The 112,877-nt window shown below is 68.0% G+C and carries 109 protein-coding genes, 1 tRNA gene and 1 pseudogene (2 of these 111 only partly in view); 79 read left to right on the top strand and 32 right to left on the bottom strand.

Features of this window, described 5'->3' with window-relative positions; genetic code table 11:
- The 5 genes from ISP17_RS09995 to ISP17_RS09975 form a co-directional block, all read right to left on the bottom strand.
- A protein-coding gene (locus ISP17_RS09995) for a M1 family metallopeptidase (protein WP_404632633.1) crosses the window boundary here: on the bottom strand, positions 1-1,448 show its 5' portion. Its footprint begins 295 nt before the window's first position; 1,448 of the gene's 1,743 nt are visible here — the first part of the coding sequence; the start codon lies at positions 1,446-1,448; the stop codon falls past the left edge of the window.
- A 200-nt stretch (positions 1,449-1,648) separates the two neighbouring features.
- Positions 1,649-3,028: a leucyl aminopeptidase family protein gene (locus tag ISP17_RS09990; protein WP_404632631.1), complete on the bottom strand. Its 1,380-nt coding sequence runs from the start codon at positions 3,026-3,028 to the stop codon at positions 1,649-1,651.
- Between the two features lie 135 nt (positions 3,029-3,163).
- Positions 3,164-3,868 carry an HAD family hydrolase gene (locus tag ISP17_RS09985; protein WP_404632629.1) on the bottom strand — a complete coding sequence of 235 codons (705 nt, stop codon included), beginning with the start codon at positions 3,866-3,868 and terminating at the stop codon, positions 3,164-3,166.
- Between the two features lie 5 nt (positions 3,869-3,873).
- Positions 3,874-5,259, bottom strand: coding sequence for a LysM peptidoglycan-binding domain-containing protein (locus ISP17_RS09980; protein ID WP_404632627.1), 1,386 nt, complete (start codon positions 5,257-5,259; stop codon positions 3,874-3,876).
- 226 nt (positions 5,260-5,485) lie between these two features.
- The gene (locus tag ISP17_RS09975) at positions 5,486-6,868 is read right to left on the bottom strand and encodes a DegQ family serine endoprotease (protein WP_404632625.1); all 1,383 of its coding nucleotides are present in this window, start codon (positions 6,866-6,868) and stop codon (positions 5,486-5,488) included.
- Between the two features lie 487 nt (positions 6,869-7,355).
- Between ISP17_RS09975 and ISP17_RS09970 the strand changes: the two genes are divergently transcribed.
- The 7 genes from ISP17_RS09970 (at position 7,356) to ISP17_RS09940 (ending at position 14,665) form a co-directional block, all read left to right on the top strand.
- Positions 7,356-9,503, top strand: coding sequence for an adenosylcobalamin-dependent ribonucleoside-diphosphate reductase (locus tag ISP17_RS09970; RefSeq protein WP_404632623.1), 2,148 nt, complete (start codon positions 7,356-7,358; stop codon positions 9,501-9,503).
- 105 nt (positions 9,504-9,608) lie between these two features.
- Positions 9,609-10,181, top strand: a complete 573-nt coding sequence (locus tag ISP17_RS09965; protein WP_404632621.1) for a hypothetical protein — start codon at positions 9,609-9,611, stop codon at positions 10,179-10,181.
- 207 nt (positions 10,182-10,388) lie between these two features.
- Positions 10,389-11,141 (top strand): TSCPD domain-containing protein, encoded by a 753-nt coding sequence (locus ISP17_RS09960; protein WP_404632619.1) that lies wholly within the window; start codon positions 10,389-10,391, stop codon positions 11,139-11,141.
- Positions 11,142-11,311: 170 nt separating this feature from the next.
- Positions 11,312-12,283: a GTP pyrophosphokinase gene (locus tag ISP17_RS09955; protein ID WP_404632617.1), complete on the top strand. Its 972-nt coding sequence runs from the start codon at positions 11,312-11,314 to the stop codon at positions 12,281-12,283.
- A gap of 64 nt (positions 12,284-12,347) precedes the next feature.
- Positions 12,348-12,686 carry a hypothetical protein gene (locus ISP17_RS09950; protein WP_404632615.1) on the top strand — a complete coding sequence of 113 codons (339 nt, stop codon included), beginning with the start codon at positions 12,348-12,350 and terminating at the stop codon, positions 12,684-12,686.
- A gap of 417 nt (positions 12,687-13,103) precedes the next feature.
- Complete coding sequence (locus ISP17_RS09945) at positions 13,104-13,706, top strand: LemA family protein (protein ID WP_404632613.1); 603 nt, start codon at positions 13,104-13,106, stop codon at positions 13,704-13,706.
- 86 nt (positions 13,707-13,792) lie between these two features.
- Positions 13,793-14,665: a hypothetical protein gene (locus ISP17_RS09940; protein WP_404632611.1), complete on the top strand. Its 873-nt coding sequence runs from the start codon at positions 13,793-13,795 to the stop codon at positions 14,663-14,665.
- 456 nt (positions 14,666-15,121) lie between these two features.
- Here ISP17_RS09940 and ISP17_RS09935 read toward each other — a convergent pair whose 3' ends face one another.
- The 6 genes from ISP17_RS09935 to ISP17_RS09910 form a co-directional block, all read right to left on the bottom strand.
- Complete coding sequence (locus tag ISP17_RS09935; protein ID WP_404632609.1) at positions 15,122-15,781, bottom strand: hypothetical protein; 660 nt, start codon at positions 15,779-15,781, stop codon at positions 15,122-15,124.
- 698 nt (positions 15,782-16,479) lie between these two features.
- On the bottom strand, positions 16,480-18,228 hold the full coding sequence (locus tag ISP17_RS09930) for a hypothetical protein (RefSeq protein WP_404632607.1): 1,749 nt from the start codon (positions 18,226-18,228) through the stop codon (positions 16,480-16,482).
- A gap of 479 nt (positions 18,229-18,707) precedes the next feature.
- On the bottom strand, positions 18,708-19,100 hold the full coding sequence (locus ISP17_RS09925) for a hypothetical protein (protein WP_404632605.1): 393 nt from the start codon (positions 19,098-19,100) through the stop codon (positions 18,708-18,710).
- A 359-nt stretch (positions 19,101-19,459) separates the two neighbouring features.
- The gene (locus tag ISP17_RS09920; protein WP_404632603.1) at positions 19,460-20,362 is read right to left on the bottom strand and encodes a lipase family protein; all 903 of its coding nucleotides are present in this window, start codon (positions 20,360-20,362) and stop codon (positions 19,460-19,462) included.
- A gap of 267 nt (positions 20,363-20,629) precedes the next feature.
- Positions 20,630-21,253: a hypothetical protein gene (locus ISP17_RS09915; RefSeq protein WP_404632601.1), complete on the bottom strand. Its 624-nt coding sequence runs from the start codon at positions 21,251-21,253 to the stop codon at positions 20,630-20,632.
- A 255-nt stretch (positions 21,254-21,508) separates the two neighbouring features.
- A complete protein-coding gene (locus tag ISP17_RS09910; protein WP_404632599.1) occupies positions 21,509-22,117 on the bottom strand; it encodes a hypothetical protein in 609 nt (202 codons plus the stop codon).
- 384 nt (positions 22,118-22,501) lie between these two features.
- Between ISP17_RS09910 and ggt the strand changes: the two genes are divergently transcribed.
- From ggt to ISP17_RS09855, 11 genes are all read left to right on the top strand, one after another.
- Positions 22,502-24,223 (top strand): gamma-glutamyltransferase, encoded by a 1,722-nt coding sequence (gene ggt, locus ISP17_RS09905; RefSeq protein ID WP_404632597.1) that lies wholly within the window; start codon positions 22,502-22,504, stop codon positions 24,221-24,223.
- Between the two features lie 433 nt (positions 24,224-24,656).
- Positions 24,657-25,205, top strand: coding sequence for a DUF805 domain-containing protein (locus ISP17_RS09900; RefSeq protein ID WP_404632595.1), 549 nt, complete (start codon positions 24,657-24,659; stop codon positions 25,203-25,205).
- Positions 25,206-25,574: 369 nt separating this feature from the next.
- Positions 25,575-26,531: an ABC transporter ATP-binding protein gene (locus ISP17_RS09895; RefSeq protein ID WP_404632593.1), complete on the top strand. Its 957-nt coding sequence runs from the start codon at positions 25,575-25,577 to the stop codon at positions 26,529-26,531.
- Positions 26,531-27,292, top strand: a complete 762-nt coding sequence (locus ISP17_RS09890) for an ABC transporter permease (protein WP_404632591.1) — start codon at positions 26,531-26,533, stop codon at positions 27,290-27,292. Before ISP17_RS09895 ends, ISP17_RS09890 begins: the two co-directional genes overlap by 1 nt.
- Before the next feature lie 155 nt (positions 27,293-27,447).
- A complete protein-coding gene (locus ISP17_RS09885) occupies positions 27,448-27,957 on the top strand; it encodes a hypothetical protein (protein ID WP_404632589.1) in 510 nt (169 codons plus the stop codon).
- Positions 27,958-28,251: 294 nt separating this feature from the next.
- Positions 28,252-29,871, top strand: coding sequence for a glycoside hydrolase family 30 protein (locus tag ISP17_RS09880; protein ID WP_404632587.1), 1,620 nt, complete (start codon positions 28,252-28,254; stop codon positions 29,869-29,871).
- A gap of 97 nt (positions 29,872-29,968) precedes the next feature.
- On the top strand, positions 29,969-30,487 hold the full coding sequence (locus ISP17_RS09875) for a PH domain-containing protein (RefSeq protein ID WP_404632585.1): 519 nt from the start codon (positions 29,969-29,971) through the stop codon (positions 30,485-30,487).
- A gap of 197 nt (positions 30,488-30,684) precedes the next feature.
- Complete coding sequence (locus ISP17_RS09870) at positions 30,685-31,407, top strand: polyamine aminopropyltransferase (protein ID WP_404632583.1); 723 nt, start codon at positions 30,685-30,687, stop codon at positions 31,405-31,407.
- Positions 31,408-31,540: 133 nt separating this feature from the next.
- Entirely contained in the window at positions 31,541-32,044 is a 504-nt protein-coding gene (locus ISP17_RS09865) for a nuclear transport factor 2 family protein (RefSeq protein WP_404632581.1), read from the top strand.
- A gap of 476 nt (positions 32,045-32,520) precedes the next feature.
- A complete protein-coding gene (locus ISP17_RS09860; protein WP_404632579.1) occupies positions 32,521-32,925 on the top strand; it encodes a VOC family protein in 405 nt (134 codons plus the stop codon).
- Between the two features lie 196 nt (positions 32,926-33,121).
- Complete coding sequence (locus ISP17_RS09855) at positions 33,122-33,724, top strand: HD-GYP domain-containing protein (protein WP_404632577.1); 603 nt, start codon at positions 33,122-33,124, stop codon at positions 33,722-33,724.
- Positions 33,725-34,389: 665 nt separating this feature from the next.
- Here ISP17_RS09855 and ISP17_RS09850 read toward each other — a convergent pair.
- Positions 34,390-35,403: a hypothetical protein gene (locus ISP17_RS09850; RefSeq protein ID WP_404632575.1), complete on the bottom strand. Its 1,014-nt coding sequence runs from the start codon at positions 35,401-35,403 to the stop codon at positions 34,390-34,392.
- 159 nt (positions 35,404-35,562) lie between these two features.
- Between ISP17_RS09850 and ISP17_RS09845 the strand changes: the two are divergent.
- Positions 35,563-36,161, top strand: a pseudogene (locus ISP17_RS09845) (transglycosylase SLT domain-containing protein).
- A 135-nt stretch (positions 36,162-36,296) separates the two neighbouring features.
- Here the strand turns inward: ISP17_RS09845 and ISP17_RS09840 are convergent.
- Positions 36,297-36,890, bottom strand: coding sequence for an OmpA family protein (locus ISP17_RS09840; RefSeq protein ID WP_404632573.1), 594 nt, complete (start codon positions 36,888-36,890; stop codon positions 36,297-36,299).
- 337 nt (positions 36,891-37,227) lie between these two features.
- Entirely contained in the window at positions 37,228-37,836 is a 609-nt protein-coding gene (locus ISP17_RS09835; RefSeq protein ID WP_404632571.1) for a hypothetical protein, read from the bottom strand.
- A gap of 343 nt (positions 37,837-38,179) precedes the next feature.
- Here ISP17_RS09835 and ISP17_RS09830 point away from each other — a divergent pair, with 343 nt between their 5' ends.
- Positions 38,180-38,803 (top strand): OmpH family outer membrane protein, encoded by a 624-nt coding sequence (locus tag ISP17_RS09830; protein ID WP_404632569.1) that lies wholly within the window; start codon positions 38,180-38,182, stop codon positions 38,801-38,803.
- A gap of 194 nt (positions 38,804-38,997) precedes the next feature.
- Here the strand turns inward: ISP17_RS09830 and ISP17_RS09825 are convergent, their stop codons facing one another.
- Entirely contained in the window at positions 38,998-40,506 is a 1,509-nt protein-coding gene (locus ISP17_RS09825) for a tryptophan halogenase family protein (protein ID WP_404632691.1), read from the bottom strand.
- 78 nt (positions 40,507-40,584) lie between these two features.
- Entirely contained in the window at positions 40,585-41,088 is a 504-nt protein-coding gene (locus ISP17_RS09820) for a DUF4405 domain-containing protein (RefSeq protein ID WP_404632567.1), read from the bottom strand.
- A 150-nt stretch (positions 41,089-41,238) separates the two neighbouring features.
- Here ISP17_RS09820 and ISP17_RS09815 point away from each other — a divergent pair, with 150 nt between their 5' ends.
- Entirely contained in the window at positions 41,239-42,171 is a 933-nt protein-coding gene (locus tag ISP17_RS09815; protein ID WP_404632565.1) for a M14 family metallopeptidase, read from the top strand.
- Positions 42,172-42,973: 802 nt separating this feature from the next.
- Here the strand turns inward: ISP17_RS09815 and ISP17_RS09810 are convergent.
- A complete protein-coding gene (locus tag ISP17_RS09810) occupies positions 42,974-43,813 on the bottom strand; it encodes a lysophospholipid acyltransferase family protein (protein ID WP_404632563.1) in 840 nt (279 codons plus the stop codon).
- A 215-nt stretch (positions 43,814-44,028) separates the two neighbouring features.
- Between ISP17_RS09810 and ISP17_RS09805 the strand changes: the two genes are divergently transcribed.
- The 14 genes from ISP17_RS09805 to ISP17_RS09740 all read left to right on the top strand — a co-directional run bounded on the left by ISP17_RS09805 (position 44,029) and on the right by ISP17_RS09740 (position 57,310).
- Entirely contained in the window at positions 44,029-45,417 is a 1,389-nt protein-coding gene (locus ISP17_RS09805; protein ID WP_404632561.1) for an ATP-binding protein, read from the top strand.
- A gap of 1 nt (position 45,418) precedes the next feature.
- Entirely contained in the window at positions 45,419-46,081 is a 663-nt protein-coding gene (locus ISP17_RS09800) for a response regulator (protein ID WP_404632559.1), read from the top strand.
- An 89-nt stretch (positions 46,082-46,170) separates the two neighbouring features.
- Positions 46,171-47,289, top strand: coding sequence for a S41 family peptidase (locus tag ISP17_RS09795; RefSeq protein WP_404632557.1), 1,119 nt, complete (start codon positions 46,171-46,173; stop codon positions 47,287-47,289).
- 130 nt (positions 47,290-47,419) lie between these two features.
- Entirely contained in the window at positions 47,420-48,316 is an 897-nt protein-coding gene (locus ISP17_RS09790) for a c-type cytochrome (protein WP_404632555.1), read from the top strand.
- 93 nt (positions 48,317-48,409) lie between these two features.
- Positions 48,410-48,862, top strand: coding sequence for a hypothetical protein (locus ISP17_RS09785; RefSeq protein WP_404632553.1), 453 nt, complete (start codon positions 48,410-48,412; stop codon positions 48,860-48,862).
- Between the two features lie 16 nt (positions 48,863-48,878).
- The gene (locus ISP17_RS09780; protein WP_404632551.1) at positions 48,879-49,340 is read left to right on the top strand and encodes a GNAT family N-acetyltransferase; all 462 of its coding nucleotides are present in this window, start codon (positions 48,879-48,881) and stop codon (positions 49,338-49,340) included.
- A gap of 43 nt (positions 49,341-49,383) precedes the next feature.
- Positions 49,384-50,142: a CPBP family glutamic-type intramembrane protease gene (locus ISP17_RS09775; protein WP_404632549.1), complete on the top strand. Its 759-nt coding sequence runs from the start codon at positions 49,384-49,386 to the stop codon at positions 50,140-50,142.
- A 76-nt stretch (positions 50,143-50,218) separates the two neighbouring features.
- Positions 50,219-51,757 carry a M28 family peptidase gene (locus ISP17_RS09770; protein ID WP_404632547.1) on the top strand — a complete coding sequence of 513 codons (1,539 nt, stop codon included), beginning with the start codon at positions 50,219-50,221 and terminating at the stop codon, positions 51,755-51,757.
- An 82-nt stretch (positions 51,758-51,839) separates the two neighbouring features.
- A complete protein-coding gene (locus ISP17_RS09765; RefSeq protein WP_404632545.1) occupies positions 51,840-52,193 on the top strand; it encodes a UBP-type zinc finger domain-containing protein in 354 nt (117 codons plus the stop codon).
- A gap of 189 nt (positions 52,194-52,382) precedes the next feature.
- Positions 52,383-54,689: a transferrin receptor-like dimerization domain-containing protein gene (locus ISP17_RS09760; RefSeq protein ID WP_404632543.1), complete on the top strand. Its 2,307-nt coding sequence runs from the start codon at positions 52,383-52,385 to the stop codon at positions 54,687-54,689.
- Positions 54,690-54,820: 131 nt separating this feature from the next.
- Positions 54,821-55,402 carry a hypothetical protein gene (locus ISP17_RS09755; protein ID WP_404632541.1) on the top strand — a complete coding sequence of 194 codons (582 nt, stop codon included), beginning with the start codon at positions 54,821-54,823 and terminating at the stop codon, positions 55,400-55,402.
- Between the two features lie 101 nt (positions 55,403-55,503).
- Positions 55,504-56,013: a GNAT family N-acetyltransferase gene (locus ISP17_RS09750; RefSeq protein WP_404632539.1), complete on the top strand. Its 510-nt coding sequence runs from the start codon at positions 55,504-55,506 to the stop codon at positions 56,011-56,013.
- 183 nt (positions 56,014-56,196) lie between these two features.
- A complete protein-coding gene (locus ISP17_RS09745; RefSeq protein ID WP_404632538.1) occupies positions 56,197-56,649 on the top strand; it encodes a hypothetical protein in 453 nt (150 codons plus the stop codon).
- Positions 56,650-56,845: 196 nt separating this feature from the next.
- Positions 56,846-57,310 carry a hypothetical protein gene (locus ISP17_RS09740; protein WP_404632536.1) on the top strand — a complete coding sequence of 155 codons (465 nt, stop codon included), beginning with the start codon at positions 56,846-56,848 and terminating at the stop codon, positions 57,308-57,310.
- 119 nt (positions 57,311-57,429) lie between these two features.
- Here the strand turns inward: ISP17_RS09740 and ISP17_RS09735 are convergent, their stop codons facing one another.
- The gene (locus ISP17_RS09735; RefSeq protein ID WP_404632534.1) at positions 57,430-58,185 is read right to left on the bottom strand and encodes a GGDEF domain-containing protein; all 756 of its coding nucleotides are present in this window, start codon (positions 58,183-58,185) and stop codon (positions 57,430-57,432) included.
- Between the two features lie 543 nt (positions 58,186-58,728).
- On the opposite strand from ISP17_RS09735, the gene ISP17_RS09730 reads away from it, so the two are divergent.
- The 3 genes from ISP17_RS09730 to ISP17_RS09720 all read left to right on the top strand — a co-directional run bounded on the left by ISP17_RS09730 (position 58,729) and on the right by ISP17_RS09720 (position 61,484).
- Positions 58,729-58,908, top strand: a complete 180-nt coding sequence (locus tag ISP17_RS09730) for a hypothetical protein (RefSeq protein WP_404632532.1) — start codon at positions 58,729-58,731, stop codon at positions 58,906-58,908.
- A 284-nt stretch (positions 58,909-59,192) separates the two neighbouring features.
- Positions 59,193-60,758, top strand: a complete 1,566-nt coding sequence (locus tag ISP17_RS09725) for an MFS transporter (RefSeq protein ID WP_404632530.1) — start codon at positions 59,193-59,195, stop codon at positions 60,756-60,758.
- A gap of 30 nt (positions 60,759-60,788) precedes the next feature.
- On the top strand, positions 60,789-61,484 hold the full coding sequence (locus ISP17_RS09720; RefSeq protein ID WP_404632528.1) for an aspartate/glutamate racemase family protein: 696 nt from the start codon (positions 60,789-60,791) through the stop codon (positions 61,482-61,484).
- A gap of 27 nt (positions 61,485-61,511) precedes the next feature.
- Here the strand turns inward: ISP17_RS09720 and ISP17_RS09715 are convergent, their stop codons facing one another.
- On the bottom strand, positions 61,512-61,901 hold the full coding sequence (locus tag ISP17_RS09715; RefSeq protein ID WP_404632526.1) for a tautomerase family protein: 390 nt from the start codon (positions 61,899-61,901) through the stop codon (positions 61,512-61,514).
- 432 nt (positions 61,902-62,333) lie between these two features.
- On the opposite strand from ISP17_RS09715, the gene ISP17_RS09710 reads away from it, so the two are divergent.
- From ISP17_RS09710 to ISP17_RS09695, 4 genes are all read left to right on the top strand, one after another.
- Positions 62,334-63,959, top strand: coding sequence for a carboxylesterase/lipase family protein (locus tag ISP17_RS09710; protein ID WP_404632524.1), 1,626 nt, complete (start codon positions 62,334-62,336; stop codon positions 63,957-63,959).
- Positions 63,960-64,054: 95 nt separating this feature from the next.
- Positions 64,055-65,728, top strand: coding sequence for a diguanylate cyclase (locus ISP17_RS09705; protein WP_404632522.1), 1,674 nt, complete (start codon positions 64,055-64,057; stop codon positions 65,726-65,728).
- 156 nt (positions 65,729-65,884) lie between these two features.
- Positions 65,885-66,394: a DUF6630 family protein gene (locus ISP17_RS09700; protein ID WP_404632520.1), complete on the top strand. Its 510-nt coding sequence runs from the start codon at positions 65,885-65,887 to the stop codon at positions 66,392-66,394.
- A gap of 5 nt (positions 66,395-66,399) precedes the next feature.
- Positions 66,400-67,491, top strand: a complete 1,092-nt coding sequence (locus ISP17_RS09695; protein WP_404632518.1) for an ArsO family NAD(P)H-dependent flavin-containing monooxygenase — start codon at positions 66,400-66,402, stop codon at positions 67,489-67,491.
- Position 67,492: 1 nt separating this feature from the next.
- Here ISP17_RS09695 and ISP17_RS09690 read toward each other — a convergent pair whose 3' ends face one another.
- Positions 67,493-67,780: a hypothetical protein gene (locus tag ISP17_RS09690; protein WP_404632516.1), complete on the bottom strand. Its 288-nt coding sequence runs from the start codon at positions 67,778-67,780 to the stop codon at positions 67,493-67,495.
- 276 nt (positions 67,781-68,056) lie between these two features.
- On the opposite strand from ISP17_RS09690, the gene ISP17_RS09685 reads away from it, so the two are divergent.
- The gene (locus ISP17_RS09685) at positions 68,057-69,400 is read left to right on the top strand and encodes a Xaa-Pro dipeptidase (protein ID WP_404632514.1); all 1,344 of its coding nucleotides are present in this window, start codon (positions 68,057-68,059) and stop codon (positions 69,398-69,400) included.
- Positions 69,401-69,566: 166 nt separating this feature from the next.
- Positions 69,567-70,952: a cytochrome C gene (locus tag ISP17_RS09680; protein ID WP_404632512.1), complete on the top strand. Its 1,386-nt coding sequence runs from the start codon at positions 69,567-69,569 to the stop codon at positions 70,950-70,952.
- A gap of 46 nt (positions 70,953-70,998) precedes the next feature.
- On the opposite strand, the gene ISP17_RS09675 is transcribed toward ISP17_RS09680, so the two are convergent.
- Positions 70,999-71,763, bottom strand: coding sequence for an EAL domain-containing protein (locus ISP17_RS09675; RefSeq protein WP_404632510.1), 765 nt, complete (start codon positions 71,761-71,763; stop codon positions 70,999-71,001).
- 172 nt (positions 71,764-71,935) lie between these two features.
- Between ISP17_RS09675 and ISP17_RS09670 the strand changes: the two genes are divergently transcribed.
- Positions 71,936-72,310 (top strand): YciI family protein, encoded by a 375-nt coding sequence (locus ISP17_RS09670; RefSeq protein ID WP_404632508.1) that lies wholly within the window; start codon positions 71,936-71,938, stop codon positions 72,308-72,310.
- A 155-nt stretch (positions 72,311-72,465) separates the two neighbouring features.
- Here the strand turns inward: ISP17_RS09670 and ISP17_RS09665 are convergent, their stop codons facing one another.
- Both ISP17_RS09665 and pncA read right to left on the bottom strand, forming a co-directional pair.
- Complete coding sequence (locus ISP17_RS09665) at positions 72,466-73,341, bottom strand: endonuclease/exonuclease/phosphatase family protein (protein WP_404632506.1); 876 nt, start codon at positions 73,339-73,341, stop codon at positions 72,466-72,468.
- A 32-nt stretch (positions 73,342-73,373) separates the two neighbouring features.
- Positions 73,374-74,024 carry a bifunctional nicotinamidase/pyrazinamidase gene (gene pncA / locus ISP17_RS09660; RefSeq protein WP_404632504.1) on the bottom strand — a complete coding sequence of 217 codons (651 nt, stop codon included), beginning with the start codon at positions 74,022-74,024 and terminating at the stop codon, positions 73,374-73,376.
- A gap of 98 nt (positions 74,025-74,122) precedes the next feature.
- Here pncA and ISP17_RS09655 point away from each other — a divergent pair, with 98 nt between their 5' ends.
- The 6 genes from ISP17_RS09655 (at position 74,123) to ISP17_RS09630 (ending at position 77,549) form a co-directional block, all read left to right on the top strand.
- Positions 74,123-74,905 (top strand): N-acetylmuramoyl-L-alanine amidase, encoded by a 783-nt coding sequence (locus tag ISP17_RS09655; RefSeq protein ID WP_404632502.1) that lies wholly within the window; start codon positions 74,123-74,125, stop codon positions 74,903-74,905.
- Positions 74,902-75,621, top strand: coding sequence for an HAD family hydrolase (locus tag ISP17_RS09650; RefSeq protein ID WP_404632500.1), 720 nt, complete (start codon positions 74,902-74,904; stop codon positions 75,619-75,621). Before ISP17_RS09655 ends, ISP17_RS09650 begins: the two co-directional genes overlap by 4 nt.
- 170 nt (positions 75,622-75,791) lie before the next feature.
- Positions 75,792-76,247 (top strand): PA2169 family four-helix-bundle protein, encoded by a 456-nt coding sequence (locus ISP17_RS09645; protein ID WP_404632498.1) that lies wholly within the window; start codon positions 75,792-75,794, stop codon positions 76,245-76,247.
- An 85-nt stretch (positions 76,248-76,332) separates the two neighbouring features.
- Complete coding sequence (locus tag ISP17_RS09640; protein ID WP_404632496.1) at positions 76,333-76,818, top strand: putative toxin-antitoxin system toxin component, PIN family; 486 nt, start codon at positions 76,333-76,335, stop codon at positions 76,816-76,818.
- 101 nt (positions 76,819-76,919) lie between these two features.
- Entirely contained in the window at positions 76,920-77,108 is a 189-nt protein-coding gene (locus ISP17_RS09635) for a CPXCG motif-containing cysteine-rich protein (RefSeq protein ID WP_404632494.1), read from the top strand.
- Positions 77,109-77,156: 48 nt separating this feature from the next.
- On the top strand, positions 77,157-77,549 hold the full coding sequence (locus ISP17_RS09630; protein WP_404632492.1) for a hypothetical protein: 393 nt from the start codon (positions 77,157-77,159) through the stop codon (positions 77,547-77,549).
- 10 nt (positions 77,550-77,559) lie between these two features.
- On the opposite strand, the gene cls is transcribed toward ISP17_RS09630, so the two are convergent.
- Positions 77,560-78,939, bottom strand: coding sequence for a cardiolipin synthase (gene cls / locus ISP17_RS09625; RefSeq protein ID WP_404632490.1), 1,380 nt, complete (start codon positions 78,937-78,939; stop codon positions 77,560-77,562).
- A 272-nt stretch (positions 78,940-79,211) separates the two neighbouring features.
- On the opposite strand from cls, the gene ISP17_RS09620 reads away from it, so the two are divergent.
- Both ISP17_RS09620 and ISP17_RS09615 read left to right on the top strand, forming a co-directional pair.
- A complete protein-coding gene (locus tag ISP17_RS09620; protein ID WP_404632488.1) occupies positions 79,212-80,222 on the top strand; it encodes a zinc-binding alcohol dehydrogenase family protein in 1,011 nt (336 codons plus the stop codon).
- A 98-nt stretch (positions 80,223-80,320) separates the two neighbouring features.
- Positions 80,321-80,611, top strand: a complete 291-nt coding sequence (locus ISP17_RS09615; protein ID WP_404632486.1) for a hypothetical protein — start codon at positions 80,321-80,323, stop codon at positions 80,609-80,611.
- A 44-nt stretch (positions 80,612-80,655) separates the two neighbouring features.
- Here ISP17_RS09615 and ISP17_RS09610 read toward each other — a convergent pair whose 3' ends face one another.
- The gene (locus tag ISP17_RS09610; protein ID WP_404632484.1) at positions 80,656-81,318 is read right to left on the bottom strand and encodes an energy transducer TonB; all 663 of its coding nucleotides are present in this window, start codon (positions 81,316-81,318) and stop codon (positions 80,656-80,658) included.
- A gap of 350 nt (positions 81,319-81,668) precedes the next feature.
- On the opposite strand from ISP17_RS09610, the gene ISP17_RS09605 reads away from it, so the two are divergent.
- Both ISP17_RS09605 and trhA read left to right on the top strand, forming a co-directional pair.
- On the top strand, positions 81,669-82,100 hold the full coding sequence (locus ISP17_RS09605; RefSeq protein WP_404632482.1) for a hypothetical protein: 432 nt from the start codon (positions 81,669-81,671) through the stop codon (positions 82,098-82,100).
- A 141-nt stretch (positions 82,101-82,241) separates the two neighbouring features.
- Entirely contained in the window at positions 82,242-82,892 is a 651-nt protein-coding gene (gene trhA / locus ISP17_RS09600) for a PAQR family membrane homeostasis protein TrhA (RefSeq protein ID WP_404632689.1), read from the top strand.
- Positions 82,893-82,896: 4 nt separating this feature from the next.
- On the opposite strand, the gene ISP17_RS09595 is transcribed toward trhA, so the two are convergent.
- Positions 82,897-83,382 (bottom strand): DUF456 domain-containing protein, encoded by a 486-nt coding sequence (locus tag ISP17_RS09595; protein ID WP_404632480.1) that lies wholly within the window; start codon positions 83,380-83,382, stop codon positions 82,897-82,899.
- Between the two features lie 72 nt (positions 83,383-83,454).
- Positions 83,455-84,231 (bottom strand): ferredoxin--NADP reductase, encoded by a 777-nt coding sequence (locus ISP17_RS09590; protein WP_404632478.1) that lies wholly within the window; start codon positions 84,229-84,231, stop codon positions 83,455-83,457.
- Positions 84,232-84,386: 155 nt separating this feature from the next.
- On the opposite strand from ISP17_RS09590, the gene dusA reads away from it, so the two are divergent.
- From dusA to ISP17_RS09570, 4 genes are all read left to right on the top strand, one after another.
- A complete protein-coding gene (dusA, locus tag ISP17_RS09585) occupies positions 84,387-85,406 on the top strand; it encodes a tRNA dihydrouridine(20/20a) synthase DusA (protein ID WP_404632476.1) in 1,020 nt (339 codons plus the stop codon).
- Positions 85,407-85,495: 89 nt separating this feature from the next.
- Positions 85,496-85,819, top strand: coding sequence for a PepSY domain-containing protein (locus ISP17_RS09580; protein WP_404632474.1), 324 nt, complete (start codon positions 85,496-85,498; stop codon positions 85,817-85,819).
- Positions 85,819-86,511, top strand: coding sequence for a response regulator transcription factor (locus ISP17_RS09575; RefSeq protein ID WP_404632472.1), 693 nt, complete (start codon positions 85,819-85,821; stop codon positions 86,509-86,511). The genes ISP17_RS09580 and ISP17_RS09575 overlap by 1 nt, the downstream gene beginning before the upstream one ends.
- Positions 86,477-87,892 carry an ATP-binding protein gene (locus ISP17_RS09570; protein ID WP_404632687.1) on the top strand — a complete coding sequence of 472 codons (1,416 nt, stop codon included), beginning with the start codon at positions 86,477-86,479 and terminating at the stop codon, positions 87,890-87,892. The genes ISP17_RS09575 and ISP17_RS09570 overlap by 35 nt, the downstream gene beginning before the upstream one ends.
- Positions 87,893-87,941: 49 nt before the next feature.
- Here ISP17_RS09570 and ISP17_RS09565 read toward each other — a convergent pair whose 3' ends face one another.
- Positions 87,942-88,277, bottom strand: coding sequence for a hypothetical protein (locus ISP17_RS09565; protein ID WP_404632470.1), 336 nt, complete (start codon positions 88,275-88,277; stop codon positions 87,942-87,944).
- Between the two features lie 199 nt (positions 88,278-88,476).
- On the opposite strand from ISP17_RS09565, the gene ISP17_RS09560 reads away from it, so the two are divergent.
- The 10 genes from ISP17_RS09560 to ISP17_RS09515 all read left to right on the top strand — a co-directional run bounded on the left by ISP17_RS09560 (position 88,477) and on the right by ISP17_RS09515 (position 96,478).
- Positions 88,477-89,451 carry a biotin--[acetyl-CoA-carboxylase] ligase gene (locus tag ISP17_RS09560; RefSeq protein WP_404632468.1) on the top strand — a complete coding sequence of 325 codons (975 nt, stop codon included), beginning with the start codon at positions 88,477-88,479 and terminating at the stop codon, positions 89,449-89,451.
- Positions 89,448-90,206: a type III pantothenate kinase gene (locus ISP17_RS09555; protein ID WP_404632466.1), complete on the top strand. Its 759-nt coding sequence runs from the start codon at positions 89,448-89,450 to the stop codon at positions 90,204-90,206. The genes ISP17_RS09560 and ISP17_RS09555 overlap by 4 nt, the downstream gene beginning before the upstream one ends.
- Before the next feature lie 31 nt (positions 90,207-90,237).
- Positions 90,238-90,957: an SPOR domain-containing protein gene (locus tag ISP17_RS09550; protein WP_404632464.1), complete on the top strand. Its 720-nt coding sequence runs from the start codon at positions 90,238-90,240 to the stop codon at positions 90,955-90,957.
- 48 nt (positions 90,958-91,005) lie between these two features.
- A tRNA-Thr gene (locus ISP17_RS09545) sits at positions 91,006-91,081 on the top strand.
- Positions 91,082-91,205: 124 nt separating this feature from the next.
- A complete protein-coding gene (rocF, locus tag ISP17_RS09540) occupies positions 91,206-92,120 on the top strand; it encodes an arginase (protein WP_404632462.1) in 915 nt (304 codons plus the stop codon).
- A gap of 16 nt (positions 92,121-92,136) precedes the next feature.
- Positions 92,137-93,501, top strand: coding sequence for a tryptophan--tRNA ligase (locus ISP17_RS09535; protein ID WP_404632460.1), 1,365 nt, complete (start codon positions 92,137-92,139; stop codon positions 93,499-93,501).
- 58 nt (positions 93,502-93,559) lie between these two features.
- A complete protein-coding gene (locus ISP17_RS09530) occupies positions 93,560-93,886 on the top strand; it encodes a hypothetical protein (protein WP_404632458.1) in 327 nt (108 codons plus the stop codon).
- Positions 93,887-94,040: 154 nt separating this feature from the next.
- Positions 94,041-95,270, top strand: coding sequence for an MgtC/SapB family protein (locus ISP17_RS09525; RefSeq protein WP_404632456.1), 1,230 nt, complete (start codon positions 94,041-94,043; stop codon positions 95,268-95,270).
- 42 nt (positions 95,271-95,312) lie between these two features.
- Positions 95,313-95,837: a M48 metallopeptidase family protein gene (locus ISP17_RS09520; RefSeq protein ID WP_404632454.1), complete on the top strand. Its 525-nt coding sequence runs from the start codon at positions 95,313-95,315 to the stop codon at positions 95,835-95,837.
- Between the two features lie 2 nt (positions 95,838-95,839).
- Positions 95,840-96,478: a DUF6348 family protein gene (locus ISP17_RS09515; protein ID WP_404632452.1), complete on the top strand. Its 639-nt coding sequence runs from the start codon at positions 95,840-95,842 to the stop codon at positions 96,476-96,478.
- 163 nt (positions 96,479-96,641) lie between these two features.
- Here ISP17_RS09515 and ISP17_RS09510 read toward each other — a convergent pair whose 3' ends face one another.
- From ISP17_RS09510 to pdhA, 3 genes are all read right to left on the bottom strand, one after another.
- Positions 96,642-98,024: a dihydrolipoamide acetyltransferase family protein gene (locus ISP17_RS09510; protein WP_404632450.1), complete on the bottom strand. Its 1,383-nt coding sequence runs from the start codon at positions 98,022-98,024 to the stop codon at positions 96,642-96,644.
- Between the two features lie 162 nt (positions 98,025-98,186).
- Positions 98,187-99,167, bottom strand: a complete 981-nt coding sequence (locus ISP17_RS09505) for an alpha-ketoacid dehydrogenase subunit beta (protein WP_404632448.1) — start codon at positions 99,165-99,167, stop codon at positions 98,187-98,189.
- 3 nt (positions 99,168-99,170) lie between these two features.
- On the bottom strand, positions 99,171-100,271 hold the full coding sequence (gene pdhA / locus ISP17_RS09500; RefSeq protein WP_404632446.1) for a pyruvate dehydrogenase (acetyl-transferring) E1 component subunit alpha: 1,101 nt from the start codon (positions 100,269-100,271) through the stop codon (positions 99,171-99,173).
- 210 nt (positions 100,272-100,481) lie between these two features.
- On the opposite strand from pdhA, the gene ISP17_RS09495 reads away from it, so the two are divergent.
- The 3 genes from ISP17_RS09495 (at position 100,482) to ISP17_RS09485 (ending at position 104,654) form a co-directional block, all read left to right on the top strand.
- Positions 100,482-101,339, top strand: a complete 858-nt coding sequence (locus tag ISP17_RS09495; RefSeq protein ID WP_404632444.1) for a tryptophan 2,3-dioxygenase — start codon at positions 100,482-100,484, stop codon at positions 101,337-101,339.
- Positions 101,340-101,392: 53 nt separating this feature from the next.
- Positions 101,393-102,901, top strand: a complete 1,509-nt coding sequence (locus tag ISP17_RS09490; RefSeq protein ID WP_404632442.1) for a peptide MFS transporter — start codon at positions 101,393-101,395, stop codon at positions 102,899-102,901.
- A gap of 244 nt (positions 102,902-103,145) precedes the next feature.
- Complete coding sequence (locus tag ISP17_RS09485; RefSeq protein WP_404632440.1) at positions 103,146-104,654, top strand: peptide MFS transporter; 1,509 nt, start codon at positions 103,146-103,148, stop codon at positions 104,652-104,654.
- A 195-nt stretch (positions 104,655-104,849) separates the two neighbouring features.
- Here the strand turns inward: ISP17_RS09485 and ISP17_RS09480 are convergent, their stop codons facing one another.
- Positions 104,850-105,329, bottom strand: a complete 480-nt coding sequence (locus ISP17_RS09480; RefSeq protein WP_404632438.1) for a MarR family winged helix-turn-helix transcriptional regulator — start codon at positions 105,327-105,329, stop codon at positions 104,850-104,852.
- 130 nt (positions 105,330-105,459) lie between these two features.
- Between ISP17_RS09480 and hppD the strand changes: the two genes are divergently transcribed.
- The 7 genes from hppD to tpx form a co-directional block, all read left to right on the top strand.
- Positions 105,460-106,569: a 4-hydroxyphenylpyruvate dioxygenase gene (gene hppD / locus ISP17_RS09475; RefSeq protein WP_404632436.1), complete on the top strand. Its 1,110-nt coding sequence runs from the start codon at positions 105,460-105,462 to the stop codon at positions 106,567-106,569.
- 49 nt (positions 106,570-106,618) lie between these two features.
- Entirely contained in the window at positions 106,619-107,017 is a 399-nt protein-coding gene (locus ISP17_RS09470; RefSeq protein WP_404632434.1) for an endonuclease domain-containing protein, read from the top strand.
- A gap of 11 nt (positions 107,018-107,028) precedes the next feature.
- Positions 107,029-108,336: a homogentisate 1,2-dioxygenase gene (gene hmgA, locus ISP17_RS09465; protein WP_404632432.1), complete on the top strand. Its 1,308-nt coding sequence runs from the start codon at positions 107,029-107,031 to the stop codon at positions 108,334-108,336.
- A gap of 28 nt (positions 108,337-108,364) precedes the next feature.
- Positions 108,365-109,351, top strand: a complete 987-nt coding sequence (locus tag ISP17_RS09460; RefSeq protein ID WP_404632430.1) for a fumarylacetoacetate hydrolase family protein — start codon at positions 108,365-108,367, stop codon at positions 109,349-109,351.
- A gap of 218 nt (positions 109,352-109,569) precedes the next feature.
- The gene (gene cysD, locus ISP17_RS09455; protein WP_404632428.1) at positions 109,570-110,505 is read left to right on the top strand and encodes a sulfate adenylyltransferase subunit CysD; all 936 of its coding nucleotides are present in this window, start codon (positions 109,570-109,572) and stop codon (positions 110,503-110,505) included.
- Positions 110,505-112,388 carry a sulfate adenylyltransferase subunit CysN gene (gene cysN, locus ISP17_RS09450; protein WP_404632426.1) on the top strand — a complete coding sequence of 628 codons (1,884 nt, stop codon included), beginning with the start codon at positions 110,505-110,507 and terminating at the stop codon, positions 112,386-112,388. Before cysD ends, cysN begins: the two co-directional genes overlap by 1 nt.
- Before the next feature lie 72 nt (positions 112,389-112,460).
- A protein-coding gene (gene tpx, locus ISP17_RS09445) for a thiol peroxidase (RefSeq protein WP_404632424.1) crosses the window boundary here: on the top strand, positions 112,461-112,877 show its 5' portion. Its footprint extends 87 nt past the window's final position; 417 of the gene's 504 nt are visible here — the first part of the coding sequence; it begins with the start codon at positions 112,461-112,463; its stop codon lies beyond the right edge, outside the window.

Here is a 112,877-nt window from a genome sequence, read left to right as displayed (position 1 = left end):
AGGTACACCTTGAAGAACCAGCCATAGTCCTTGCCGGTGACCTTGTCGACGATGTCGATGTAGTCCTTGGTGGTGGCGTAGTGCGGCTGGAAATTGCCGGGTTTCGGATCGGGGCGGCCGTACACCAGGGAGCGGATGCTGTCGAAGAACGCGTCGTCGCCGATCAGCCCGCGCAGCGTGTGCAGCACCAGCGCGCCCTTGTTGTAGATGTCCTGGCCCGGGCCGGTCTTGGGGTTGTAGACGTCGTCCTCGGTGCGGCGCTCGCCGGAGACCATCGGCTTGTCGTTGTGCACCAGCAGGCGCAGCTGGTGCAGCCAGTCGAAGTAGTCCATGTCGCCGTACAGGTACTGGCTGTAGAGCGGCTGCATGTAAGTGCCGAAACTCTCGTGCAGCCACATGTCGTCCCAGTTCGCGTTGGTGACCTGGTTGCCGAACCACTCGTGCGCAAATTCGTGCTGCAGCAGGCGGTCGAAGCCGAAGCCGTCCTTCACGTAGTGGTTGCCGTAGGCGTTGATGGTCTGGTGCTCCATGCCCTTGTGCGGGGTTTCCACCACGCCCATCTTCTCGTCGCCGAACGGGTAGGGGCCGATCTCCTGCTCGAAGAAGTCCAGCATCGGCGTGAACCCGGCAAACAGCTCCTTCGCCTGCGCCTCGTGCTCGGGCAGGTACCAGAACTCCATCGGAATGGTGTTGCCGTAGCGGCTGGCGTAGTCGCCCTTGAGCTCCTTGAACGGCCCCACGTTGAGGGTGATCGCATAGGTGTCCGGGCGCTTGATGCGCCAGTGCCAGGTGCGCGTGGCACCGTGGTCCTCGATGCCCACCAGCACGCCGTTGCCGGGCGCGGCGAGATCCTTCGGCACGGTGACCCAGGTGTCGACCAGGTCGGGCTTGCCGGTGGGCTGGTCGATGCACGGCCAGAACAGGTCGCAGCCCTCGCCTTCCACTGCGCTCGCCACCCACGGCTTGCCGCTCGGCGTGGTGCTCCACACGAAGCCGCCGTCCCACGGCGCGTTCTTCGCCACGTGCGGCGCTCCCGCATAACGGATGCCCACGGTGACCGCCTCGCCGACGGCCAGCGCGTGCGGCAACGCGATGCGCAGGCGTCCGGTGGGATTGCTCCAGTTGCTCGGCGCCATCGGTTGGCCGTCCAGCGTGATCGCGCCGATGGGCAGGTTGCGATCCAGGTCCAGCACCAGCACATCGGTCGGCGCGGTGGCGGTGAAGGTCAGTCGCGCGTCGCCGCTCAGGCGCCGGTGCGGGATGTCCAGCGTGAAGTGCAGCTCGGCATGGTCGAAATGCACGCGCGTCTGTTCCACCGGCATCGGGCCGCCGGAGCTCGCCGTCTGCGGCGTGAGCGCGGGTTGCTGGATGTCCGCGGCGCGGATCGCGGAAGACGATGCCAGCGCGAGCGCGACGGCGAGCGGCAGCAGGGTGGGACGCAGGGACATCGGGCGCGGCTCCGGCAGGCTAAACGCCGAGCATGCCGCGTGCGCGGCCGCGGCAACAACGCCAGAAGTCATGCGGCGATGTTTGCGGCGACCCGGCTTGTGGAACCCTGTGACTGTCGGTGCTGAAGCCCCTCCCACCGAACCTCGGCAAGCTCGTGTCCTGCTGTGGGAGCGGCTTCAGCCGCGACGGCCGGCCGCGCCTACTTGCCGTAACGCGCCGCGAGAAACGCGAAGAACGCGCGCAGCCCCATCGCCTCGCCGCCGCGCGGGCGACCCGGGCGGTCGGCGTCGTTCCAGGCATAGGTGTCCAGGTGCATCCACGCCTGCGACTCGGGCACGAAGCGCTCCAGGTACAGCGCGGCGGTGACCGCACCGGCGTGGCGCGAGGCGCCCGCGTTGGCCATGTCGGCGATATACGAGTCGAGCATCTTGCGGTACGGCCGCCACAGCGGCAGTTGCCACAGCGGATCGGCCGCGCGCTTGCCGGCGGCCAGCACGGCATCGGCGAGCTCGTCGCGGTTGGCGAACAGCGCCGGCAGGTCCGGCCCCAGCGCCACCCGGGCGGCGCCGGTGAGCGTGGCGAAGTCGACGATCAGGTCGGGCTTCTGTTCGCTGGCGTAGGCCAGTGCATCGCACAGGATCAGCCGGCCCTCGGCGTCGGTGTTGTCCACTTCCACGGTGATGCCGGCGCGGGTGGTGATCACCTCGCCCGGACGCATGGCGTTGCCGCTCACCGCGTTCTCCACCGCCGGCACCAGCAGGGTGAGCCGCACCGGCAGCTTCGCCTGCATCACCAGCGAGGCGAGCGCGATGGCGTGGGCCGCACCGCCCATGTCCTTCTTCATCCAGCGCATGCCGTCGGAGGGCTTGAGGTCCAGCCCGCCGGTGTCGAAGCACACGCCCTTGCCGACGATCACCAGCTTCGGGTCGCCGCTCTTGCCCCAGCTCAGTTCGATCAGCCGCGGCGCGCGGTGACTGGCCCGGCCCACCGCGTGGATGGTGGGGAAGTTGTGCTTGAGCAGCTCGTCGCCGACCCAGTCGCGCACCTTCGCTTTGTGCGTCTTGCCGAGTTTGCGCACGGCGTCGCCCAGCTGCTCCGGACCCATGTCCTCGGTCGGCGTGTTGACCAGGTCGCGCACCAGCGCGGTGGCCTCCACCAGCGGCGCCAGCACCTTCAGGTCGGCCGCCGGCACGGCCAGCGTGGCCGGCGCGCGGCGCGCCTTGCGGTAGCGGGTGAACTGGTAGGCGCCCAGCGCCCAGCCTAGCGCCGCGTGCTGCGCATCCAGCGCCACGCCCTCGTCGGCGAGGTGGTAGGTGCCCACCGGCAGCGTGCCGGGCAGGCCGGCCAGCGCGCCCAGTGCATCGCCGCCGTCCACGCCGGCCAGCACGCGCACCAGCTTGCCATTGGCGTCGGCCAGCAGCGCGTACGTGCCCGGTGCAGCGGTGAACGCGCACTCGTCCAGCCAGCGCTTCTGCGTGGCAGTGAGCCGCTTGCGCGCGGCGGACAGGCTGGCGGCCGTGACGGCTTCGACGGGGATGCTGCGGCGGTCGCTGCTCTTGCGTTCGATCAGGGCGGACATGAAGGCTCCTTGGCGTCGCGCCGCTGCACGGCGCGCTGGCGTGAATACGTGTCGTCCGACATCGGGGGAACGCGGGGCGTTCGCAAGAGGCATGCCGGACAGCGCGACATGATGCGCGCTTTCGGCGATTGCTGCCTACGCCGGATGCTGCGCGTCCAGCCAGTCGGCGAGCGCGGCCATGTCCGGCAGATCCAGCTCGGGCGGGGCGCCGAGCTCCGCGGGCCAGGGTTCGCCGCGGCGGTTGATCCAGGCGGTGCGCAGGCCGGCATCGCGCGCGCCGGCCACGTCGAGTGCGGGATCGTCGCCCACGTGCAGCACCTCGTGCGCGGCCACGCCGAGGCGTTCCACCGCGGCGTGGAAGATCGCCGGCTGCGGTTTCGGCGCACCCACCTCGCGTGCGCTCACGTGATGGCGAAAGTGCGCCGCGATGCCCACGCGCTCCAGGTCGGCGTTGCCGTTGGTGAGGCTGGCCACTGGCCAGCGCGCGGCGATGCGGCGCAGCGCGGGCAGGCTGTCTTCGTACAGGTCCACCCGGTTGCGCGCGCTGAAGTACACCTCCCACAGCGCCTCCACCGGCGCCTCGTCCATGCCGCAGGCGGCGAACGCATAGCGCATGGTGAGGTGGCGCTGGGTGGTGAAGTCGTGCGCCAGGTCCAGCCGCTCGGCGGCGACGCGGGCGCGCAGCTCACGCATGGCGGGGATCGGCCACGCCGCAGCCACGGCCGGATGGTGTTCGCGCAGCCAGGCGTCCACATCCCGGTCGGCGCGCTCCAGCGCCGGCCACACCGGCCACAGCGTGTCGTCCAGATCCAGCGTGAGCGCGCGGATGCTTCCGCCCACGACGATCAACGCTGGCTGACGATCAGCACCTGGCCGGGCTTCACGCTGTCGCTGCTGAGGTGGTTCCAGCGGCGCAGGTCGGCCACGTCCACCGAGTGCTTGCGCGCGATCGACGACAGCGTGTCGCCGCGGCTCACCTTGTACGACTTGCCGCCTGCCGGCGTGCTGCCGTAGGCCGTGCTGTTGACCTTGGCGAAGCGGCTGTCGCCGGACTTCTCCACGGTGGTCGCTTCGCTGCTGACGTTGGCCAGGCTCGGACGCGCCGCGGCGGCGGCCGCGGCAGCCTTGGCTTCGGCTTCCTTGGCGCGACGCTCGTCCAGTGCCTGGCGCGCGGCCAGGGTGCGCTCGGACGTCGGCGCACGCGCTACCTGCGACGCGTAGGTGGCGCCGGGCGCGGCGATCGGCGGCGTGGCGCGGGTGGCCGGCACCGGACGAGCACCGACCTCGGCGAGGATGCGGGCGCGGCGCGCGTCGTCCATCGAGGCGAGCGTGGCGCCGTCTTGGTAGGGCACCAGACCGTGGCGGCGGATCACCGCCTTGGCCGCATCGGAGTTCACGAAGTCGACGAACTCCTGCGTCTGCGCGACCTTCGGGCTGCTGGAGTTGGTGATCAGGTAGAGCTGGGTGAACAGCGGATAGCTGCCGTTGGCCACGGTGGCGGCGGAGGGCGCCACGCCGTTGATGCGGATCATCTTCATTTTCGGGTTGCCGACCACGTTGGACAGCGTGGTGGCGCCCAGGCCCTTCGGATCGAGGGTGATGCCTTCCTGCAGCTTGCTGGTATTGACGTACAGGCGTGGCGCGGCCACCGGCTGGGTGCCGCGGCCGAACAGCAGCTTGCGCAGGCTGAACTCCACGCCGTCGGCGGGGCTGGCCACGGCATACAGGTCGATCGGCTCGTTCTTGCCGCCCACCTGGCTCCAGTTGGTGATCTTGCCGTAGTAGATGTCGTGCACCTGCGAGAGCGTGAGGTTGCTCACCGGGTTGGACGGGTGGGTCACCATCACCAGCCCGTCCCACGCCACCGGCGTGAAGGTGAGGCCGGCCTCTTGCGGGCTGCCGCTGGCGCCGCGCGCCGCGCCGGCCAGGTCCGCCGTGCCGGTGCGCACGGCATCCAGGCCCGAGGCGGTGTTGAAGGTCTGCAGCTCGATGCGGCCGTGCCCGGCCTTCTGCCAGGCCTGCGCCACGTCGGTCACCACGCCGTGCGCCACCGTCACGTCGCCGCGCCAGGTGAGCGTCGAGCCGGTGCTGCGAGTCGAAGCGCTGTGCGCGGACTTGCCGTGCGCGGACTTGCTTGCGGAGCCGTGCGTCTTGGCGACGACGGGAGTGGCGGCGACGAGGCAGGCACCGATCAGGGCGACAGGCAGCAGACGGACTAGACGGACGGACATGATGATGAGCTACCTCGGACGACGTGCTTGGGGTGACGACGGGGCGTGACGCGGCGCCTTGCAGGCAGGGGCAAGGCGGAAAGAGGGCTATTTCATCGGTCCGCCCCCCAAACATCAAGCGCGCGCACAGGCTGGCGTTAAGGAAGCGGCGCCCCTGTGCGCCGCTTCACTGTCCGCCTGTGCACCCGTCGTTACCGGGAGCGGCGCCGAGCCGTCCCGCTGCGGATCAGTTCATCAGCACGTAGTGCATGCCGTCGTCGTCGGCGATCGCCAGCGCCAGCTGCCGCGGACGCACGCCGGCCAGCGCCTGCAGCCCGCGCACGCTGGTGATGCGGCGATTGCCGATGCCGATCACCACGTCGCCCTTCTGCAACCCCGAGCGCGCGGCGATGCTGTCGGGGCGCACCGCGGTGACGCGCACGCCGGCCAGGCCCTGCGAGCGCTCGCTCTGGCTCAGCTCGCTGAAGCTCACGCCGGCCAGGCGCGGGTCGAGCTGCACGCCCTCCACCGTGGCGAGCTTCTCCGCCGCCAGCGTGGCGCGCACCTCGCGCGTCTTGCCCTCGCGCAGCAGGCCCAGCGTCACGTTGCTGCCAAGCGGCAGCAGGCCTTCGCTGTTGCGCAGCTCGTTGCTGTCGCGCAGCGGCTTGCCGTTGAGCGTGGTGAGCACATCGCCGGGCTCGATACCCGCCGCGGCGGCCGGCGAGCCTTCGCTCACGCGGGTCACCACCGCGCCCTCGGTGCCGTTCACGCCGAGCAGTTTGGCGATGCGCGGGGTGATGTCCTGCGTCTGCACGCCCAGGCTGCCGCGCTGCACCTTGCCGTGCGCAATCAGCTGCTTCATCACCTCGCCGGACAGGTTGGTGGGAATCGCGAAGCCGATGCCCGCGCTGGCGCCGGAGGGCGAGAAGATCATCGAGTTGATGCCCACCAGCTCACCGCGCAGGTTCACCAGCGCGCCGCCGGAGTTGCCCGGGTTGATCGAGGCGTCGGTCTGGATGAAGTTCTGGTAGTTGGTGCCACCCAGGCCCGAGCGGCCCAGCGCCGAGACGATGCCCGAGGTCACCGTCTGGCCCAGCCCGAACGGGTCGCCCACCGCCACCACGAAGTCGCCCACCTGCAGCCGCGAGGAGTCGGCCATCGGCAGCGCCTGCAGCCCGCTGGCGTGGATCTGCACCACCGCCACGTCGGTGTCCGGATCGGCGCCGATCAGCGTGCCCTTGAAGTTGCGCCCGTCCTGCAGCGTCACGGTGATGTCGTCGGCGCCGCCGACCACGTGGTTGTTGGTGAGGATGTAGCCCTTGGCCGCGTCCACGATCACGCCCGAGCCCAGGCTCTGCTCGGTGCGCTCGCGCGGCGTGTCGGGCAGGCCGAAGAACTGGCGGAACAGCGGGTCGTCGAAATACGGATCGCGCACCGGCACGCGCGTCCTGGTGGAGATGTTCACCACCGCCGGCGTCACCTTGTGCAGCATCGGCGCCAGCGAGGGCAACGGTTGTCCATCCACCGCCGGCGGCAGCGCGGCGGCGCGGCTGGCCAGCGGCAAGGTGCCGAGCGCGAGTGCGCCGCACAGGGCGAGCGTGCGCGTGATGCGACGAATCCGGTGCTTCATCGATTCCTCCTCATGATGACGATGCGATGCGTGGGCGGCCTTCCGCGCGGGCGCCGCGAACCGATGTTCGACTGCCCGCGCGCGCGTGGGTTCCGGGTGCGCGATGTGCGGCGTGTCGCAGGCGATTTCCAGTCGTGGCGCGGGCCGCCGCGCAGAGGGTGGCGATGGCTGTCGCGGCATGCTCGTGGCGCACTGTCGCGCAACCGTCAAAACCCACAAAAAAATCTTTACAACCCGGGCGCTCGGCAGTACGGTCTTCATCCGTTCGCAACCACAATATCTTGTGTGCGCGTCCCTGGGTTTCACCCCAGAGCTGGTGTGGTGATGGTTGTCTCTCGAAGGGGGAGGCCGTCGCAACAAGCGATCCCGCAAGGTGGTCGGCCACGGGCCACAGAGCCTGGGCACGGAGCCGGCGAGTCGTTGCGAACGGTCTGGTCGAATACAACTACGTGTCGTCGTGAGGCGGCACCCGGAGGTCAGCAAACCGATGAGTACCGCTCGCGCGCCAGCAGTGGGTCGTGACGCCGTGGAGATTCCTCTGCAGCCGGCGTCCTACGACATCTGGGACAAGAAATACCGCTTGAAGAACAAGGCCGGCGAACCGGTCGACGACAGCGTGGACGGCACCTACCGCCGCGTGGCGCGCGCGCTGTCCGACGTGGAAGCCACCCCCGAGCTGCGCGAGCACTGGAACGATCGCTTCCTGTGGGCGCTGCGCCGCGGCGCGATTCCCGCCGGCCGCATCACCTCCAACGCCGGCGCGCTGGAGCACAAGCCAGCCACCTCCACCATCAACTGCACCGTGTCCGGCACCATCCGCGACTCGATGGACGACATCCTGGAGAAGGTGCACGAGGCCGGCCTCACGCTGAAGGCCGGCTGCGGCATCGGCTACGAGTTCTCCACGCTGCGTCCGCGCGGTGCGTACGTGTCCGGCGCCGGTGCCTACACGTCCGGCCCGCTGTCGTTCATGGATATCTACGACAAGATGTGCTTCACCGTGTCCTCCGCCGGCGGCCGCCGCGGCGCGCAGATGGGCACGTTCGACATCTCCCATCCGGACGCCAAGGAGTTCATCCGCGCCAAGCGCGAGGATGGCCGCCTGCGCCAGTTCAACCTCAGCCTGCTGATCACCGACGGCTTCATGCAGGCGGTGGAGCACGACACCGACTGGCCGATGGTCTTCCCGATCCACGTCAAGGAGCAGGGCGAGCTCGACCTCAACGACGCGAGCAAGGTGGTGTGGCGCGAGTGGCCCACCCACGACAACTACATCGCCCGCGAAGACGGCCTGGCCGCCTGCAAGATCTACGGCACCATCCGCGCCCGTCACCTGTGGGACATGATCATGGTCTCCACGTACGACTACGCGGAGCCCGGGTTCATCCTGATCGACAAGGTCAACGAGATGAACAACAACTGGTGGTGCGAGCACATCCGCGCCACCAACCCCTGCGGCGAGCAGCCGCTGCCGCCGTACGGCTCGTGCCTGCTCGGCTCGATCAACCTCACCACCTTCGTGCGCGATCCCTTCGGCCCCAAGGCCCGCTTCGACTGGGACGAGTACCGCGAAGTGGTGAAGGTGTTCACCCGCATGCTCGACAACGTGGTGGAGATCAACGGCCTGCCGCTGGAACAGCAGCGCAAGGAGATCACCTCCAAGCGCCGCCACGGCATGGGCTTCCTGGGCCTGGGCTCCACGCTCACCATGCTCAAGATGCGCTACGGCACCGCCGACGCCGTCAGCTTCACCGAAGACGTCTCGCGCGAGATGGCCGTGGCCGGCTGGGAAATGGCGCTGGAGCTGGCCAAGGAAAAGGGCCCGGCGCCGATCCTCGCGCAGGACTTCACCGTCACCGGCGAGATGCTGCGCAAGCGTCCGGAAATGGCGAAGGACGGCTACAAGGTCGGCGACACCATCCCCGGCCGCGTGCTGCACGCCAGGTACAGCCGCTACATGCAGCGCATCGCCACCGTGGCGCCCAACCTGGTGAACGAGCTGGCCGAAACCGGCGCGCGCTTCACCCATCACTCCTCGATCGCGCCCACCGGCACGATCTCGCTGTCGCTGGCCAACAATGCCTCTAACGGCATCGAGCCCAGCTTTGCCCACCACTACTCGCGCAACGTGATTCGTGAGGGCAAGAAGTCCAAGGAAAAGGTGGAGGTGTACAGCTACGAGCTGCTCGCCTACCGCGAGCTGATCAACGGCAAGGCCATGCCCTACAGCACCGAGGCCGACGCCAAGCTGCCCGACTACTTCGTGGCCGCCGACGACATCAGCCCGAAGGAGCACGTGGACATCCAGGCCGCCTCGCAGAAATGGATCGACTCGTCCATTTCCAAGACCGCCAACGTGCCCACCGACTACCCCTACGAAGACTTCAAGGACATCTACTTCTACGCGTACAAACAGGGCCTCAAGGGCTGCACCACGTTCCGCTTCAACCCCGCCGCATTCCAGGGCGTGCTGGTGAAGGAAACCGACCTTGAGAACACCCTCTACCGCTTCGAATTGGAAGACGGTAGCGTTGTCGAACTGAAGGGTAACGAGCAGGTGGAGTACGACGGTGAAATGCATACCGCCGCCAACCTCTTCGATGCCCTGAAGGAAGGCTATTACGGCAAGTTCTGAGTTCTCGACAGAGAGCCGGCAACAGAGAGTTCTAGTCTTGCCCGCCGTGGCTGACCGCGGCGGGCGCACGGCAAGCACCAATAACAGTCGGAGGGGAACCCCAGCATGTCCATCGATACCGAAGTGAAAAACGACGTTGCACCGGCCGCTGATGCGGCACCCGCGTCCCAGCCGGCTGCGCCGGTTGTGACCGCCGTGCCGAAGCAGGCCCCGGCCAAGAAAAAGCCCGCCAAGAAGGCCGCTGCCAAGAAGGCAGCACCGAAGAAGGCGGCGGCCAAGAAGGCCGCTCCCAAGAAGGCTGCAGCCAAGAAGGCCGCCCCGAAGAAAGCCGCTGCCAAGAAAACCGCCAAGAAAGCGGTGAAGAAGGCCGCCGCCAAGAAGGCCGCGCCGAAGAAGGCAGCTGCCAAGAAGGTCGCCAAGAAAGCGGTGAAGAAGGCAGCCACCAAGAAAGTCGCCAAGAAGGCCGCGCCGAAAAAGGCCGCCGCCAAGAAGGCCGTAAAGAAAGTCAGCAGCAAGAAAGCGGTGAAGAAAGCCGCTCCCAAGAAGACGGCCAAGAAGGCCGCCGTGAAAAAGGCCGCCCCCAAGGCAGCCAAGAGGTCCACTGCCAGCAAGAAGGCGAGCGTGAAGGTGGCGAAGGCGAAAAAGCCCGCCGCCAAGAAGGCCGCCCGCAAGAAGTAAGTCGTGAACGCAGCCGGCCCGGCTCGCCGGGCCGGCTGTCTTTTCTCCAGGGATCGCTTGATGGGCTTCGTCCATCCCATCCCGCTACCCCCAAGTCGTCATTCCGGCGAACGCCGGAATCCAGCGTCTTGAAGGGCAGGGCGTAAAGCATCCACCAGCGCCGCGCGCCGACTTATCCGCCAACCATCCAAAGAAGAAGCACACACCATGGCGATCAAGATCGAAAAGAAAATCAAGGGCTACGCCGTCGTCAAGCCCGAAGACAAGGCCGCGCCGGCCGCCGCCCCCGCCGCTGCGCCCAAGGCCGCCAAGCCCGAGCCCAAGCAGGCCGAAGTCATCCAGATGCACGAGAGCGTGGAGCGCCCCGAGACCCTCGTCGGCTCCACCTTCAAGATCAAGTCGCCGCTGTTCGAGCACGCCCTGTACGTCACCATCAACGACATCGTGCTCAACCAGGGCACCCCGCACGAGCTGCGCCGCCCCTTCGAGATCTTCATCAACTCGAAGAACATGGACCACTTCCAGTGGATCGTGGCGCTCACCCGCATCATCTCGGCCGTGTTCCGCAAGGGCGGAGACGTCACCTTCCTGGCCGAGGAAATGAAGGCCGTGTTCGACCCGCGCGGCGGCTACTTCAAGTCCGGCGGCGTCTACATGCCCAGCATCGTCGCCGAGATCGGCGCGGTGATCGAGCAGCACATGAAGAACATCGGGCTGATCCACGACCCGGAGATGGATGAGTCGACGCGCAAGTTGATTGCCGAGAAGCGCGCCGCCTACGAGCAGGCGGCCAGTGGCAAGAAGGCCGAGGCTGCGCCGGCCGCGGAGGCATCGGGCGAGGCGAGTGCCGGTGGCTTCCCGCCGGGGGCGACGCTGTGCGCCAAGTGCAATACCCAGGCGCTGGTGCTGATGGACGGGTGCCAGACTTGTTTGAATTGTGGGTATTCGAAGTGCGGTTGACGTAACGACCGGAGTGGGATTTCCCTAAAAGGCAGCCTTCGCGCTGCCTTTTGGCGTTAAGAGGAGAGGTAATGTCTCTATCAAAAGTCAGAGCTTTCTGCTCATGGTATGAGTCAGAGCGAGTCGTTTACCAAGCACTGGTTGAGTCTTTGCGAAGTATAATTTCATCCTTGCTTGATGCAGAAGGTATTCCTTATGTGAGCGTGCAGGGGCGCTGCAAAGAGCTCGGGAGCTTCAAGGAAAAGATACAGAGGAAACGCTACAAAGATCCGAAGCGAGAGATCACCGATCTGGCTGGATTGCGGATAATTACTCTTGTTGAATCTGACATTCAACGTGTTGAATCCGTCCTCCGTGATGCATTCGATGTGAATGATGAAAATAGTGGCGACAAGTCTATTGCTCTAGGGGATGATAAGTTCGGTTATCGCTCTGTGCACTTTGTATGCGGATTGGGTGGGCGTCGGGAGTCACTGCCAGAGCATGGTCGATTCAAGGGATTGTTGTTTGAAATCCAAGTTCGCACAGCGTTGCAGCACGCTTGGGCAGAAATCGAGCATGATCGTGGCTACAAGCTTAAGGGCGAGCTTCCTTCTCATTTAAAAAGGAGATTTGCACTCCTTGCTGGCTTATTGGAGCTGGCTGATTCTCAGTTTGATCAATTGAGTAATGATATTGATCGGTATCAAGCAGATGTTTCTAGACGGGCTGTGAGTGGTGACTTAGATATTGAGATTAATTCTTCCAGCGTCTATGAATTGCTAGTTCTTAAATTTGGAAAGGGCGTCAACTCGGCGTACGATGATGCCTGGCCTCAACTTATTCAGGAAATAAGAGATTTCGGGGCTTACGATCTAAAGTCTTTAAGTCAACTCTTTAGCGATGATGTTTGTCGTCGTGCTAGGGAGTCTACACCCGGGTTAGAGGTGCCTGGACTTATTCGCGATGGTTTAATTTTGACCGATATTGAGAGATATTTCAAAAAGTCATGGAAAGGTCACTGGAGTGGCTTAGATTTTAAGTCGGCAATAACATATGAAGAGCATTATGGAAAAGATCTTTCTGAGGTTTGGGAAAAGCACAAGATTGATCTCTATAATGAGGATGAGGATGCGGATTTCTTCGTTGGCGAGGGCGATTGACTGCGCGAGTTAAAGTAAAACAAGGTTCAGAGTGCACTTTCGCTGGACTGCCAAGGAAACTGACGTGAAGAAGATCGCACTCTTCTCCGGCATCGCGCTCGTCACCATGGCGGCGAGCGCAGAGACTGCTCAACCCATGGACAAGGGGGCCGCTTCAGCGGATGCGCTGACCGAGACGGTGTCCGGTCTGGATGCGGGATTATTCGAAAGCTTCAATCATTGCGAAGCGCCCGGGGAACTGCAAAAACACGCGGGATATTTGGCGAAGGACCTCGAGTTCTATCACGACAACGGTGGCGTGACCTGGACGCGTGCCGCCTACCTCGCCAACACGCAGAAGCAAAAAATAACGGGGTCAGGTTCACTTAATTCGGAAAGCTCAAGGTCGGAGCGCACTTTTTAGCAAAGTTGATTCCGATTCATGTCCTAGCCCAGGGAGAAGGCGTGGTCGTTGCTCTTTTCAACCGTTACCGCGCAGATCGGCTGCACCGACAGGCTCAGGCTTGCTCCCGGGCGGGAGACGAGGATGCGGCACTGGCGCTCTACGCGAAGTGTGTGGGGCTCGATCCGGGCTATGCCAGCGCGTTCTACAACATCGGATTGATCCACAAGTGCCGGCACGAATGGGAGCAGTCCTTCGCGTTCAACGCTAGGGCGTATGAGCTTTCGCCCGGGGATGAAGCCGAATCCCGGGGTCAGGTTCACTTCCCGAGAATAAAAAGTGCGCCTGGCGCTGATTCGCTCCAACCTCATCTGCTCCGGTCTCTCCCCCGATCCGTCGACCTGGCTATGACGGGTCGCCTGGACGTCGACATTGTGTATGCTCCCTGCAACAGGAACGGGGATCGATATGGAAATCAAAGGGTGGGTGCTGATCGCGTCGGTGATCGCTGTGGCTGCGTATATGGTGGCCATCTACAACAGCCTCGTGCAGTTGAAGAACAACGTCGCCAAGGCGTGGGCCAACATCGACGTGCTGCTCAAGCAACGGCATGACGAGCTTCCCAAGCTGGTGGAAACCTGCAAGCAGTACATGGGCTACGAGCAGCCCGCGCTGGAGCGCGTGATCGCGGCGCGCGCGAATGTCTCCCAGGCCATGGCCCATGGCAGCCCCGAGGTGCTCGGCAAGGCGGAAGAGGGACTCCGCAGTGGCCTGGGCCAGCTCTACGCCGTGGCGGAGAACTACCCGGAGCTCAAGGCGGACCAGTCATTCCGGTTCCTGCAGACGCGCATCAGCGGCCTGGAAAACGCGATCGCGGACCGTCGCGAGTTCTACAACGACTCGGTCAACGCCCTGAATGTGCGGCGCGAGCAGTTTCCCGATCGCCTCCTTGCCAGTGCTTTCGACATCCGCGGCGCCGAGCTCCTGCATTTTTCGAGCGAGGAAACCCGCGACGTGGACCTGAAGGCACTGTTCGGCTGATTGGGGCCGCCGGGATGTCCCGCGCCCTGTTGCCCGTTGCCCGGCGGAGACGCTGAATCGTGCACTCTCACTCGTTGTTGTCGCCCTTGCTGCTCCTGCTCGCGCTTGGCCTGTGGGCCAGCGTCAAACAGCAGCTGGCCTGGCTGAAACGGACCCGCGGTGTGGAAGCGGGCGTGCCGATGTCCAAGTGCCGTTCGGCGGCCCAGGGCTACGTCCGGCTTTTCGGTGTGCAGCAATACGTGGACGGCAAGCCGCTGCAGGCTCCGCTCACCGGCAAGCCGTGCACCTGGTGGAGCTTCACCGTCGAGAAGCGCAAGGGCTGGAAACTGGACGACTCCCCACCCGAGTGGCGGCTCGTCAGGCAGGCCTCCAGCACGTCGCCGGTGCTGCTCGATGACGGCACTGGCCAGGTCTTGATCGATGTCACCGGAGAGCGGGACCTCGTCGGCCCCCGTGATACCTGGCACGGCGACACCGACCTCCCGATCTGGCCGCCCTCGATCCTCACGACCAAGGATAACTACCGGTATACCGAGCGGCGGATGGTTGCCGGCACCCCCCTCTACGTCGCCGGGCAGCTCACGACCCGCTCCAGCATCCCGACGCCCACGGCGATCAAGGACAGGGCGCTGCGCATGCTGACCCGCTGGAAGGGCAATCAGGCGAACCTGCGCGAACGGTTCGACCGGAACCACGACGGCGTGATCGATCCGGACGAATGGGAAGCGGCGCGCCAGGCCGCCCTGGGTGAAGCGGAATCGGAACTCGCCCGCGAACTGGACAGTGGCGTCAATGGCCGCAGCGTGGTGTCCCGGCCCCCCGATGGAAAGCCTTTCGTCATCTCGCCGACGCCGGACCCAGACTCCAGCCAGCTTCCCAACCCTTTGCGGCCCTCGCTGTTCTGGCTTATCGCTTTTCTTCTCGCCTCGCTGTGGTGCCTTCGGGCGCTTGCAAGTTGACAGGCACGGGTGAAACGGGAGTCAGGGTTCAGGTTCTCGCATGGTCGACTCTGCCCCCCGCCAAACCGGGATGGAGGAAGTCAAGCGAAGAGCCAGGCGGCATCTAGCTTCCTCCGTCCCGGTTCCGGGATCGGTGGGGTGTCGACACCGCAGAAGCGCCTCGCCCTCGCCCTCCATGACGGCCCACACGCTGTTGCAGGAATGCACATCGATGGCTGCCTGAAGTGATGTGGCCGTCTCCTGCCGCTGGGCAATCTCCGACGATGTGGCGACAGCGACCGTACCGCCAAGCCCGGGAGGCGGCGACATGAGTTTCTGAGTGCGCTCTCTCTTGGGGCGATTAAAGGGGACGTGGCTAATTAACTCGGTCGCGTCTTTGCACATCAAGGTCTCGGGTGGCTTAATTGGCCACGTCCCCTTTTTCGACCGAAGTTATAACTGCCATTACCAACATCTTTATTCGTTAATGAACGAGTGAACTTTCCTTTGGGCCTCGACAATTGCCTTTGCCACTTCGCTTAGATGAACGCCGCTTAAGGTCATCCAGGCATAAAGACCGCCAGGAAGGGCGAACGCAGTATTGCAAAAGTACTTGTCATTTAATGCATTCGAGCCAACATTCGGGAATAAGCCCCTGCCATGAATGACCTGATGGCACCCAACGTAGACATCTTGGCCATTCATTCGAAAATATGGCCCAAGACTTGATGACCCGAGATATGTCATACCCCCAAATTCAGCCCGGCCAAGTGCCGACACCTTTTCAAAAGGCAAACCCGCCCTATGAATTGTTGCAAGAGCGGCTTTGGGGTCCTCGGTATTGATCAGGCGAACGTGTACATCTATCCAGAAGTCGTAACCATCTTCGTTAGGCGACACAAATGTGACCTTCGAATTTATGTACCCGAATTGAATCCAGACCTCCTTATCTTCGTGCGTATAAGGCCTAAATCCGAAGAAGAATTCCTTAGGAATCTCAAAGGTGACGCCACCCCATCGAAAAGTCTTGAGGCCATTTACATCGCCAATCGACACGACCTGGGCCATCGCAGCACCGCCCAACATGAAAAATCCAAGCACCATCAATAGCGCCAACCAACAAATTTTCTTCCGCATGATCTACTCAATCTTGTCGAGAGTTGAAATTGGGGCCGCATATTTAATGCATATTTGTTAGGAACACCCTTGCAGAAGCCGTCCCCTTGGCCTATGGAAATCAATAGCCGCCTGAGCCAGGATCCAAGCCATGTTGCCTAGATAGCCACACTGGTTTGCCAGCCGATTTCTAAGAATGGCTTTTTGCTGTGCGGCGATAATCTTAATGATTTCGGATGGACCTTGGCGTAGCCGTAACTCCGCCAGCCTAGCCAAAGGCAGAACTCCTTTCGTGTATAAATCTCCATTGCTGTAGATAAGATCGGATAGACCGACCATATTTTGCAGTGAGTTCGCTGCCGGCGAACTCGCGAATTAGCGAATTAAAGGGGACGTGGCTAATTAAATTCGGTCGTCGCCTGGCCGGGCAGGTCCCTGTCTGGCTTAATTGGCCCCTTCCCCTTTTCACTTTAGGGGCGGCTGCAGCGGATGGAAGGGTAGCAGCGCGGTAGAGGTGACGATTTCGCCTGCCAGCGCGCCGACGCTGACGGTGCCCGGAAGCAGCACGACCGGCAGCTACACGGTGAGCTGGACGGGCGTGAGCGGGGCTGAGGCGCCCTCGTTGATTCAAGCCAGTCAGAACTAGACGACGGGGCCAGGCCCACCTGCAGCGACTTGCAGAGTGGGCCTGGCCCTTCCATCAGCGAATCAAGCGCGTGTTACTTGGTTTTCTTCAGGTAGCGGACGACCTTGTTGAGGAGCACGGGCTCGACGGTGCCGGCGGTGTCCGGGGTGGTGTCGCGGCCGCCGGCGAGAATGAAGCTGAAGTCCGCGCCGCCGTGCTGGGCATTGCCGTGGCAGCCCATGCACCCGCCCATGTTGAAGGTGTGGCCCGCATGGGCCACGTTCTTGAAGGGGCTGCCATCCGCGTTGAAGTCGGTGATGGTGTTGATCAACGTGCCGCCTTCACCCTCGGGCAGCGAGCTGCCGTAGGGGTAGAACTGACCGCTGAAGACCTGCAGGTCGTAGTCGGTCTCGATGGTGCTGTTGGCCTGGTAGTAGGTGGCTGCGTCGGCGCCGGTGTAGGTCTGGCCGGGCACCGGCTTGTCGATGGGCTTGGCCTGTACGTTCACCAGCTTGTAGTAGGCCCACGGCGACTTGGTGCCTGCCGGGAAGTGCGCGGCGATGTACGTGGCGATCGCCTGGTGGGCTTCCTGGTTGACGGTGATGATGTCCTGCGGGATGGCGTGCTTGCGGGTGTTCACCTTGATGGTGCCGGTCACCAGGCCGCTGTTGGGCACGTTGGCGTAGTTGAGTTGCGGGCCGGCGTCGCCGAATTCGCCCTCGGTGTACTTGAACGACTGCCCCGCCTTCGCCGTGGCGTTGACCGACTCGATGGCCGGGGTCAACGCGCTGGCCGCCGGCTTGAGCAGGGTGCCGTTGGCGTCCTCCACCGGCTGGCCGCTGGCGTCGAGGATGTTGTCGGTCTGCTCGAACGTAGCAAAGATGAAGTACGGCGCTGAGGGCGTCTTCTGGATGATGTGCAGGCCGACCAGCGCCAGGGTCTCGTCGACGGGAACGATCTGGGTGACGCCGTTGGCGGTGTTCGTGGCGTAGTAACGCACCTTGGTGGTGTAGAAGCGGCGGGCGTCCTCGCTCGCACCCAGGCGACGCCAGGCCGCCTTGAGCTCGATGGTGCCGTAGGGGAAGCTCACCAGCGTGCTGGAGCCCGGGGTTGGATCCTTGCCGTGCTGCTGGATGTAAGCCTTGGTGGCCTTGATGTACGGGCCTGACGTGTTGGTCGACCACCAGCCCTTCGGGCACACGTAGTCGAAGTCCACCCGGTTGCCCTTGGCCAGGAACAGGATCTCGTTGTTCAGCGGCATCGCGGTGCCGTTGGCCACGCCGGCGAAGATGTGATCCAGACCGATCTGGCTGTTTTCGTCCGCGTTGATCCAGGGCGGATTGGGGCCGCTGGGAACCACGTGGGTGGTGGCGGTGCTTGCGTAGTTGTACTGCGGCGCCGCGTCGTAGTTGCACTGGTACGGCGGGTTCATGCCGCTGTTGGCCGTGGTGCCCGCCGGCAGGCCGGCGCCGGGGAAGATCTCCACCTTGTTGCGGTAGGTGTGCCACGCCAGCGGGCCGGTGTAGCTGGGGTCGCCGAAATACTTGCTGGTATCGGGCGTGTCACGTGTGCCGGGCGCGCCGTTCTGCGTCACCGCGGGCCAGTTAAGCGCAATGAACTCTTCCCAGGCGAAGATGGCCGCCTGGCTCAGCGAGGCATTGCCGGCGCCGCCGGGTATGTCGCTGGGTACGGTCGGGCTGATCTGCACCGGCTGGAAGTGTGATGCCGCCTTCTGCGATTGGGAGTGGGTGGCTGCGGTCACCGGAGCGACCAGGCAGGCGGTGATGGCGGCGGCGATCACCGAGGTGATTGCGGCGTGCCGGCGGGTGGAGCGAATTTTCATGAGGTCCCCTTTCCTGGGAGTTATGCGTTGTGATCGTGCTTCCCTGCGGTTCGATTGAAAGAACCGCGCATGTGCCGTGACGCGGGCACCGTGCATCGGGCACTCGACGACGGTGTGGCCACACACCCTCCCGCCTCCATGCATGCAGGCGGGTCAGGTGGTTTAGGTGCAAGAGAGGTGGCGCGCAGTCGGCGTTCAAGCCTGCGTTCGACGCATTCGTTCTGGCCCCCTGTGGCCAATTGCTTCTTAGCCCAACGCGATGGAGGGCTGCAATAGGAAAGAGCGGCTGCCGATGAGCGCGATGGTCCACGATGCAAGGGCGCGGCCGCACACCTTCAAGATGCCCTTGCAGAAACGTAAGAACGTGACGGAGATCGGGGTCGCCAATTCGGCGTCTGACGCAACGCCCGTACCCGATTCGTGTCGGAGTGAACGAGCGTTCTGGCCGGTGCCACGTCTGCGATCCCGCGTGTGCTCCGTCAGAGCAGATGAAGCACGGCGTTGCGGAAGGCCCCGTAGTTGCCGTCGTTGACGATGCGTCCGTCGTAGTGGTTGAGGATCAGCCGGAACAGCTGCCATGCCGCGACCGTCTGGACCGAGAACCACTCCGTGCCGGGAATCGGGTGCAGACCGCTGAGAATGATGTCGTTCTTGATCCGCGTGCCGAGGTTGTGGGCGGCCATCTGGTTGGTGATGACCCCCGCCACGCCGAAGTCGGGATTGTGCGTGGTGTAGCCCCCGCGCACGCCGAGCGTGGTGAAGGCGTTCGTGTCGCCGAACTTGAAGTAGTTGCCCTTTGCTCCGTGGTGTCCGTACTTGACGTAGGTGTCCATCTGCACACCCGGCGTCATGATGAAGTATGCGTTCTGCACTACCGTTCCTCCCTGTGGTTGGCCGAAGCGATCGCAGACCAAGCCAGATGGCCGGTGATCGTGTTGACGATGCGATGGCTTCGCTTCACGCGGTGCATCGCTGGCGGAATGGATGACAGGCGCCATGGCGCTGCGCGCGCGTTTCCGACTTCCGTATGGAGTAGTGCGCAGAACCCGTGCCGAATTGTCGGTGTCCCGGATGGCGTTCCAGGATCTTGGTCATGGCCAGGCGGGAGGCCGGCGAGTGTTCCCGTCAGCGAGGCACTCCGCGGCGTGGCGGGTCTACACGAGAATCGCCCCGGATCGCAGCAGGTACGATCCGGGGCGAATGCTGCCGTGTAGCCGTGTCACGCGGCCTGTCAGCTGGCCGGCAAGAAGCTGGCCACCTTGCCATCGGAGCGCGCGGGCTGCGCGAAGGATGCTGCCGATACCGGGCCCTGCGGCTGGGTGACGTGGTTGATCGCGTACCAGTAGCAGTCGGCCATGCTGTGGTTGCCGTCGGTGGTGAGGTACTCGGCGGTGAAGTCCACGGGCGTGCCGATGTGCTGGTACACGGTGGAACCGAGCAGCGGGGGCGGCACGTCGGGCACCAGGTCTTCAGTGTTCACCACGCGGAAGGTCGGCACGGCACCGCCATTCATGGCCTGGGCGAACGCGACATCGCCCACGCGCGGGCTGGCGAAGTTGTAGTGCACGTAGCTGCGGCTGCTGCCCGGCGGGATCGACGAGTTGGTGGCCACGTCCGGCACGGCCAGCGTGGAGAGGGCCGAGCCCATGCTGTGGCCGGTGAAGAACAGCCGGCTGACCGCGCCGATGGATGCCAGCTGGGCGAGCAGTGCGGGGCTGGCGCTGGTGTAGACGTTGTTCCAGCCGACCTGCACGTTGCCGAAGCCCGGTGCGAGCGCATAGGGCGTTTGATCCACCTCGGCGTCGATCACCGCGTCCGCCTTGCTCATGGTGCCGCGGAACACCACGAACGCATTGCCGGTGCCATCCCACGAGACAAAGCCGAACGGCTCGGGATAGTCGAACGTATGCCCGAGCACGGTGATCGTCACGGTGGCCCACAGCGGCGCGCTGTAGCTGAAGCCGAGCCCGTTCGGGGTCCAGTGGAAATCCTGCTGCGAGGGCGAGTTCTGCGCCAGCCACTGGTTGTACTGGTCATACGCCGTCAACACCTGCGAGGCGCAGATGGCAGCCTCGGTGAGGATGAAGTCGGGCGGAAAATACATCGGCAGGCTTTGCGGTGAAGCGGTGCTCATGGGACATCTCCTTATGATCCGTTGGGGCATTCACGGCGAACGATGCCGGCGCGGTTTCAACCTGGGGCGCGCCGCGCGGCATGGCAACTATGACAGCGCGTCTAGATACGAATCGCGCCGGGTTGTGCAGAAACACGAAGCCGTGCTCTCCTCGTTCGAGGTCTCGAGGTGGTCAGTGCGGATTTCTCCAGAGGACTTGGCTTGCCTGATCGGCTTTGCAGCGATTTCATGCTGCTCCGATCATGGACACCGCACTGGCCTTGACTCTCACGCGATCAACTTTCCGTCGCTCCATATTTTCCCGCGGTCGCTAGCGGGCCACCAGGTCGTTGTCCGCGCCGTGCCGAGCCCTCTGACGAACGCCACACGCGGGCTTGTGCTCGTTACCACCGACGTCGAAGTCGACCGGGATTTCATGGGGAATCTTCCATAGATACCTGCCAGTTTTGTGTAGGCCTCTTCGGCAGCCTCGGTGGACTCCCAGAAGTAGTGCCCTCCCGATTCCGACCGCACGGACTTTCCCTGAGCTTCCCAGGAGCTTGCCGTGTAGTACTGGTTGAACCGGAACCGAACCCGCAGATTGCGCTCTACGATCTTCATTTCGCTCAGGCGGGAAGGGATCGTATGGTCCATGCAAAACTTGCATGGGCTCCAATATCCGTAGAGGACGATCTTTGAATTCTCGGGAATCGCGGAAAGGCTGCCGTACTTTTCTTTCAAAAGATGAAGCAGCATGTCTTCGACGTGCACCCGACAACCGCTACCGTATTGCGCGGAAGCCGTCGCTACGGCGCCGCTGCCCTCATGAACCACCAATTGGCAGGCCATTGGCGCGTGGAGCAGGGACAGTTGTGACAAAAGTCCTTCGGCATGTTCTGACGTCCTGCCCATGAGTTCCTCCTTGATGTGTGGTTTTGAAATGCCGTACTGGTTTTTTCGTGCTCGATCGGGTTCGCAACTGGTCGTCAAGCAGGCAATTCAATATTAGATCTGCGTGCGACCCATGGTTCCACTTGGTGGTATCAGTCCGGCGATTGAAAGATTGCCGCGCCCCCTGACAGAGAGCGTGATTGGTGGGATAGACGGCGTAGTGTCGGAGCGATGCCTAGTCTTGGCATCTCCGTCCTGATGCTCCTGCGTCGGCAGTTACCTGGCGCGCTGAGGCGCTTCGCTTGCGCTAGCCGCATCCACCTTTGCTATGAACGCCCGGATGGACACAATCGCCGTGGCTTTTCCACTTGGGAGATGTTCCGTGGAGAACCTCGCGTCCTGATAGCCGCCGCCGGTGGCCCGCAGCCAGCAATCCTTTGCAGCCACCATCTGCTGAAGCAGTGCGTACGGGATCAGTACCTCACCCCTGCTTGAGGTGTAGATCGTGTGCGACACCGGGTTATGGAAGCTGCTGCTGATATCGCTGGGCTTGCTGGCGGGGAACGACGACGCCTGGCCGTCGATACTGATCTGCAGGGCCTCGAAACTCTGCACGGTTGGAGCATCGCTCGAGACCGTCGATTGGTAGGACAGCACCAGCGCCACCGACTGGGGCGAATCACTTGTCCAGCGGGCACCCAACTGCAGCGGTGTTCCCCGCTCGTTTCCTGGATCGTAGAGGGCGTTCGGCGACACTTCGATGATGGTCGCATGGTCGGACGTCGAGACGCTCTGCGACACCACACCCATGCCGGCGAGTTGGTCCACCGCGGTGCACCCGCAAAGCGCCAGTAATGCTGTGCTCAATACCCATCGTGCCTTCATGGCCCAGGACCTCCGTGTGTGGTGGCTAGGGGGGAGCTGAATCCTTCACGCTCCGCAATGCAAGCAAACTTGCTGAGGCTTGTACAGGAGATCGAAGATCAGGGTCCGGCGCACTCAGGTTTTCCAGGGAAGCGAACCTGATCCAGCCTGTCTCGCTTTTCTGGCAGAAGAGGCCCAGGTCGACGTCGGCGTGGCCCGCGCGCTGCGCGAACAGGTCAAGGCGCACGAACCTGCTTTTTCATCAGGCACGCGGCGCGGCTATGCTGGATCCGATCCATGCCGAGAGCACACATGTCCCATCCAAGCACAGCACCACTTGATTCCAGGCCAGCCGCACACGTAGGGGCGTCGCGCTGCAGCCGATGGGGGCGCCGCGTTCTGTGGGTGGCGACGCTGGCCGCGGTCAGCGCACCGGCCTTCGCCCAGAACGTCAATCCCGACGAGACCGGCCGTGAGCCCGTCAGCACCCGGGCAGCTCTGCAGAAAGCCCGGCCGGTAACCGCCAAACACGCCATGGTCGTCAGTGCGCAGCACCTGGCCACGATGGTGGGCGTGGATATCCTCAAGCGTGGTGGCAATGCCGTGGACGCCGCCGTGGCGGTGGGTTTTGCGGAGGCAGTGGTGCACCCGTGCTGCGGCAATATCGGCGGCGGTGGGTTCATGACCCTCCATCTCAAGGATGGTCGCAACCTGTTCCTCGATTTCCGCGAGAAGGCGCCGGCGAAGGCCACGCCCACGATGTTCCAGGATGCCGACGGCAATGTCGTGGAGGGACGCAGTACCGAGAGCTATCTCGGTGTGGGCGTACCCGGCACGGTGATGGGTTTCGATACCGCGTTGAAGGCTTACGGCACGATGTCGCTGCAACAGGTCATTGCGCCGGCGATCAAGCTGGCCCGCGACGGCTACGTGCTCCAGCAGGGAGACATCGACAGCCTCGACACGAGCAACAGTGAGTTTGCGAAGCACGCCAACGTGGCGGCGATCTTCCTCAACCATGGCAAGCCCTTCAAGGTTGGTGAGCGGCTGGTGCAGAAGGATCTGGCGCGCACGCTCGAACGGATTGCGAAGGGCGGCGCCAAGGCGTTCTACGAGGGGCCGATCGCCCACGCCGTGGTAAAGGCCAGCGACGCCAACGGCGGCATCCTGTCGTTGCGCGACTTTGCCGACTACACCGCGCAGTGGGAAAAACCCATCCAGTGCGAGTACCGCGGCTACACCGTGGTGTCGGCGCCGCCGCCGAGTTCGGGCGGCACCACGCTGTGCCTGATCCTGCAGATCATCCAGCCTTACCCGCTCGCCAAGTGGGGTTATGGCTCGGTCAACAGCGTGCACTACCTGGTGGAGGCCGAGCGTCGCGCGTTTGCCGACCGCAACACGCACCTCGGCGATCCGGCCTTCGTGCACAACCCGATCGACACGCTGCTCTCGGACGCACACGCAGCGAAGCTTCGCGCCACCATCAAGCCGGACCAGGCCACGCCGTCGTCGGAGATCCAGGGCAGCCTCGGCGCGCCCGAAGGCAACCACACCACGCACTACTCCGTGGTCGACAAGGACGGCAACGCGGTCGCCGTCACCTATACCGTCAACTACCTGTTCGGCAACAAGCAGATCGCCGGCGACACGGGCTTCTTCCTCAACGACGAAATGGATGACTTCACCGGCAAGCCGGGCGTGGCCAACGGCGCCGGGCTGGTGCAGGGCGTGATCAACCAGGTCGAACCGGGCAAGCGACCCCTGAGCTCGATGACGCCGACCATCGTGCTGCGCAACGGCAAGCCGTTCATGCTCACGGGCAGCCCAGGCAGCGCCACCATCATCTCGTCCACGCTGGAGAGCATGCTCAACGTGGTCGACTTCGGCATGAACATGCAGCAGGCGGTCAACGCACCACGCGTGCATCATCAGTGGTATCCGGATGTCGTCTACGCCGGCCAGGGCCTGCTCACGCCCGAGTCGCAGTGGGCGCTGGAAGCCATGGGCTACCAGTTCAAGCCGTTCAGCGGCGGCGCGGTCGAGGCGATCCTGCTCAATCCGAAGACCGGCCTGCTGGAAGGCGCCAACGACCCCCGTCGCCCCGCCGGACTGGCGGCCGGCTATTGATGGACAGGGGGCCGGCGGCGCGTGAAGCCGCCAGGGCGCGGGCCTTCCCTGCCTCACCGCGATAGCCGCGGCGGCTTCACTTTCCGCGGTTGAGCAGGCGCGCCAACGTGGGGCGCGGATCGGGTCGAGCCATGCGCCTGCACTGTCCCGGGTGGGCCGATCGGACGGGGCGGGAATGCCGGGGCGATCAGGGACCTTGAAGGCCAGCGAGGCGACCTTGTCGGTTCCGGCCCTGGTCCAAAAAAGGGCGGCCGCTCCCGGGCGCGAGCGGTTCCTCACGAGGAGGGCGCACTCCCCGGAAGCAGCGGAGGCGTTGCCCGGCCACACCGAGCCGGGCGGGTGTCGGGGCCGTGGCGGGTGCCTGTCGTCACGGTCGGCTGGCTTGCGGCAGGATGATGGCAGGCATCCGAGTACCTGACGCCGAGGAGCAGCCATGCACATCAACAGCACCCGACTGCGCGAGCTGCGCAACGCGCGCCAGTGGTCGCAGGAGCAGCTGGCCCGACTGAGCGGCCTGAACCTGCGCACCATCCAGCGCCTGGAGTCCGGCGCCAGGATCTCGATGGAATCCCTGCGGGCACTGGCCGCCGTGTTCGAGGTGCCGGCGGAGAGCCTGCTGGCCGGCGAGCCGAACCCCCGGCCGTCGGCCCTCCAGGCGATGCGCGAAGGCGTGCTTCGCGGCCTGGAATTCACCGGCACCACCCCGCGCGCGGAGTTCTGGTGGTTTGCGCTCGCCGTGGCGATGGTGCTGGCCTTTGCCCAGCTGCTCGCCGAGGCGATGGGCCCGCTGCCTCTGCAGATCGCCTCGCTGGCGGTGCTGCTGCCGTGGATCGCCGCATGCACCCGTCGCCTGCGCGACGCCGGCCTCAACCCCTGGTGGCAGCTGATCAGCCTGGCACCGGTGGGCGGCATCCTGGTGCTTCTGTACCTGCTGACCTACCCGACCAAGGCGGACAGCCCGGTCGAGGCGAGTGCGGGCTGATCCTGTTCGAGCTGTGCCGCGGCTGCTTGCCGGCCCCGTACCCGGTTACTCGGGCGCTCGAGCCGGATGTTCTCCAGGCAAGAGGACGTTTCAGTAACAGCAATGCTTGCGGCCCCTTCGGCGCCAGCCGGCGCACGCCATATTGCCCAGTGACCCGGAGCTAATTCAGCCTGTGCGCGTAATAGCCGGTTGAGCTTGCTGAGACAAGCTGGGCAGTGTCCGAACAGGTAGCCGCGCCCGTGCCGGCTGCATCGGCTGATTCCCTCGCGTTAGGATGCCTGCTGCCGCGGCCCGCCATGGCCGCCGCCGCTCCCATCCCCTCAGGAACGCCATGAGCATGCACTGCGTAACGCGGCGGGGTATCTGCCGATGAACCGCCCGCAGCACGAAGCCCCTGCGATCGCCGATCCCATCATCGTGGTCAAGGGCCTGGACAAGACCTACGCCTCGGGTTTCCGGGCGCTCAAGCCGATCGACCTGGAGATCCGTCGCGGCGAGATATTCGCCCTGCTCGGCCCCAACGGGGCGGGCAAGACCACGCTGATCAGCATCATCTGCGGCATCGTCAATCCCGGTAGCGGCTCCATTTCCGTGGATGACCACGACGTGGTGCGCGATTTTCGCGCCACCCGTTCGCGCATCGGCCTGGTGCCGCAGGAGCTCACCACCGACGCGTTCGAGACGGTGTGGAACACGGTGAGCTTCAGCCGCGGGTTGTTCGGGCTGCCGCCCAAGCCCGAGCACATCGAGCAGGTGCTGAAGGACCTGTCGCTGTGGGACAAGCGCCACAACAAGATCCTCACCCTTTCCGGCGGCATGAAGCGGCGCGTGATGATCGCCAAGGCGTTGTCGCACGAGCCGCGCGTGCTGTTCCTGGACGAGCCCACCGCCGGCGTCGACGTGGAGTTGCGCCGCGACATGTGGAACCTGGTGCGGCGCCTGCGCGACAACGGCGTCACCATCATCCTCACCACGCACTACATCGAGGAAGCCGAGGAGATGGCCGACCGCGTGGGCGTGATCAGCAAGGGCGAGCTGATCCTGGTGGAGGAAACCGCCACGCTGATGCACAAGCTGGGCAAGAAGGCGTTGACGCTGCAGCTGCACCAGCCGCTGCCTGCCATTCCCGCCTCGCTGGCCAGCTACGACCTGGCGTTGTCCGCCGATGGCACCGAACTCACCTACACCTACGATACCCAGGCCGAGCGCACCGGCATCACCACGCTGCTCGGCGAGCTCGCCGCTGCCGGCATCCGCTTCCGCGATCTGAGCACCAAGCAGAACACGCTGGAAGAAATCTTCGTCGACCTGGTGAGGAGCCGCTGATGAACTGGCACGCGATCCGCGCCATCTACCGTTTCGAAATGGCCCGCACCCGCCGCACGCTGATGCAATCGATCGCCTCGCCGGTGCTGTCCACCTCGCTGTACTTCGTGGTGTTCGGCTCGGCCATCGGCTCGCGCATCACCTCGGTGGAAGGGGTGAGCTACGGCGCCTTCATCATCCCCGGGCTGATCATGCTGTCGCTGTTGATGCAGAGCGTGTCCAATGCCTCGTTCGGCATCTACTTCCCCAAGTTCACCGGCACCATCTACGAGATCCACTCCGCGCCGATTTCGTTCGTGGAAATTGTCTGCGGCTACGTCGGGGCGGCGGCGACCAAGTCGGTGATCGTCGGGGTGATCATCCTGGCTACCGCTCGGTTGTTCGTGGACTACCACATCGCCCACCCGCTGCTGATGGTCAGCTTCCTGCTGCTCACTGCGATCACCTTCAGCCTGTTCGGCTTCATCATCGGCATCTGGGCGGACAACTTCGAGAAGCTGCAGGTGATACCACTGCTGGTGATCACGCCGCTCACCTTCCTCGGCGGCAGCTTCTATTCCATCCACATGTTGCCGCCGATCTGGCAGAAGATCACCCTGCTCAACCCGGTGGTGTACCTGGTGAGCGGCTTCCGCTGGAGCTTCTACGACCTGGCGGACGTCAGCGTCGGCGTCAGCCTGGCGGCGATCGCCGGGTTCCTCATCGCCTGCCTGGTCGCCATCGGCTGGATCTTCCGCACTGGCTACAAGCTCAAGAGCTGACGACGGGCTGGGGCCGTGAGGGTGGCGACAAGGTGGCCGCGGCCCCCCTCCAGCCCCTGCGGCGGTAGCCACCGTCGCGTACCGCGTTCCCACGCCCTGCGCGCTGTGCACCATCTCGATGTTGCCCAGGATGGCTTCACTCAGGGAGGGGTGGCTTGTCGCGCTACAGCAGTGTCTTTGGGATCGGCATCGACGCGTCCATTCCTTTGATGGCCGCGTTAGTCGTGAACGTGGGTGCCGAAAGCAGAAACAAAGGTCAGAGCGCACTTTCTTTTGCGGATGACTCTGAAAACGCATGTCGCCGCTTCTCGCGCGTGGCGGTGGGTTCGATGTCACCACAACGTTGGATGTCGGCCGGCGACAGCAGCAGATTGGGCTATCGTGCCGTCCCGATCACGATGAACCGCCCGATGAAAACCTACGCCCCACCGCTGACCACCAACCCGCACGATCCGCTGTATCGCGTCGACAAGGCGATCAGGGCCGCGCAGCTGCGGCTGGACGCGGCCATCGACGCGAAGCGGCATCACACCAGCCAGAACCTGGCCCATGAAGTGATCAAGGAGGCGCGCGAGGGGCTCAAGAAGGCCGAGCAGGCGCGCGTGCTGAAGATCAAGGAAGTCGCGCTGAAGGCAGCCGAGAGCGAGACGGAATCGAAGCGTTGAGCGTGCGGCTTGCGCGCGAGTGGGTGGTCAAAGCGTTCCGCGTGCCGTTGTTGGCTAGCCCACGCGAAACCGCGCTCCCCGGTTCTCCGTTACGCCGGGAGTCGCGATGCGGCGATCGCCCGGGGCGATCCGGAAACCGGTGCCAGGTCACACTTTCCCGCCGCGGGTCGGCCTCGACGTGCCCGGCGTTTCACTGCACTCTTCACTGGCCTGCTTGCCGCAGGCGCGGGGGTGGTGTGAACGTGAGCGTGGCGCGAGTGAACTGCAACGAGTGCAAGAGGCCGGTTGTGCGCCATGGGTGAGCACCCGGTCCACGAGCCGCACGAAGGTGAGCATCACGGTATCCGCACCTGGCTGGCGATCGGCTCGTTTGCGCTGATCGCCTTGTTCACGCTGGCCTCGCTGTTTGCCTCGCGCATCGACCAGCCGCGCCAGGTCAGCCCGCATCAGACCCCTCGTGCCGAGCCACCGGTGCTGCCCTCGGTGGAAGTGTGGGTGAGCACGGCCGATCGCCGCCTGCTGCTGGCGCGCCAGCCGGACATCGCGATGAGCCCGCGCGACACGCTGCCCAAGGGCGTGGTGATCGATACGCACGCCACCTATCAAGCCATGGTGGGTTTCGGCGCCGCGATCACCGACTCCTCGGCGTGGCTGATCCGCAACAAGATGAGCGAGACCCAGCGTACGGCCCTGCTGCGCGAGCTGTTCGGGCCGCCGCCTGGGCTCAACATGAGCATGACGCGGCTGACCATCGGCGCGTCGGACTTCTCGCTGCAGCCGTACACACTGGACGACATGCCCGCCGGGCAGACCGACCCGGCGCTGGAGCACTTCAACGTGGCGCCCGACGCGGCCGACGTGATTCCTACCGTGCGCGAGGCGCTGGCGATCAATCCGCAGCTGCAGGTGATCGCCTCGCCGTGGAGCGCGCCGGCGTGGATGAAGAGCAGCGACAACCTGATCAAGGGCGAGCTGCTGGAGTCGTTCGAGAGCGCGTTCGCGGACTACCTCGTGAAGTACGTGGAGGCCTTGCGCAGCTATGGCATACCCATCTTCGCGCTCAGCGTGCAGAACGAGCCGGCGTTCGAGCCGGCCACCTACCCGGGCATGGCGGTGCCGGCGGCCACCCGCGCGCGCCTGATCGGGCAATACCTCGGGCCGGCGCTGGCCCGCCATGCGCCCAGGACACGCATCCTGGAGTGGGACCACAACTGGGACGATCCGACCCAGCCGCTCGGCGTGCTGGCCGATCCGGACGCATCCCGCTATGTGGCCGGCGTGGCCTGGCACTGCTATGCGGGCACGCCGTCGGTGCAGTCGGACGTGCATCGCGCCTACCCCGGCAAGGACACCTACATCACCGAATGCTCGGGTGGCGACTGGGCCTCGGCGCGCAAGGGCGAGCTGCTGTGGTTTGCGCGCGACCTGCTGCTGGCCGGCGTACGCAACTGGGCGCGCGGGGTGGTGTACTGGAACGTGGCGCTGGACGAGCAGCACGGCCCACACGCCGGCGGCTGCGACATCTGCAAGGGCGTGGTCACCATCGACTCGCGCACCGGTGAGGTGAGCCGCAACGACGAGTACTACGCGTTCGCGCACTTCAGCCGCTTCGTGCTGCCCGGTGCGCTGCGGGTGGGCTCCAGCGAAACGGAGAAGGGCGTCAACAACGTGGCCTTCCGCAACCCCGGCGACGAGTCGCTGGTGCTGGTGGTGGTGAACAGCCACGCGGGTGCGCGCACCCTCACCGTGGACGAGGGCACCACCGGCTTCCAGTACGAGTTGCCCGGGCAAAGCGTGGCCACCTTCGTCTGGACCCCCGATCCCGCGGGTGCCTTGATCCGCCGCGCGCTGCACTGGTTCAAGACCGTGCAGGCCGCGGCCAGCGGCGCGCGCGCGGCCCCGGGGCAGGGGTGAAGTGACGCCGGGTTGTGCGCGACGCCCGGTTTGGCGAGCGCGAGGCCCGATCCTCTACCATCGCCGCAGCCCCTGACCTGCCGAACGGACGCCACCCATGACCGAAGAGATGAAGCGCTGCCCCGCCTGCGCCGAGCTGATCCAGGCCGCCGCCCGCAAATGCCGCTACTGCGGCACCGACATCGAGGCCTACGAGGCGGCCCACGAGGCCAGCGTGGAGCAGACGCTGTTCGCCGGTCACCCGCGGGTGATCTATACCTTCAGTCAGTACGTGGTGGTGGTCCTCACGCTGGGCCTCGCCCTGCTGGTGTACTGGCTGCGCAGCCTGAGCCTCACCTTCACCATCACCACCCAGCGCGTGCGCGTGGAGCGCGGTCTGTTCTCCAAGGCGCAGGACAACGTGGAGCTGTTCCGCATCGACCATTTCGACATCCTCAAGCCGCTGGGGATGCGCCTGCTCGGCCTGTGCCGCGTCACGCTGCACTCGTCCGACGACGAGATGCCGGTAGTGAACCTCTACGGCATCCCCGGCCTTGAAGCGATGGCCGACACCCTGCGCGAATGCTCTCTGCGCGAGCGCACCCGTCGACGGGTGCTGCCGATGGAGCATATGTAGCCGTTGCGCCGGCGCGGCCCGACCGTCGCGGCGATCGCTGCCCGGCTTGGCCACCGCACGCATGCGCGCGACGGGCAAACCATGCCGGTACGCGGGGCGCCGCAATCGCATGAAGCCAGCGCTGCTCGCGGCAAGCGCAGGGAGCGGCGCTGCCGGCTGGTAGCCTTGCACGCCTGCCCCACGCCGGAAGCCGCCCGATGGATCCCCTGTTGTTCGAAGAGCTCGACTACTGCCCCACGCCGATCGGGCCGGTGAGCCTGCGCCGGCGCATGGAGCTCACCGTCAAGCGCGTGGTGTACGAGGTGAAGCTGGGCGACGAGTTCCTGATGTCCAGCCTGTTCACCGCGTCGGAGGAGGCGCTGGCGCGGTTGGGGCTGGCGGCGTTGCAGGGCGACGCGCTGGACGTGGTGGTGGGTGGGCTGGGCCTGGGCTACACGGCGCGTGCGGCGCTGGAGGACGCGCGGGTGCGCTCGCTGGCGGTGGTCGAATACCTGGTGCCGGTGATCGCCTGGCACCGCGACGGCCTGCTGCCGCTGGGGCCGGAGCTTACCGGCGACGCGCGCTGCCGCTTCGTGCAGGGCGACTTCTTCGCCATGGCCGCCTCGGCCGACGGCTTCGATCCGCAGCAGCCGGGCCGGCGCTTCGACGCGATCCTGCTCGACATCGACCACTCGCCCGACGCGCTGCTGGACGCGCGCAGCAGCAGCTTCTATCGCCCCGACGGCCTGCGCGCGCTGGCACGCCACCTCAAACCCGGCGGCATCTTCGGCCTGTGGTCGAACGACGCCCCCGATCCGGCCTTCACCGAGCGCCTCGCCGGCGTGTTCGCCGAGGCATGGGCCGAGCCGGTGACCTTCGACAACCCGCTGCTGGGCACCCGGTTCACGCAGACCGTGTATCTGGCCCGCGCGTTCGCGTAGCACGGCGCGGCGGCCGGGCGGCGGACGGCTGCGCGCACCGGCGGCAAGCGTGCTGCGGGTGCCGTCGACGCCGTCTCCGGTTTCCGACAGACTTCTGCACTTCGATCGTCACGGATGAGTCGGGGGAAACCTCATGCGCTGGATGCTTTCGTGTTTCGTCGCTACCGCCGCGCTGTCGGTGGCATGCCCGGCCCGCGCCGATGACGAGGCGTTGCGCAAGGTGCTCTCGCAGCGCTACGCGGCGATCAAGATGGCCATGGCTGCGCGCGATACGCGGGCACTGGCGCCACTGCTCACAGCTGACTTCCGCAGCGAGGAGCTCGACGGCCAGTCGGTGGACCGCGCGGGCCTGATGGCGCAATTGTCCGCGCTGCCACCCAAGGCGTCGGCCGGCGAGAGCCACACCACGCTCACCTCGGTCATTCGCCACGGCGATACCGCCGACGTGCAGCAGCGCTACAGCCACATCACGCACAAGGGGCAGCCGCCGCACGCGGTCGCGCTGGTGACGATGTCGCGCGACACCTGGACCCGCGTCCACGGCACCTGGCGGCTCGCCCGCACGCGCACGGACGCGATCGACTACCGGGTCGACGGCAAGACCCTCGTGCACAAGGCGCGCGACGGGGTGCACTGAACAGCCGTAGTCTCGAGGACGGGCCCTGGGCCTGCGCTCCAGTGCGGAGTTGAACGCAGCGCGCTGGCAGCGGGCTTGGTCGATCACCTCGAACTTGCCCAACAGCGGCCGGTGACTGTCCGCCAGCCCGCTCCGGTCGAACCGACGGTTATCCGTTTGATCGCCGGCAGCGGCCATCGTCCCCGAGCCGGCAGTCGCACGTACCGGCCGGCAGGTGAGCAGGGCGAGGCCGCGCGGCAGCGCGCGACGAGACAGGGAGCGGCTCCCTGAAGCCGGACATCCTCCTGGGTGCCGCTCCGGGGACAACGGTTGCAGCAGGCCTGTCATGGCCAGGACTCCTTCATGCCGGGCGGAGTCGGGCCGTTGTGGCCCGCCGAGCGCGGACCCTGTCGATTTGCCGTTGGCTTGCCCGTCGAGGATGTGGACGGCCGCGATTGCGCGGCTCCGATCCGGTCCCCATCCCAAGGAGAACTGCCGTGCAACTGGTCGCTTATCTCAACTTTCCCGGCACCGCGCGCGAGGCGATGGATTTCTACGCCGCCGCGCTCGGCGGCAAGGTCACCCAGCGCTTCACCTACGGCGAGTCGCCGATGGCCGGGCAGTTGCCCGAAGCGGCGCGTGGCAACGTCATGCACTCGCAGGTCGAGGTCGGCCGAGCGCTGATCATGGGCGCCGACGGTCCGCCGCCGTACGAGGCCGGCAGCACCACCATCAACGTCATGCCGGACACGCCGGAGGAGGCCGAGCGCATCTTCAAGGCGTTGTCTGCCGGCGGCGAGGTGACCATGCCGCTGGAGGAAACCTTCTGGGCCTATCGTTTCGGCGCGTTCACCGACAAGTTCGGCAAGCACTGGATGGTGAATTGCCTCAAGCCGATGTAGTGGCGGCGCCGTAATGCCCGGCGCGCTACCCCACGCACGGCCCGGGCTACTGCCGGCGCCGACGGGCTGCTGCGGCGCTGTATACGTTTCAGCCGGGCAGGCCTATATTCCGGCCAGTTGCCTGGTGGTTTCGCATTTCAATGGATGTGGGCGCGGCGGTCCGGCGTCAGCCGGCGGTCGGTTCCCGGAGGGGAGCATGGAAACGCTATTGGCGTACGAGGATCTGCGGGCCTCCGTGGAGGTCATCACGGCGGCGCTGCACGAGCGCGATTCCTACACGCGATTCCATTGCGATCGGGTGACGCGCCTGGCGCAGGCGCTGGGCAGGGCATGCGGACTGCCCGCCAAGGAGTTGAAGACGCTCCATCTCGGCGCCGTGTTCCACGACATCGGCAAGATCGGCGTGCCCGACTGCGTCCTGCTCAAGCCGGGGCGACTGACCGTCGAGGAATGGGAATTGATGAAAGCCCACGCCGAGCAGGGCGAACGCATCTTTCGCTGCGCGGCGCTCGAGTGTGCGGAGGAGGTGGCGCCGATCATCCGCCATCACCACGAATCCTTCGATGGCAGCGGGTATCCCGATGGACTGAAGGGCGAGTGCATCCCGTTGCCCTGCCGGATCCTGCTGGTGGCCGATGGCTACGACGCGATGGCCACGGCGCGCTCCTACCATCGCGCCAGGAGTCACGACGAGGTGATGCAGATCATGGAGTCGGAGCAGGGCACGAAGCTCGATCCGAACGTGCTGCTCGAGTTCACTCGGCTGATGGGCCGCCGGGGTCAGAGCGCACGTCTCTAGATCCCGCGCGCGTCGGCGTTGCGCCGCGCGCCGTGCCATGCGTGGGGCGACGATCGCGAGTTGCCGATATCGCCGGCAAGGCCACGCTGCACCGTCGCCCTAGCAGGCCTGTGTCACCGGTGCGATCGCCCGAGCAAGGCGCGGCGTCATGCCTTGGCGCAACCGTGGATGCCGAGCGCATCGGCTACCTTCCGACGCCCCCTGATCCGCCCACGCGCGGCGATTCGCAATTTCGCGCATGTGAATCACGGCCTCGCCTGTCTCCGAAGCTTCATGCCCGGGTGCTTGAATCGCGGCTGCCGTCGCCAGCGCAAGGCTTGTACGCCACCACCGGCACGACTGGGGGAATCCATCGAACGCGGTCGTCATCGCCCCGAGTTGCCGCACCCCCAACATCGACACCGCCGATGCGCCGCCGCTGAGCGAAGGCGACATCATCGCCCGCCTGCACACGCTGGATGACGGCTACGCCGTGCAGCCTGTTTCCCACCCCAGGCAGCGGCAAGTCGCGACGTCCGATCAACCGCGACGGGCCTCGCGTACCGTCGCCGTGACGGCGCGCGGGAGTACGCCGTCCACCACGCGCCCGCGCCACCGAACTCAGGTAGCGACGCTGAAAGGATTTTGCATCCGACGCGGGGCAATGTCTGCTCGCGCCAAGGCTGTCAGAAGCCGCGGACCTTGAGCCACAGCCCCAGCATGCGCAGCGCGATCGCGACGGCGGCAATCGCCAGGACAATAGTCGTGGTTCGCCGCAGCCGAGAGGCCTTGCGCTCGAGGTCCCGGCGAATGATCTCCATGTCCTTCTCCGCCTGCGCCATTGCCCGGGCGAGGTGCTCGGGTTCCATCAGCTCGCTGGCGTGAGCCGATTCCCACGCAGAGTTCGCGTGGTTCAGCCGTCCGAGGGCAGCGTTGACCTCAGGTGACGCATCGGGCCACCAGTCATGCTCGCGAGACGTCGCCTTCGTCCAGAACTGGCGTGCGACGGAGTAGATGGCCTCGGGCGGCTCGCTGGTCCTGCTGAGCGGAATCGGCACGACGCCTTTCACGCGTGGTCCCAGCCTGACGAGGGCCATCGCCCGGTCGGTCCAGTGCGCGGGCGTGATGTCGGCCAGTCGCGGCACTCGCAGCAGCAACGCAAAGCGCTCGTGGCCACGACTGGCGACACGTTGCAGATGCAGCCCTTCCACCTCCGGCCACGGAATAAGGCCGTACAGCGGCAGCTCGACGCCACGTGCAGACAACACCATCACCGGCTTGCCCAGGCTCGATGCGGCCCTGGCACTCAAGAGCATGCCGGAAGCGAGGAGGAAGGGCCCTGCGAGCCACATCAGCCAGGGTGGGTCCGCATCGACGATGGCGAAGTACACAACGGCCATGCCCAGCAGCAGCATGAGCAGGGACAGTGCCAGGGCGTTGATCGATGCAGGTACCGTCAGCGGGCGGCCGTAAGTCAACGAGGCCCTGGCAAGCTCAGCGGTTCGTTGTGTTACGCGACGCTGATCCCGCGCGTGCTTTCGTTGCACGCGGCGTTTGTCGCCCAGATAGCTCAGCACCACGACCGCCACACCGCCGGCCAGCCAGAGCAATGCCAACGGATCGTGCCGAAGTCTGGCCAACCCGATGCCCGTGGCGATCACGCCACCAATCAGCGCGAAGAGATTGATGATCTGAGGCATGGTGCTCCCGCCGTCCTTGGCCAGCGATCACGCTGGCGAGCGCGGGCAGCTTAATGATATCGCCGCCCAGGCGACAGCTCGACGAACAAGCGCGGTCGTGAGCTTCGAGCCGCCGGCCACGGGGATGCCGCCAGCGTCGCTGCCGGTTACCCTGAAGGCATGGACCCTTTTAGCCATGTCGCCGCCCGACGGCGCTTTCGCTCCGCACTGTCTCTCGCTGTCTTGCTCATGCTCGGTGGATGCGCGACCGCGCCGCCGCGCAACACCGGCAACCTCTGTCAGGTGTTCGACGAATATCCCGGCTGGTACCACGACGCGCGCGATGCGCAGAAGCGCTGGGGCACGCCGGCGAACGTGCTGATGGCGTTCGTGCAGCGCGAGTCCGGCTTCCGCCGGAAAGCGCGGCCCGACCGGCCGTGGTTCCTGTTCATCCCGCTGCCGCGGCGGTCGAGTGCCTACGGTTACGCGCAGGCGCAGGACCCGGTGTGGAAGGAGTACCGCAAGGAGAACGGCGGCTGGTTCAAGATCGCACCGACATGGAGGATGCGCTGGATTTTCTCGGCTGGTACACCGACCGCATCCATCGCGAGCTGGGCATCTCCAAGTGGGATCCGAAGCACCTCTACCTCGCCTACCACGAGGGCATCGGCGGCTACCGCTTGGGACACTGGAAGCGCGATCGCCACCTGCTGGAGACCGCGGATGAGGTGGATCGGCGGGCGAGAGGATACGGTGCGCAGCTCCGGCGCTGCCGGTAGCGATGGCTCGGTTGCAGCGTACCGGTCGGTGGCGGCACGGCAAGCGCCGATAAAAAAAGGCGCCAGCGATGGCGCCTTTTCTGCTCGGGTCGGCGCGGACTCGCGAGCGATTCCGTGCCAACCCTCACGCGGAACTCAGGACGTCGGCGTGCCGCTGCCCGCGAAATCCACCACCAGGGTCACCCGGCGGTTGTTGGCGCCGGCATCGCGGATCTGGCCCTTCTCGACCTGGCGGTTGCTGGATTCGCCGTAGCTGACGGCGCGCACCTTGTCGGCATTCAAGCCACCCGTGCCGACGAGATAGTCGCGCACGGCCTGTGCCCGCTTCAGGCCGAGTCGCTTGTTGTAGCCCGCCGAGCCGGCCGGATCGGTGAAGCCTTCCACCGTGATCACGGCGTCGGAACGGTGCTGGCCGATCACCTTGGCGAAGTCGTCGAGCAGCGGCTTGTCCTGGTCGCGGAGGGTGGCGTCGCCGAAGGCGAAGTGCGCGGCGGTATCGACGTTGATGCGGCCCTGCATCGCGGTGATCTGGGCGTCGTACTTGGCGAATCGCTGCTGCATGTCCTGCGTGAGCGCATCGATCTGCTGCTGCTGCTTCTGGTCGTTGGCGCGCAGCTCGCTGATGGCGGCGTCGTAGTCGGTCTTCTTGACGTACTGGGAACATCCTCCCAGCGCGACCCCCAGCAGGCACAGGGGAACGAGTGCAACGCGTGCGGCTTTAAGGCTCATGGTGATCTCCTCATGCATCGGGCCCGTAGCGATACGTGTCATCGCGTACTTCAGGCCATGCCCGGCGCATCCGCATCGTCCCCCACGCGCGCAGATGTCGGCTTTTCAGGCTACCCCGCGCGGGCACTGAGGGAATGAACCGCAGTCAACCGTGAAGGTCGTGTGTGCGCGTGCCATACGGGATCTGGCCCGTCGCAGCCGCGCAATCAGTCGGTCGTGGACAAGCGGCCAGTCGATGTTTCTCAGTGCATGCCGGCGCTACCGCGCGACGCAGCCGCGATACGCGTGCGCGTGCGCGGCGTCCACGCGGGAGCCTTGGCTGTCCGGCACAGCATCCCTAGATTCGCTTCGGATCTTTATTCAGCGAGGTGGCGCTGCCCTGATATTTCGAAGGCTTCTGATAGGTGAACTCGTTGCCGTTGCCGCGAAAGGTGGCGCCCGTGAGCGGATGCTTCCAGCCTTGCTGCGAGCCTTCGGCGTTGCATACCGGGCCATGGTCGATGCGGTAGCGGGTCATCCATCCGCAGCAATCGGCACAGCATCCCTTGCCCGTGCAGCAGATGGTGAGGTCGCCTCCCAGGTTGCCCTTGCCCAGGCCATACGTGGCGCAAACATGGTTCACGACCGCCATCTCCGCGTGGAGGTTGGTCTCGCGGGTGAGCCACAGCACGGTTTCCTCGGTAAGCAGGGGATTGGGCCGCAGATTGGTGTTGAGTGTCTGCACCAGCGTGGCGCGGTTCGGCACCGGAATGCCCACGGCCATGTACACGTTCTGCGAGGCCAGGTAGGCGATCACATAGGTGTTGTTGGTGTTGTTCGCGGCCTGGCCAAGCGTCGTCTTCATGGCGGTATCGAACTGGGTGACCAGTGCCGGCACGACGGTGCAGTTCGCGCCTTCGTTCCGCCGATCGGTCCGCTTTTGCTTCGCGTCAGTCCAGGTGCTCATGGTGCTGCTTCCCTCCAGATTGCGGGTGACCGATTTTCCGTCCGGCGGTGGGCGCGGCGGGCGCCTGCCCCTCCATGTATGCAGTGCGTAATGGCCCGTCGGATCTGGTCGCGGTGAGGTCGGAGTCGTGTTTCAGCGAGAGGGGGCGGGCCTCCGATCCGGCCGGCCCGACGCGGCGCTGTGGCCCACATGTCGCTGCTGCATTGCGGGCGCGATGTCTGGGCATGGCTTGTTCTGGAACCGATGGCGTGGACGCGGCCCCGGCGGCCGTTATGCTCGGGAACCTCCCGGCGCCCGCGGCGTCGATGGAAGACTCCCGTTCACTCTCGATGGATGACTTGCCATGACCGCTTCCCGTTCCCTGCTTGCCGCTTCCCTGATCACGGCCATCGGCCTGTCCGCCTTACCGGTGTCGTCGGCCCACGCGGCAGACGAGCTGGGCGGTGAGGCGGTGCCCGGCCTGTGCATGCTGTCGCGCGAGGCGGTGTTCGCGCAGTCCAAGGTGGGCCAGGCGGCTACTAAGCGCCTTAACCAGCTGGCGTCGCAGGCGCGCAACCAGCTCGCCAGCGAGCGTGCCCCGCTGAATACCGACATCCAGAATTTCCAGGCGAACGCCCCGAAGCTGAGCGAGGCGCAGCGCCAGCAGCAGGGCGGCGCGCTGCAGCAGCGCATGCAGGCGTTCCAGGGCAAGGCGGGCGAGTTGACCGAGCGCATCCGCCTCACCCAGAGCAAGGCGATGGAGCGCATCGGCGAGCAGGCGCAGTCGCTCATCGCAGCCAGCTACAAGAGCCACCGCTGCGGCCTGCTGCTGAACCGCGACGCGGTGCTCGGCGGCAATACCAGCAACGACCTCACCACCGACGTGGTGAAGGGGCTGGACGCGAAGATCACCACCATCAGCTTCGATCTCGAACCGCTGCCGAGCGGCAGCGCGGCGCCCGCTTCGGGCCCCGCGTCCGGCAAGTAAGCGCGATCTGCATCGACGCCGCGCGTTTGCTGCGCAGCGCGCGCGGCGAATGCGGGCGGGGTTCGCACAAGCGGCGAAGGCAAAAGGCACGCGGCGGTTCGCACCCTCGATCGCCGTGACCGCAGCGGTGCGCTGGTGGAGCCGGTCGCGGGAGTGCATCCATCGACGCGTCCGGCCGTCGCCGTGCCGCGGTGTCAGCCGATCGCCGGCGCGCGGCAGTGGCGGTCGATGTAGTCGCGCTGGCTGGGCATGGCGGCGGCGACCTCGGCGATCACCTGGCGCAGGCTGGCCAGTCGCGCGGGCGCGTCCACCTGGGTGCGCAGGTCCACCAGCGGGTCGTAGCGCTCGGGGTGGATTTCCTGGCCGGCCATCACCGCCAGCCAGTTGGAGTTCTGGAACAGCTCCAGCGGTTCGGCGGCCAGCCGCCCGTGGCCGCGGAAGTGCGCGAGCTTGTAGGCCAGTGGTTCGGGAATCTCCATGCGGGCGACGTGCCGCCACATCGGTTCGTCGCGCTGGTTGGCGTGGTAGTGCAGGATCAGGAAGTCGCGGATGCGCTCGTATTCCAGAGCGGTCAGGCGGTTGAATTCGGTGCGGGTCAGCGGATCGAAGTCGCGGTCGGGGAACAGCGCGAGCAGGCGCGTGATGGCGGTCTGGATCAGGTGGATGCTGGTCGACTCCAGCGGCTCCAGGAAGCCGGCCGCCAGGCCTACCGCCACGCAGTTGCGATGCCAGAATTGCCGCCGCCGTCCGGTGGTGAAGCGCAGCGCCCGCGGCGTGCCCAGCGGCTGGCCATCCAGATGATCGAGCAGCACGCGGGTGGCGGTGTCGTCGTCGGTGAAGGCGCTGCAGTACACGTGGCCGTTGCCCACCCGGTGCTGCAGCGGGATGCGCCATTGCCAGCCCGCCTCGTGCGCGGTGGAGCGGGTGTACGGCACGAACTCACTGCCGTGCTCGCAGGCCACGGCGACCGCGCGGTCGCACGGCAGCCAGTGGCGCCAGTCGTCGTAGCCGGCGTGCAGGGCCTCCTCGATCAGCAGGCCGCGGAAGCCGCTGCAGTCGATGAACAGGTCGCCCTCCAGCGCGGCGCCGCCTTCCAATCGCACGCGCTCGATGAAGCCGTCCTCCGGCCGCAGCTCAACCGCCACCACGCGGCCCTCGGTGCGGCGCACGCCGCGCGCTTCGGCGTACTTGCGCAGGAACGCCGCGTACAGGCCGGCGTCGAACTGGTAGGCGTAGTCGAGCGTGGAAAGCACCTGGCGGCGATCGGATGATGGCGGCGAGAACTTGCCGTCGCGCGCGGCCACCCAGGCCAGCGAATAGTCCTGCAACGGCGTGCGGTCACCGCGCATGCGCTCGCGCAGCCAGTAGTGGTGCAGTGGCACCTTGTCGAAATCGGCGCCGTACGTGCCGAACGGGTGAAAGTAGCGGTGCCCGCGATGCGCCCAGCCGACGAACTCGATGCCGAGCTTGAAGGTGCCCTGGGTGGCGGCGATGAAGGCGTTCTCGTCGATGCCGAGCGTCTGGTTGAACAGCTTGATCGGCGGGATGGTGGCCTCGCCCACGCCGATGGTGCCGATCTGCTCGGACTCCACCAGCTCGATCCGGCAACTGCCCTGCAGCGCCTGCGCCAGCGCGGCCGCCACCATCCATCCCGCCGTGCCGCCGCCCACGATCACCACGCTGCGTATGCGCCGGTCGCTCATCTGCGCCATTCCCCATCCCCTCGCGAAACTCGTCGAAGCGAGGATTCTAGGCCGAGCGGGTGGCCCTCGTCGGCGCGGCTACTTGCCGCCGGGCGGCGGCATCAGCGCGAACAGCACCTCGTTCGACGGCACGGCCGAGGCGCGGGCGATATCGACTGGCGTGTCGTGCGTGGAACGGGCCCGGTATCCGCGCGCCTGCAATTGCCTGAGCAGCTCTTCCGGAGCCGTGCCGATGATCGGCGCGAGCTCCTCCAGTGTGGCGCGTGTCATCAACGCCACGGCCTGAAAGGCCGGATTGCCCGCGCGGCCCTTGCCCGCGGTGAGTGCGAACGGCACGGCGACCACCGCCGACAGCAGCAGTGGAATCAGCAGCGTGCGGCGTTTGGCATAGGCCAGCAACGGCTTCCAGTTCTTCACCATGTGCAGCACGAACGGTGCCAGCAAGAGCATGCTCAGCCACTCGTGCATGCGGTGGAAGGTGGCCGACGACCAGTGGAAGAACAGCGCCACGCCGGAGACGGCGGACACCATGAAGAGGCCGGCCGTGAGCGGCGTGCCGTAGCGATGCATGAAGTGCTTCAACGCGGGATTCCTTGCCGGCGAGGCAATCGCCGGTTTCGGCAAATGATAGGCATTCGCATTTAAAGCAGCAAGCCGATTCGTCGCGGAACGGGCAAAACCGGCGCGAAGCCGATGCTAAAGTCCGGGGCTTTCCCTTCTCCGGAGCGACGCATGAGCCTGACCATTTCCGCCTATCCGATCGGCACGCCCGGTGTGGCCTGGGGCCCTGCCGAGGTGGCGGCCTGGCGCGCCCGGCAGACCCGCCACCGCAGCTACGCCGACGACGTGCTGACCGCGATCGAGCGTCTGCGCAGCCGTTTCGACGTCAGCGAGTACGCCACGCTCGACTACGCGCCGGAACGCTTTCCCCTCTATGCCGTGCGCAGCCGCGACTGGCGCGATGAACTCCCCACCATGCTGGTCACCGGCGGCGTGCACGGTTACGAGACCAGCGGCGTGCACGGCGCGCTGCAGTTTCTGGAGCACGACGCGGCATGCTACGCCGGCCGCGTGAACCTGCTGGTGGTGCCCTGCGTGAGCCCGTGGGCCTACGAGCGCATCCACCGCTGGAACCCGGATGCGATCGATCCCAACCGCTCGTTCCGCGAGCCCAGCCCGGCGCAGGAATCGACCGCGCTGCTGCGGTTGCTGGCACCGCAGCGCGACCGCGTGCTCATGCACATCGACCTGCACGAAACCACCGATTCGGACGAGAGCGAGTTCCGCCCCGCGCTCGCCGCGCGCGATGGCGTCGCCCACGAGCCGGGCGAGATTCCCGACGGCTTCTACCTGGTGGATGACACCGGCAATCCGCAACCGGCGTTCCAGCAGGCGATCATCGAGGCGGTGGCCAAGGTCACCCACATCGCGCCGGCCGATGCGAAGAACGAGATCATCGGCTCGCCGGTCGTCGCTCACGGCGTGATCCAGTACCCGCTGAAAAAGCTGGGCCTGTGCGCCGGCATCACCAACGCGCGCTACACCACCACCACCGAGGTCTATCCGGACAGCCCGCGCGCCACCCCCGCGCAGTGCAACGACGCCCAGGTGGCGGCGGTGTGCGCGGCGATCGACTTCGCGCTGGCCCATGCGGACATCAGCTGAATCGAGGCGGCAGCGAACGGCTTCGTTGCCCAGCGCATGGACGGCCAGACGGTCTGCCTGGGCGCGGTCCGGAAAGGCCTATGCGGGGAGCGTGGTCGCCCGTTGGGAGCGCCGGTGACGAGTGAGAGCGCGGCGACCCCGGTCGTGACGTCTCCGCGCGGCGGGCACGAACTGCTGGCGATACTCCTGCGCCGGCCGCGGCCCAGCTCAAGAGTCGCCGCCGCGCTGCCGCCGGGGCGACGATTCGGCAGCGAGCGCGGGCCGACGTCCAGCGTACTGGTGCCCATCGGTGTGATCGGCTTGATGGGTGACGTGCCTTTCTCGATGGTGCTGGTGTCGGCCTTCCATCCCGCGCACCCGCTTTGGCTGCATGCGGTGATCCTGATGCTGGCGCTCGCCGCGCTGGGCTGGGCCGTGGCCGCGCGTAGCGCGCGAGTGGCGATTGCACATGTCGTGACCGACGCGACCGTGGTGATCCGCGATGGTCTGGACCTGCACATCGAGGTGCCTCGATCGGCCGTGGTTTCGGCGCAGGTGCTCAGCGGATCGCCCCGCGCATGGATGACGCATCATGGCATCGCGACGTGCGACGTGTTGCGTGCCAGCCTGCTGGACGCACCGAATCTGGTGCTGGAGGTCGATGCTCCCGCTCGCGGGCTGGTGATGATGCGCCACGGGCGACCCCTCGCGCCGCGAAGGTGGGTCATGCTCTACGCCGATGAGCCCGCCGCGCTGCGGAGTCCTGGCACACGGCGAAGGCCACTAATAAGACGAGAGATTTGCCGCCCCGCGATGGTACGCCTCAGGCGCCAGCACGCTCCGCCGTGCCGGCAAGGGCGGGGCTGCCGGCCAGTCCCGATGCCACCGTGCGATGCAGTTGCATCGCCAGGGTCTTGCGGTCGATGTCGGCGGGTATCGCCATCGGCGCATGGAACGTCACCCGCACCACCGCGCCCGACGAGCGCAGGAAGCGACGCACGTGCTCGCCGGCGTCCATCTCGCCGTGAAAGGCGTAGCCGTCGCGGTCGCCACCTGCCGACACGGGGCATCCATCGACGGACTGGATCTCCAGCGTGAACGGCTGCAGCGTCCAGGCGTCGCCGGCGGCCCGCTCGCCCATGAATAGCGAGAACAGGCTGGACTTGAACGGCGCCACGCGTTCGCCCGACGACGTGGTGCCTTCGGCGAACAGCACGAGGTCGTGGTCGTCGCGCATCTGCGCGGCTACTGACGCGGCCACGGTGGCCGCATCGGTGCGGCGCCGGCTGATGTAGAGCGTCTGCGCCAGCTCGCCGACCGGCCGCATGCCGGGCCAGCGCTCCATGTCGTTCTTGGCGATGAAGCGCGCGCGCAGCAGGCTGCCCAGCACCACGATGTCGAAGTGCGAGACGTGGTTGCCCACGAACAACGTGCCGCCGGTGTCTCGCGGGGTACCTTCCAGGATCACCCTGATCGACAGCGCCCGGCGCAGGCAGGCAAACCACCAGCGCGGCAGCACGAACGCGGCGCGGCCGCGGTGCACGCGCATGAACAGCCACTGCAGCGGCATCAGCGCGAGGCTGGCCAGCACGATGGCGCTCAAGCGGGCGGCGACGCACAGCGGACCGAGGACGGAGTGTTTTGCAGCGGGCGGGATGGTCATGTCCTGGGTAGCAGCGACGAGGGGCGCCGGATGCAGGCGACGGATCGCCAGCAGTATGCACGGCAGGGGGCCCTGCTTGCCCGACGTCGGCTCCTCGCGAAAGGTTCCGCGCTGGAACGATCCCGCGCGACGCTTCCGCCTCCGACCCTCGGCACTGGCTTGCCGGCGGGTCGCGGGTGCCCTAGCGTGCGCGCTTTCGTCCGAGGGAGCGCGGCGTGAGGTTACCGATCGGCGTGCGTCTGTTCGCGCTGGCGCTGGAGGCCATGATCCTGGTCGGCCTTGGCGGGCTGGCCTTGGTGCGCTGGAGTTTTTCGGGACCACCCTCCGGCTACGACGCGGCGGCCGAGCGCCGGCAGATGGGCCTGTTCGCGCAACGCCTGGCCGGCGAGTATCCCGATGCCGCCCCGTGGGCCATCCTTCGCGCGGCACCGACCGAGCGCCGCGCGATGTGGCAGGCGGCGGTGGACGATGCGACCCGCGATGCGGCCGGATCATCGTGGATGCTGGCCGATCGCGCCGGGCTGGTCGATGCGAATGGACGGCTGATTGCCGGCTATGGCGCGAGCCCGCTGCTGGTCGCGCTGGTGTCGATCGACAGCATCAGTCGCGCCATCGTGGTCGATGGCCGCACGGTCGGCACGCTGGTGGTGGCGCGTCCGCGCAATGCCGACGATGCGCTCGCGGTGGCGTTCCTGATCCGTCAGCAGGGGCGGCTCGCCGCGCTGGCGGGATTCGCCTTGCTGCTGGCCACGCTGACCTCGCTGCTGCTGGCGCAACGCATGCGCAGGCCCGTGCACGCGCTGGTGCGCGGCGCGAACGCATGGGGCGAGGGGCGGTTCGACATGCGCGTCGATGCCGGTCGACGCGATGAGCTGGGCGATCTGGCACGTGCATTCAACACGCTGGCGGAACGGCTGCAGCGGGCCGAGGGCGCGCGTCGACAGTGGGTGGCCGATACCTCGCACGAATTGCGCACGCCGCTGGCGGTGATGCGCGCGCAGGTGGAGGCGATGCAGGACGGCGTGCGGCCGGCTACGGCGGATAACCTGGCGCTGCTGGGTCGGCATCTCTCAGGGCTGGGACGACTGGTCGACGACCTGCAGACCCTCGCGCTCGGTGATGCCGGCGCACTGGTGATCCAGCTGGCGGGGGTCGATGCCGCGGCCATGGTCGCCGCGCTCTGGGACGGCTTTGCACCCCGCTTCGAGGCGGCCGGGCTGACGAGGACGACGGAGCCGCTGCCCGCCAACGCGATCGTGCGCGCCGACGCGCAGCGGCTGCACCAGGTGCTGACCAACCTGATGGAGAACAGCGTGCGCCACACCGCAGCCGGCGGGCGCGTCAGCCTGTCCGTGGAGCTGTCGGATGACCACTGTCGCATCGTGCTCGACGACAGCGCCCCGGGTGTGTCCGACGAGACGTTGGGTCGGCTCGGCGAGCGCTTCTTTCGCCCCGATGCGTCGCGCCGTCGAGAGGACGGGGGTGCCGGCCTCGGGCTGGCATTGAGCCGCAAGCTGATGGAGCTGCAGGGCGGCGAATTGACCTTCAGCCATGCCCCGCTGGGCGGCGTGCGGGCCACGGTCATCCTGCCGCGGGAGTCCTGACATGGCAGCCGTTGTTCTGGTCGAGGACGAAGCCGATCTTTCGGCCATCGTGATGGACTACCTCCTCGCCGCCGGCCATGAGCCGCGGTGCTTCGCCGACGGCGCCCAGGCGCTGGCGCAGGTGCGCGCGTCGCCGCCCGGGCTGATCGTGCTCGATCTGATGCTGCCCGGACTGGACGGGTTGTCGGTATGCCGCGCGGTACGGGATTTTTCCCAGGTGCCGATCATCATGACCACCGCGAAGGTGGAGGAGATCGACCGCCTGCTCGGGCTGGAAGCCGGTGCCGACGATTACCTGTGCAAGCCGTACAGCCCGCGCGAGCTGATCGCGCGAATCGCTGCCGTGCTGCGTCGCGTACACGGCCAGCGGGTCGAGGCGCCGCGCCTCGCCGTCGACGACGCCAGCCGTACCGTGCGCGTGGCGGGTCAGGCCCTGGTACTCACCGCCACCGAGTACAACCTGCTGGCGACGATGGCGCGCCGGCCCGGGGTGATCTTTTCCCGCGCCCAGCTGCTGGATGCGGCAGCGGGCGAAAACCTCGACGTCAGCGACCGCGCCATCGACAGCCACATCAAGAACCTGCGCCGGAAGCTGGCCGCGAGCCTGCCCGGCGAGGAACTGATCCAGTCGGTGTACGGGCTGGGCTATCGCGTCGAGCCCTGAGCGGCCCCGCCCACGATCTCTCCACATTTGCGCTCCACGCTGGTGATCGCCGGATGCGGCGACTTCCCTTCAAGCGAGGAGCGATGACGATGGACAAGCAACTTACGCGCGCACCGCGCCGCTGGCGCCGCAAGGCGATCGCGGCCGGCGTGCTGATGGCTGGACTCGGCGCGGCGGCCTTCGTGGCGATCGGCCACGGCCGCGGGCACGACGACGGCCCGCCGCAGCGCGACATGGCGATCGACGCCGCCGTGCGCGCCGAGGTGATCCACGCAGCGGTGGCGCAGCTCGACCGCGCCTACGTGTTTCCCGACCAGGCCGCACGGATGCACGCGCTGCTGCTGGGCAAGCTGCAGCAAGGCGACTTCGACCGCATCGACAGCGCCGAGGATTTCGCCGATCGGCTGACCACCGTGCTGCGCGAGGCCAGCCACGACGGCCACCTGGAAGTGCGCTACGTCGAGCAGGCGGTGCCGGCCGAGGTGCCGGGGCAAACTCCACCCGCGGCGGAACAGGCGCACGAGCACGTCGAGCAGTTGCGCTTCAACTTCGGGTTGGCGGAAGTGAAGCGGCTGCAGGGCAACCTCGGCTACATCGACCTGCACCAGCTCGGCCGCCCCGACGGCGCTGACCTGCGCATGGCCGACGCGTTCGGCTTGCTGCGTGACACCCAGGCACTGGTGATCGACCTGCGCCACTGCACGGGCGGCGATCCGGACACCGTGATGCACTTCGCCAGCTACCTGTTCGACCAGCCCACCCATCTCAACGACGTCTACTGGCGCGACGAGAACCGCACCGAGGTGCGCTGGACCAGCGCGACCGTGCCCGGCCCGCGCTACGGCCAGCGCCGTGCGGTGTACCTTCTCACCAGCGGTGACACCTTCTCCGGCTGTGAAGACCTCGCCTATGCACTGAAGAACGCGCACCGCGCGATCCTGGTCGGCGAAACCACCGGCGGTGGCGCGCACGCGGGCAGCCCGCAGCGGCTGGATGCGCACTTCATGATGTTCGTGCCCTCCGGGCGCCCGGTCAGTCCGGTGACCCACACCGACTGGGAAGGCGTGGGCGTGGTGCCCGACGTGCCGACCTCCGCCGGCAAGGCGTCGGATACGGCGCAGTTGCTGGCGCTGCGCGACATCGTGGCGCGCGAACAGGACCCGGACTGGAAGCGCCGCGTGCAGCAGCGCGTGCACGACCTGGAGTGAGCTGCCGGCACCGGCCGGCGCCGGCCGCGGCGGCGGCGCTGGGCCAGAGGTCACCCGCACCACCGGCACATGGAGCGCGCGCGTACTAGGCGTAATCTCCTGCGCCACGACGGGTGCCCGGGGAAAGGCCATGCGTACGACGATGAAGTGGTTCGGCCGCCTCGCGGCCGGCCTGGTGTTGCTGACCGTGGCGGCGTTGGTCACGGTGTATGCGATGAGCGAGCGGCGCATGCGCCGCGAGTGGGACGTGCAGGTGAGCGTGCCCGCCGTGCCGACCGATGCGGCGGCCGTGGCGCGCGGCGAGCACCTGGCCACGATCCGCGGCTGCAAAGGTTGCCACGGGCCGGACCTGGGCAGCGCCACCTTCATCGACAGTCCAGTGATGGCGCGGCTGTCCGGCCCCAACCTCACCCGCGGCAAGGGTGGGATCGCGCGCAGCGACGTGGAGCTGGTGCGCGCGATCCGCCACGGCGTGGGGCCGAACGGGCGCTCGCTGCTGTTCATGCCTTCGCAGGAGTTCAGCACGCTGAGCGAGGGCGACATGGGCAACCTGCTCGCCTACCTGCACAGCGTGCGGGCGGTGGATCGCGTGCCGCCGCCGAACATGGTTGGCCCGCTCGGCCGCGCGCTGTTCCTGGCGGGCAAGGTTCCCCTGCTACCGGCGGAGGTGGTCGATCACCAGGCCCGGCCCGCGCAGCCGACGCCCGGTGCCACGGCTGCCTACGGTGCCTACCTCGCTGCGGCGTGCAAGGGTTGCCACGGTGCAGGGCTGTCGGGCGGACACATCCCCGGTACGCCGCCGAGCTGGCCCGATGCGGCCAACCTCACGCCGCATGCCAGCGGCCTTGCCGGGTGGACCGAGGCCGACCTGCGCCGTGCGCTGCGCGAGGGCGTGTCGAAGGACGGCCGCCCGTTGAAGACCGACTTCATGCCCGTGCGCGAAACCCGCCACCTCAGCGACGAGGAGATCGGCGCGCTGTACGCGTATTTCCAGAGCGTGCCGGCGAGGGAGCGCGGCGGTCGCTGAGGCGCGATGCCATGCGGCGCGCCGATCGCGGACATGGTGTTGCCCGATGGCTCTGGCATCATCCGCGAATCACTCGCCACAAGGACACACGCGATGTCGCTTCGACGCCACGGATGGCTGCTCGCCGCCCTGCTTGCCCCGCTCGCCGGCTGCGCGACGGACCCGCGCATCACGCCCGACGCGCGCTGGATCGATCCCTCGCAGGCCGTGCAGCTCGCCGCGGCGGCGGCGCCGCGCGGCGTCTCGGGCGTGTTCGCGCTCACCGTGCAGAGCGCGGCACGGCCCGGTCCGCTGTACCTCAACTCCGAGCGCGACTACCGCGACCCGCGCAACCTCACCGTGGTGGTGCTGCCCGCGGCCGCCAAGACCCTGGCCGAGCGACTGCACGGCGAGCCGGAGCGGGAGCTGCGGGGACGGCGCATCCTCGTCGCCGGTTGGGCGCGGCGGGTGCGCATCGACTTCATTGCCGATGGTCGCCCCAGCGGCAAGTACTACTACCAGACCCACGTGGTGGTGAGCGACGCGGCGCAGATCCAGCCGCTGTGAGAGGCCGGCGAACGCCATGACGACACCGCTACGCATCCGCCCGGTCACCGACGCCGACTTTGCCCCGTGGCTGGTGCTGTGGGAGGGCTACAACGCTTTCTACGGCAGGCACGGCGCCAGCGCCCTCGACCCGGCGATCACCCGCGTCAGCTGGCAGCGCTTTCTCGATCCCGCCGAGTCGATGTTCGCCTGCGTGGCGGAGGTCGACGGCGCGCTGTGCGGTCTGGTGCATTTCCTCCATCACCGCAGCACGACGCGGATCGAGCCGGTCTGCTACCTGCAGGATCTGTTCACCGCCGAAGCGGCGCGCGGGCGGGGCATCGCGCGCGCGTTGATCGAGCACGTCTACGCACACGCCCGTGCCGCCGGCGTGCGCCGGGTGTACTGGCAGACCCAGGCCGGCAATGCCACGGCGCGCGCGCTGTACGACCGGCTCGCCCGCCATGCCGGATTTATCGTCTACGCGCACGATCTGTGAGCGGCGGCGTCCGCTGACGAAACGCCATGGAGGGACGATCGCGATGAGCAGGACGCAGACGATGCTCGCGAGCCTGGTGGCCTTGCTGGTGCTGGTGTTCGCGCTGGATATCCGCGACCTGGCCGAGCGGGCCGGGACGCCGATTCCCGGCTTTCCCTTTGCCTTCGGCGGCGCGGCGATGGACAACCTGCTCGCGGTGCTGGCCGCCGTGCTGGCGGCGGGGGCGCTGGGGCGCGGCGGTGGGGCGCTGCATCGACGGCTGGGGCTGGGTTGGCACGGCGCGCGCGGGCCGCTGCTGGTGCTGCTGGCGACCTTGCCCACCTGGCTGCTGCTGGCGTGGCAGGGCACGCTGGCGAGCGATCTCGCGCTGCTGCCGCTGTTCTGGCTGGCGCTGGCGTTTCCGTTCGCCGAGGAGGTGCTGTATCGCGGCTTCGGCTACGTGTTCGTGCATCGCACGCTGTGCTGGCCGCGGTGGCTGGCGCTGGGCCTGCAGGCGCTCGCGTTCGGCTTCATCCACTGGTGGAGCATGGGGTTCGGCTCGGGCGAGGCGCTCACCGTGTTCGCCATCACCGGGCTGGGCGGCCTGGTGATGGGCGTGCTCGACGCGCTTGATGGCGACACGATCTGGAGCGGGCTCGTGTTCCACGTCTCGCTCAACGCCTCGTGGAGCGTGTTCGCGGTGGCCGACGACGCGGCCGGTGGTGCGTGGACGATCGGCGTGCGCCTGTTCAGTGCCGCGCTGGCGATCGCGCTGCTGGTCTGGGCGCGGCGGCAACGCAGCAGTCGCACTGCCGGCATGTGACCAAGGTCGACCTGCGCCGCCGGGCGACGCTGGCCTATGCTGCAAGGCTTGTCGTTGCCCGATTGCGGAGAGATCGATGAAGCTGGCCCTGCTGCTTTCCACCCTGGTGCTGGCGGCTCTGCCGGTGCATGCGGGCAGCGCAACGCCTTCGCGGCTGAAGGAGATATCGGACCCCGACACGCGCGCGTGGTGGCAGGCGACCGAGGCGCTGTCGAGCGACGCGATGGAAGGGCGCGACACCGGCTCGCCTGGTTACGACCGCGCGGCCCGGCTCGTGGCCAAGCGATTCGAAGCGGCGGGACTGCAGCCGGCCGGCGACCACGGCACGTGGTTCCAGACCTTTCGCCTCAACGACCTGCGCGTGACCGTGCCGGGCACGCGCATCGCGGTGGGCGACAAGCCGCTGCGACTGCTCTACGACCTGGCGATCTGGCCCTCATCGGGCATGCCCACGCAGCTCGACGCGGCCGTGGTGTTCGGCGGCTACTGCGCGCCGGGGACGCTGGGTGACGTGCGCGGAAAGATCGTGCTCTGCTACGGCTGGCGCCGCGCCGGGCTCACCACAGGCGCCGAGCGCACACACGCTGTGGAGGCGGCCGGTGCGGCGGGCATCCTCACCATCGCCGATCCGGGTTTCACCGTGGAACCGATGCGCTGGCCGGTGGCCTACGCCCGCAGCATGACCCTGCTCGATGCGCCCGCCTCGCCGGAGGATCGCCTGCTGGTCGCCACCCTCAACGCCGATGTGCTGGCCGCGGTGATCGCAGGCTCCGGCCGCGATGCCGCGCAGCTGCTCGCGCTGGGCAGCGCCGGCAAGCCGCTGCCGCGCTTCGAGGTGCCGGGGCATTTTCAGGCGCGGTTGAACCTGCAGAAAAAGGTGGTGACCTCGGCCAACGTGCTCGGCGTGCTGCCCGGCACCGATCCCGTGCTGCGCGCGCAGACGCTGGTGCTCTCGGCGCATCTGGACGGCTACGGCCACGGCGAGCCGGTGGCTGGCGACAACCTCTACAACGGCACGCTGGACGATGCGGCCTACGTGGCGCTGCTGGAGCATCTGGCCACGCTGCGGCACGGCAACGGTTACCGTCGTCCGGTGCTGTTCGCGGCGCTCACTGGCGAGGAGAAGGGCCTGTTCGGCAGCCGCTGGTTCGTGGCGCATCCGCCGCTGCCGAAAGAGCAGATCGTGGCGGACATCAACCTCGACCAGATCCGCCCGATCTTCCCGCTCACCCGGCTCACCGTGCACGCGCTCGACGACAGCACGCTGGGCGACGCGGTGCGCGCCGTTGCCACGCGCCACGACATCCGCGTGCAGCTCGATCCCGAACCCGAGCGCAACCTGCTGCGTCGCGCCGATCACTGGCCGTTCGTGCAGGCGGGTATTCCGGCGACGGGTTTCGTGTTCGGCTACGCGCCGGGCAGCGATGCGGAAAAGCGCTATCGCCACTGGTACGAGGTGCAGTACCACCGCCCGCAGGACGACCTGACCCAGCCGATGGACTGGACCGCCGCGGGCGCGTTCAACCGGTTCTTCTACGACTTGGTCGGCACCGTCGCCGACGCCGAGGCGGCGCCGCAGTGGAAGCCGGGCAGCGCGCTGGCGCCGCATCCTTGAGCACGGCGATACCGGCGCAGGGCGGGCGGCTCGTGCGAGCATCGCCGCACTCATCGAATCATCAGCATGCGGAGCGTGGCCCATGAGCACCGAGCACGATGTGATCGATCCGGCCGTGCCGCCCAGCGGCACCGGCTGCGCCGAATGCCTGGCCAGCGGACAATGGTGGCTGCACCTGCGCCGCTGCGCGCTGTGCGGGCACATCGGCTGCTGCGATACCTCGCCCCACCAGCACGCCACCGCGCACTACCACGCCACCGGCCATCCGGTGATCGCCAGCTTCGAGCCCGGCGAGGACTGGTTCTACGACTACCGCACCGACGGCTTCGTCGACGGTCCGCGGCTGGCACCGCCGCGCGCCCATCCGCGCGAGCAGCCGGTGCCGGGTCCGGCCGGGCAGGTGCCGGAAGACTGGGAATCCCGGCTCAACGGTTGATTGTGCGAGGCGATCGGCGGGCGGCCGGCGACGCGCGGCGTGCCGCACGATCGTGCGCAGTCACCGTCCGCGTCCGTGCGTGTTGAGTTCGGCCCGCCGGCGTGTATAACCGAGCGGTTGCCGTGATCCGGCAAACCGCGCAGGCCACATCGGCTGGGCGCGACGATTCATCCAAGGGGGAGTGTTCCGATGATGCGAATCACCTGGCGGCCGCTGCTGCTCAGCGCTGCATTGATGGCCACGTTCGGTCCGGCGCTGGCGGCCGAGGGCGGCAAGCCAACGCCGGACGCCATGCTCGGCTTCAGCAGCGACGCGGCGAGTGAGCAGCAGCAGCTGGAGCAGCGCTTCGACGCCCTGCTCGATCCGGCCGACCAGCGCGCCTGGCTCAAGCAGATGTCCGCCGCTCCCAACCAGGTGGGCGCGCCGCACGACAAGGCCAACGCCGAGTTCATGCTGGCGCAGTTCCGCGCGTGGGGCTGGGATGCGCACATCGAGACCTTCAACGTGCTTTACCCCACGCCCAAGACGGTGGCGCTGGAACTGCTCGGTCCGCAGCCGTACACCGCAAAGCTGAGTGAGCCGGCAGTGGCCGGCGACGCCACCTCGGACATCCGCGACGGCGCGCTGCCGCCGTACAACGTCTACGGCGGCGACGGCGACGTGACCGCTGAGGTGGTCTACGCCAACTACGGCATGCCCGACGACTACAAGGACCTGGCCCGCCGCGGCATCGACGTGCGCGGCAAGATCGTGCTCACCCGCTACGGCGGCGGCTGGCGCGGACTCAAGCCCAAGCTGGCGCAACAGCATGGCGCGGTCGGCTGCCTGATCTATTCCGATCCGCACGATGACGGCTACGGGCAGGGTGATGCCTATCCGCAAGGCGGCTGGCGGCCGGTCGACGGCGTGCAGCGCGGCTCGGTGCAGGACATGCAGCTCTATCCCGGTGACCCCCTCACGCCGGGCGTGGGCTCGACGCCTGACGCCAAGCGGCTGGCGATCGCCGACGCGGCGACCATCCTGAAAATTCCGGTGCTGCCGATTTCCTACGCCGACGCCACCCCGCTGCTGCGCGCGCTGGGCGGGCCGGTGGCGCCCGGCGCGTGGCGCGGCGGGCTGGGCCTCACCTATCACTTGGGCCCGAGCACGGCGAAGGCGCATCTCACGGTGAAGTCGAACTGGACGCAGCAGCCGGTGTACGACGTGATCGCCGTGATGCAGGGCGCGAGCGAGTCGGACCAGTGGATTGTGCGCGGCAACCACCACGATGCCTGGGTGTTCGGCGCGTGGGACCCGCTGGCCGGCAACGTGGCGCTGATGGCCGAGGCCAAGGCGATCGGCGCGCTGGTGAAGCAGGGCTGGCGGCCGCAGCGCACGCTGGTGTACGCCAGCTGGGACGGCGAGGAGCCGGGCCTGATCGGTTCCACCGAGTGGGCCGAGACGCACGCGCAGGAGCTGCAGGCCAAGGCGGTGATGTACGTCAACACCGACACCAACGGCCGCGGTTTCCTGGGCGCCGAGGGCAGCCACTCGCTGCAGCATCTGGTCAACCAGGTGATCGACGGCGTGACCGATCCGGAAACCCAGGCCAGCGTCGGCCAGCGCCTGCGCGCGCGCATACAGCTCGATGGCGCCGATCCGCGGGCCAAGCCTGAAGCGAAGGCCGATGCCAAGCTGGCCGCCGCCGGTGGCGACCTGCCGATCGGCGCGCTGGGCTCGGGCTCGGACTACAGCGCCTTCCTCGAGCACCTGGGTATCGCCTCGCTCAACTTGGGTTTCGGCGGCGAGGATGACGACGCCGGCATCTACCACTCGCGCTACGACTCGTTCGATCACTACGTGCGCTTCGGCGATCCGGACTTCGCCTACGGCGTGGCGCTGTCGAAAGTGGCCGGACACATCGTGCTGCGCGCGGCCGATGCCAACGTGCTGCCGCTGCGCTTCGGTGACTTCAGCCGCACGCTGGATCGTTACGTGGGCGAGCTGCACGCGCTGGTCGACAGCACCCGAAAGGCCACGCTCGCGCAGCACCAGCTGCTCGACAGCCATGCCTACCAGTTGGGCAGCGATCCGACCCGCCCGGTGCAACCGCCGGCGCGCGATTCGGACATGCCGGCGATCCAGCTGGCACCGCTCGACCTGGCCGCCAAACGCCTCAAGCAGAGCGCGCAGGCCTTCGATGCGGCATACGCGCGCCGCGCCGCCGGCGGCTTCGCGATGCCCGCAGCGCAGCGGCACGAGCTCGATACGCAGATCGCCCGCATGGAGCAGGCGCTGACCCGCCACGACGGCCTGCCCGGACGCCCGTGGTTCCAGCACATGATCTACGCGCCGGGCATGCTCACCGGCTACGGCGTGAAGACCGTGCCCGGCGTGCGTGAGGCGATCGAGGGACGGCGCTGGGCCGAGGCCGACCGCTACGCCAAGATCACCGCCAGCGTGCTCGACGGCTACCGCGCCAGGCTCGACCGGCTCACCGCGCTACTTGCGCGCTGAACCAATCGGAGGGCGTGCCCGCTTGCGCCGCAAGGCGGCGCGAGCGGGGCACGGCATGGCACGCCATGGGCAGGGCTGGCGCGCATTCCGTATCCTGTGTGTTCCCTCGTGATGGATCACCCGGAGCGCCCATGGCATCCCTGCTTCCCGCCGAACTGGCCTGGTACGTCACCGGGCGCTTCTACGCCGCGCCGGACGGCGCGATGGCCGACTACGGCTACTTCCTGCACCTGGGCCCGATCGCACCGCTGTTCACCGGCACGCCGGGCGAAGCGTCGGCGCACTTCACCTTCGCCGCGCAGCCGTTCACCGCGACGCCGGTGAGCAACGGCGCGCTGCAGCTGGGCATGGACGCGGTGGGCGATTTTTCGGTCTACCTGCAGCGTGAGCCGGCCGGCGATTTCGACCATCCGGAATCGTTCGCGCGGGGCGAGCGCATCGCCACGTTCCGCCGCAGCTGCGTGGTGCTGGGCACCACCGTCCACACCGCGGCCGCGGCGCATGCGCCGGGCCTGATCGCGCTGAACGCCTTCACCGCGCGACTGGTCGAGAGCGTGCCGTTCACGTGGGCCGGGCGCGATCACGACCTGTCGCAGATCCTCGGTCGCGGGGTGACCCAGTTCGGCACCGCCGCGACCGCGGCCGTGCCTACGGCGACGCGGCCGCACGACGTGGTGCTGCCGTTCTCCGGCTCGGCCATCGCGCTGGGCTGAGGGGAGTGCACACGCGCCTCGGGGCCGGGGCCTGCGGCACAATCGTCCGGCCGCCGCGCGCCCGCGTCGCTGTCCCCATTCCCTTCCCGGTGCGAATCCGCATGCACATCCGCGACGCCACGCCGGCCGATTTTCCGGCCATCCTCGCGCTCAACCACACCTTCGTGGCGGTGCTCAGTTCACTGGACGAAGCGCGCCTGGCGCACCTGCATGCGCAGGCGGCGCAGCACCGGGTGATCGAGCGCAATGGCGAGGTGCTCGCCTTCCTGCTTACGCTGCGCGAAGCAGCCGATTACGACAGTCCCAACTACCGCTGGTTTGCGGCGCGCTACCCGCGATTCCTCTACGTGGACCGCATCGTGGTCAGCGCATCCGCGCAGGGGTTGGGCGCCGGGCGGCAGCTCTATCGCGACGCCTACCAGTACGCGCTCGATCACGCGCTGCCGGTGCTGGTGTGCGAGTACGACATCGCCCCACCGAATCCGGCCTCGGCGCGCTTCCACACCGGCCTGGGTTTTCGCGAAGTGGGCGCGCAGACGCTGGGCGCGGGCAAGCAGGTGTCGCTGCAGGCGCTGGAGATCGCGGCGGATACGCCGCTGTCGCGCCCCTGACCCGCCCGCTCCGCTGGCGGAGGATGCGCTCAATGGTTGACTGAACGTTCGGTCGTCATCACGAGCGTGTGGCGCTGGAGTGAGGTCAGGATCGCAGTCGTGGTAATTTGCGAAAGGACCCGAGTCTGGCCGATGCGCAGAGCAATGGCTTCATGTTGATTCGTTGCGGAGGGGAGAGCGAGCATGAACAACCGAAAATGGTACGTGGCAATGATCCTGTTGGCGGCCAGTGGAGGTGTTGCTGCCCAGCAGATGTCGCAAGGCGACGCCAACCAACGACTGATGGAGCAGGCCAGCCGACAGGCCGGAATGACCCGCGCGGATACGTTTGGCGACCGCTATAACGAACACTTGCAGAAGGGCATGATCTCGCTGAAGGACGCACGCAAGAGCCTGGCAGCTGAGTGGCAGAAACTCGGGCTGTCCCCTGAGCAGGCAACCGCCGTCGCATCCACCTACCGTGCGGACAGTTCGGCGATGTTGAGTCATCCGTCGCTGGAGAGGCGCAGCGACAAGGAGGTATCGGCCATGATTCAACAGGCGCTCGCCTCGAAAAACTATCGGATGGCCAACCAGTTGCTGATCGACTATGAGCGGCAAAAGCTTCATGCCGAGCCGGCATCCGCCCAGCACTGAACTAGGGCTGCCCAGCCCTGCCAGGCGCGGAGCGGGGCGAGGTCGCCAGCCCGGCGCGCGGATGAAGGGCAGACATACTCGCTGAGCACGTCCCCGCCCCCGGCGTGGAAATCATGGTGATAGTCTGCAGGTGGACCCCGGGTCCTGCCGATGCCTTGGCACCGGTTTCGTGTCGATTCGTCATGGAGGAGTACACATGAACCACTGGAAGTGTTTTGTCGCGATGATCCTGCTGCTGTCCAGCGGAGCCGCTGCCGCCCAGCAGAAAATGTCTCAGCCCGAGGCCAACCAGCAGCTTTTGGATCAAGCCAATCAGCAGGCTGCGTTCGCCCGAGGGATGACCTTCGGAGATCGCTACAACGAGCACTGGCACAAGGGGATGATCTCGCTGCCTCAGGCCCGCAAGAGTCTGGCCGAGGAGTGGCAGAAGCTCGGGCTGTCACCGGAGCTGGCGAAGCAGGTAGCCGCCACTTACCGTGGGGACAGTTCGGCGATGCTGAATCATCCTCCGCTGGAAGGGCGCAGCGAGAAGGAGGTGTCGGCGATGATCCAGCAGGCCCTCACCGCGAAGCACTATCCCATGGCGAACCGGCTGCTGATCGACTACGAGCGGCAGAGGCTCAATCTTGAGCCGATGTCCGCCCAGGTGCCGACGCATTGAGTTGGCGGCCGCCCGACTTGATGTCGGGGCGGCCCCCGTATGTCCGTCTCTCAGCGGCTGCTGGCCCGCTTGCCGGCCAGCAGCCGGGTCGGGCTGATGTTGGACAATCCACCAGCGCCTCACTCACGCCGTGCGGTCGATCGCCACGATGCGGTTGCGGCCGCGCTGCTTGGCCAGGTAGAGCGAGCGGTCGACCTCGGCGAAGAACGCAGCGGCTGATCGCCGGCTACCGGCACCGTGGTGCCCACGCCCATGCTGACGGTGAGTACCGGCGCCACCGGTGATGTGTCGTGGGCGATCGCCTGGGCGGCGATCAGTGCATGGCAGTGTTCGGCGATACGCTGCGCGGTCTTGGCGTCGGTGTCCGGAAGCACCAGCACAAACTCCTCGCCGCCGAAGCGGGCGAGGAAGTCGCGCGGTCGGTAGATCGCCGCATCCAGCAATTTGCCGACGCGACGCAGGCAGTCGTCGCCTTCCACGTGGCCGTAGCGGTCGTTGTACTGCTTGAAGTAGTCGATATCGATCATCACCGCCGAAAGCGGCCGCTGCTCGTGCAGCGCCTGCCGCCACTCGCGCTCGAGCACGCTCTCGAAGTGGCGACGGTTGCCCACGCCGGTGAGGCCGTCCTTGAATGACAGTCGCTCCAGCTCGCGCTGCAGTTCGAGCAGCTGCTGCTCGTTCTTCTTGCGCTCGCTGATGTCGAACATGAAGCCGACCGGCGCCTCCACCTCGCCCTGCGCATCGCGCACCACGTCGCGGATCCACACGTGGCGGCCGTCCTTGGTGAGCGCGCGATAGTCCGCCTCGTGGTCGACACCGGCCTTCGACTGCGCCACGCAGAAATCCACCGTCCAGGCGCGCTCGTCCGGATGCATGCGCGTGGCCCAGGTCCTTCACGGTCTTCCAGCTCGACGGCTCCCGGCCCAGCAGCTGCTCGATCTGCGGGCCGATGTAGGAAAACGTGGCGGTGGCCCAGTCGATCTTCCACAGGATCGCCCTGGTCGATTCGAGCAGGGTCTTGTACACGGCAGGATCGGTATCCAGCGCGGTGTGTTCGTTGGGTCGGTGCGGCGCCCCCGGGTGTGCCGCGGGCCGGTCGCCTGACGCCGTGCAGCGGCCCGGCATGTGCGCGTGATGACGTCGCCATGTGAAGGCGATCGCTCGGGTGCCCCGACGCGTCAGAAATGGCCTACAGCGGCGTCAGTCCACCGCCGATGGGAGGCCCATCGTCGCGAGCGCATGCTGCACCGACCCCGCGAGTCCGGACCAAGCCGGCCGGATGTCTGGCGCTAGTGACCGACTCGGAATGTCAGGCGGAACCGACGGACGGGGTCTTCATGGTTGGGCAGCCGCCCCCGATTGCCCGCCTTTTGGCGCCCGAATCCCGGGCGCCTTTTCTCTTGCCTGGAGTGGCCTTCATGCTGGACGTGCGCAACCACCGGGATGGCTTCGTCGTCTACGACCTGGCCAGCGACGAGCCGGTGATGCGCTTCGGCAGCCTGCGCGATGCCGATGCGTTCGTGGCCGAGGCGGTGATCGCCGACCTGCATGCGCAGCTGCAGCGCTGGTCGCTCGATCACGTGCCGGCGACCTGGTAGGTCCGCCACTTCGAAGCTTCCCGGGACAGGCCGCCGCGCGGTGTCTCGGGCCAGTCCCGTCCGGGGCGCGCGTCCGTATCCCTGTCGTGCCCGCTGCGCCCCGGACGTTCCATTCCTGCAGGCCCCGTCCGGGGCCTTTTTCTGTGCCGCGCGAGCGCCGCGTGCACATGCCCCTCTGCTAGCCTGTCGCCTCCTCTTTCCCAGGCTTTGGCATGCGCGCCGACGGCATCTCTTTTCATCATCCCTGGGCTTTCTGGGCGGGCTGCGCGCTTTTGGTGGCTGGGGTGCTGGCACACGTGCCGATGTTCCTGATGGGCGCGCCGATGCACTACCAGCTGGCCGGCATGCCGATGAGCCCGACGATGCTTGTCGGCATGGCGCTGATCCCGCTGGGGCTGGCGCTGGCCGCCTACGGACTGGCGCCGCGAATCGAGCAGGTGCGGCGTACGCTGCACGGGGCACGCAGCCACGCGTATTTCCATCTCGCCGACGGCGTGCCGCTGAATCGCGAGCACTGGACCCTGGTGCTGGTGCTGGTGGTGGCGCTGGCGGTGGACGTGATGAAGCCGGCCACCCTCGGCTTCGTGATGCCCGGCATGACGCGCGAGTACGCGATCAGCAAGGAGAGCGCCGCGTTCCTGGCGCTGGTGGCGCTTACCGGCACCACGGTGGGTTCGGTGGTGTGGGGGCGCATTGGCGACGTGTTCGGGCGGCGCGCGGCGATCCTGCTGTCGGCGCTGATGTTCATGGGTACGGCGATCTGCGGCGCGATGCCGTCATTCGGCTGGAACCTGGTGATGTGCTTCCTGATGGGCGCCTCGGCCGGCGGCCTGCTGCCGATCGCCTTCACCCTGATGGCCGAGGCGATTCCTGCGGCTCACCGCGGCTGGCTGCTGGTGGCGCTGGGCGGCATCGGCACCTCGGCCGGTTACCTGCTGGCCGCCGGAGCCGCGGCGGTGCTGGAGCCACTTTTCAGCTGGCGCGTGCTGTGGCTGCTGGGCCTGCCCACCGGCGCACTGATCGTGCTGCTCAACCGCTGGATTCCCGAATCGCCGCGCTTTCTCTCCAGCGCGGGCATGGAAGACGCGGCCCGCGCGGTGCTGCTGCGTTTTTCCGGCACCGGCGCCCGCGCGATCGAGGCCGACGACGCGACGCACCCCGGCGCACCGATCTTGGACGAGCAGCATCCGGTGGCCGGCTTGCGCCAGCTGCTGCGCGGTCGGCATGCGGCGATCAGCTGGGGGCTGGTGGTGTGCGGCACGGCCTGGGGACTGGTGAACTTCGGCTTCCTGCTGTGGCTGCCGGTGAATCTGGTGAAGCTGGGTGTGGACCCGGCCGGCGCCAGCGCGTTGCTGGCGCGTTCGGCGTTCATTGCGCTGCCCGGCATCGGCGTGGTGGTGTGGCTTTACCACCGCTGGAGCAGCGTGCGCTCGCTGGTGCTGTTCATCGCGCTGACGGCAGCCGCGCTGCTGGCTTTCGTGGCGATGGCGCTGCTCGACCTGCGCTCGGCGGTGCTCACCACGGCGGCCACCGCGGCGCTGCTGGTGAGCGTGAGCGGGGTGATCGCGATGCTGATTCCCTACGCCGCCGAGATCTATCCGGTGCACCTGCGCGGCACCGGCTCGGGGGTGATCGCGGCCAGCTCGAAGTTCGGCGGCATCCTCGGTGCTGGCCTCGGCGTGCTGGGCTGCTTCGAGCACCTGGCGCTGGCCGCGGCGCTGATCGCGCTGCCGATGGTAGCTGCCGCGGTGATGCTGGCGCGCACCGGCATCGAGACGCGCGGGCTGGGTCTGGAGGCCATCCAGACGGCGATGGGCACCGCTGGCGACGAGCCGCTGCGTCCTCGCTGATTGACGCAACCACCTTCATCTCGGAGTGCCATGAAAACGATCGGACTGCTCGGCGGCATGAGCTGGGAATCGACCATTCCCTACTACCGCCTGATCAACGAGGCGGTGAAGCAGCGCCTCGGTGGGTTGCATTCGGCGAAGCTGTTGCTGCACAGCGTGGACTTCGCCGAGATCGAGGCCTGCCAGCGGGCTGGCGACTGGGAGGCGGCCGGCGCGCAGCTGGCGCAGGCCGCGCGCGGACTGCAGGCAGCGGGCGCCGACCTGCTGCTGATCGGCGCCAACACCATGCACAAGGTGGCGCCGGCGATCGAGGCGGCGGTCGAGATCCCGCTGCTGCACGTGGCCGACGCCACCGCGCAGGTGATTCGCGCCGCCGGCATCGCCCGCGTGGGGCTGCTCGGTACGCGCTTCACGATGGAGCAGGCGTTCTACGTTGACCGCCTCGCCTCGCACGGGCTGGACGTGCTGGTGCCGCCGCCGGCGGACCGCGACGAGGTGCACCGGGTGATCTACGCCGAGCTGTGTCTTGGCCAGTTCGAAAATGCTTCGCGGGCGATGTTCCGCCGCGTGATGGCCGACCTCGTCGCGCGCGGTGCGGGCGGCATCATCCTTGGCTGCACCGAGATCGGCCTGCTGGTGGATGCCGGTGACGCGACGGTGCCGCAGTTCGACACCACCCGCCTGCACGCGCTGGCGGCGGTGGAGGCGGCGCTGGCCGACGGCTGAGCGCGTGTCGCCGTCGATCGTGCCGGGCTAAAGCTCGCCGGTGAGGAACTGCCCGCGACCGTGACCGAAGCTCCAGTCCTCATCGGTGTTGGTGACGATGGAGACCATCACGTCGCTGGCCTCGATGCCGCAGCTGGCCTTCAGCTCGCGGCACAGCTCGGCGTAGAAGGTTTCCTTCATGGCGCGCGTGCGCGGCCGGCTGGTGACGGTGACCACCACTACGTTGTGGGTGCGTGGAATGTCCAGCCCGGTGTCCTGCACGATGAAGTGCTCCGGCGGATGCTCATGCACGATCTGGTAACGGTCGCGCGCGGGCACCTTGAACGCGGTGAGCATGGCGCGGTGGGCGGCGTCGAGCAGGGTGGTGATCTCGGCCTTGCTGCGGCCTTCCATCACGTCGAAACGCATCAGGGGCATAAATCCTCCGGGAATGGTCAGCCACGCATGATGCCCACTGGCGCGTTCAGCCCACGTGGGCGCGGCCGATCTGACTCGTCGACGCAGGAAAGTGTGGCGCGGCCCCGTGGCCGGTGCGCGACGGCTGGTCCAGTGTGGTGTTGCGCGCTTGGCGACCCTTTCAGCGAGGCAGGCAGCGGTCAGGGCAAGGGGTGCTCGCGCCGGAAGGGTGGCGCCCTTTCAAGCGGACGCACCGCGGCCGATGGCCGCTGCCTGCCTCGCCCGAAGGGAGCCTTCCTCCCGCGCAAGGGCCGCGTTGCAGCCCTTGCCAAGGGAGCCCCCTTGGCGGCGGGCTGCGCCTTGCCCCGACGCGGGAGGAAGGCTCTGAAAGGGTCGTCAAGCGTGCAACACCACACTAGGCTTGGCGCTCTGCCGCCACACGGAGCCTGCGCGATGTCCCCACGTTTTCGGCCCCACCGATTTTCTCGCCGGATTGCCGCTGTGCTGCTGGCGCTGGGCGCCTGCGGCCCGGCCATCGCACAGGACGGTGCGCCGCATGTCGCGGTGAGCGGCGGCCCGCTGGTGGGCAAGACGGCCACTGTCGGCGGCGTAGCGCTGCAGGAGTTCCTGGGTATTCCCTATGCCGCTGCGCCGCTCGGGCCGCTGCGCTGGAAGCCGCCGCAGCCGGTTGCCGGCTGGAGCAAACCGCGTGAGGCCACCGCTTTCGGCCCGCGTTGCATGCAGCTGCCGCTGTTCGGCGACATGGTGTTTCGCTCGCGCGGGATGAGCGAGGACTGCCTCTATCTCAACGTCTGGACTCCGGCCGCGCCGGCTGATGCGAAGCGTCCGGTGCTGGTGTATTTCTACGGTGGTGGCTTCGTGGCGGGTGACGGTTCGGAGCCGCGCTACGACGGCGCCAGCATGGCATCGAAGGGGCTGGTGACCGTCACCGTGAACTACCGGCTGGGCGTGTTCGGATTCCTCGCCGCGCCGGCACTCACGGCCGAATCCCCGCAGCACGCCAGCGGCAACTACGGCCTGCTCGACCAGGCGGCCGCACTGCGCTGGGTGCGCGACAACATCGCGCGCTTCGGCGGCGATCCGGCGCGCATCACCATTGCCGGCGAGTCGGCCGGCTCGATCTCGGTGAGCGCGCTGATGACCTCGCCGCTGAGCAAGCAGCTGATCGCCGGGGCGATCGGCGAGAGCGGTGCGCTGATCACGCCGATCGCCCCGCAGCCGCTAAAGGCCGCCGAAGCCACCGGCAGCGCCTTCATGGCGCAGCTGCATGCCGATTCGCTCGATGCGCTGCGCGCGATGCCGGCGCAGGCGCTGGTGCAGGCCACCGATCCGCAGGCCAGGCCCGCTTTCGACTTCGCGCCCGACGTCGACGGCCTGTTCCTCACCGAAGCACCGGCTGAGACCTTCGCCCACGGCGAGCAGGCGAAGGTGCCGCTTCTGCTGGGGTCCAACTCGCAGGAGGGCTTCTATCCGGCGATCCTGCACGACCGCCCGGCCACGCCGGCCAACTACCGCGCCGCGCTCGATGCGCTGTTCGGTGACCGCGCCGCCGAGGTGCTGCGGCTGTATCCCGGCGCCACCGCCGACGAGGTGAAGCGTTCGGCCACCGCACTGGCCGGCGATCTGTTCATCGCGCACAGCACCTGGCGCTGGATGGAGCTGCACCGGGCGACCGGCGGCCAGAACGTGTACTTCTACTACTACGCGCATCCTCGCCCGGCCAAGCGCCATCCCGTGCCGGGCGAGCAGCCCGATGCCGGCGCGGTGCACAGCGGCGAGATCGAATACGCGCTGGGCAACCTCGACGGCAACGCGGTGTATGCGTGGACGCCGGTCGATCGCGCGGTGTCGCGCACCATGCAGGATTACTTCGCGCAGTTCGTGCGCAGCGGTGACCCCAACCAGGCTGGCCTGCCGGAGTGGCCGCCGGTGCGCGATTCGCACGGGGGGATCACGCGGCAGACCATCGATGCCGACACCCGCGCCGAGGTGGATCACGGCGCCGCGCGGCAGGCCTTCCTGCGCGACTTCCTCGCCAGCCATCGCAGCCCGCTCTGACCTCGCTGCGGGGCGCATCGCGCGTCCTGCATCACGTTGTGCTCAGGCATTGGCGTGGACAATCATCGCGACGTTCCCCTCGGATGAAGCCTGCCATGCCAGTGCCCTTGCCGGATAACGAGCCGCAGCGCGTCGCCCGCCTGCGCACGATGTCGGTGCTGGACACGGTGCCCGAGCCATTGTTCGACGGACTGGCCGAAGCGGCGGCGATCGCCATTGGTGCACCGATGGCGGCGGTGAACCTGATCGATGCGCACCGGCAGTGGACCAAGGCCGGCGTCGGCATCGCGGCCGGCACGAGCTACGCCCGCGACGAGGCGTTCTGTGCGCACGCCATCCTGGGCAAGGATCTGCTCGAAGTGCCTGACGCGCAGCGCGACGAGCGCTTCGCTGCCAACCCGGCGGTCGTCGCCGAGAACGGCATCCGCTTCTACGTGGGTGCGCCGATCATCCTCAGCGACGGCCTGTGCATGGGTGCGCTGTGTGCGGTGGATCGCAAGCCGAGGATGCTCTGCGACGCGCAGCGCGACGTGCTGCGCGCGCTGGCGGCAGCCGCCGCGCAGGCGCTCGAGATGCGCCTGGGCTCGCTGCAGCGCGAGGCGTTGATGGATCGCATCGGTCGCCTCGCCAGCGTGGGCGGCTGGATGCTCGACCTCACCACCAACGAGCTCACCTGGACCGACGAAACCTGCCGCCTGCACGAGCTGCCGCTCGCTTACCGGCCGAGCCTGGACGAGGCGCTGGGGTTCTATCCGCCGGAGGCGCGGGTGCGCTTGCGCGAGGTGATCGAGCGCGCGCGGCACGGCGATGGCGACTGGGATCTGGAATTGCCGCTGGTCACCGCCGGCGGCCGGCGCCTCTGGGTGCGTGCCATCGGCAACGCCGACTTCGGCGAGGACGGCCAGCCGTACCGGCTGGTCGGCGCGATCCAGGACATAAGCATCCGCCGCCACGTGATCACCGCGCTGGAAACCAGCGAGCGCCGCTTCCGCCAGCTGTTCCAGTACAGCCTCGGGCTGATCTGCACGCACGACCACGAGGGCGTGCTGCTGTCGGTGAACCCGGCGGCGGCGCGCGCGCTGGGCTACTCGGTGGGCGAGCTGCTGGGCCGTCCGCTGTCCGACTTCGTGCCGCCGGAGCGGCAGCAGGCGTTTCGCGATTACCTGCTGCGCATCATCACCGTCGGCACCGATGCCGGTGTGCTCGAGCTGATCGCCAAGGACGGCAGTCACCGCATGTGGCAATACCAGAACGTGCTCGACGACGAATCGGACGATCCGTACATCCTCGGTCATGCACAGGACATCACCGAGCGCTTCCGGATGGAGCGCCAGCTGCGCGATCTGTCGGCGCGCGATCCGCTCACCGGCTGTTTCAACCGGCGCTACCTCAACGAGCTGGAGGCCGAACCGGAACTGCGCTGGGGCTGCATCACGGTGGATCTGGACCATTTCAAGCAGGTCAACGACACCTATGGCCACCAGCGCGGCGACGAGGTGCTGGTGGAGATGGCGCGCTTCCTGCGGCGGCACCTGCGCGACCGCGATGCAGTGGTGCGGCTGGGCGGCGACGAGTTCCTGCTGCTGCTGCGCGATGCCGACGAGGCGACCACGGCCGAAGTGCTCGGGCGGCTTGACGCCGGTCGCGCCCAGGCGCCGATCGCCTTCACGCTGGGCTCGGCCACCTTCGGCGGCGGCATCACGCTGGACGAAGGGCTGGCCGAGGCTGATCGCCGTCTCTACGCCCGCCGCGCCGCCGATCGCGGCTGAGCGCCTGCGGAAAATCGTTCGCAGCGGCGAGCCCCGCCGGACGCCCGGCCACGCGCTCGCTTCGGCAGTCGAATGTTGCGCAGGCGCCGCGGCGCTTTCCCGGCGCGTGCGTTCGCGCCACCATGCGCGTCCCTGCTGCGCTTCCGGCCCGCTCCCATGCACGATTTCGACGACGACGATTTTGCCGACGAGGCCGACGATTCGGTCGAGTCGCAGGTGTGGCAGCTGCTGGCGCTGATTAACCCCGGCGACGAGGACACCGCGCTGCGCCAGTTCGCCGCCTGGCGCGACGTGCAGGCCGAGTCCGGTGACGGTGCCGACCCGGTGGAAACGGTGGGCGAGGTGATCGACTGGACCTCGGGCTTCCGTGCCGATGACGCGCCCACGCTGGTGCAGGCGCTCGACGAACTGGCCGCGCGCTGGAACCTGGCGATCGACTGGGACGGCGATCCCGACGACGAGGAGTTCTTCGACGAGCGCGAGCCGACCGACCTGCTCGCGACCGCCTGCGACCGCCTGCTCGAACACGGCTACACCACCTGGATCTACGAGAGCCCTGCGGCCGCCCATGCCGGCTGGATCACGCTGAGCCGCGATGCCGAGCCGATGCGCGAGATCGCCACCGCGTTGGGCATCAACCTGCGGCTGGCCAGCGAGGCGGGTTGAGTGCGATGACGCCGGCCGAGTCGACGAAGCCCGACGAACGCCTCGACGTGGTGGTGATCGGCGGCGGCCAGGCCGCGCTGGCCACCGCCTACTTCCTGCGCCGCACCGGCCTGCGCTTTGTGCTGCTGGATGCCGAGGACGGCCCCGGCGGCGCATGGCGGCACGGCTGGGATTCGCTGCGGCTGTTCTCGCCGGCGGTGTGGAGCTCGATCGCCGGCCGTCCGATGCCGCCGGTGCGCCACGCCGACGGCAGCGACTACCCGACGCGCGACGACGTGCTCACCTACCTGGCCGACTACGAACGGCACTACGCGCTGCCGGTGCAGCGGCCGGTGTGGGTGGATGGCGTGCACGCGGTCGCGAACGGTCTGCGGGTGACCGCCGGGGCGCGAGCGTGGCCGGCGCGTGCCGTGGTCAGCGCTACCGGCACCTGGCGCCATCCGTTCGTGCCGGCGTACGACGGCGCGCAGACCTATGCCGGCACGCAGCTGCACTCGGCGCACTACCGCTCGCCGCAGCCGTTCGCGGGACGGCGCGTGCTGGTGGTGGGCGGCGGCAATTCGGGCGCGCAGATCCATGCCGAGCTGTCGCAGGTGGCCGACTCCACCTGGGTCACGCCGGCGCCGCCGGCCTTCCTGGCCGACGAGGTGGACGGCCGCGTGCTGTTCGCGCGGGCCACCGAGCGCTGGAAGGCGCAGCAGGAGGGACGCGCCATCGAGCAGCCGGTCGGCGGCCTCGGCGACATCGTGATGGTGCCGCCGGTGAAGGCCGCCCGCGCGCGCGGCGTGCTGCACGCGGTGCGCCCGTTCGCGCGCTTCGTGGAAGACGGCGTGGTGTGGCCGGACGGCCGTCGCGAGCGCATCGATGCGGTGATCTGGTGCACCGGCTTCCGGCCGGCGCTCGATCACCTGCGCCGGCTCGGCGTGGTGGATGCCGACGACCGCGTGGCGGTGGCCGGCACCCGCAGCTTGGCGCAGCCGCGGCTGTGGCTGGTGGGCTACGGCGAATGGACCGGGGCCGCCTCGGCCACCCTGATCGGCGTCACCCGCACCGCGCGCAGCACGGTGGCGGAGATCGCCGCGGCGCTGGCGCCCTGAGTCAGGCCTCGCCGGCGTCGCCGGATGCCGATGCGTCGTCGTCGAAGCCGGTATAGCCCTCGGGGAACACCGGCGTGCCGTCGTCCTCCAGCGCGACGAGGTCGGCCAGCGCCTTTGCTGCCGCCGTCTCGGCCACCTCGCGCTCGCGGAAGCTGCGGTTTTCGCAGATCGCGAAGTACGACGGGAAACCGCCGGCCATCGGCGTCACCGCGAGCCACGCGGTATAGCGCGAGCCTTCGCGCGTCGCGCCGGAGCGGACGTGATGACGATCGATGGTGCGCTCGGCCATGGGCGGTCTCCGCAGTGGGGCGCGCAGTGTAGCGCGCGCCCCGCCGCTGCCGGCCACGGGACGCGTCGATGTGCCCGCGGCCACCCCGAGCGACAGGTGTCTGCCGTCACGCTGTCCGCAGGACTGACGGCCCGGGCGCGCGGTGGGGCCGGGCGGACGGCCTTGCGCCGATCGCGCCGGCGGCATCGGGTCGGCGAGGGCATCCCAAAGTCGCGATGCGCGGCGCTGCGCGCGCCGGTAGAGTCGCCGGGTCTTTCCCTGCCCAAGGATCTGCCGATGACCGTTCGCCCGACCTCCGTCCGCCGCGCCTTGTGCGCCGCCGTGCTGCTCGCCTTCGCCGGTGCCACCGCCGCCCAGGGCGCGCCCGCGGCCGCCGTGGCTCCCGCGCTCACCGCCGTGAAAGCCGCGCACTGGATCGATACCGAGTCCGGCCGCGAGCGCGGCCCGGTGGTGGTGCTGGTGCAGGGCGAGCGGATCACCGCGGTGAACGAGGGCACCGCCGTGCCAGCCGGCGCGAAGCTGGTCGACCTGGGCGACGCGACGCTGCTGCCCGGGCTGATCGACGTGCACGTGCACCTCACCTCCGACCCGACCACCGGCACCGGCAACTACTACCAGGACGCACTTACCCTGGACGTGATCGACGACGCGGTGATCGCGCCGACCCTGGCCAAGCGCACGCTCGATGCCGGCTTCACCACCGTGCGCAACGTCGGCGCGCCGGGCTACGTCGACGTGTCGCTGCGCAACGCGATCGACCGCGGACTGATCCCCGGTCCGCGCATGCTGGTGGCGACGGTGCCACTGGGCTCGACCGGCGGCCATGCCGACGACACCACCGGTTTCTCGCCGGACATCACCTTCGGCGGTCCCACCGGTGTGGCCGACGGCGTGGACGCCGTGCGCGCCCGCGTGCGCGAGGACGTCAAGCGCGGCGCCGACGTGATCAAGTTCATGGCCAGCGCCGGCGTGCTCAGCAACGAGGCCTCGGTGGGCGCGCCGCAGTACACCCAGGCGGAGATGGACGCGATCGTCGACGAGGCGCATCGCTGGGGCAAGAAGGTGGCGGCGCACGCGCACGGCGCCGAGGCGATCAAGATGGCGATCCGCGCGGGCGTCGATTCGGTCGAGCACTGCAGCTTCATCGACGCCGAGGGCCTGAAGCTGGCCAAGCAGCGCGGCACCTATCTGGACTTCGACATTTACAACGACGACTACATCCTTGCCGAGTACGCCAAGCTCGGCACGCCGCCGGCGCAGATCGCCAAGGAAAAGCTGGTCGGCCGCGTGCAGCGGGAGAACTTCCGCAAGGCGGTGCAGGCCGGCGAAAAGATGGCCTTCGCCACCGATGCCGGGGTGTATCCCCATGGCTGGAACGGCAAGCAGTTCGCCAAGATGGTGCAGTGGGGCATGACGCCGATGCAGGCGATCCAGTCCGCCACCTGGAACGCCGCCGACCTGCTCGGCTGGCGCGACCGCGTGGGCGCGATCAAGCCGGGCCTGTACGCCGACCTCGTCGCGGTGAAGGGCGACCCGCTGAAGGACGTCAGCGCGCTCGAGCACGTCGATTTCGTGATGAAGGGCGGCAGCGTGGACAAGACGGACGCCACCGCCCGCTGAGCCGGGATGCGCATGGCCGGTGCCTCCCCGGCCATGCGCAGTGCCGCGTCGCAGGAAGCTGCGAACGTGTGCAGCGCTTGACTGCAGTCAAGGCTGCAGCGGCCGATGGCGAGGATGCTCCGCGCAACGTCGCCGCAATGCGCGGCACGATGCCGGAGAAAACACCATGGATGTCTCGTCGTTGTTCCGATGGACGCCCGGCCGTCGCGCCGGGTTGGGGGCGGCGCTGCTGGCGCTGATGACGCTGGGCCTGGCGCTGCTCGCGCGACGCGTGGAAGCAGTGCCCTCGTTCGCACGCCAGACGCAGTTGCCGTGTTCGGCCTGCCACGTCGGCGGTTTCGGCCCGCAGCTCACCGCCTTCGGTCGTCAGTTCAAGTTGATGGGCTACACCATGAAAACCGGCAGCGGCGCGAACGTGCCGCTGTCGGCGATGCTGGTGGAGTCGTTCACGCACACCGCCAAGGCCCAGGTCGATCCGCCCGCCGACGGCTTCAGCCGCAACAACAACACCGAGCTGCAGCAGGCCTCGGTGTTCCTCGCCGGCCGGCTGAGCGAGCACGTGGGCGTGTTCGCGCAGGCCACCTACTCGGAGAACGGCGGCCTGCTCGGCTGGGACAACATGGACGTGCGCTATGCCAACAGCTTCAACGCCGGCAAGCACAACGCGATCTGGGGCGTATCGGTCAACAACAACCCGACCGTCACCGACGTGTTCAACACCGCGCCGGCCTGGCAGTTCCCGTACATGGGCGCCGACCTCGCCCCCGGCGCACCGGCGATGCCGATGCTGTTCGGCGGCCTCGGCGGCCAGGTGATCGGCGCCAACGCCTACCTGCAGCTCGATGGCCGCTGGTACGGCGAAGTGGGTGCCTACCGTTCGCTGTCGCCGTCGTTCCTGCGCAAGGTGAACGCCGACTTCGACGGCCGCCTCGCGTCCACCGCACCGTATGCCCGGCTCGCCTACACCTGGAACCTGCCGGCCGGCGACCTCACCGCGGGCGGCTTCTACCTGCACGCGCGGCGCGGGCTGCCTGGCGAAAACGCGCGGGGCCAGGCGGTGGCGCTGCCCGGACCCAGCGACCGCTTCGACGACCTCGGCCTGGATGCCAGCTACCAGCGCGCCATCGGCAGCGACCATCGGGTGACGATCAACGCCCTGTACGTCAACGAGCGGCAGAAGCTGGACGCCACCTGGGCCTCGGGCGCGTCGACCTACCGCACCGGCCGGCTGACCGCTCTCAACCTGGATGCCAGCTACTGGTACCAGGATACCTGGGGCGGCACGGTGGACCTGTTTGCCGACAACGGCCGTCGCGATCCGCTGCTGTACGGTGACGCCGGCAAGCCGGACACCCGCGGTGCCACGTTCGAGGCGGACTGGAATCCCTTCGGCCACGCCGGCTCGTGGGAACAGCCGTGGGCCAACGTGCGCGTGGGCCTGCAATACACCTGGTTCACTCGCTTCGCCGGTCGCGTGCACAACGTGGACGGCGCCGGCCGCAGCGCCAGCGACAACAACACGACGTTCCTCTACCTGTGGCTCGCGATCTGAGTCCACCTGGCGCCGCTGCCCGTTCGCGCGGGCAGCGGCGTTGCGCTCAGCCGAGCGCGCTCCAGTCCACCGGCGGCAGCGTCTCGAAGCCCGGCCGCGCAAACAGAAAGCCCTGGAACAGGCCGATGCCCATGCCACGCAGCAGGGCGAATTCCGCCGCGGTCTCCACGCCTTCGGCGATCACTTCGATGTTGAGCGCGCGGCACACGCCCAGGATGCCCTGCACGATCGCCTGGCGCACCGGGTCGCTGTCCACCGCGCGTACCAGCGCCATGTCCAGCTTGATGATGTCCGGCTGGAACTCGGCCAGCAGGTTCAGTCCTGAATAGCCCGCACCGAAGTCGTCGATGGCGGTCTTGAAACCCTGCCGCTTGTACTCGCGGATGATGCTTTTCAGGTGCTCCTTGTCCACCAGCTCCTCGTTCTCGGTGATCTCGAAGATCAGCTGGCGGGTGGGGAAGTTGAAGCGCCGCGCCGCCTCCAGCGTGGCGCGGATGCAGGTGGCCGCCTGGTACACCGCATTGGGCAGGAAGTTGATGCTCACGTAGCACCCGATGCCCAGCCGCGCCGCCAGCTCCACCGCCTTCACCCGGCAGGACTGGTCGAACACGTAGCGGTTCTCCTCGTTGATCTGGCGCAGGATGGTTTCCGCGCCCGCGCCGTCGGTGCCGCGTACCAGCGCCTCGTAGGCGAACACGCGGCGCTCGCGCACGTCCACGATCGGCTGGAACGCCATGGTGAACTCGAACGGCAGCGCCTCGCGATCGGTGCAGGCGTTGCAGGGCGGCGGAGCGGGGGATTCGGAAGTCATCGGGTCGACAGGCGCGTGGAAAGAGAGGGCGAATGGCCCCGGCAGCATACGGACGCCGGGCGGGCGCCACAAAGGGTATCGGCCGATGCCGCCGCCGCCCAAGCAGCCCGGCCGAGCAAAGTCCGACAGGCTGCTAGCATCGGCAGCCTCCGCCACGGCCCACGGAGGGCGCATGAAATTCCTGGTGATGATCTACAGCGACGACCAACTGCTCGACGAGCTGCCTGCAGGCCAGTTCGACCACATGATGCGCGGCTGCCTCACCCACGCCGACGAGCTGAAGGCCGAGGGCTGCCTGATCGCCTCGCAGCAGCTGGAGCATCCGGTCACCGCCCGCTCGGTGCGCGTGCGCGACGGCAAGACCACGGTGTTCGACGGTCCGTTCGCCGAAACCAAGGAATACCTGGCCGGCTTCAACCTGATCGAGGCGGCCGACATGGACGAGGCGGTGCGCGTGGCGCAGAGCTTTCCGTGGTCGCGCACCGGCTGCATCGAGGTGCGCCCGATCCGCGACATGGACGCGGTGCGCCAGCGCGTCGGCGGGTGAACGAGGGTGTGTGAACAAAAAAGGGCCGCATCGAGGCGATCGACGCGGCCAAGGGTTTGAACCGACCACTGCCATGGACGGAGCCGGTGTCGGAGGGGATCCGAAGCGGCCCGCGCACTATGGCGAGGTGGCGTCTCAGATCCCGGGACGGGCGGTCACGGCGCGTCCGCGGCGGGCGCGTTCCAGCGCAGCACCGCCAGCACCGGGAAATGGTCCGACGGATACACCGCGCCCTCGTGCACGGTGATCGTGTCGGCGCGCAGCGCGGTGAAGCCGCGGGTGAGAATCCAGTCGATGCGCTCGGTCGGCGTGCCGGTGAAGTTGTGGAAGGTGTTGTCCGGCCCGGCCTGCTCTGGTGCGCTGGTGCGCGCGTCGGTGAGCAGGCCGGTGAGCAGCGCGTGCGCTTCGCTGGTCGGCACGGTGTTGAAGTCGCCGGTGAGCACGATCGGCACGTCGGCGGGCAGTGCCTGCAGACGCGCCAGGATTTCCCGGGCCCCCTTGCTGCGCGCCGGCTCGTCCTCGTCCCGGTAGGGCAGGTGGGTGTTGAAGAAGTAGAAGCGGCGACCGTCCACCTTCCGCTCGAACAGCGCCCACGTGACCATGCGCGGGAACGGATGGCCCCAGCTGATGCTGCCGGGTACATCCGGCGTATCGGACAGCCAGAAGTTGCCCGACGTGATCACCTTCAGCCGGTCGGTGCGATAGAACACGCCCATGTGCTCGTCGCCCTCGCCGCCGCGGCGGCCTTCGCCGAACCAGGCGTAGTGCGGCAGCTTCGCCACCACGTAGTCGCCCTGCCGCTTGTGCAGCTCCTGCGTGCCGAACACGTCGGGATCGGCGTCGCGCACGGTGCGCACGAACAGGTCGCGACGGTTCTCCCACACGTTCACGCCATCGGCCGAGGGCGTGCGCACGTTGAAGGTCATCACGCGCAGGTCCGGTGGCGGCGCGGCGCGAGTTGCCGGCGCGGCGCAGCCGGCGAAGGCTGCGGGCAGCAGCGCGCAAAGCATCCAGCGCAGGGTTCGGTGCATGGCGAAGGCTCCGGGCAGGTCAGATGGGCAGGTCAGGTGGACAGGGTGGCGGCATCGGCCAGCATGATGCCATCGCGTTGCATGGCCGCCCGCGTGGGCGCATCGCCGGCCGGCGTCACCGGTCGGCACAGCTCCCACAGCACGTGGGTGCGAAAGCCAAGCCGCGCGGCGTCCTGCGCGCTCCACAGCACGCACACGTCGCGCGCCAGACCGCACAGGTAGACCTCGTCCACGTCGCGCTCGCGCAGCCAGCCGGCCAGCCCGGTGGGTGGCCGCGTGCCGGCCGGGCCGTGGTTTTCCCGGAACGCGCTGTACGAATCCACGCGCGGGTCGCTGCCCTTGCGGATCACCGCGTCCACGCTCGACCAGTCCACGCCCGCGTGCAGCGCGGCGCCCGGCGTGTGCTGCACGCAGTGCTCCGGCCACAGCGTCTGCGGCTGCTCGTACAGCGTGATGCTCTCGAACGGCGCGCGACCCGCGTGCGAGTTGGCGAAGGAGACGTGCCCGGCCGGGTGCCAGTCCTGCGTGGCGACCACGTGGCCGAAGCGGCGCGCGCGCAGCAGCGCGTCGATGCCGGGCACGATCGCGTCGCCCTCGTGGCAGGCGAGCGCGCCGCCGGGCATGAAATCCGGCTGCAGGTCGATCACGATCAGGGCGGCGCGGGATAGGTCGATGGCGGACATGCGGGGCGGATCGGGGAAGGGCGTTCGATCATGCCTCCTCACCACGCGGCGCGTCGAGGCAAGTGCGTCGCGCGCGGGCGCTCTGCGACAATGCGGCGATGTCCGCGCGCCGCCTGTTCCCGCTGCTGCTGTTGCTCCCGCTCGCGCTGGCCGGCTGTGCGCACGCGCCGGCGCGCAATCCGCTGGCGATCTGGATGCCATCGCCGAACGTGAGCGCGCGTCGGGCGCAGCTGATCGTGCTGCATGCCACCGAGTCGCCCTCGCTGGCCAGCGCGCTGGACGCGCTGCGCGACCGCCACGCCGCCGCGCCGGTGAGCGCGCACTACCTGATCGCGGAGGACGGCACGCGCTACCAGCTGGCGCCCGACGCCGTGCGCGCCTGGCACGCCGGGGCCGGCCAGTGGGGCGACATCGAGGACGTCAATTCGGCCTCCCTCGGCATCGAGCTGGACCACCGCGGCGACGCGCCGTATCCGCCGGCGCAGATCGCCAGCCTGGTCGTGCTGCTGCGCGACCTCACCACGCGCCTGGGCATCGACCCGCGGCAGGTGATCGGACACGCCGACCTCGCGCCCGCGCGCAAGTCCGATCCCGGGCCGACGTTTCCGTGGAGCGAGCTGGCCGCGGCCGGTTTCGGACGCTGGCCGTGCGAGCCATTGCCGCCGCTGCCGCCGGCCGGCTTCGACCCGTGGCTGGCGCTGCGCCTGATCGGCTACCCGCTGGACGATCGCGCGGCCACCGCGCGCGCCTTCCACGAGCATTACCGCGGCGACCGCGCCGACACGCTGGACGCCCGCGACGCGGCGATCCTCTACGACCTGCAGCTGCAGCTGCTCGGCCCGGCCGATGCCGCGCCCCCTGACGACAAGGCCCATCCATGATCACGATGATCGGCTTCGACGCCGACGACACCCTCTGGCACAGCGAGGGCTACTACCAGGCCGCCAGCGCTGCATTCGTCGACATCGTGGGGCGCTACGTCGACCTCGCCGACCGCCGCGTGCACGAGGACATGCTCACCACCGAGCGGCGCAACCTGGCGCTGTTCGGCTACGGCGCCAAGGGCATGACGCTGTCGATGGTGGAGACCGCCATCGCGGTCACCGACGCGCGCATCTCGGCGGCGGACATCCATCGCCTGGTCGAGCTCGGCAAAGGCGTGCTGCAGCATCCGGTGGAGCTGCTGTCCGGCATCCGCGCCGCGGTGGAGGCGGTGGCGCGCGATTTTCCGCTGGTGCTGATCACCAAGGGCGACCTGTTCCACCAGGAGAAGAAGGTGGAGCAGTCCGGTCTGTCGGACCTGTTTCGCCGCATCGAGATCGTCTCGGAGAAGGATGAACGCACCTACCGGCGGCTGCTGGAGGAGTTCGCCATCGCGCCGGCGCAGTTCCTGATGGTGGGCAACTCGCTGCGCTCGGATATCGAGCCGGTGGTGCGCCTGGGCGGATGGGGCGTGCACATGCCCTACCACGTTACCTGGGGCCACGAGCTCGATCACGGGCTGGACCCGGGCCACGCGCACGTCGCCACGGTGGAGTCGCCGGCCGGCATCGCGGCGGCGATCGCCGCACTCGCGGCCACCGCCCGCGATAGCTGAACGCGTTCAGCAGCGTGAGCGCGCAGGGCTCACGCGGTCACATCGATGAAGGCGATGCAGGCGTGCATTTCACGCCCGGGGCCCGGCGCCATCGGCAGCATGGTCACCAGCGAATCCCCCGTTCGCCGGGCGCCGTGTGGACGCCCCCACCCACTGCCGAGGAACTCCCCATGAGCAAGACCGACCACGACGTGAAGGTGCTCAACGACCTCATCGAAACCACCATCGATAGCGCCAACGGTTACCAGGAAGCGGCCAAGGACGCCGACAACACGCGCTTCGCCGACACCTTCGCCAGCCGCGCGCAGGAACGCTCGCAGGTGACCGGCCAGCTGCAGCGCCAGGTGCGCATGCTCGGCGCCGAGCCGGAGGACGACGGCTCGGTGCTGGCGCGGGCGCACCGCGTGTTCGTCAACCTGCGCAAGTCGCTCAGTTCGGGCGATACCGCGGTGGTCGACGAGGTGGAGCGCGGCGAGGACCACATCAAGGCGAAGTTCGAGCACGCGCTCAAGGACGACGAGCTCTCGCCGCCGACCCGCTCGGTGATCATGCAAGCCTATGTGTCGGTGAAGACCGGCCACGACCAGATGCGCGATCTAAAGCAGTCGGTGCACCGCCAGCACTGAGAGCGTGCGACGCAGCGGCCCCGCCCCGGCGGGGCCGCTGCCGTTTGGGCTACAGTGCGCGCGCTTTCCCACCGGCGATGTCGTCATGTCTGCTGCTGCCCGCGATGGCGTCCCGCGCATCGTGCTCGACACCAACGTCTGCCTGGACCTGTTCCTGTTCCGCGATGCGGCCTGCGCGCCGCTCGCCGCGGCGCTGGCGGCCGGGCAGGTGCAGGCGGTGGCCGACGCGGCCTGCCGCAGCGAGTGGCTGCGGGTGCTCGAATATCCCAGCGTGCCGATCCGCCCCGAGCAGCGCGCGGGGCTGCGCGAGCGCTTCGACGCCGCCGTGCGGGTGCTGGCCGACCTGCCGCCGTCCGCCAGCGTCACGCCGCTGCCCGCCTGCCGCGATCCGGATGACCAGAAATTCATGGAACTGGCGCTGGCCAGCGGCGCACCGTGGCTGATCAGCAAGGATCGCGACCTGCTCAAGCTGGCCCGGCGCACGCGCAAGGCGGGGCTGTTCCTGATCCTGAAGCCGGAACAATGGTCGCCGACGCTGATCGGCCGCACGCTGGTACCGGGCGGGGCGTAGGCGTCCAGCGGTCCGTTTGCGGCCGGCATGCGGGGATCCGGGCGTGGGGCTGGTGGACGACTGTGCTTCAATCGCAAGTCCCCATTTCGCGAGTCGCCACCATGCTGGATACCGTGCTGATCGACTGCCCCTACTGCGGCGAGCCGATCGAGATCTATGTCGAGCCGGCCGAGGAGTCGCATCGCTACATCGAGGACTGCTCGGTGTGCTGCCGACCAATCACCGTGTCGGTGCAGGTGGACATCGACGGCGAGATGAGCGTGAGCGCCAGTTCGCAGGACGACGCATGAGCGCGCCGTCGATCGCGTTCCTCGCGATGGTCCGCCGCGGAGTGCGCCATGCCGTATGACCAGTCGTGGATGGGCTACGGCTTCGTCGGCGGCCTGCAGGCCGGGGCGATCAGCGCCGTGGCCGGTGCGCTGCTGTTTGCGCTGTTCCACGCGATCGGCCGCCGCGGCGGCTGGAGCGAGGCGAAGAAGATCGGCTGGTCGTACCTGCTGGCGCTGGCGCTGAGCGGCGGCGGCGACATCGGCAACCTGTTCTATTTCAACTTCGGCAAGCTGCAGTCGCTGGCGCTGCTGCGCGCCAAGCTGGCCGAGGTGCACGATCCGGACAACCTGGGCACGCGCGCGTTCTGTGAAATGGTGGGCGTGGGCGTGGGCATCTTCGCGGCGTGGGTCGTGATTGACTGGCTGGCGCGACGCCGCGCGCGGGGCAGCGCGGCGCGCTAGAGAAATTTCGCTAGAGAATCGGATCGAACAGCCGCGCCACGTGCATGGCCACGCGGCGCAGGTAGGGCGCGTCGTCGTACTCGCGCGCCTCGATGGCGCGGCAGCGGGCGAAGTCCTCGCGCAGCATCGCTTCCATGTCGGCGGCAAACGCCTCGTCCACCGCCAGCGCGGTGATCTCGAAGTTGAGCCGGAATGAGCGGCTGTCCAGGTTCATGCTGCCGATCGCGGCCGTGTGGTCATCCACCAGCACGGCCTTCTGGTGCAGGAAGCCGGGCTGGTAGCGGTACATGCCGATGCCGCGCTGCAGGGCCTCGTGCGCGTGCAACGTGGAGGCGAGGAACACGCCGTGGTGGTCGGCGCGCGAGGGGATCATCACGCGCACGTCCACCCCGCGCAGCACCGCCAGCTGCAGGGCCGACAGCACCGCGCTGTCGGGCACGAAATACGGTGTGCTCAGCCACACCCGCTGCCGCGCCGCGTGAATCAGCGCGGTGAAGCACAGCGAGCCGGTTTCCTGGTCGTCGGCCGGTCCGGTGGTGAGCACCAGCACGCTGGCCGTGCCCTGGTCGGCGATGGCGCCGGCGGCCGGCAGCGTGGTGCCGGTGCTCCAGTGCCAGTCCTCGGCGAAGGCGCGGCGCAGGTCGGCCACGGCCGGTCCGCGCAGTTCCAGCTGGGTGTCGCGCCAGGGCGACAGCGGTAGCCGCCCGCCGAGGTATTCGTCGCCCACGTTGAGGCCACCGACGAAGCCGCAGGCGTCGTCCACCACCACCAGCTTGCGGTGGTTGCGGAAGTTGAGCTGGAAACGGTTGCGCCAGCGCCGCCCGGCAAACGCCTGCACCTGCACGCCGCCGCGGCGCAGCGTGTCGACGTAGGCCGGCGGCAGATCGTGGCTGCCGATGTTGTCGTACAGCAGGTGCACGCGCACGCCGGCGGCGGCGCGTTCCAGCAGTGCCTGCTGCAGGAGCAGTCCCAGCACGTCGTCGTGGATGATGAAAAACTGCACCAGCACGTCGCGCTGCGCGCGGGCGATGGCGGCGAACATCGCGTCGAAGGCAGCCTGGCCGTCGACCAGCAGGCGCAGCGCGTGGCCGCGGCGGAACGGGCGGCCGGCCAATGCGGCCAGCGCATCGAGCCGTACGCAGGCCGGGTGGGCGTCCGGGTTGGCGAGGATGCCGGCGCTGCGCCGACGTGGCGGCGAGGCGTAACCGTGCACGTGGCTCGATCCCAGATACAGGTACGGCACCAGGGTGACGTAGGGCAGCAGCACCAGGCCCAGCGCCCATGCCATGGCGCCCTGCGGCGTGCGCGCGTGCACCACCGCGTGCATGGCGGTGGTGATGCCCAGCAGGTGCAGGGCGACGGCGGTGAGCGCGAGGATGTCGGTCAGCATCGCGGGTGACGGCGCGGTGCATGACGGCGCATGCGCGGGTGGGGCCAGGTCGCTTGCATCGAAGCCTCCACGGTGGCGAGGTCGGCGCGCGGCGGTGACCGTCGCGCGATGAGGCCGTGCGTCGAGTGTGGCCAATCCGCCCGGCGTGCGGCAAGGGCGGACCATGGTCGGCATTCTGGGCGGCGGTGCGTTTCGCTACGCTCGCGGTTGTCCTGGGACTCCATCAGATGGCGTCCCCCCTTGCCTGCCTTCCCCTTTCCCCAGGAGTTGCCATGAAAGCCGTTGCCTACCGCCAGTCGCTGCCCATCGACGATCCGCACAGCCTGCTCGACGTGACCCCGCCCGAGCCGCCGGCGCCGACCGGACGCGACCTGCTGGTGCGCGTGCAGGCGGTGTCGGTCAATCCGGTGGATACCAAGATCCGCCGCAACGTGGATCCCGCCGGCGCCGACAAGGTGCTGGGCTGGGACGCGGCCGGCACGGTGCTGGCGGCCGGCCCCGAGGCGACGCTGTTCAAGCCGGGCGATGCGGTGTTCTACGCCGGCGCGATCGATCGCGCCGGCAGCAACGCCGAGCTGCAGCTGGTAGACGAGCGCATCGTCGGACGCAAGCCGGCCACGCTGGATTTCGCGCAGGCGGCCGCGCTGCCGCTGACCGCGATCACCGCGTGGGAGCTGCTGTTCGACCGGCTCGGCGTGGCGCGCGGCGATCAGAACAGGACGCTGCTGATTGTAGGCGCGGCCGGCGGCGTGGGCTCGATGGCCTTGCAGATCGCGCGCAAGCTCACCGGGCTCACCGTGATCGGCACCGCCTCGCGTCCCGAGACACAGGCCTGGGTGCGCCAGCTTGGCGCGCATCACGTCGTCGATCATCGCGCCGGCCTGCTGGAACCGGTGCGTGCGGTGGCGCCGGACGGCGTGGATTACGTGATGAGCCTGACCCACACCGAGCAGCACTACGAGGCGCTGGTGGAGCTGCTGAACCCGCAGGGAAAGCTCGGCCTGATCGACGATCCGGCCACGCCGATCGACATCCGCGCGATGAAGCGCAAGAGCATCTCGCTGCACTGGGAGTTCATGTACACGCGCTCGTTGTTCCACACGCACGACATGCTGGTCCAGCACCGGATCCTCGACGAGGTGGCCGACCTGGTCGACGCCGGCGCCCTGCGCGGCACCATGCGTGAGCACTACGGCCCAATCAACGCCGCCAACCTGCGCCGCGCCCATGCGCAGCTGGAGAGCGGCAGCACCATCGGCAAGATCGTGCTGGAAGGGTTCTGAGTCGGCCGCGCGGCGGCGAGCGCTGCAACCCTTTGCGGGGATCGCGCATCTGAGCTGGTGTGGCGCCGTTCGGGCGCCGTTGCTGAAGGAGTGCGCCGATGGTCACGTTCGCCGTTCTTGCCCTGGTGGTGGGCATGCTGTGGCTGGCCGCCAGTCTGGTGGGTTTCATCTTCAAGCTGACCTTCGCCGTGGTCGGCAGCGTGGTCGGCCTGCTCGCCGGCATGGCCGGCCTGATGTTGGGCGGCCTGGTGCTGCTGCTCGTGGCGCCGGTGCTGGCGCTGGCCCTGCTGCCGCTGGCGATGCCGGCGCTGATCGTGATGGCGCTGGTGTGGCTGGTGGTGCGGGCGGCGCGCGGATCGCATGCGGCGCCGACAGTCACCGCCCGCTGAAGCCATGTCGCCCCGGCCGACCTTGGGTCGGCCGGGGCGACGATTCAACCGCCGCGCAGCTGGAACGTCACCGGCACGCGCGCCCAGGCCCGCACCGCACGCCCGTCCACCATCGCCGGCTGGAACGACCAGCCCGAGAGCACCTGCGTGCGTGCGCTGCGATCGAGCAGCGGGTAGCCGCTGCTCTGCTCCACCTGCACGTCGACCGGCTTGCCGCTCTCATCCACCAGCACGCGCAGCAGCACGGTGCCGTGCATGCGCTGGCGCATCGCAATGGCCGGGTAGTCCAGCGGCGCCCGCCGATAGGCGAGGCTGGCCTCGACCGGTGCCGCGCCCACCGCCGCCGACGGTGGAGCGAGCGTGGGCGTGCTCACCGGCGGCGCGGCGATGTTGCCATCCTCCACCGCCGCCACGACAGGTGGCGCCACCGGCGCCGGCTTCACCCGGGTCACCGTCGTGGGTGTCGGGGTGGGCAGCGGCTTGACGTCCAGCATGGGCGGCGCGGGCGGCGGTGGCGGCTCCTTCTCGATGATGCGAACGGTGGGAACGGGTGCCGGCTTGGGCAGCACGTCCGCCATGCGCGGCGGCAGCGGCCGCAGGGCGGCGACGAGGATGACGAGGTTGAGGGCCATCGCCGCGCTCAGGGCGGCGACGCGCACCTGGTCGGGATGGGGACGACGAGCACCAGCCAGGCTTGCGGACGACATGGGCGACCTCCTGACAATCGATGTGGGTTGTGTGGCGCCGCCGCGCTGCGGGGAAGCAGTGGGGATCGCGGGAGCGCAGCTGCAGCCTATGCCGGAAGTCATGGGTCGGGCAAGCGGACGTCTGGACGGCTAAAAGTTTCGCTTGAAACCTTCGAGCCGACGCAGTGCGGGCATCGCCTGTGCGCTGCGTCGTCGGCATGGATCGCTCCTGAGCACGGCGATCCAACGGTTCATTCCGCTCGCACGCGGCATGCGACATACCGCCTGCGCCACGTTGCGCCCGATCCATCCGCTGGGCGCAGAATGGGCCGATCCGGCCGCGAGCCGGCCACTCGATGCGGGGAAAGATCATGGGTATTCGCACATTCGCGGTGGCGTGCGCGCTGCTGCTCGGCACGGCGGTCGCACCAACTGCGCAGGCGCGCGAGCTGTCCTGCAAGATGACCTTCCAGCTCTCGGGCTGGTCGGTGTTCTACAAGACCGCCACCGGCAGCGGCACGGTGACCTGCAGCAACGGGCAAAGCATGCACGTGCGCCTGCGCGCCAAGGGCGGCGGGCTGACCTTCGGCAAGACCACCATCGATCACGGCATCGGCAAGTTCACCGGGGTCAACAGCATCGCGGACATCAAGGGCCATTACGCCAACGCCGAGGCGCACGCGGGTGCGGAGAAGTCCGCCGATGCGCAGGTGGTGACCAAGGGCAACGTGTCGCTGGCGCTCAGCGGCAAGGGGCGCGGCTGGAATCTGGGCATCGCCTTCGGCGCCTTCATCATCGAGTGATGCGTGCCCCGGCAGCGGACCGTGCGCCGCCGCCGCTTTTCCAGGCGCGGCGGTATGCAGGGCGGGATCGCCGCGCTATGGTGCAGTGCATGAAAGGCCGTCATTGCGGCCCGGCGGAGAACCCACGTGGCTACCCTGAGGATGACGCCCGCGCCGCGCTACACGTTCGGCGACGAGCTGGCCAGCAGCATCGTGCACGGCATCGGCATCGTGCTCAGCATCGGTGGCCTGGCGGCGCTGGTGGCGCTGTCGGCCCGTCACGGCGAGGCGCGCGACGTGATCGCCAGCGCGGTATACGGCGCCACGCTGGTGCTGCTGTACACCGCCTCCACGCTCTACCACGCAGTGCCGGTGGCCCGGGCCAAGCCGGTGCTGCGCACGCTCGACCACATCGCGATCTACCTGCTGATCGCCGGCACCTACACCCCGTTCACCCTGATCGCGCTGCCGGGGCGCTGGGGCTGGAGCCTGTTCGCCGCGGTGTGGACGCTGGCCGCACTGGGCAGCGCGCTGGAGTTCGGTGCGCTCAAGCGCTATCGCAAGCTGTCGGTGCTGCTGTACATCGGCATGGGCTGGATCGGCATGGTCGCGTTCAAGCCGCTGATGGCGCACCTGCAGACCGGCGGCATGGTGCTGCTGATCGCCGGCGGGCTGGCCTACACGCTGGGCGTGCCGTTCTACCTGTGGCGACGGCTGCCTTATCACCATTCGGTATGGCACTGCTTCGTGCTGGCCGGCAGCGTGCTGCATTACCTCGCGGTGCTGCTGTACGTGATTCCCGGCGCCGGCTGAGCGTTCAACCCAGCAGCATCCCCAGCGCGAACAACCCGAGCATGGCGAACGACACCGCCAGCTTGAACAGCGTGCCGAACAACAGCCCCAGCCAGGTACCGACGCCCACGTGCGTCGAGCGCAGCACGCTGTTGCCGGCCAGCAGTTCGCCGGCGAGCGCACCCACGAACGGCCCCAGCAGCAGGCCGGGGACGCCGAGGAAGAGGCCGGCGAAAGTGCCCAGCGTGGCGCCCCACAGCGCTTGCCGGCTCGCGCCGACGCGCTTGGCCCCCAGGGCGCCGGCCACGAAGTCGATGACCACCCCGGCCGCGCCCAGCAACCCGATCCCGACCAGCCACCACGTCCCGAGGTGCCGGTAACCGTCCACCGCCGCGGCCAGCCAGATGCCGCCGAACAGCATCGGGATGCCCGGCAGCGCCGGCAGCAGCGCGCCAGCCAGCCCGCCGAGCATCAGCACGGCGGCGAGGATATAGAGGAAGAGGTCGAGCATGGGCAGCGTTTCGGATCGACGGGATGATTACCGTACACGCCGTCGCCCGCGCCGTCAGGGACGGTGCGCGGCCTACTTCTCGACGAAGGCGCGCTCGATCACGTAGTCGCCCGGCTCGCGCGTGCGCGGCGAGGCGTGGAAGCCGCGGCCGTCGAGCAGGGCGCACAGGTCGTCCAGCATGGCCGGGCTGCCGCACAGCATCACGCGGTCGGTCTCGGGGTTGAGCGGCGGCAGGCCCAGCGTCTCGCTCATCTGGCCATCGACGATGGCGTCGGTGATGCGGCCCTGGTTGCGGAACGTGTCGCGGGTGACGCTGGGGTAATAGATGAGCTTCTCGCGCACCAGTTCGCCCAGGTATTCGTGCTGCGGCAGTTCGTGCTGCAGGTAGTCGGCGTAGGCCAGGTCGCTGACGTGGCGCACGCCGTGCGCAAGCACGATCTTGTCGAAGCGCTCGTAGGTCTCCGGATCGCGGATGATGCTCAGGAACGGCGCCAGCCCGGTGCCGGTGCCGAGCAGGTACAGGTGCTTCCCGGGCTTGAGGTCGTTGAGCACGAGCGTGCCGGTGGGCTTGCGGCTGACGATCACCGGGTCGCCGGGCTTGAGGTGCTGCAGGCGCGAGGTGAGCGGACCGTTCGGCACCTTGATCGAGAAGAACTCCAGGTGCTCCTCCCAGTTGGCGCTGGCGATGGAGTAGGCGCGCATCAGCGGACGGCCGTCCACCTCCAGCCCGATCATCACGAAGTGCCCGCTTTCGAAGCGGAAGCCGGGATCGCGCGTGGTGCGAAAGCTGAAGAGCGTGTCGTTCCAGTGATGCACGTCGATCACGTGCTCGGTCGCCAGTGCCACCATGGTTGATACCGTTCGAATGGGAGGAGCCGGCGGGGAGGCCGGACGCGCGGTGGCGCAGGGTGCGCGGTCGCCGCGGGGATCGGAAGTCAGCGCGGCATTATGCCATTGGCCATTCTCCCGCCCAAGCCGGCGCGGTCGCCCCGTACAATACGCGGATGACTATTGCTCCCGCTCCCCTCACGGCTGATTCGACCGACGCGCCCTGGCGCGTCTGCGTCGCGCCGATGATGGACTGGACCGATCGCCATTGCCGCTATTTCCATCGCCTGCTGTCGCCGCGGGCGCGGCTGTATACGGAAATGGTGACCAGCGCGGCGCTGGTGCGTGGCGGTCAGCTGCGGCTGCTCGAGCACAGCCAGCAGGAGCATCCGGTGGCGCTGCAGCTCGGCGGCAGCGATCCGGTCGAGCTGGCGCGCGCGGCGGTGCTCGGTGCGCAGGCCGGCTACGACGAGATCAACCTCAACGTCGGCTGCCCGTCCGACCGGGTGCAGTCGGGCCGCTTCGGCGCCTGCCTGATGCTGGAGCCGGCGCTGGTCGGGCAGTGCGTGCGGGCGATGCGCGAAGCGGTGGCGGCGGCTGGCTCCGCCATTCCAGTGACGGTGAAGTGCCGCATCGGCGTCGACGACCAGGACGACTATGCCGACCTGCAGCGCTTCACCGAGATGATGCTCGCCGCGGGCGTCACCGTGCTGGTGGTGCACGCGCGCAAGGCCTGGCTGCAGGGCTTGAGCCCGAAGGAAAACCGCGAGATCCCGCCGCTGGACTACGGCCGGGTGTATCAGCTCAAGCGCGAGTTCGCCCCGCTCACGGTGGTGATCAACGGCGGCATCACCACGGTGGACGAGGTGCGCGCGCACCTGGCGCAGGTGGATGGCGTGATGCTGGGCCGTGCGGCGTACCACGATCCCTACCTGCTGGCGCAGGTCGAGTCGGCGCTGTATGGCGAAGCGCTGCCGTCGCGCGAGGCGGTGCTGGCGCACCTGCGTCCCTACGTCGAGGCTGAGCTGGCACGCGGGACTGCGATCAAGCACATCACCCGGCACTTGCTCGGGCTCTACCAGGGACAACCCGGCGCGCGGAGTTTCCGCCGCGTGCTGAGCGAGGGCTCGCACCTGTCGGAGGCCGGCTGGAGCCTGCTGGAGCAAGCGCTCGACCCGGTGCGCGTCGCGGCATGACAAGCCGCCGTGTTCGGGCCACTATTCAGCCCGGGCGCCTTAACCTCGCAGCACGCCGGGTTCCCCGCCGGCGGTCGGATCACGAACGCATGACATTCAAGACGCTTATGCTGTCGCGCCTGCTGGTCGCGTCTGCGCTGATGGCGGTGGCTGCGCCGCTGTGGGCGCGGCAGGAGTCCGGCCTGAGCCTGGATCAGGCGGTCGAGAAGGTGCAGCACGACACGGGGGGCAGGGTGCTTTCGGCGGATCGACGGGAGTTCGGGCGCAAGACCGAATACCGCATCAAGGTGCTCACGTCCGACGGGCACGTGCGCACGCTGGCCATCCCTGCCGATCCGGAGAAGCGTCCGGCACCGGCCCAGTCAACCAAGAATCCGGCCGGCAACGGTCGGGGCAACAAGGAGAAACACTGATGCGCATCCTTTTGGTGGAGGACGAGGCGCCCTTGCGCGAGACCCTCGCCGCGCGCCTGAAGCGCGACGGCTTCGCCGTCGACGCCGCGCAGGACGGCGAGGAGGGCATGTACCTGGGTCGCGAAGTGCCGTTCGATCTGGCGATCATCGACCTGGGCCTGCCCAAGATGTCCGGCATGGATCTGATCAAGTCGCTGCGCGAGGCCGGCCAGCGCTATCCCATCCTCATCCTCACCGCCCGCGGCGGCTGGCAGGACAAGGTGGAAGGCCTCAAGCACGGCGCCGACGACTACCTGGTCAAGCCGTTCCACGTCGAAGAGCTGCTGGCGCGCATCAACGCGCTGGTGCGTCGCGCCAGCGGCTGGTCCAAGCCGGTGCTGGCGTGCGGTCCGATCAAGCTCGACACCACCGCCCAGACGGTGTCGGTGGAAGGCAAGGTGGTCGACCTCACCAGCTACGAGTACAAGGTGCTCGAATACCTGATGCTGCACGCCGGCGAGCTGGTGTCCAAGGCCGACCTGACCGAGCACATCTACCAGCAGGACTTCGATCGCGATTCCAACGTGCTTGAGGTATTCATCGGTCGCCTGCGCCGCAAGCTCGACCCCGAAAGCACCATCAAGCCCATCGAGACCGTGCGTGGACGCGGATACCGCTTTGCCATCCCCCGCAGCGACGGCGACGAAGACTGAGCAGCCCGCCCCGCGCCGCCCGCTGTCGCTGGCGGCGCGCGCGGCGCTGGCTACCGGCCTGGCGCTGGCCGGGTTCCTCGGCATCATCGGCGTCACCCTGTCCCAGGCCAAATACCAGACCGCGCTGAGCGGCCTGCATGACCGGCTGGAAAACGACGTGCTGGCCTACCTGGCACTCATCGACGTGGGCCGCAACGGCCGTCTGCTGCTGCCGTATTCCTCGCCCGACCCGAGCTTTTCGATGCCCGGCTCGGGCCTCTATGCGGTGGCGATGGGCAACGACGGCTTCCACTGGGAGTCGTCCTCGGCGATCGGCCGCGACTTCAGCTTCCTCTCGCGGCTGAAGCCGGGCGAGACGCGTTTCGTCGGCCCGATCGATACCCGCATGGGGCGCGTCTACTACTACAGCTACGGTGTGGTGTTCGAGTCGCAGGACAACAAGGCTGTGCCGCTCACCTTCACCGTGGCGCAGACCGAAGACCAGTTCCAGGGCGAGAACGGCACCTACCGTCGCTCGCTGATCATCTATCTGTCCACGCTGGGCGTGATGCTGATCGTGCTGCAGATGCTGCTGCTGCGCTGGAGTCTCACCCCGTTGCGCAAGGTGGCCGCCGACATGAGCCGGGTCGAGCGCGGCAAGAGCGATTCGCTCGACAGCCAGTACCCGCTGGAGCTGATCGGCCTCACCGAGCGCATCAACGGTTTCATCGAGAGCGAGCGCGAGCAACGCACGCGCTACCGCAACACCCTGGCCGACCTCGCGCACAGCCTGAAGACGCCGCTGGCGGTGATCCGCTCGCGGCTGGAATCCTCCAGCGAGGCGCCGGCGCTGGCGCACGACGTGCTCGACCAGGTGCGCCGGATGGACGAGCTGGTGGCCTACCAGCTGGCCCGTGCTGCCACCACCGGGCGGCAGCCGTTTGCCACCGCCATCCCCATCGGCGGCCACGCCGAGGATCTGGTGCAGAGCCTGGAAAAGGTCTACGCGGCGAAGAACGTGCTGTGCGAGTTCGAGATCGACGAGGGTGTGGCGTTCTATGGCGAGCAGGGCGACCTGCTGGAACTGATGGGCAACCTGCTGGAAAACGCCTTCAAATGGTCGCGTCACCGCGTACTGCTGGTGGTCAAGGCAACGCCGCAGCCCGGCAAGCAGCGCCCCGGGTTGCTGATGAGCGTGGAGGACGACGGGCCGGGCATCGAGCCGGACAAGGTCGATCGGGTGCTCCAGCGCGGCGTGCGCGGTGACGAGCGCGTGCAGGGCCACGGCATCGGGCTGTCCATCGTGCAGGACATTGTGCGGGCATATCAGGGCGAGCTGGCGGTGGACCGATCACCGGAGTTCGGTGGCGCGCGCTTCAGCGTGACCTTGCCGCCCGGCTGAGCAAGGCTCCCCGGCGTAATCGGCCCGGTTCGTGTCGAGCGTGACGCGATTACTGGATCGAGCCGGGGAGCAGGGACTGCCAGCCGACGTTGGAGTGCGAGGACGGCGCCTGTCGTGCGCCCGTGCTCACCGGCAGCGTGCCGGCCCCGTCGCCGCTCTCATTGCCGGTAGTCGCAGGGGCTTCGCTGCTGCGGCTGGTCGACGGGGAGGACAGCTCTCCGCCGGTGGTGGTGCCGCTGTCGATCGTGCGGGAGCGGGCGTTGCTGCCGACGCTGCGCTGGCCGAGGTCCTGCGTGCCCAGGTCGCCAGCGTCGCGCGCTGCCAGTGCCGGCGAGGATATCGCCGCGGCCAGGATGCATCCGAGAATCCAGCGTGTGGCACTCATGGCGACTCAACCCCTTGATTCGCATGAATCAGACGCTCGAGGGTGACAGAAAGCCGGCACGCGTGCCAGTGTCCGGCCCGGTCTGCGGCACCACGGCAGGGCCGAGCCGATGGCACGGCGGGCATGGGCACCCACGGCGCGCGCGATAGAATGCCGCCCATGCCTTTTTCCTCTTTCCCGCCTGTGGCGGGCTTCTCCCATGCAGGCGGTTGACCTGCTCGCCGTGCTGGCCTCGGGCCAGCCGGTGTCCGGTGCCCGGCTGGCTGAGTCGGCGGGGTTGACCCGTGCCGCCATCTGGAAGCAGATCGAGGCGCTGCGCGCCCGCGGCCTGCCGATCGAATCGCGCGGCAGCGCCGGCTACCGATTGCCCTGGCCGGTGGAACTGCTCGAAGCCGAGCGCATTCGCGCTGCGATGGATAGGCCCAGCCGCGAGCGGCTGGGCGCACTGGAAGTGCACTGGGAACTCGACTCCACTTCCAGCGAGCTGCAGCGGCGCGGACCGACGCCCCCCGATCTCAGCGTGGTGTTCGCCGAGACGCAGACCGCCGGTCGCGGTCGTCGCGGACGCACCTGGCTGTCGCCGCCGGGGCTCAACCTCTACATGTCCTGCCTGAAGCGCTTCGATGGCGGGCTGGCGGGCCTGTCCGGCCTGTCGCTGGCCGTCGGGGTGATCGTGTTGCGCGCGCTGGCGGCGGCGGGCGTCTCCGGAGCAGGCCTGAAGTGGCCCAACGACGTGCTCACGCCGCAGGGCAAGCTGGCCGGCATTCTGGTCGAGCTCAGCGGCGAGTATCAGGGGCCCTGCGCCGCGGTGATCGGTATCGGCTTGAACCTGCGCCTCACCGACGCGCTGCGCGAGCAGGCCGGGCAACCGGTGGCCGATGTGACGGGCCTGTGCGGTGGCCAGCCGCCCTCGCGCAACCGCATGGCCGCAGCACTGGTGCAGGCGCTGGTTGACGGCCTGCAACAGTTCGAGCAACACGGCTTTGCCGCCTTCGTCGATGACTACGCCACGCACGACCTGCTGCGCGACGTCCCCCTCACGCTGAGTGGTGCGCAGGGCGACTTAGTCGGCATCGGTGCCGGCGTCGACGCGCGCGGCGCCCTGCAGGTGCGGCTCGCCGATGGCGGCACGCGCGCGGTGGACAGCGCCGATGTCACGGTGCGCCGCGCATGAGGCTGCTGCTGGATCTGGGTAACACGCGGCTGAAATGGAGCGCCCGTGACGACACCGGCGAGCTGGCGCACGGCGCGGTGGCCTGGTCCGAACCGGTGGCCGACACCTTGCGCGAGGCATGGGGGGCATTGCCACCGGCGGACGCGGTGCTCGGCGCCTCGGTGGTGGACGATGCGCGCGAGACGCTGGTGGCTGCGCAGGTGACCGCCGTGCTGTCCCGCGAAGTGCACTGGGTGCGCAGTCCTGTCGCCGCGTGCGGCGTGCGCAGCGGCTACAGCGAGCCGGAGCGGCTCGGTGTCGACCGTTTTCTCGCCATGGTCGCGGCGCATGCGGAAGGGCGTTCGCCTTGCGTGCTGGTCGGTGTCGGCACCGCGCTGACGCTCGATGCGCTCGCTGGCGACGGCACCCACTTGGGCGGCGTCATCGCGCCAGGGCCGCATCTGATGCAGCAGTCGCTGCTGGGTGCCACCGTGCGCGTGCGGCCGGAACAGGCGGGCGTGGTCACCACGCTGGCGGACAACACGGCCGATGCCGTGGCCTCGGGCTGCTGGGGCGCATGCGCCGCGCTGGTCGAGCGGTTCGCGGCGCAGGTGGCGCCGCAACTCGGTGGCACACCGCTGCTGTTGTTCGGCGGTGGGGATGCGGCCAGCCTGCGCTCGCTGGTGGAGCGGCCCGGCGAATTGTTCGCCGACGGCGTGCTGCGTGGCCTGGACGTCTGGAGCCGCGTCGCGGTTCCGCCCGTGCCGGCCCACTAGACTGCACGCGAGGCCTGCCTGAGGGATGTCGATGTTCCTGCGTCTTCTGTTCGTGCTGCTGATCGCGCTCAACATTGCCGTCGGTGCCTGGCTCGTGCTTGGCCAGGACGACGCCCACGTGCGCAGCGTCACCGATCCCGGCGTGCCGGTGCTGCATCTGCTGACCGAGCGGCCCGACCTCGTCGCGGCAGCCTCCGTGGCCGCGCCCGCGGCGGTCGAGCCGGTCGCTGCCGCATCCACCGACCCCGCACCGCTGTCGGCGGCGCCGTCGACTACAGCGAAATCGGCAGCCGCCAGTTATCGCTGCATGGCGCTGGGCCCGTTCGCCAGCCTGCAGGCGCTGCGCAGCGCGCGCAGCAAGCTGGAGTCGCAGACCGCCCGCAGCCGCTCGCGTCAGGAACAGTCGCAGCAGTCGCGCGGCTGGTGGGTCTACCTGCCCGCACAGGCCAGCCGCACGCAGGCGCTGGCCCAGGCCCAGCGCCTGAGCGACGCGCATATCGAGGACTACTTCGTGGTCAGCTCGGGCGGCCAGCCCAACACCATCTCGCTGGGCCTGTTCAAGGACCCGGCGAACGCGCGCAAGCGACGCGACGAGGTGGTGGCGGCAGGCTTCCCCGCGCAGATGACCGAGCGCGTGGAGACGGTGCCCGAGTACTGGCTCGACGTGGTCGTGGCTGACGACGATCCCGCCGCGTGGAGCCAGCGCATCCGCAGCCTCGGCGTGGGCTCGCACAGCACCGGCTGCTTCTGAGCCTGAGTCGCGCCCGAGCCCGCGGCGCCTGTTAGAATCGCCGCTTACGCCGGTATAGCTCAGTTGGTAGAGCAACTGATTTGTAATCAGTAGGTCGCGGGTTCGATTCCTGCTGCCGGCACCACCGTCGCGCCAGTGGTACCCGGGGGCGCGGGTCGTTGCCCGCCTCGCCTGACCATCCCCCTCCTTGCGCGCAGGCGCATCGTGCGGATGCCCGCCACGCGGCGCGATCGACACGACGAGGCAGCATGACCAAGCAGAGCATTTCCCTGATCGGCGTTCCCACCGACATCGGCGCGGGTCATCGCGGCGCCTCGATGGGGCCGGAGGCGCTGCGCGTGGCGCGGCTGGCGGAGAAGCTCGCCAAGCGCGGGCTGAGCGTGGTTGATCGCGGCAACGTCGCCGGGCCGATGAACCCCTGGCAGCCGCCGGTGGATGGCTATCGCCACCTGGCCGAAGTGGCTGCGTGGAATCACGGCGTATTCGATGCGGTGAGGGCCGAGCTGGACGCCGGCCACCTGCCCATCATGCTCGGCGGCGACCACTGCCTGGCGATCGGCTCGATCGCCGCGGTCGCCGCGCACTGCCGCGCGCAGGGCAAGACGCTGCGCGTGCTGTGGCTGGACGCGCACTCGGATTTCAACACTGCGTTGGCCACGCCCTCGGGCAACATCCACGGCATGCCGGTGGCCTGCCTGTGTGGCAACGGTCCGAAGGAGCTGGTGGAAGTCGGCGGCCACGTGCCGGCGACCACGCCGGACGTGTTCCGGCAGATCGGCATCCGCTCGGTGGACGATATGGAAAAGCAGCTGATCCGCGATGCGCAGGTGCAGGTGTTCGACATGCGCCACATCGACGAGAACGGCATGAAGCGCACGATGGAAGAAGCGCTCGCCGGCGTCGATGCCAATACCCACCTGCACGTGAGCTTCGACGTGGACTTCCTCGACCCGACCATCGCGCCGGGCGTGGGCACTACGGTGCGCGGTGGCCCGAACTACCGCGAGGCGCAGCTGTGCATGGAGATGATCGCCGACACCGGCCGCCTCGGCTCGCTCGACATCGTCGAGCTCAACCCCGCCTACGACAAGCGCAACCAGACCGCGAAGCTCGCGGTGGACCTGGTCGAATCGCTGTTCGGCAAGTCCACCCTGATCCACTGAGCACGATCGCGCACGCATGCAGACCCGAGTCCTCACCGGCATCACCACCACCGGCACGCCGCACCTGGGCAACTACGTCGGCGCGATCCGCCCGGCGATCGCCGCCAGCCGCCGCGACGAGGTGGACGCGTTCTACTTCATGGCCGACTACCACGCGCTGATCAAGAGCGACGACCCGGCGCGCATCGAGCGCTCGCGGCTGGAGATCGCCGCGACCTGGCTGGCCGCGGGGCTGGACCCGGAGCGCGTCACCTTCTACCGGCAGTCGGACATCCCGGAGATCCCGGAGCTGACCTGGTTCCTCACCTGCGTCACCGCCAAGGGCCTGCTCAACCGCGCGCATGCCTACAAGGCGGCGGTGGACAAGAACGTGGCCGAGGGGGAGGACGCCGATGCGGGCATCACCGCCGGCCTGTACATGTACCCGGTGCTGATGGCGGCGGACATCCTCGCCTTCAACGCGCACCAGGTGCCGGTGGGTCGCGACCAGATCCAGCACATCGAGATGGCGCGCGACATCGCGCAGCGCTTCAACCACATCTACGGCCGCGATTTCTTCGTGCTGCCGGAGGCGCTGATCGAGGAGCAGGTGGCGACGCTGCCCGGCCTGGACGGCCGCAAGATGTCCAAGAGCTACGACAACACCATTCCGCTGTTCGCCGCCGGTGCCAAAGGCATGCGCGAGGCGATCCTGCGCATCGTCACGGACTCGCGCCTGCCGGGCGAGCCGAAGGATCCGGACAGCTCGGCGCTGTTCATCCTGTTCCGCGCCTTCGCCAGCGAGGCGGAGAGCCAGGCATTCCGCACGGCGCTGGAGGAGGGCATCGGCTGGGGCGAGGCCAAGCAGGTGCTGTACGAACGCATCGAAACCGACGTGGCGCCGATGCGCGCGCGCTACGACGAGCTGATGGCCAAGCCTGCGCAGATCGAGGCGATCCTGCAGGAAGGCGCGAAGAAGGCGCGAGCGATCGCCGTGCCGCTGATTGCCGAACTGCGCGACGCGATCGGTCTGCGTTCCGGTGCTGCGGTGGCTGTTGCCGCGCCGGCGGCGGCAGCGGTGCCGAAGGCGGACAAGCCGCCGCGCTTCGCCAGTTTCCGTGACGGCGACGGCCGCTTCCGCTTCCGCCTGTTCTCCGGCGAGGGCGAGGAGCTGCTGCTGTCGCAGCCGTTCGACGACCCCAAGGCCGCCGGCGCGCTGCAGAAGCGCCTGCGCACGCTCGGCGGCGCGTCCGCGGTGGTGCAGACCCTGGCCGACGGCACGATGCTGGAGCTGGACGGCATCGCGGTGGCCCGCCTGCAGATGGGCGAGGGCGCCGACGCGGCCGACCTCGCGCTGGTGCGGCTGCGCCACGCGCTCGACCAGCTCGCCGCCCAGGATTGAGCGACCTTTCTTTGCTGTGCCGGCCCGCGTATGGCCGGCCAATGTTGGAGCTACTTCCATGCGCTACCTCGCTCTTTTGCTGCTTGCGCCCTGGCTGGTGATCCTGGGCTGGGCGTATTTCGCCTATCCGAAAAGCCTGCCGCGCACGACGGGGCGTCGCAGTTTCGATGTGGCCGTGCTGCTGCTCGCGGTGGCTGCGACGGTGAGCGCAGCGGTGCTCGGCTACGAGGCGGTGAAGCTGCCCCCGGTGGCCCAGTTCGGCCGCTCCAGCGGCGCGATCTGGCAGCAGGTGCTGCCGGCGCTGTACGGCTACGGTGCCTGCGTGGCGGTGCTGCTGGTCGGCTTGGTCGTGCGCCAGCAGCTGTGGGGACGCACGCGCCGCTGAGGCGCAGACACGCCCCTCTCGCTGCGGCATCATCCGGCGAGGGCTGAACGCCGCCCGCCATCGGCAATGTGAGGCGCGCCGTGCATCCGGTTCGATCGACAGGCTTTCCCATGCTCCCGCGCGCCCGACCGGCGCCGGCGCGCCGGTGCGTGCGATGACACCCTGGACCGGCTTTGCCGTGGCGCTGGGCATCGGCCTGCTGATGGGCGCCGAGCGCGAACGCCGCAAGGGCACCGATGCGCAGCGCACCGTCGCCGGCATCCGCACCTTCTCCGTGGTGGCCCTGTTCGGTGCGATCTGCGCGGCGATCGATCCGTGGCTGGTGGTGGCGGCCATGCTGGCGCTCACTGTGCTGGTCGGCATCGCCTACGCGCGCGATCGCAGCGACGATCCGGGCCTCACCACCGAGGCCAGCCTGCTGGCCTGCCTCGTGCTCGGTGCCATGGCCACGCGCCAGCCGCTGCTGGCGGCCGGCGTGGGCGTGGCGATCACCGCACTGCTGGCCTCGCGCGAATCGCTGCACCGCTTCGTGCGCGGCGTGCTGACCACCGCCGAGCTCAACAACCTGCTGGTGCTCGCCGCGGCCACGCTGATGGTGCTGCCGCTGATCCCCGATCGTGCGATCGGGCCGTTCGACGCGATCCATCCGCGCACGATCTGGATCATCGTCATCCTGGTCATGGCGATCGGCGCGCTCGCCCATGTGCTGCTGCGCTGGCTGGGCAGTGCCGTGGGGCTGCCGCTGGCCGGGCTGTTGTCGGGGTTCGTCTCCAGCACCGCCACCATCGGCGTGATGGGTTCGCGCTCGCGCGCCCGGCCGGAGTTGCGCCGGCGCGCGGTGGCGGCAGCGGTGCTGTCCACCGTCGCCACGTTCGTGCAGATGGCCGCGGTGCTGGCGGTGACGCATGCGCCGACGCTGCGCGTGCTGGCGGCGCCCTTGCTGGCGGGCGGCACGGCGGCGCTGGCGGTGGGCGCGATCGTGGTCTGGCGCAGTCGCGACGGCGCGCCCGGCGCCGATGTCGAAGCCGGCGCCGCCGCCTTCAGCGTGAAGAGCGCGTTGCTGCTGGGCGCGACCATCGCGCTGGTGCAGCTCGTCGCCGCCGCGCTGCAGGTGTGGCTGGGCCAGCGCGGTCTGCTGGTGGCCGCCGCCGTGGCCGGCTTCGCCGACACCCATGCGCCGGCGGTGTCGTTTGCCTCGCTCGCCGCGGACGGCAGCATCGCCCCGCAGCAGGCGATGTGGCCGATCCTGCTGGCGCTGAGCACCAACACGGTGTCCAAGGTGGTGGTGGCCACGCTGGGCGGTGGCCGCGCGTTTGCGCGTCCGGTGATCGCAGGGCTGGCGCTGGTGCTGGTGTGCACCTGGGCCGGCGCGCTGCTTGCGTAAGCGTCGCCGGTTACGCTGCGGGCGGAATGCGACAATGTCCCGATGACCACGCTGCGTTACCTCCAGGGCTATCCCGACCATCTGCAGGATCAGGTGCGCGCCCTGCTGCATGCAGGGCGCCTGGGCGATCATCTCGCCGCGCGTTATCCCGAGCGCCACGCGGTGCAGAGCGACAAGGCGCTGTACGCGTACACGATGGAGCTCAAGCAGGCCTACCTGCGCAATGCACCCGGCATCGACAAGGTGCTCTACGACGCCAAGCTCGACGTGGTGAAGAAGGCGCTGGGCCTGCACACCGCGATCTCGCGCGTGCACGGCGGGCGGCTGAAGGCGAAGAAGGAGATCCGCGTGGCCTCGGTGTTCCGGCAGGCGCCGGCTGCGTTTCTGGAAACCATCGTGGTGCACGAGCTGGCGCACCTGAAGGAACTGGACCACAACAAGGCGTTCTACCAGCTGTGCGAGCACATGCTGCCGGACTACCACCAGCGCGAGTTCGATTTGCGCGTGTACCTCACCTGGCGCGACTTGGCGCCGCCGGCCGATGCCGCCGGCCAAGAGAAGGAATGACGATGGATGACGCGGCCCTGCAGGGCGCCTTGCGCCGATTGTTCGAACGCCACGAGGTGGAACTGGAGCCTGACGAGGACGGCTGGCTGCTCACCGACGGCGACTTCCCCGCCATCCGCGCACATTGGCAGGCTGGCGAAGGCAGCGAGCCTGGTCGCCTCGATGTGGACGTGGTCGTAGCGGAAGACCGCTGCATCGAGGACAGCTTCGCCGGTGCCGACGCGCGCGAGGCGCTGGCTGCGTTCGAGCAGTCGAGCTTTCACCTGTTGCTGGCTGCATGCTGGTACCTCACCGACGACCGGCGCATGCGCATCGCCGCGTGGGACATCGGCGTGCGCATCTGGGACGTGTTCGTCGGCCCGCTGGTGACGCGACCGTCCGCCAGCGAGCCGCAACCGATGCCGCCCGGCGCCGCGCTCGCCCTGCAGCAGGCGGTGGGCCAGCTGTCGCTTGCTCCGCAACTGCACTGGATCCACCTGCTGCACCGCCGTGCGGGCGATGGCGTTGCCACCCACGAAGCGTTGCTCGACGGCGAGCCGTGGTCGGCCGGCACGGCGATGCTGGCAGCCGGTGCGTGGCCGGAACTGTCGCCGGACACCTCGGCGCGGCAGCTGGTGTTGCTGGACGTGCGCGACTACTGAACGCGCTCGCCCGTAGGAGCCCGCTCGCGGGCGATGCTCCTGATGCACATCGAAGCCGAAGAGCATCGCCCGCGAGCGGGCTCCTACCGCAAAGCGGGCATAAAACAAAAAAAGCCCGGGAGGCGCGAACCTCCCGGGCTTTTTTTGATCACGACCGGCTGGCTCAGTGCGGCTGGGCCATGTCGTCCAGCAGCGCCTTGAGGAAGCGCGCCGCCTCGCCGCCGGTGGCGGCGCGGTGGTCGAAGGTGAGGCTGATCGGCATGCGGCGGTGCACTTCGATGCCGCCCATCACCGCCACCACGTCGTGGCTGAGCTTGCCGGCGCCGATGATGGCGACCGTGGGCGGTACCACCACCGGGGTGGCGTAGCGGCCGGCGAACATGCCGAAGTTGCTCAGGCTGATGGTATAGCCGGACAGCTCCGAGGACGGGATCGAGCGGTCTTCCACCTGGGTGCGCAGGCGCTTGATCGCCGCGCGCACGCCGTGGCCGTCGAGCATGTCGGCGTTGCGCAGGGCCGGCACGAACAGGCCGTCGTCGGTGTCCACGGCGATGCCGATGTCCACGTGCGGATGCAGGGTGCGGCTGAGGTTCTTGCCATCGAACCACGCGTTGAGTGCCGGCACCGCCTTGCAGGCGGCGACGATGGCGCGCACCAGGCGGGCGGTGATGTCTTGCTTGCCGATCCAGGCGTGCAGGTCGGCATCGTCCACCAGGGTGGTCGGCACCACCTGCGCGTGGGCTTCGGCCATCACGCGCGCCATGTTCCGGCGCACGCCCTTGAGCTGCTCCGGCTGGCCGCTGGCGACCTGCGACGGCGGCGCGGTGCGCACAGGCTTGCCGGCCAGCGAGGTGGGCGTGCGCGAGGGCGCCGGGCCCGGTTCGGGCAGTTCCGGTGCCAGGTGGCGGCCGGCCGATGCGGGCACGGCGCGAGCCGGTGCGGCACCGAGCGGCGCGCTGCCATTGGCAGCGGCGTTCTTCACGTCCTGCATGGTGACTACGCCATCGGCGCCGCTGGGGCGCACGCGGGCGAGGTCGACCTTGAGCTTTTTCGCCAGCGCACGCACGGCCGGAACGGCCTTGACGCCGCCGATGCTGGCGGCCTGCTCGACATGCACATGGCTGCCGCTGACCATTGCGCCGACTACGGTGCCTTCGTCTTCCCGATCGGAACCCTGCACCTCGCCGCCCTCGTCGGAGGCGACCACGCGGCCGCCGTCATCCGGTACCGGGCTGCCCACGCTCTTCTTGGGACCGTGGTGGTGGCCGGTGGACTCGGCCTCGGCGCGCTGCTTGGCGTTGGGATCGGGTTCGAAATCGGCCAGCGCGGCGCCGGTCTCGATGATGTCGCCCGGTGCGCCGTAGAGCTTGGTGACCTTGCCGGTGTACGGCGAGGGCACGTCGACCACCGCCTTGGCGGTTTCCATCGAGCACAGCGGGGCGTCGAGCTTGATGCTGTCGCCTTCCTTCACGTGCCACTCGACCACGGTGGCGTCGGGCAGGCCTTCGCCGAGGTCGGGGAGGTAGAACGTCTTGATATCAGCCATGGTGGTTTTCCGTTGTCTGGCGCGTGTTGCGCAGGCGGGAGAAATTCGAGGTTTCCAGCCGTCATTCCCGCGGGCGCGGAAACCCATCTTGCTCGTGTGCCGGAAGATCAAAATGGGTTCCCGCTTTCGCGGGAATGACGTTCGTTCTTTTTGGCTCTTCGCTTAGGAGGCTGCCAGCGTGCGCTTGGCCGCATCGACGATGCGCTCCACGCTTGGCAGGTACTTCATCTCCAGGCGGAACAGCGGGATGTGCGTGTCGAAGCCGGTGACGCGCTCGACCGGCGCGAGCAGGTCGTACAGGCATTCCTCGGCCACGCGCGCGGCGATCTCGGCGCCGAAGCCCGCGGTCTTGGGCGCCTCGTGCACGATCACGCAGCGACCGGTCTTGGCCACCGATTCGGCGATGGTGTCGAAATCCAGCGGGGTCAGCGTGGCCACGTCGATCACTTCGGCGCTGATGCCGGCCTGGGCCAGCTCGTCGGCGGCCTCAAGACATTCCTTCACCTGCGCGCCCCAGGTCACCAGGGTCACGTCGGTGCCGTCGCGCAGCACGAAGCACACGTCCAGCGGCAGCGCCTCGCCGTCGTCCGGCACCTCTTCCTTGTACTGTCGGTAGATCCGCTTGGGCTCGAAGAACATCACCGGATCCGGGTCACGGATGGCGGCGAGCAGCAGGCCGTAGGCGCGCGCGGGCGAGGAGGGCATCACCACGCGCAGGCCGGGGATGTTGGTGAACAAGTGCTCGTTCGCCTCGGAGTGGTGCTCCGGCGCACGGATGCCGCCGCCCCACGGTGCGCGGAACACGGCCGGCACGGTGAGGCGGCCGCGGGTGCGGTTGCGCAGGCGCGCGGCGTGGCAGGCGATCTGTTCCATCATCGGGTAGATGAAGCCTTCGAACTGCGCCTCGGCCACCGGCTTCATGCCCTGCACGGCCAGGCCGACCGTGACGCCAGCGATGGTGGTTTCGTCCAGCGGCGTGTCGAGCACGCGCAGCTCGCCGAACTTCTCCTGCAGGCCCTGGGTGGCGCGGAACACGCCGCCGTTGACGCCGACGTCCTCGCCCAGCACCACGACCGAGTCGTCGTGCTTCATTTCGTAGGCGAGCGCCTGGGTGACGGCTTCAATGAGAGTGATCTGTGCCATGGCTCAGTGGCCCTTCTTGGATGCGAGCTGGGATTCGAGCGAGAGGACGTAGTCGCGCTGCTTGGCGAGGTCCGCGGGAACCTCGGCGAAGGTGTAGTCGAACATCGCCGACACCGGCTGCGTCTTGGTCTCGAGATAGGCGTTCACCTCGTTGTCCATCCACTCGTCGCACTCGGCCTTCCAGGCTTCTTCCTTGGCGTCGTCCCACACGCCCTTGGCGACGAGCCAGTTGCGCAGGCGCTTCATCGGCTCCTTCGCCCAGCCTTCCTTCACCTCGGCCTCGCCGCGGTAGCGCCGCGCGTCGTCGGCGGTGGTGTGGTCGCCGAGGCGGTAGGTGACCGCCTCGATCACGCTGCCGCCCTCGCCGTTGCGGGCGCGCTCCAGCGCGTCTTCCATCGCCTTGCGCACGGCGATGATGTCGTTGCCGTCCACCTGGATCGAATACAGGCCCGCAGCGATGCCCTTCTGCGCCAGCGTCGGCGCGCCGGACTGGATCTTGCGCGGCACCGAGATCGCCCATTGGTTGTTGACGATCACCGCCACCATCGGCAGGTTCTGCGCGCCGGTGATGTTGATGGCCCCATAGAAGTCGCCCTTGGACGAGCCGCCGTCACCGATGGTGCACACCGCCACGCGCTTCTCGCCGCGGATCTTGAACGCCAGCGCGCTGCCGGCCGCATGCAGGCACTGCGTGGCGATCGGCACCGACCAGGCGAAGTCGTGGCGCGCCGGCTCATTCTGGTAGTCGTTGCCGCGCTCGTCGCCGCCCCAGTACATGTAGACCTCGCGCGGGCGCACGCCGCGGTACAGCTGCGCACCGTACTCGCGGTAGCTCGGCGCCAGCACGTCCTCGGGCTTCATTGCCGAGCCGATACCGACGTGCGCGGCTTCGTGGCCCAGGCAGCTGGCGTAGGTGCCCAGCTTGCCGGTGCGCTGGAGCGCGATCGACTTGGCGTCGAACACGCGGGTGGACAGCATCAACTTGTACAGCTCGACCATGTGGTCGAGATCCTGCGCGAACGCGGGCAGGTCGTCACGGACCTGTTTGCCCTCGGCGTCGAGGTACTGCAGGTATTCGATCTCAAACTTGGCGGCAATCGACACGAGTCGCTCCGAAAGTGGGCAAAAGGGGCTCGGGAGGCGGCAGGGCGCGGGTCGGGGAAACACCCGCAGGCACGCAAATGTCCCAAAAAATCCTGCAATTGATAGCAGGCGGGGATGTTGCGTCGCAAGGTACAGCGCAGCATGCGCGCCGGTACGGATGCGTCCGGGCGAGCCATTACCATGCGGGTTTTGACGGGGAATGACGCGGCCATGACGGACAACCGGCGCGATCTCGAAGCGGGTATCGAAACCGACCTGGAAGGGCGCCTCACCTACGGCGGCTACCTGCGGCTGGACGTGCTGCTGTCGGCGCAGCAGCCGCGCAGCGTACCGCCGCACCACGACGAGATGCTGTTCATCGTGCAGCACCAGGTGAGCGAGCTGTGGATGAAGCTGATGATCCACGAGCTGCGTGCGGCGATCGATTTCCTGCAGCGCGACCAGGTATGGCAGGTGCGCAAGGTGCTGGCGCGCTGCAAGTCGGTGCTGCGGCAGCTGATCGAGCAGTGGGCGGTGCTGGAGACGATGACGCCGTCGGAGTATCTGGAGTTCCGCGAGACGCTGGGGCCGTCGTCGGGCTTCCAGTCGCTGCAGTACCGGGTGATGGAGTTCGTGCTGGGCAACAAGAACGCCGCCATGCTCAAGGTGTTCGACCACGACCCCGCAGGCCAGGCGCAGCTGCGCGCGGTGCTCGAGGCGCCCAGCCTGTACGACGAGTTCCTGCGCTACCTGGCGCGCTTCGACCATGCCGTGCCGGGCAAGCACCTGGCGCGCGACTGGAGCGAGCCGCACGTGTCCGACCCGGCACTGCTGCCGGTGTTCGAGCGCATCTACGGCGACACCGATCGCTACTGGCGCGAGTACGCGCTGTGCGAGGACTTCGTGGATCTGGAGACGCAGTTCCAGCTGTGGCGCTTTCGCCACATGCGCACGGTGCAGCGGATCATCGGCTTCCGCCGCGGCACCGGCGGCTCGTCCGGCGTGGCGTTCCTGAAGAAGGCGCTGGAGCTGGAATTCTTCCCCGAGCTGTTCGAGGTGCGTACGACCTTGCGCCCGCAAGGCGGCTGACGCGGCGGCCCGGCTCTGGCACGATCCGGGGACTTTCCGGGGGCGAGACCACCATGACCGATACGTCCACCGCCGCGTCGAACGCGGCGCCCGACTTCCCGCAGCTGTTCGGCCACCCGCGTCCGCTGTGGATGCTGTTCATGACGGAGTTCTGGGAGCGCTTTGCGTTCTACAGCGTGAGCTGGGCGCTGACGCTGTACATCGTGGCGCAGTTCTTCCACGGCGACGCGTCGGGGCAGGCCTGGGCCAGCGGCATCTTCGGCGCTTATACCGCGCTGATCTACGCCACCGGCATCTTCGGCGGCTACGTGGCGGACAAGCTGATTGGCTACCAGCGCTCGATCCTGATCGGCGCGGCGGTGATGGCGGCGGGCCTGTTCGCGCTGGCGGTGCCGACCAAGCCGATATTCCTGCTCGGGCTGGCGCTGGTGATCGTGGGCGACGGCCTGTTCAAGCCAAACATCTCCTCGATGGTCGGCCAGCTCTATGGCAAGGATGACCCGCGCCGCGACCGCGGCTTCACGCTGTTCTACATGGGCATCAACGCCGGCGCCTTCGTCGCGCCGCTGCTCACCGGCTGGATGGCGGCGTACTTCACCGACACCGCGCTGGAGCAGAACTACAAGCTGGTGTTCATCGCTGCCGGCGTGGGCATGGTGCTGAGCTTCGCCTGGTTCTGGTTCGGCCGGCGCAGCCTGGGCGGCGTGGGCCGGCCGGCCGCCGACAAGACCGGGGCCGGGCGCTCGATCGGCGTGATTGCCGGCTCGTTGCTGGCGGTACCGGTGATCTACTGGCTGCTCTCGCAGATCGGCCCGATCGGGCTGCAGTGGATGCTCGGCCTGCTGTTCATCGGCATCTCGGTGCTGCTGCTGGCCGAGGCGGCGCGGCACGACAAGGTGCAGGTGCATCGGGTGATCGCGATGCTGATCATCTTCGCCTTCAACGTGCTGTTCTGGATGTTCTATTTCCAGCTCGGCACTTCGTTCAACTTCCTCGCCGAAAACCTGGTGGATCGGAAGATGTTCGGTGGCTGGACCTTCCCGGTGGGCTGGTTCCAGTCGGTGAGCCCGCTGGCGATCCTCGCGCTGGCGCCGCCGCTCACGCTGGTGTGGGGGTGGCTGGCCAAGCGCAACAAGGAGCCGTCGATCCCGCGCAAGTTCGGCCTGGGGTTGATCTTCAACGGGCTGGGCTTCGCCGTGCTGATGTTCGCGCTGTCACGGCTGCTGGGGCCGGCCGGGCTGATCCCGTTCTGGCCGCTGGCGGCGTGCTACGTGCTGCAGACCACCGGCGAGCTGTGCCTGTCTCCGATCGGCCTGTCGATGGTGACCAAGCTGGCACCGCCGCGACTGGTGGGCGCGGCGATGGGCGGCTGGTTCCTCTCGCTCGCCGTGGGTGGCAACCTGTCGGGCCTCTTGGCCAGCTCGATCAGCGGCAGCACCGGCATGACCGCCGCCTCGGCGCTGGGTGGTTTCACCTTCGGCTTCTGGCTGCTCGCCGGTGCGGGTGCGTTCCTGCTGCTGGTCTCGCCGTTGATCAACCGGCTGATGCACGGGGTGAAGTAGCGAAGCGAGGAGTGAGTGGAGAGGAGTGAGGAGTGAGAGAGGAGCAACGGCTTCTTCTCAGTCACGCGTTCATCTTCATCGGGCTACCGCACGAAATGGGAAGTGAGAGAAGAGCAATGACTCCGCAGGGTTTGGCTTTCTCTCACTCCTCACTCCTCTTCACTCACTTCTCGCTCCCCGCTCTTCCGCTCTTCGTCCTTCCCGGCTAGGGTTCGCAAGATTCTGCGAATGCCCAGGGGAACGCATGACCGCCACCGCCGCCACGCCCGCGCCGAACGCGCCCGACTTCCCGCAGACGCTGGGCCACCCGCGTCCGCTGTGGATGCTGTTCATGACCGAGTTCTGGGAGCGCTTTGCGTTCTACGGCATGCGCTGGGCGCTCACGCTGTACATCGTGGCGCAGTTCTTCGGCGGCGATCCGGCGGGCCAGGCGTACGCCAGCCGCACCTACGGCGCGTATCTGGCGCTGGTCTATGCGGCGGCGGTGTTCGGCGGCTACGTGGCGGACAAGGTGATCGGCTACCAGCGTTCGATCCTGCTCGGCGCGGTGGTGATGGCCGGCGGCCTGTTCCTGATCATGTGGCCGGACCAGGACGTGTTCCTGTTCGGGCTGTCCACGGTGATCGTCGGCAATGGCCTGTTCAAACCGAACATCTCCTCGATGGTCGGGCAGCTGTACGGGCAGGGCGATCCGCGCCGCGACCGCGGCTTCACGCTGTTCTACATGGGCATCAACGGCGGCGCGCTGGTCGCGCCGCTGGTCACCGGCTGGCTGGCCAGCTACCTCAGCGGCACGCCGCTGCAGCAGAACTACAAGGCGGTGTTCCTGGCCGCGGGCTTTGGCATGCTGGTGAGCCTGGCGTGGTTCGCCTGGGGCCGGCGCCAGCTCAAGGGCGTGGGCCGGCCGGCGCCGGAGCAGGCGTCGCTGGCGCGCGTGGCGTACGTGGCGATCGGCTGCGTGCTGGCGATTCCGCTGGTCTACCTGCTGATGGCCAAGGCCGGTGCGATCGCCCTGCAGTGGCTGCTCAGCGCGATGTTCGTGGCGCTGTCGCTGATGCTGCTGGTGGAGGGCATCCGTGCCGGACGCGTGCAGCGCGACCGGGTGATCGCGATGCTGCTGATCTTCGCCTTCAACGTGCTGTTCTGGATGTTCTACGAACAGGCCGGCAGCTCGTTCAACTTCCTGGCGCAGAACCTGGTGGACCGCGAGATGTTCGGCGGCTGGGTGTTCCCCGTCGGCTGGTTCCAGTCGGTTGCGCCGCTGGCGATCGTGCTGCTGGCGCCGCTGGTGTCGATCACCTGGGGCTGGATGGATGCGCGCGGCGCGGAGCCGTCGATCCCGCGCAAGTTCGGCCTGGGCCTGCTGTTCAACGCGCTGGCCTTCGTGGTGTTGATGTTCGCGCTGTCGCAACTGGTGGACGGCACCGGCCACATTCCGTTCTGGCCGCTGGTGCTGGTGTACGTGATGCAGGTGATCGGCGAGCTGTGCCTGTCGCCGATCGGCCTGTCGATGACCACCAAGCTGGCGCCGGCGCGCATGGTGGGTTTCGCGATGGGCGGCTGGTTCCTTTCCACTGGCATCGGCAACAACCTGTCGGGCATCTTCGCCGGGCACGTCAGCGGCGAGAGCGGGATGACCGTGGCCTCGGCGCTGGGCGGCTTCACTTTCAGCTTCTGGCTGCTGGTGATTCCCGGGGCGCTGCTGTTCCTCGCCGCGCCGTTGATCAACCGGCTAATGCACGGGGTGAAGTGATTCAGCGAGGAGTGAGTGGAGAGGAGTGAGAGGTGAGAGAAGAGCAACAGCGTCAGCGGCTCTTTTCGCTTAACCCCTGCCACTCATCCGTGGCGCGATGCACGAGTGCATGATCCAGTGATAAGCGGTGAAGCGTGAAACGTGGGAGGAGCGACCCGGTTCCGGCGCCGGCTTTCTCTCACTCCTGACTCCTCTTCACTCACTCCTGGTTCCTCGTTCCTGCAGCTTGTCCAGGATGCGCCCCAGCCAGCGCCGCTCCTCCTCGTCGAGCTTGTCCAGCACGGCCTGCTCGCGCGCGCGCGCCATCGGTGCCACGACCTCGTGGATGGCCCAGCCTTCCTCGGTGAGATCGAGCACGGAGCGCCGCTTGTCGTTGTCGTCCATGTGCCGGCTGACCCGGCCGGCCTCGACCAGTCGCGCCAGCGCGCGGCTCACGGCGACCTTGTCCATCGCCGTGCGGTCGGCCACCTGGCGTGCAGAAAGTCCCTCGTAGCGGGCCAGCACGGCCATCACGCGCCACTCGGTCATGCTCAGGTCGTAGCGCTTCTGGTAGTCGTCGGCGATGCCTTGGCTGATGGTGTTGGACAGGATGGACAGCCGGTAGGGCAGGAAGTGCTCCAGCTGCAGCGGGGCGTGCTGCACGCCTGGTGGCGTGGCTTTTCGTGGGGTGGGCACTGCGGCGACGCTCCTTGCAATTGGTTACACGTGTAACTATAAATGTAGGCTCATGCGGCTGTTCCCGCCGGCACATCATGCCGGTGCGGCCACATTCGTGACATTAGCGCAGCCAACGCAGGAGAGCGCCATGACCGCCCAGCCCAACCTCGCCCGGCCCAACCTCGGCATGCAGGTGACCACGTTCGAGAACCCGATGGGCATCGACGGCTTCGAGTTCGTCGAGTTCGCCGCACCGGCCGATCAGGCGGCCGCGATGCGTGACCTGTTCAAGCGGATGGGCTTCACCGCGGTGTTGCGCCACAAGACCCGGGCGATCACCGTGTACCGCCAGAACGGGGTGAACTTCCTGCTCAACGAAGAGCCCGATTCCTTCGCCGCCGACTTCGCCGCCCAGCACGGCCCGAGCGCCTGTGGCTTCGCGATCCGCTTCAAGAAGTCCGGCGACGAGGTGCTGGCCACCGTGCTCGGCAACGGCGGCGAAGCGGTGGAGCACAAGGCCGACACCCGCGCGGTGAACGCGCCGGTGGTCAAGGGCATCGGCGACTGCATGCTGTACCTGGTGGATCGCTACGGCGCCGCCGGCAGCATCTACGACGGCGATTACGAGGCGATCGCCGGCGCCGAGCAGAACCCGGTCGGCTTCGGGCTGACCTTCATCGACCACCTCACGCACAACCTCTACTTCGGCAACATGCAGAAGTGGTCGGACTACTACGAGCGCCTGTTCAACTTCCGCGAGATCCGCTACTTCGACATCAAGGGCGCCAAGACCGGCCTGGTGTCCAAGGCAATGACCGCGCCGGACGGCATCGTGCGCATCCCGCTCAACGAGTCCAACGACCCCAAGAGCCAGATCAACGAATACCTCGACGCGTACCACGGTGAAGGCATCCAGCACATCGCCTGCTTCACCGACGACATCTACGCCACGGTGGAGAAGATGCGCGCGCAGGGAGTGGAATTCCTCGATACGCCGGACGCCTATTTCGACGTGATCGACCTGCGCATCCCCAACCACGGCGAAGACGTGCCGCGCCTGCGCAAGAACAAGATCCTGATCGACGCCGACCCGGACACCAAGCAGCGCAAGCTGCTGCAGATCTTCACCCAGAACTGCGTGGGGCCGATCTTTTTCGAGATCATCCAGCGCAAGGGCAACGAAGGCTTCGGCGAAGGCAACTTCCAGGCGCTGTTCGAGTCGATCGAGCGCGATCAGATGAAGCGCGGGGTGCTTTGATTTTGAGCCCCTCTCCCGTCGGGAGAGGGGTTGGCGAGAGGGTACGGTCATGCCGGAACGCATCAAGCCACCACTGCCTACACACAAAAAGCAGCCGGCACGGGATCTTCGGCGTCGCGGCACGGACGCCGAGCAAAGGCTCTGGTTCCACCTGCGCGCAGGAAGGCCCCATGGGTTGAAGTTCCGACGCCAGCATCCGCTTCCGCCGTACGCGGTGGGCTTCTATTGCGAGGCGGCGAAGCCGGTGGTGGAACTCGATGGCTCACAACACAAGGAAGACATCGACGTGCGCCGTACGCATTATCTTGAATCGTTGGGCCTTACCGTTTTGAGGTATTGGGACCATGAAGTGCTGCAGCAAACCGAAATAGTGCTTGAGTCCATCCTCGGCGCCTGCGGAAACCGAACCCTCACCCCAACCCCTCTTCCAGCGGGCGAGGGGCTCTAGAGCAAAGAGCGATGAGCGCAATGCAATCGAATGGCTACCAATCCGGCTTCGGCAACGAATTCGCCACCGAGGCGCTGGCGGGCGTGCTGCCCGTCGGGCAGAACTCGCCGCAGCGCGTGGCGCACGGTCTTTACGCCGAACAGCTCTCCGGCACCGCATTTACCGCGCCGCGCCGCGAGAACCGGCGCAGCTGGCTCTACCGCATTCGCCCGGCGGCGATGCACAAGCCGTTCGCGCCGCTGGCGCACGCCACGTTCCACAACCGCTTTGACGAGGCGCCGGCTACGCCGAACCAGCTGCGCTGGGACCCGTGGCCGATGCCGGAAGCACCCACCGATTTCCTCGACGGCCTGGTCACCATCGCCGGCAACGGCAGTGCGGCAGAGCAGGGCGGCGTGGGCATGCACGTCTACGCGGCCAACCGCTCGATGGAAGGGCGCTTCATCTACGACGCCGACGGCGAGCTGCTGATCGTGCCGCAGCTCGGCCGGCTGCGACTGGCCACCGAGTTCGGCGTGCTGGACGTGGCGCCGCTGGAGATCGCGGTGATCCCGCGCGGCGTGCGCTTCCGTGTCGAGCTCCTGGACGATGAGGCCCGCGGCTACGTGGCCGAGAACTTCGGCGCGCTGCTGCGCCTGCCGGATCTCGGGCCGATCGGCGCCAACTCGATGGCGCTGCCGCGCGACTTTCTCAGCCCGCACGCGGCGTACGAGGATATCGAAGGCGATTTCCAGCTCATCGCCAAATTCCAGGGGTCGCTGTGGCAGGCCGCCATCGGCCACTCGCCGCTGGATGTGGTCGCCTGGCACGGCAACTACGCGCCGTACAAGTACGACCTGACCCGCTACAACACGGTGGGCTCGATCAGCGTGGACCACCCGGATCCGTCGATCTTCACCGTGCTGACCTCGCCCAGCGACACGCCCGGCACGGCCAACCTGGATTTCGTGATCTTCCCGCCGCGCTGGCTGGTGGCCGAGCACACGTTCCGCCCGCCGTACTTCCACCGCAACGTGGCCAGCGAGTTCATGGGGCTGATCGAGGGCGCCTACGACGCCAAGGCCGGCGGTTTCGCCCCCGGCGGCATGAGCCTGCACAACTGCATGAGCGGTCATGGACCCGATGCGGCCAGCTTCGAGAAGGCCATCGCCGCCGACGTGAGCCAGCCGGACCACCTCACCGGCACCATGGCCTTCATGTTCGAGACGCGCAAGGTGATCCGCCCCACCGCCCAGGCTCTCGCCGCGCCGCAGCTGCAGGACGATTACTACACCTGCTGGCAGGGCATTGCGAAACACTTCGATCCCGCGCGTCCGTAACCCTTTCCGCTCCAGGAGTAACGTTTCGATGAAGCTTGGCAGTCTCAAGGAAGGCGGCCGCGACGGCACGCTGATCGTCGTCAGCCGCGACCTCACCCACGCTGCGCGCGCCACCGGCATCGCGCCGACGCTGCAGGCCGCGCTGGATGATTGGCACCACGCCGCGCCGCGGCTCAATGCGCTGTACGACGAGGTGAATGCCGGCACCGCGCCCGGCCGCTTCGCGCTGGATCTCAACGCGCTGGCGGCTCCGCTGCCGCGCGCCTACGAGTTCGTCGACGGCTCGGCCTACCTGCCGCACGTGGAGCGCGTGCGCAAGGCGCGCGGCGCCGAGGTGCCGGCCAGCTTCTACACCGATCCGCTGATGTACCAGGCGACCAGCGCCGGCTTCCTCGGTCCGCGCGATCCGGTGGTGGTGCCGAGCGAGGACTACGGCATCGACCTGGAGGCCGAGGTGCTGGTGGTGACCGACGACGTGCCGATGGCGGTGACGCCGGAGCAGGCCGCGGAGCACGTCCAGCTCGTGGGCCTGGTCAACGATGTCAGCCTGCGCGGGCTGATCCCAGGCGAGCTGGCCAAGGGCTTCGGCTTCCTGCAATCCAAGCCGCGCTCGGCGCTGTCGCCGGTGTTCGTGACGCCGGACGAACTGGGCGACGCGTGGAAAGACGACAAGCTGCACCTGCCGATGCGCACCTGGATCAACGGCCAGTGGTTCGGTGAGGCCGAGTGCGGCGTGGACATGCAGTTCAATTTCGCCCAGCTGGTGGCGCATGCCGCCAGGACCCGCCCGCTCACTGCCGGCACCCTGGTCGGCTCCGGCACCATCGCCAACCACGATACGTCGCTCGGCGCCTCCTGCCTGGCCGAGCAGCGTACGGTGGAAACCCTGCGCGACGGTCAGCCGGCTACGCCGTTCCTGAAGTACGAGGACACCGTGCGCATCGAGATCACCGATGCGCAGGGGCACTCGATCTTCGGCGCCATCGAGCAGGTGATCGCGCCGCTCAAGCGCTGAACGCGGCGCGGCCAGCGGCGCCGCAACGCTGACTGAGCCGGACCTCGGCGCCCGCGATGACGGCATGCCGAGGTCGCGGGCACGCCGCATGAAGCGAGATCGGCGGCGTCATGGCTGGACTGCAAGCGCCGCCGCGCTGCCCAGGTGAACCTGCCGCATATGCATAGGCGCACTCGTTATCACGCCTGCGGGCTGGGCTGGCTAGAATCGACGGTCATATGACCGGATCGCCCATGACGTCCATCGCATCGCCCGCCCACGCCTCGCACCTCAAACGGCTGGAGGCGGAGAGCATCCACATCCTGCGCGAGGTGGCGGCCGAGTTCCGCCACCCGGTGATGATGTATTCCGTCGGCAAGGATTCCTCGGTGTTGCTGCACCTGCTGCAGAAGGCGTTTTATCCCGCGCCGCCGCCGATTCCGCTGCTGCACGTGGACACCACCTGGAAATTCCGCGAGATGATCGCCTTCCGCGATCGCCGCGCGGCCGAGGTGGGCGCCAAGTTGATCGTGCACATCAACCAGGACGGCGTGCGCCAGGGCGTCGGTCCGTTCACCCACGGCGCCACCGTGCACACCGACATCATGAAGACCCAGGCGCTGAAGCAGGCGCTGGATGCGCACGGCTTCGACGCGGCGATCGGCGGCGCCCGTCGCGACGAGGAGAAGTCGCGCGCCAAGGAGCGCGTGTTCTCCTTCCGCACCGCGCAGCACCGCTGGGATCCCAAGCGCCAGCGGCCCGAGCTGTGGAACCTCTACAACGGCCGCATCGCCAAGGGCGAAAGCGTGCGCGTGTTCCCGCTGTCGAACTGGACCGAGCTGGATATCTGGCTCTACATCTACCGCGAGGCGATCGAGGTGCCGTCGCTGTACTTCGCCGCACCGCGCCCGGTGGTGGAGCGCGACGGCATGCTGCTGATGGTCGACGACGAGCGCCTGCCGCTTGAACCCGGCGAGCAGCCGCAAATGCGCAAGGTGCGCTTCCGCACGCTGGGCTGCTATCCGCTCACCGGCGCCATCGAATCCGAGGCCGACGACCTGCCCAAGGTGATCCAGGAGATGCTCATCGCCCGCACCTCCGAGCGGCAGGGGCGCGCGATCGACCACGATCCCTCCGCCTCGATGGAGAAGAAAAAGCAGGAGGGCTACTTCTGATGGGCCGCGAACCGATCCTGTCCGTGGACGACTACCTCGCCCGCCACGAGGCGAAGGACCTGCTGCGCTTCATCACCTGCGGCAGCGTGGACGACGGCAAGAGCACACTGCTGGGCCGCCTCCTCTACGACACCAAGCTGCTGTTCGACGACCAGCTCGCCGCGCTCGAAGGCGACTCGCTGCGCCATGGCACGCAGAACGGCGAGCTGGATTTCGCGCTGCTGGTGGACGGCCTGTCGGCCGAGCGCGAGCAGGGCATCACCATCGACGTGGCGTACCGCTTCTTCACCACCGAGCGGCGCAAGTTCATCGTCGCCGACTGCCCGGGCCACGAGCAGTACACGCGCAACATGGCCACCGGCGCCAGCACGGCCGATCTCGCCGTGGTGCTGGTGGATGCGCGCAAGGGCCTGCTGACGCAGACCCGTCGGCACACCTACATCGCCGCATTGCTGGGCATCCGCCACGTGCTGCTGGCGGTGAACAAGATGGACCTGGTCGGTTACGACGAGGCGACGTTCCGCGCGATCGAGGCCGACTACGCGGCACTCGCGCAGGGCATGGGCATCACGCAGGTCACTGCGATCCCGGTGTCGGCGCTGCGCGGCGAGAACGTCAGCGCGCGCGCTACGACGATGCCGTGGTTCACCGGTACCAGCCTGCTCGAACATCTGGAAACCGTGGTGATCGAACGTCCGGCCGACACGCTGGGCTTCCGCCTGCCGGTGCAGTGGGTGGCACGGCCGGACCAGAACTTCCGCGGCTATGCGGGTCAGGTGGTGGCTGGCGCCATCGCGCCGGGTGACGAGGTGGTGGTGCTGCCCGGCGGCGCGCGCTCGCGCGTGGCGCGCATCGTCACTGCCGACGGTGACCGCAAGCGCGCCGCCACGGGGGATGCGATCACGCTGACGCTGGAGGATGAGCGCGACATCAGCCGCGGCGACGTGATCGCTGCCGCGCACAACCCACCGCAGGTGGCCGACCAGTTCGCCACGCACCTGCTTTGGATGGACGAGTCGGCGCTGCTGCCCGGCCGCGGCTACTGGCTGAAGATCGGTGCGCGCACCGTGGGTGCGCAGGTCACCGAGATCAAGCACAAGGTCGATGTGAACACCCAGGAGGAGCTCGCAGCCAAGCGGCTGGAGCTCAACGAGGTCGGCTACTGCAACCTGGGCCTGGATCAGCCGATCGCGTTCGAGTCCTACGCGAACTGCCGCGAGCTCGGCGCGTTCATCCTGATCGATCGCCAGACCAACGCCACGGTGGGTGCCGGCACGCTCGACTTCGCGCTGCGCCGCGCCGACAACATCCACTGGCAGCACATGGATATCGATCGCGCGGCGCGGGCGCGCATCAAGGGCCAGTCGCCGGCGTGCCTGTGGTTCACCGGCCTGTCCGGCTCGGGCAAGTCCACCGTGGCCAACCTGGTGGAGAAGCGCCTGTTCGCGCTGGGCCGGCACACCTATCTGCTGGACGGCGACAACGTGCGTCACGGGCTCAACCGCGACCTGGGCTTCACCGACGAGGATCGCGTGGAGAACATCCGCCGCGTGGCCGAGGTGGCGAAGCTGATGGTCGATGCCGGGCTGATCGTGCTGGTCTCCTTCATCAGCCCGTTCCGCGAGGAGCGCCGCATGGCGCGCGAGCTGTTCGCGCCGGGCGAGTTCCACGAGGTGTTCGTCGACACGCCGCTGGCGGTGTGCGAGGCGCGCGACGTGAAAGGCTTGTACGCCAAGGCGCGGGCGGGCGGCATCAGGAACTTCACCGGCATCGACTCGCCCTACGAGGTGCCGGAGTCGCCGGAGCTGCATCTGCGCGGTGGCGATCAGTCGCCCGAACAGCTGGCCGAGCAGGTGATCGAGGAATTGCTGCGTGCCCAGTAGTGGCGGCGGCCGCGACAGTCGGCCGGCGCCCGTCTACGATAGCGGTCCTGTTCCCTGACCCGAGATCTTCCCATGTCGCATCACGTCACCCTCAAGGCCAACCCGGTCGAAGTGCTTGGCGATTTCCCCGCCGTCGGCGACAAGGCGCCGGGCTTTCGCCTGGTCGGCAAGGACCTGGCCGACGTCTCGCTGGCCGACTTCACCGGCAAGCGCAAGATCCTCAATATCTTCCCCAGCGTGGACACGCCGGTGTGCGCCTCGTCGGTGCGGCACTTCAACCAGTCCGCCTCGCAGCTGGCGAACACGGTGGTGCTGTGCATCTCGGCCGACCTGCCGTTTGCGCAGGCGCGCTTCTGCGGCGCCGAGGGCCTGGACAACGTGGTGACGCTATCGACCCTGCGCGGCGCAGACTTCCTGAAAGCCTACGGCGTGGCGCTGGCCAGCGGCCCGCTGGCGGGCCTCGCGGCGCGCGCGGTGGTGGTGCTGGAC

It is taken from the genome of Dyella ginsengisoli (assembly GCF_044904665.1).
Taxonomy (GTDB): Bacteria; Pseudomonadota; Gammaproteobacteria; order Xanthomonadales; family Rhodanobacteraceae; genus Dyella_A; species Dyella_A ginsengisoli.
Note: the sequence above shows the minus strand (reverse complement) of the source record. Positions and strands in the feature narration are given on the sequence as shown.

Bases quoted from the DNA above. Each gene is read 5' to 3' on its own strand.
- ISP17_RS09990 (WP_404632631.1), bottom strand. From the start codon at position 3,028: ATGTCCGCCCTGATCGAACGCAAGAGCAGCGACCGCCGCAGCATCCCC.
- ISP17_RS09980 (WP_404632627.1), bottom strand. From the start codon at position 5,259: ATGTCCGTCCGTCTAGTCCGTCTGCTGCCTGTCGCCCTGATCGGTGCC.
- ISP17_RS09975 (WP_404632625.1), bottom strand. From the start codon at position 6,868: ATGAAGCACCGGATTCGTCGCATCACGCGCACGCTCGCCCTGTGCGGC.
- ISP17_RS09970 (WP_404632623.1), top strand. From the start codon at position 7,356: ATGAGTACCGCTCGCGCGCCAGCAGTGGGTCGTGACGCCGTGGAGATT.
- ISP17_RS09965 (WP_404632621.1), top strand. From the start codon at position 9,609: ATGTCCATCGATACCGAAGTGAAAAACGACGTTGCACCGGCCGCTGAT.
- ISP17_RS09960 (WP_404632619.1), top strand. From the start codon at position 10,389: ATGGCGATCAAGATCGAAAAGAAAATCAAGGGCTACGCCGTCGTCAAG.
- ISP17_RS09945 (WP_404632613.1), top strand. From the start codon at position 13,104: ATGCTCCCTGCAACAGGAACGGGGATCGATATGGAAATCAAAGGGTGG.
- ISP17_RS09935 (WP_404632609.1), bottom strand. From the start codon at position 15,781: ATGCGGAAGAAAATTTGTTGGTTGGCGCTATTGATGGTGCTTGGATTT.
- ISP17_RS09930 (WP_404632607.1), bottom strand. From the start codon at position 18,228: ATGAAAATTCGCTCCACCCGCCGGCACGCCGCAATCACCTCGGTGATC.
- ISP17_RS09920 (WP_404632603.1), bottom strand. From the start codon at position 20,362: ATGAGCACCGCTTCACCGCAAAGCCTGCCGATGTATTTTCCGCCCGAC.
- ISP17_RS09915 (WP_404632601.1), bottom strand. From the start codon at position 21,253: ATGGGCAGGACGTCAGAACATGCCGAAGGACTTTTGTCACAACTGTCC.
- ISP17_RS09910 (WP_404632599.1), bottom strand. From the start codon at position 22,117: ATGAAGGCACGATGGGTATTGAGCACAGCATTACTGGCGCTTTGCGGG.
- ISP17_RS09900 (WP_404632595.1), top strand. From the start codon at position 24,657: ATGCACATCAACAGCACCCGACTGCGCGAGCTGCGCAACGCGCGCCAG.
- ISP17_RS09895 (WP_404632593.1), top strand. From the start codon at position 25,575: ATGAACCGCCCGCAGCACGAAGCCCCTGCGATCGCCGATCCCATCATC.
- ISP17_RS09890 (WP_404632591.1), top strand. From the start codon at position 26,531: ATGAACTGGCACGCGATCCGCGCCATCTACCGTTTCGAAATGGCCCGC.
- ISP17_RS09880 (WP_404632587.1), top strand. From the start codon at position 28,252: ATGGGTGAGCACCCGGTCCACGAGCCGCACGAAGGTGAGCATCACGGT.
- ISP17_RS09875 (WP_404632585.1), top strand. From the start codon at position 29,969: ATGACCGAAGAGATGAAGCGCTGCCCCGCCTGCGCCGAGCTGATCCAG.
- ISP17_RS09870 (WP_404632583.1), top strand. From the start codon at position 30,685: ATGGATCCCCTGTTGTTCGAAGAGCTCGACTACTGCCCCACGCCGATC.
- ISP17_RS09865 (WP_404632581.1), top strand. From the start codon at position 31,541: ATGCGCTGGATGCTTTCGTGTTTCGTCGCTACCGCCGCGCTGTCGGTG.
- ISP17_RS09855 (WP_404632577.1), top strand. From the start codon at position 33,122: ATGGAAACGCTATTGGCGTACGAGGATCTGCGGGCCTCCGTGGAGGTC.
- ISP17_RS09850 (WP_404632575.1), bottom strand. From the start codon at position 35,403: ATGCCTCAGATCATCAATCTCTTCGCGCTGATTGGTGGCGTGATCGCC.
- ISP17_RS09840 (WP_404632573.1), bottom strand. From the start codon at position 36,890: ATGAGCCTTAAAGCCGCACGCGTTGCACTCGTTCCCCTGTGCCTGCTG.
- ISP17_RS09835 (WP_404632571.1), bottom strand. From the start codon at position 37,836: ATGAGCACCTGGACTGACGCGAAGCAAAAGCGGACCGATCGGCGGAAC.
- ISP17_RS09830 (WP_404632569.1), top strand. From the start codon at position 38,180: ATGACCGCTTCCCGTTCCCTGCTTGCCGCTTCCCTGATCACGGCCATC.
- ISP17_RS09825 (WP_404632691.1), bottom strand. From the start codon at position 40,506: ATGAGCGACCGGCGCATACGCAGCGTGGTGATCGTGGGCGGCGGCACG.
- ISP17_RS09815 (WP_404632565.1), top strand. From the start codon at position 41,239: ATGAGCCTGACCATTTCCGCCTATCCGATCGGCACGCCCGGTGTGGCC.
- ISP17_RS09810 (WP_404632563.1), bottom strand. From the start codon at position 43,813: ATGACCATCCCGCCCGCTGCAAAACACTCCGTCCTCGGTCCGCTGTGC.
- ISP17_RS09800 (WP_404632559.1), top strand. From the start codon at position 45,419: ATGGCAGCCGTTGTTCTGGTCGAGGACGAAGCCGATCTTTCGGCCATC.
- ISP17_RS09795 (WP_404632557.1), top strand. From the start codon at position 46,171: ATGGACAAGCAACTTACGCGCGCACCGCGCCGCTGGCGCCGCAAGGCG.
- ISP17_RS09790 (WP_404632555.1), top strand. From the start codon at position 47,420: ATGCGTACGACGATGAAGTGGTTCGGCCGCCTCGCGGCCGGCCTGGTG.
- ISP17_RS09785 (WP_404632553.1), top strand. From the start codon at position 48,410: ATGTCGCTTCGACGCCACGGATGGCTGCTCGCCGCCCTGCTTGCCCCG.
- ISP17_RS09780 (WP_404632551.1), top strand. From the start codon at position 48,879: ATGACGACACCGCTACGCATCCGCCCGGTCACCGACGCCGACTTTGCC.
- ISP17_RS09775 (WP_404632549.1), top strand. From the start codon at position 49,384: ATGAGCAGGACGCAGACGATGCTCGCGAGCCTGGTGGCCTTGCTGGTG.
- ISP17_RS09770 (WP_404632547.1), top strand. From the start codon at position 50,219: ATGAAGCTGGCCCTGCTGCTTTCCACCCTGGTGCTGGCGGCTCTGCCG.
- ISP17_RS09765 (WP_404632545.1), top strand. From the start codon at position 51,840: ATGAGCACCGAGCACGATGTGATCGATCCGGCCGTGCCGCCCAGCGGC.
- ISP17_RS09760 (WP_404632543.1), top strand. From the start codon at position 52,383: ATGATGCGAATCACCTGGCGGCCGCTGCTGCTCAGCGCTGCATTGATG.
- ISP17_RS09755 (WP_404632541.1), top strand. From the start codon at position 54,821: ATGGCATCCCTGCTTCCCGCCGAACTGGCCTGGTACGTCACCGGGCGC.
- ISP17_RS09750 (WP_404632539.1), top strand. From the start codon at position 55,504: ATGCACATCCGCGACGCCACGCCGGCCGATTTTCCGGCCATCCTCGCG.
- ISP17_RS09745 (WP_404632538.1), top strand. From the start codon at position 56,197: ATGAACAACCGAAAATGGTACGTGGCAATGATCCTGTTGGCGGCCAGT.
- ISP17_RS09740 (WP_404632536.1), top strand. From the start codon at position 56,846: ATGAACCACTGGAAGTGTTTTGTCGCGATGATCCTGCTGCTGTCCAGC.
- ISP17_RS09735 (WP_404632534.1), bottom strand. From the start codon at position 58,185: ATGCATCCGGACGAGCGCGCCTGGACGGTGGATTTCTGCGTGGCGCAG.
- ISP17_RS09730 (WP_404632532.1), top strand. From the start codon at position 58,729: ATGCTGGACGTGCGCAACCACCGGGATGGCTTCGTCGTCTACGACCTG.
- ISP17_RS09720 (WP_404632528.1), top strand. From the start codon at position 60,789: ATGAAAACGATCGGACTGCTCGGCGGCATGAGCTGGGAATCGACCATT.
- ISP17_RS09715 (WP_404632526.1), bottom strand. From the start codon at position 61,901: ATGCCCCTGATGCGTTTCGACGTGATGGAAGGCCGCAGCAAGGCCGAG.
- ISP17_RS09710 (WP_404632524.1), top strand. From the start codon at position 62,334: ATGTCCCCACGTTTTCGGCCCCACCGATTTTCTCGCCGGATTGCCGCT.
- ISP17_RS09705 (WP_404632522.1), top strand. From the start codon at position 64,055: ATGCCAGTGCCCTTGCCGGATAACGAGCCGCAGCGCGTCGCCCGCCTG.
- ISP17_RS09700 (WP_404632520.1), top strand. From the start codon at position 65,885: ATGCACGATTTCGACGACGACGATTTTGCCGACGAGGCCGACGATTCG.
- ISP17_RS09695 (WP_404632518.1), top strand. From the start codon at position 66,400: ATGACGCCGGCCGAGTCGACGAAGCCCGACGAACGCCTCGACGTGGTG.
- ISP17_RS09690 (WP_404632516.1), bottom strand. From the start codon at position 67,780: ATGGCCGAGCGCACCATCGATCGTCATCACGTCCGCTCCGGCGCGACG.
- ISP17_RS09685 (WP_404632514.1), top strand. From the start codon at position 68,057: ATGACCGTTCGCCCGACCTCCGTCCGCCGCGCCTTGTGCGCCGCCGTG.
- ISP17_RS09680 (WP_404632512.1), top strand. From the start codon at position 69,567: ATGGATGTCTCGTCGTTGTTCCGATGGACGCCCGGCCGTCGCGCCGGG.
- ISP17_RS09675 (WP_404632510.1), bottom strand. From the start codon at position 71,763: ATGACTTCCGAATCCCCCGCTCCGCCGCCCTGCAACGCCTGCACCGAT.
- ISP17_RS09670 (WP_404632508.1), top strand. From the start codon at position 71,936: ATGAAATTCCTGGTGATGATCTACAGCGACGACCAACTGCTCGACGAG.
- ISP17_RS09665 (WP_404632506.1), bottom strand. From the start codon at position 73,341: ATGCACCGAACCCTGCGCTGGATGCTTTGCGCGCTGCTGCCCGCAGCC.
- pncA (WP_404632504.1), bottom strand. From the start codon at position 74,024: ATGTCCGCCATCGACCTATCCCGCGCCGCCCTGATCGTGATCGACCTG.
- ISP17_RS09655 (WP_404632502.1), top strand. From the start codon at position 74,123: ATGTCCGCGCGCCGCCTGTTCCCGCTGCTGCTGTTGCTCCCGCTCGCG.
- ISP17_RS09650 (WP_404632500.1), top strand. From the start codon at position 74,902: ATGATCACGATGATCGGCTTCGACGCCGACGACACCCTCTGGCACAGC.
- ISP17_RS09645 (WP_404632498.1), top strand. From the start codon at position 75,792: ATGAGCAAGACCGACCACGACGTGAAGGTGCTCAACGACCTCATCGAA.
- ISP17_RS09640 (WP_404632496.1), top strand. From the start codon at position 76,333: ATGTCTGCTGCTGCCCGCGATGGCGTCCCGCGCATCGTGCTCGACACC.
- ISP17_RS09635 (WP_404632494.1), top strand. From the start codon at position 76,920: ATGCTGGATACCGTGCTGATCGACTGCCCCTACTGCGGCGAGCCGATC.
- ISP17_RS09630 (WP_404632492.1), top strand. From the start codon at position 77,157: ATGCCGTATGACCAGTCGTGGATGGGCTACGGCTTCGTCGGCGGCCTG.
- cls (WP_404632490.1), bottom strand. From the start codon at position 78,939: ATGCTGACCGACATCCTCGCGCTCACCGCCGTCGCCCTGCACCTGCTG.
- ISP17_RS09620 (WP_404632488.1), top strand. From the start codon at position 79,212: ATGAAAGCCGTTGCCTACCGCCAGTCGCTGCCCATCGACGATCCGCAC.
- ISP17_RS09615 (WP_404632486.1), top strand. From the start codon at position 80,321: ATGGTCACGTTCGCCGTTCTTGCCCTGGTGGTGGGCATGCTGTGGCTG.
- ISP17_RS09610 (WP_404632484.1), bottom strand. From the start codon at position 81,318: ATGTCGTCCGCAAGCCTGGCTGGTGCTCGTCGTCCCCATCCCGACCAG.
- ISP17_RS09605 (WP_404632482.1), top strand. From the start codon at position 81,669: ATGGGTATTCGCACATTCGCGGTGGCGTGCGCGCTGCTGCTCGGCACG.
- trhA (WP_404632689.1), top strand. From the start codon at position 82,242: ATGACGCCCGCGCCGCGCTACACGTTCGGCGACGAGCTGGCCAGCAGC.
- ISP17_RS09595 (WP_404632480.1), bottom strand. From the start codon at position 83,382: ATGCTCGACCTCTTCCTCTATATCCTCGCCGCCGTGCTGATGCTCGGC.
- ISP17_RS09590 (WP_404632478.1), bottom strand. From the start codon at position 84,231: ATGGTGGCACTGGCGACCGAGCACGTGATCGACGTGCATCACTGGAAC.
- dusA (WP_404632476.1), top strand. From the start codon at position 84,387: ATGACTATTGCTCCCGCTCCCCTCACGGCTGATTCGACCGACGCGCCC.
- ISP17_RS09580 (WP_404632474.1), top strand. From the start codon at position 85,496: ATGACATTCAAGACGCTTATGCTGTCGCGCCTGCTGGTCGCGTCTGCG.
- ISP17_RS09575 (WP_404632472.1), top strand. From the start codon at position 85,819: ATGCGCATCCTTTTGGTGGAGGACGAGGCGCCCTTGCGCGAGACCCTC.
- ISP17_RS09565 (WP_404632470.1), bottom strand. From the start codon at position 88,277: ATGAGTGCCACACGCTGGATTCTCGGATGCATCCTGGCCGCGGCGATA.
- ISP17_RS09560 (WP_404632468.1), top strand. From the start codon at position 88,477: ATGCAGGCGGTTGACCTGCTCGCCGTGCTGGCCTCGGGCCAGCCGGTG.
- ISP17_RS09555 (WP_404632466.1), top strand. From the start codon at position 89,448: ATGAGGCTGCTGCTGGATCTGGGTAACACGCGGCTGAAATGGAGCGCC.
- ISP17_RS09550 (WP_404632464.1), top strand. From the start codon at position 90,238: ATGTTCCTGCGTCTTCTGTTCGTGCTGCTGATCGCGCTCAACATTGCC.
- rocF (WP_404632462.1), top strand. From the start codon at position 91,206: ATGACCAAGCAGAGCATTTCCCTGATCGGCGTTCCCACCGACATCGGC.
- ISP17_RS09535 (WP_404632460.1), top strand. From the start codon at position 92,137: ATGCAGACCCGAGTCCTCACCGGCATCACCACCACCGGCACGCCGCAC.
- ISP17_RS09530 (WP_404632458.1), top strand. From the start codon at position 93,560: ATGCGCTACCTCGCTCTTTTGCTGCTTGCGCCCTGGCTGGTGATCCTG.
- ISP17_RS09525 (WP_404632456.1), top strand. From the start codon at position 94,041: ATGACACCCTGGACCGGCTTTGCCGTGGCGCTGGGCATCGGCCTGCTG.
- ISP17_RS09520 (WP_404632454.1), top strand. From the start codon at position 95,313: ATGACCACGCTGCGTTACCTCCAGGGCTATCCCGACCATCTGCAGGAT.
- ISP17_RS09515 (WP_404632452.1), top strand. From the start codon at position 95,840: ATGGATGACGCGGCCCTGCAGGGCGCCTTGCGCCGATTGTTCGAACGC.
- ISP17_RS09510 (WP_404632450.1), bottom strand. From the start codon at position 98,024: ATGGCTGATATCAAGACGTTCTACCTCCCCGACCTCGGCGAAGGCCTG.
- ISP17_RS09505 (WP_404632448.1), bottom strand. From the start codon at position 99,167: ATGGCACAGATCACTCTCATTGAAGCCGTCACCCAGGCGCTCGCCTAC.
- ISP17_RS09495 (WP_404632444.1), top strand. From the start codon at position 100,482: ATGACGGACAACCGGCGCGATCTCGAAGCGGGTATCGAAACCGACCTG.
- ISP17_RS09490 (WP_404632442.1), top strand. From the start codon at position 101,393: ATGACCGATACGTCCACCGCCGCGTCGAACGCGGCGCCCGACTTCCCG.
- ISP17_RS09485 (WP_404632440.1), top strand. From the start codon at position 103,146: ATGACCGCCACCGCCGCCACGCCCGCGCCGAACGCGCCCGACTTCCCG.
- hppD (WP_404632436.1), top strand. From the start codon at position 105,460: ATGACCGCCCAGCCCAACCTCGCCCGGCCCAACCTCGGCATGCAGGTG.
- ISP17_RS09470 (WP_404632434.1), top strand. From the start codon at position 106,619: ATGCCGGAACGCATCAAGCCACCACTGCCTACACACAAAAAGCAGCCG.
- hmgA (WP_404632432.1), top strand. From the start codon at position 107,029: ATGAGCGCAATGCAATCGAATGGCTACCAATCCGGCTTCGGCAACGAA.
- ISP17_RS09460 (WP_404632430.1), top strand. From the start codon at position 108,365: ATGAAGCTTGGCAGTCTCAAGGAAGGCGGCCGCGACGGCACGCTGATC.
- cysD (WP_404632428.1), top strand. From the start codon at position 109,570: ATGACCGGATCGCCCATGACGTCCATCGCATCGCCCGCCCACGCCTCG.
- cysN (WP_404632426.1), top strand. From the start codon at position 110,505: ATGGGCCGCGAACCGATCCTGTCCGTGGACGACTACCTCGCCCGCCAC.